The 115,343-nt window shown below is 64.0% G+C and carries 99 protein-coding genes, 3 tRNA genes, 5 pseudogenes and 1 riboswitch (1 of these 108 running past the window's edge); of the genes and pseudogenes, 60 read left to right on the forward strand and 47 right to left on the reverse strand.

Going from position 1 to position 115,343, the window contains the following annotated elements:
• The 5 genes from OKW39_RS18930 to OKW39_RS18950 form a co-directional block, all read right to left on the reverse strand.
• Positions 1–577, reverse strand: the 5' end (the start) of a protein-coding gene (locus OKW39_RS18930; RefSeq protein WP_429363516.1) for a phosphocholine-specific phospholipase C. It extends 1,541 nt beyond the left edge of the window; the window shows 577 of its 2,118 coding nt (coding positions 1–577); it begins with the start codon at positions 575–577; its stop codon lies off the left edge, out of view.
• 129 nt (positions 578–706) lie between these two features.
• Positions 707–1,033 carry a hypothetical protein gene (locus tag OKW39_RS18935; RefSeq protein ID WP_429334945.1) on the reverse strand — a complete coding sequence of 109 codons (327 nt, stop codon included), beginning with the start codon at positions 1,031–1,033 and terminating at the stop codon, positions 707–709.
• Positions 1,034–1,153: 120 nt separating this feature from the next.
• The gene (locus OKW39_RS18940; protein WP_429363520.1) at positions 1,154–2,014 is read right to left on the reverse strand and encodes an alpha/beta fold hydrolase; all 861 of its coding nucleotides are present in this window, start codon (positions 2,012–2,014) and stop codon (positions 1,154–1,156) included.
• 11 nt (positions 2,015–2,025) lie between these two features.
• Positions 2,026–3,615: a benzoate-CoA ligase family protein gene (locus OKW39_RS18945; protein WP_090800958.1), complete on the reverse strand. Its 1,590-nt coding sequence runs from the start codon at positions 3,613–3,615 to the stop codon at positions 2,026–2,028.
• A 59-nt stretch (positions 3,616–3,674) separates the two neighbouring features.
• The gene (locus OKW39_RS18950; protein ID WP_429334943.1) at positions 3,675–3,989 is read right to left on the reverse strand and encodes a DUF4863 family protein; all 315 of its coding nucleotides are present in this window, start codon (positions 3,987–3,989) and stop codon (positions 3,675–3,677) included.
• A 245-nt stretch (positions 3,990–4,234) separates the two neighbouring features.
• On the opposite strand from OKW39_RS18950, the gene OKW39_RS18955 reads away from it, so the two are divergent.
• The 5 genes from OKW39_RS18955 (at position 4,235) to OKW39_RS18975 (ending at position 10,869) form a co-directional block, all read left to right on the forward strand.
• Entirely contained in the window at positions 4,235–5,236 is a 1,002-nt protein-coding gene (locus tag OKW39_RS18955; RefSeq protein ID WP_429563236.1) for a helix-turn-helix transcriptional regulator, read from the forward strand.
• 114 nt (positions 5,237–5,350) lie between these two features.
• Complete coding sequence (boxC, locus tag OKW39_RS18960) at positions 5,351–7,030, forward strand: 2,3-epoxybenzoyl-CoA dihydrolase (protein WP_429563237.1); 1,680 nt, start codon at positions 5,351–5,353, stop codon at positions 7,028–7,030.
• Positions 7,031–7,128: 98 nt separating this feature from the next.
• Positions 7,129–8,556 (forward strand): benzoyl-CoA 2,3-epoxidase subunit BoxB, encoded by a 1,428-nt coding sequence (boxB, locus tag OKW39_RS18965; protein WP_429563238.1) that lies wholly within the window; start codon positions 7,129–7,131, stop codon positions 8,554–8,556.
• A 16-nt stretch (positions 8,557–8,572) separates the two neighbouring features.
• Positions 8,573–9,811, forward strand: a complete 1,239-nt coding sequence (boxA, locus tag OKW39_RS18970) for a benzoyl-CoA 2,3-epoxidase subunit BoxA (protein ID WP_429563239.1) — start codon at positions 8,573–8,575, stop codon at positions 9,809–9,811.
• A 278-nt stretch (positions 9,812–10,089) separates the two neighbouring features.
• Positions 10,090–10,869 carry an amino acid ABC transporter substrate-binding protein gene (locus tag OKW39_RS18975; protein ID WP_429334938.1) on the forward strand — a complete coding sequence of 260 codons (780 nt, stop codon included), beginning with the start codon at positions 10,090–10,092 and terminating at the stop codon, positions 10,867–10,869.
• A gap of 130 nt (positions 10,870–10,999) precedes the next feature.
• Here OKW39_RS18975 and leuA read toward each other — a convergent pair whose 3' ends face one another.
• Positions 11,000–12,706 (reverse strand): 2-isopropylmalate synthase, encoded by a 1,707-nt coding sequence (gene leuA / locus OKW39_RS18980; protein ID WP_429363532.1) that lies wholly within the window; start codon positions 12,704–12,706, stop codon positions 11,000–11,002.
• A 397-nt stretch (positions 12,707–13,103) separates the two neighbouring features.
• Between leuA and OKW39_RS18985 the strand changes: the two genes are divergently transcribed.
• On the forward strand, positions 13,104–13,436 hold the full coding sequence (locus OKW39_RS18985; RefSeq protein WP_090800949.1) for a hypothetical protein: 333 nt from the start codon (positions 13,104–13,106) through the stop codon (positions 13,434–13,436).
• A gap of 99 nt (positions 13,437–13,535) precedes the next feature.
• Here OKW39_RS18985 and OKW39_RS18990 read toward each other — a convergent pair whose 3' ends face one another.
• Positions 13,536–14,294 (reverse strand): cadmium resistance transporter, encoded by a 759-nt coding sequence (locus tag OKW39_RS18990; protein WP_429563240.1) that lies wholly within the window; start codon positions 14,292–14,294, stop codon positions 13,536–13,538.
• A gap of 74 nt (positions 14,295–14,368) precedes the next feature.
• Between OKW39_RS18990 and OKW39_RS18995 the strand changes: the two genes are divergently transcribed.
• Entirely contained in the window at positions 14,369–14,812 is a 444-nt protein-coding gene (locus OKW39_RS18995; RefSeq protein ID WP_429563241.1) for a hypothetical protein, read from the forward strand.
• Positions 14,813–14,861: 49 nt separating this feature from the next.
• Here OKW39_RS18995 and OKW39_RS19000 read toward each other — a convergent pair whose 3' ends face one another.
• A complete protein-coding gene (locus OKW39_RS19000) occupies positions 14,862–16,130 on the reverse strand; it encodes a DUF3443 domain-containing protein (protein ID WP_429563242.1) in 1,269 nt (422 codons plus the stop codon).
• A 69-nt stretch (positions 16,131–16,199) separates the two neighbouring features.
• Positions 16,200–16,664: a DUF2844 domain-containing protein gene (locus OKW39_RS19005; protein ID WP_429355820.1), complete on the reverse strand. Its 465-nt coding sequence runs from the start codon at positions 16,662–16,664 to the stop codon at positions 16,200–16,202.
• Between the two features lie 398 nt (positions 16,665–17,062).
• On the opposite strand from OKW39_RS19005, the gene bamC reads away from it, so the two are divergent.
• Positions 17,063–18,298 carry an outer membrane protein assembly factor BamC gene (gene bamC, locus OKW39_RS19010; RefSeq protein ID WP_429563243.1) on the forward strand — a complete coding sequence of 412 codons (1,236 nt, stop codon included), beginning with the start codon at positions 17,063–17,065 and terminating at the stop codon, positions 18,296–18,298.
• Between the two features lie 170 nt (positions 18,299–18,468).
• Here the strand turns inward: bamC and OKW39_RS19015 are convergent, their stop codons facing one another.
• The 6 genes from OKW39_RS19015 to OKW39_RS19040 form a co-directional block, all read right to left on the reverse strand.
• Positions 18,469–19,395 carry a DMT family transporter gene (locus OKW39_RS19015; protein ID WP_429563244.1) on the reverse strand — a complete coding sequence of 309 codons (927 nt, stop codon included), beginning with the start codon at positions 19,393–19,395 and terminating at the stop codon, positions 18,469–18,471.
• Between the two features lie 290 nt (positions 19,396–19,685).
• On the reverse strand, positions 19,686–21,284 hold the full coding sequence (locus tag OKW39_RS19020) for an L-lactate permease (protein WP_429563245.1): 1,599 nt from the start codon (positions 21,282–21,284) through the stop codon (positions 19,686–19,688).
• Between the two features lie 295 nt (positions 21,285–21,579).
• The gene (locus tag OKW39_RS19025; RefSeq protein ID WP_429563246.1) at positions 21,580–22,053 is read right to left on the reverse strand and encodes a hypothetical protein; all 474 of its coding nucleotides are present in this window, start codon (positions 22,051–22,053) and stop codon (positions 21,580–21,582) included.
• Between the two features lie 243 nt (positions 22,054–22,296).
• Complete coding sequence (locus OKW39_RS19030) at positions 22,297–22,521, reverse strand: glycine zipper 2TM domain-containing protein (protein WP_090800937.1); 225 nt, start codon at positions 22,519–22,521, stop codon at positions 22,297–22,299.
• 145 nt (positions 22,522–22,666) lie between these two features.
• Positions 22,667–24,598: a phosphomethylpyrimidine synthase ThiC gene (gene thiC / locus OKW39_RS19035; protein ID WP_090800936.1), complete on the reverse strand. Its 1,932-nt coding sequence runs from the start codon at positions 24,596–24,598 to the stop codon at positions 22,667–22,669.
• 88 nt (positions 24,599–24,686) lie between these two features.
• Positions 24,687–24,804: riboswitch (TPP riboswitch) on the reverse strand.
• A 142-nt stretch (positions 24,805–24,946) separates the two neighbouring features.
• Complete coding sequence (locus OKW39_RS19040; RefSeq protein WP_090800934.1) at positions 24,947–25,351, reverse strand: GreA/GreB family elongation factor; 405 nt, start codon at positions 25,349–25,351, stop codon at positions 24,947–24,949.
• A gap of 591 nt (positions 25,352–25,942) precedes the next feature.
• Here OKW39_RS19040 and OKW39_RS19045 point away from each other — a divergent pair.
• The 6 genes from OKW39_RS19045 (at position 25,943) to OKW39_RS19070 (ending at position 30,640) form a co-directional block, all read left to right on the forward strand.
• Positions 25,943–26,401, forward strand: a complete 459-nt coding sequence (locus tag OKW39_RS19045; RefSeq protein ID WP_090805382.1) for a hypothetical protein — start codon at positions 25,943–25,945, stop codon at positions 26,399–26,401.
• Between the two features lie 111 nt (positions 26,402–26,512).
• Positions 26,513–27,376, forward strand: a complete 864-nt coding sequence (locus tag OKW39_RS19050; RefSeq protein WP_184063773.1) for a DUF1223 domain-containing protein — start codon at positions 26,513–26,515, stop codon at positions 27,374–27,376.
• Positions 27,377–27,424: 48 nt separating this feature from the next.
• On the forward strand, positions 27,425–28,069 hold the full coding sequence (locus tag OKW39_RS19055; RefSeq protein ID WP_429334925.1) for a cytochrome b/b6 domain-containing protein: 645 nt from the start codon (positions 27,425–27,427) through the stop codon (positions 28,067–28,069).
• A 70-nt stretch (positions 28,070–28,139) separates the two neighbouring features.
• Entirely contained in the window at positions 28,140–28,943 is an 804-nt protein-coding gene (locus OKW39_RS19060; protein ID WP_429563247.1) for a molybdopterin-dependent oxidoreductase, read from the forward strand.
• 92 nt (positions 28,944–29,035) lie between these two features.
• Complete coding sequence (locus OKW39_RS19065) at positions 29,036–29,278, forward strand: pentapeptide MXKDX repeat protein (RefSeq protein ID WP_090800926.1); 243 nt, start codon at positions 29,036–29,038, stop codon at positions 29,276–29,278.
• A gap of 432 nt (positions 29,279–29,710) precedes the next feature.
• The gene (locus OKW39_RS19070) at positions 29,711–30,640 is read left to right on the forward strand and encodes an EamA family transporter (protein ID WP_187610929.1); all 930 of its coding nucleotides are present in this window, start codon (positions 29,711–29,713) and stop codon (positions 30,638–30,640) included.
• Between the two features lie 203 nt (positions 30,641–30,843).
• On the opposite strand, the gene OKW39_RS19075 is transcribed toward OKW39_RS19070, so the two are convergent.
• The gene (locus OKW39_RS19075) at positions 30,844–30,981 is read right to left on the reverse strand and encodes an entericidin A/B family lipoprotein (RefSeq protein WP_018421109.1); all 138 of its coding nucleotides are present in this window, start codon (positions 30,979–30,981) and stop codon (positions 30,844–30,846) included.
• Positions 30,982–31,199: 218 nt separating this feature from the next.
• A complete protein-coding gene (locus OKW39_RS19080) occupies positions 31,200–32,843 on the reverse strand; it encodes a sensor histidine kinase (protein WP_429563248.1) in 1,644 nt (547 codons plus the stop codon).
• Positions 32,844–32,867: 24 nt separating this feature from the next.
• Between OKW39_RS19080 and OKW39_RS19085 the strand changes: the two genes are divergently transcribed.
• From OKW39_RS19085 to OKW39_RS19105, 5 genes are all read left to right on the forward strand, one after another.
• Positions 32,868–33,044 (forward strand): DUF1328 family protein, encoded by a 177-nt coding sequence (locus tag OKW39_RS19085; RefSeq protein ID WP_090805380.1) that lies wholly within the window; start codon positions 32,868–32,870, stop codon positions 33,042–33,044.
• A 93-nt stretch (positions 33,045–33,137) separates the two neighbouring features.
• A complete protein-coding gene (locus OKW39_RS19090; RefSeq protein WP_006052455.1) occupies positions 33,138–33,299 on the forward strand; it encodes a DUF1328 domain-containing protein in 162 nt (53 codons plus the stop codon).
• 207 nt (positions 33,300–33,506) lie between these two features.
• Entirely contained in the window at positions 33,507–34,052 is a 546-nt protein-coding gene (locus tag OKW39_RS19095; RefSeq protein ID WP_090800921.1) for a ferritin-like domain-containing protein, read from the forward strand.
• 163 nt (positions 34,053–34,215) lie between these two features.
• Positions 34,216–34,848, forward strand: a complete 633-nt coding sequence (locus tag OKW39_RS19100; protein ID WP_429563249.1) for a response regulator — start codon at positions 34,216–34,218, stop codon at positions 34,846–34,848.
• A gap of 20 nt (positions 34,849–34,868) precedes the next feature.
• Positions 34,869–35,300 (forward strand): response regulator, encoded by a 432-nt coding sequence (locus OKW39_RS19105; protein ID WP_429363558.1) that lies wholly within the window; start codon positions 34,869–34,871, stop codon positions 35,298–35,300.
• Positions 35,301–35,323: 23 nt separating this feature from the next.
• Here the strand turns inward: OKW39_RS19105 and OKW39_RS19110 are convergent, their stop codons facing one another.
• From OKW39_RS19110 to OKW39_RS19145, 8 genes are all read right to left on the reverse strand, one after another.
• Complete coding sequence (locus OKW39_RS19110; protein ID WP_429563250.1) at positions 35,324–35,677, reverse strand: DUF1493 family protein; 354 nt, start codon at positions 35,675–35,677, stop codon at positions 35,324–35,326.
• Between the two features lie 23 nt (positions 35,678–35,700).
• The gene (locus OKW39_RS19115; protein WP_187610933.1) at positions 35,701–36,900 is read right to left on the reverse strand and encodes an MFS transporter; all 1,200 of its coding nucleotides are present in this window, start codon (positions 36,898–36,900) and stop codon (positions 35,701–35,703) included.
• A 141-nt stretch (positions 36,901–37,041) separates the two neighbouring features.
• A complete protein-coding gene (locus OKW39_RS19120) occupies positions 37,042–37,866 on the reverse strand; it encodes a phosphodiesterase (protein ID WP_429563251.1) in 825 nt (274 codons plus the stop codon).
• Positions 37,867–37,923: 57 nt separating this feature from the next.
• Entirely contained in the window at positions 37,924–38,970 is a 1,047-nt protein-coding gene (locus OKW39_RS19125) for an ABC transporter ATP-binding protein (protein ID WP_429563252.1), read from the reverse strand.
• Positions 38,967–39,881, reverse strand: a complete 915-nt coding sequence (locus OKW39_RS19130; RefSeq protein ID WP_090805379.1) for an ABC transporter permease — start codon at positions 39,879–39,881, stop codon at positions 38,967–38,969. The genes OKW39_RS19125 and OKW39_RS19130 overlap by 4 nt, the downstream gene beginning before the upstream one ends.
• 50 nt (positions 39,882–39,931) lie before the next feature.
• A complete protein-coding gene (locus OKW39_RS19135; protein ID WP_429334916.1) occupies positions 39,932–40,756 on the reverse strand; it encodes an ABC transporter permease in 825 nt (274 codons plus the stop codon).
• Entirely contained in the window at positions 40,753–41,835 is a 1,083-nt protein-coding gene (locus OKW39_RS19140) for an ABC transporter substrate-binding protein (protein WP_090800906.1), read from the reverse strand. The genes OKW39_RS19135 and OKW39_RS19140 overlap by 4 nt, the downstream gene beginning before the upstream one ends.
• Positions 41,836–41,919: 84 nt before the next feature.
• Positions 41,920–43,014 carry a LacI family DNA-binding transcriptional regulator gene (locus tag OKW39_RS19145; protein ID WP_429563253.1) on the reverse strand — a complete coding sequence of 365 codons (1,095 nt, stop codon included), beginning with the start codon at positions 43,012–43,014 and terminating at the stop codon, positions 41,920–41,922.
• 144 nt (positions 43,015–43,158) lie between these two features.
• On the opposite strand from OKW39_RS19145, the gene OKW39_RS19150 reads away from it, so the two are divergent.
• Together OKW39_RS19150 and OKW39_RS19155 are read left to right on the forward strand one after the other, a co-directional pair.
• Positions 43,159–43,243: transfer RNA gene (locus tag OKW39_RS19150), tRNA-Leu, on the forward strand.
• A gap of 213 nt (positions 43,244–43,456) precedes the next feature.
• Positions 43,457–44,525: pseudogene (locus OKW39_RS19155) on the forward strand (tyrosine-type recombinase/integrase).
• A gap of 152 nt (positions 44,526–44,677) precedes the next feature.
• On the opposite strand, the gene OKW39_RS19160 reads toward OKW39_RS19155, so the two are convergent.
• Both OKW39_RS19160 and OKW39_RS19165 read right to left on the reverse strand, forming a co-directional pair.
• On the reverse strand, positions 44,678–45,223 hold the full coding sequence (locus OKW39_RS19160) for a flagellar biosynthesis sigma factor (protein ID WP_429563254.1): 546 nt from the start codon (positions 45,221–45,223) through the stop codon (positions 44,678–44,680).
• A gap of 83 nt (positions 45,224–45,306) precedes the next feature.
• Entirely contained in the window at positions 45,307–46,308 is a 1,002-nt protein-coding gene (locus OKW39_RS19165; protein ID WP_429563255.1) for a DUF2515 family protein, read from the reverse strand.
• Between the two features lie 354 nt (positions 46,309–46,662).
• Here OKW39_RS19165 and OKW39_RS19170 point away from each other — a divergent pair, with 354 nt between their 5' ends.
• From OKW39_RS19170 to OKW39_RS19185, 4 genes are all read left to right on the forward strand, one after another.
• Positions 46,663–47,106: a hypothetical protein gene (locus OKW39_RS19170; RefSeq protein WP_429563256.1), complete on the forward strand. Its 444-nt coding sequence runs from the start codon at positions 46,663–46,665 to the stop codon at positions 47,104–47,106.
• Positions 47,106–47,402, forward strand: a complete 297-nt coding sequence (locus tag OKW39_RS19175) for a hypothetical protein (protein WP_184063824.1) — start codon at positions 47,106–47,108, stop codon at positions 47,400–47,402. Before OKW39_RS19170 ends, OKW39_RS19175 begins: the two co-directional genes overlap by 1 nt.
• 40 nt (positions 47,403–47,442) lie before the next feature.
• The gene (locus OKW39_RS19180) at positions 47,443–47,706 is read left to right on the forward strand and encodes a hypothetical protein (protein WP_429334911.1); all 264 of its coding nucleotides are present in this window, start codon (positions 47,443–47,445) and stop codon (positions 47,704–47,706) included.
• Positions 47,707–47,964: 258 nt separating this feature from the next.
• Positions 47,965–48,468 carry a M48 metallopeptidase family protein gene (locus tag OKW39_RS19185; RefSeq protein ID WP_429563257.1) on the forward strand — a complete coding sequence of 168 codons (504 nt, stop codon included), beginning with the start codon at positions 47,965–47,967 and terminating at the stop codon, positions 48,466–48,468.
• 47 nt (positions 48,469–48,515) lie between these two features.
• Here OKW39_RS19185 and OKW39_RS19190 read toward each other — a convergent pair whose 3' ends face one another.
• Positions 48,516–50,852 carry an FdhF/YdeP family oxidoreductase gene (locus tag OKW39_RS19190; RefSeq protein WP_429563258.1) on the reverse strand — a complete coding sequence of 779 codons (2,337 nt, stop codon included), beginning with the start codon at positions 50,850–50,852 and terminating at the stop codon, positions 48,516–48,518.
• Between the two features lie 151 nt (positions 50,853–51,003).
• On the opposite strand from OKW39_RS19190, the gene OKW39_RS19195 reads away from it, so the two are divergent.
• From OKW39_RS19195 to OKW39_RS19235, 9 genes are all read left to right on the forward strand, one after another.
• Entirely contained in the window at positions 51,004–52,437 is a 1,434-nt protein-coding gene (locus OKW39_RS19195; RefSeq protein WP_090800892.1) for a PLP-dependent aminotransferase family protein, read from the forward strand.
• A gap of 48 nt (positions 52,438–52,485) precedes the next feature.
• Positions 52,486–52,776, forward strand: coding sequence for an ArsR family transcriptional regulator (locus OKW39_RS19200; protein WP_429563259.1), 291 nt, complete (start codon positions 52,486–52,488; stop codon positions 52,774–52,776).
• A gap of 330 nt (positions 52,777–53,106) precedes the next feature.
• The gene (locus tag OKW39_RS19205; RefSeq protein WP_429563260.1) at positions 53,107–55,422 is read left to right on the forward strand and encodes a putative bifunctional diguanylate cyclase/phosphodiesterase; all 2,316 of its coding nucleotides are present in this window, start codon (positions 53,107–53,109) and stop codon (positions 55,420–55,422) included.
• Positions 55,423–55,558: 136 nt separating this feature from the next.
• Complete coding sequence (locus OKW39_RS19210; RefSeq protein ID WP_062129896.1) at positions 55,559–55,747, forward strand: hypothetical protein; 189 nt, start codon at positions 55,559–55,561, stop codon at positions 55,745–55,747.
• A gap of 169 nt (positions 55,748–55,916) precedes the next feature.
• Positions 55,917–57,314 (forward strand): FAD-containing oxidoreductase, encoded by a 1,398-nt coding sequence (locus OKW39_RS19215; protein ID WP_429563261.1) that lies wholly within the window; start codon positions 55,917–55,919, stop codon positions 57,312–57,314.
• Positions 57,315–57,342: 28 nt separating this feature from the next.
• A complete protein-coding gene (locus OKW39_RS19220) occupies positions 57,343–57,696 on the forward strand; it encodes a cupin domain-containing protein (protein WP_429563262.1) in 354 nt (117 codons plus the stop codon).
• 144 nt (positions 57,697–57,840) lie between these two features.
• On the forward strand, positions 57,841–58,416 hold the full coding sequence (locus OKW39_RS19225; protein ID WP_184022166.1) for a TMEM175 family protein: 576 nt from the start codon (positions 57,841–57,843) through the stop codon (positions 58,414–58,416).
• A 2-nt stretch (positions 58,417–58,418) separates the two neighbouring features.
• Complete coding sequence (locus tag OKW39_RS19230) at positions 58,419–59,225, forward strand: hypothetical protein (RefSeq protein ID WP_429563263.1); 807 nt, start codon at positions 58,419–58,421, stop codon at positions 59,223–59,225.
• Positions 59,226–59,233: 8 nt separating this feature from the next.
• Positions 59,234–59,722, forward strand: a complete 489-nt coding sequence (locus OKW39_RS19235) for a metallophosphoesterase family protein (RefSeq protein WP_184022172.1) — start codon at positions 59,234–59,236, stop codon at positions 59,720–59,722.
• 66 nt (positions 59,723–59,788) lie between these two features.
• On the opposite strand, the gene proP is transcribed toward OKW39_RS19235, so the two are convergent.
• The 3 genes from proP to argA all read right to left on the reverse strand — a co-directional run bounded on the left by proP (position 59,789) and on the right by argA (position 63,739).
• Entirely contained in the window at positions 59,789–61,258 is a 1,470-nt protein-coding gene (gene proP, locus OKW39_RS19240; RefSeq protein ID WP_090800879.1) for a glycine betaine/L-proline transporter ProP, read from the reverse strand.
• Positions 61,259–62,003: 745 nt separating this feature from the next.
• Complete coding sequence (locus OKW39_RS19245) at positions 62,004–62,276, reverse strand: oxidative damage protection protein (RefSeq protein WP_026225286.1); 273 nt, start codon at positions 62,274–62,276, stop codon at positions 62,004–62,006.
• 74 nt (positions 62,277–62,350) lie between these two features.
• Positions 62,351–63,739 (reverse strand): amino-acid N-acetyltransferase, encoded by a 1,389-nt coding sequence (gene argA / locus OKW39_RS19250; protein ID WP_090800877.1) that lies wholly within the window; start codon positions 63,737–63,739, stop codon positions 62,351–62,353.
• A 23-nt stretch (positions 63,740–63,762) separates the two neighbouring features.
• On the opposite strand from argA, the gene hrpA reads away from it, so the two are divergent.
• Positions 63,763–68,094 carry an ATP-dependent RNA helicase HrpA gene (gene hrpA / locus OKW39_RS19255; RefSeq protein ID WP_429563264.1) on the forward strand — a complete coding sequence of 1,444 codons (4,332 nt, stop codon included), beginning with the start codon at positions 63,763–63,765 and terminating at the stop codon, positions 68,092–68,094.
• Between the two features lie 149 nt (positions 68,095–68,243).
• On the opposite strand, the gene OKW39_RS19260 is transcribed toward hrpA, so the two are convergent.
• Positions 68,244–70,754 carry a YadA family autotransporter adhesin gene (locus OKW39_RS19260; protein ID WP_429363581.1) on the reverse strand — a complete coding sequence of 837 codons (2,511 nt, stop codon included), beginning with the start codon at positions 70,752–70,754 and terminating at the stop codon, positions 68,244–68,246.
• 580 nt (positions 70,755–71,334) lie between these two features.
• On the opposite strand from OKW39_RS19260, the gene OKW39_RS19265 reads away from it, so the two are divergent.
• From OKW39_RS19265 to OKW39_RS19290, 6 genes and pseudogenes are all read left to right on the forward strand, one after another.
• Positions 71,335–72,354 carry a beta-propeller fold lactonase family protein gene (locus OKW39_RS19265; RefSeq protein ID WP_429563265.1) on the forward strand — a complete coding sequence of 340 codons (1,020 nt, stop codon included), beginning with the start codon at positions 71,335–71,337 and terminating at the stop codon, positions 72,352–72,354.
• A 90-nt stretch (positions 72,355–72,444) separates the two neighbouring features.
• Positions 72,445–73,443, forward strand: coding sequence for a sterol desaturase family protein (locus OKW39_RS19270; RefSeq protein ID WP_090800869.1), 999 nt, complete (start codon positions 72,445–72,447; stop codon positions 73,441–73,443).
• A 197-nt stretch (positions 73,444–73,640) separates the two neighbouring features.
• Positions 73,641–74,474 carry an EI24 domain-containing protein gene (locus OKW39_RS19275; RefSeq protein ID WP_429563266.1) on the forward strand — a complete coding sequence of 278 codons (834 nt, stop codon included), beginning with the start codon at positions 73,641–73,643 and terminating at the stop codon, positions 74,472–74,474.
• A 19-nt stretch (positions 74,475–74,493) separates the two neighbouring features.
• On the forward strand, positions 74,494–75,333 hold the full coding sequence (locus tag OKW39_RS19280) for a competence/damage-inducible protein A (protein WP_429363583.1): 840 nt from the start codon (positions 74,494–74,496) through the stop codon (positions 75,331–75,333).
• Between the two features lie 13 nt (positions 75,334–75,346).
• Positions 75,347–76,045, forward strand: a pseudogene (locus OKW39_RS19285) (glycoside hydrolase domain-containing protein); the annotation flags it as partial.
• Positions 76,046–76,091: 46 nt separating this feature from the next.
• Positions 76,092–76,403 carry a hypothetical protein gene (locus OKW39_RS19290; protein WP_429563267.1) on the forward strand — a complete coding sequence of 104 codons (312 nt, stop codon included), beginning with the start codon at positions 76,092–76,094 and terminating at the stop codon, positions 76,401–76,403.
• Between the two features lie 203 nt (positions 76,404–76,606).
• On the opposite strand, the gene OKW39_RS19295 is transcribed toward OKW39_RS19290, so the two are convergent.
• Positions 76,607–77,071 (reverse strand): rhodanese-like domain-containing protein, encoded by a 465-nt coding sequence (locus OKW39_RS19295; protein WP_429563268.1) that lies wholly within the window; start codon positions 77,069–77,071, stop codon positions 76,607–76,609.
• 455 nt (positions 77,072–77,526) lie between these two features.
• Here OKW39_RS19295 and glnA point away from each other — a divergent pair, with 455 nt between their 5' ends.
• From glnA to OKW39_RS19320, 5 genes and pseudogenes are all read left to right on the forward strand, one after another.
• Positions 77,527–78,942, forward strand: coding sequence for a type I glutamate--ammonia ligase (gene glnA, locus OKW39_RS19300; RefSeq protein ID WP_429334899.1), 1,416 nt, complete (start codon positions 77,527–77,529; stop codon positions 78,940–78,942).
• Between the two features lie 199 nt (positions 78,943–79,141).
• On the forward strand, positions 79,142–80,284 hold the full coding sequence (gene glnL / locus OKW39_RS19305) for a nitrogen regulation protein NR(II) (protein WP_184048104.1): 1,143 nt from the start codon (positions 79,142–79,144) through the stop codon (positions 80,282–80,284).
• A 36-nt stretch (positions 80,285–80,320) separates the two neighbouring features.
• A pseudogene (gene ntrC, locus OKW39_RS19310) lies at positions 80,321–81,466 on the forward strand (nitrogen regulation protein NR(I)); the annotation flags it as partial.
• Between the two features lie 75 nt (positions 81,467–81,541).
• A pseudogene (locus OKW39_RS19315) lies at positions 81,542–81,854 on the forward strand (helix-turn-helix domain-containing protein); the annotation flags it as partial.
• 140 nt (positions 81,855–81,994) lie between these two features.
• Positions 81,995–84,112, forward strand: a complete 2,118-nt coding sequence (locus tag OKW39_RS19320; protein WP_429563269.1) for a prolyl oligopeptidase family serine peptidase — start codon at positions 81,995–81,997, stop codon at positions 84,110–84,112.
• A 51-nt stretch (positions 84,113–84,163) separates the two neighbouring features.
• Here OKW39_RS19320 and xth read toward each other — a convergent pair whose 3' ends face one another.
• On the reverse strand, positions 84,164–84,940 hold the full coding sequence (xth, locus tag OKW39_RS19325; RefSeq protein ID WP_429563270.1) for an exodeoxyribonuclease III: 777 nt from the start codon (positions 84,938–84,940) through the stop codon (positions 84,164–84,166).
• Positions 84,941–85,018: 78 nt separating this feature from the next.
• Between xth and OKW39_RS19330 the strand changes: the two genes are divergently transcribed.
• Positions 85,019–85,142 (forward strand) — tRNA-OTHER (locus OKW39_RS19330).
• Between the two features lie 133 nt (positions 85,143–85,275).
• Here the strand turns inward: OKW39_RS19330 and OKW39_RS19335 are convergent.
• The 6 genes from OKW39_RS19335 to OKW39_RS19360 all read right to left on the reverse strand — a co-directional run bounded on the left by OKW39_RS19335 (position 85,276) and on the right by OKW39_RS19360 (position 93,637).
• A complete protein-coding gene (locus OKW39_RS19335) occupies positions 85,276–86,295 on the reverse strand; it encodes an ABC transporter ATP-binding protein (protein WP_090800851.1) in 1,020 nt (339 codons plus the stop codon).
• Positions 86,292–87,293 (reverse strand): ABC transporter ATP-binding protein, encoded by a 1,002-nt coding sequence (locus OKW39_RS19340; protein WP_090800849.1) that lies wholly within the window; start codon positions 87,291–87,293, stop codon positions 86,292–86,294. Before OKW39_RS19340 ends, OKW39_RS19335 begins: the two co-directional genes overlap by 4 nt.
• 1 nt (position 87,294) lies before the next feature.
• Positions 87,295–88,245, reverse strand: a complete 951-nt coding sequence (locus OKW39_RS19345) for an ABC transporter permease (protein WP_429563271.1) — start codon at positions 88,243–88,245, stop codon at positions 87,295–87,297.
• A gap of 1 nt (position 88,246) precedes the next feature.
• Positions 88,247–89,182: an ABC transporter permease subunit gene (locus OKW39_RS19350; RefSeq protein WP_018417493.1), complete on the reverse strand. Its 936-nt coding sequence runs from the start codon at positions 89,180–89,182 to the stop codon at positions 88,247–88,249.
• 17 nt (positions 89,183–89,199) lie between these two features.
• The gene (locus OKW39_RS19355) at positions 89,200–90,816 is read right to left on the reverse strand and encodes a peptide ABC transporter substrate-binding protein (protein WP_429334894.1); all 1,617 of its coding nucleotides are present in this window, start codon (positions 90,814–90,816) and stop codon (positions 89,200–89,202) included.
• Positions 90,817–90,946: 130 nt separating this feature from the next.
• Entirely contained in the window at positions 90,947–93,637 is a 2,691-nt protein-coding gene (locus OKW39_RS19360; protein WP_429563272.1) for a TonB-dependent receptor plug domain-containing protein, read from the reverse strand.
• A 1,074-nt stretch (positions 93,638–94,711) separates the two neighbouring features.
• On the opposite strand from OKW39_RS19360, the gene OKW39_RS19365 reads away from it, so the two are divergent.
• The 12 genes and pseudogenes from OKW39_RS19365 to OKW39_RS19420 all read left to right on the forward strand — a co-directional run bounded on the left by OKW39_RS19365 (position 94,712) and on the right by OKW39_RS19420 (position 109,553).
• On the forward strand, positions 94,712–95,323 hold the full coding sequence (locus tag OKW39_RS19365) for a MotA/TolQ/ExbB proton channel family protein (RefSeq protein WP_090800844.1): 612 nt from the start codon (positions 94,712–94,714) through the stop codon (positions 95,321–95,323).
• A gap of 24 nt (positions 95,324–95,347) precedes the next feature.
• Positions 95,348–95,767: an ExbD/TolR family protein gene (locus OKW39_RS19370; RefSeq protein ID WP_090800842.1), complete on the forward strand. Its 420-nt coding sequence runs from the start codon at positions 95,348–95,350 to the stop codon at positions 95,765–95,767.
• Entirely contained in the window at positions 95,764–96,507 is a 744-nt protein-coding gene (locus tag OKW39_RS19375) for an energy transducer TonB (protein ID WP_187612970.1), read from the forward strand. Before OKW39_RS19370 ends, OKW39_RS19375 begins: the two co-directional genes overlap by 4 nt.
• A gap of 175 nt (positions 96,508–96,682) precedes the next feature.
• Positions 96,683–98,582, forward strand: a pseudogene (locus OKW39_RS19380) (extracellular solute-binding protein).
• Positions 98,583–98,589: 7 nt separating this feature from the next.
• Positions 98,590–99,642, forward strand: a complete 1,053-nt coding sequence (locus tag OKW39_RS19385; RefSeq protein ID WP_090800838.1) for a microcin C ABC transporter permease YejB — start codon at positions 98,590–98,592, stop codon at positions 99,640–99,642.
• On the forward strand, positions 99,596–100,708 hold the full coding sequence (locus tag OKW39_RS19390; RefSeq protein ID WP_429363592.1) for an ABC transporter permease: 1,113 nt from the start codon (positions 99,596–99,598) through the stop codon (positions 100,706–100,708). The genes OKW39_RS19385 and OKW39_RS19390 overlap by 47 nt, the downstream gene beginning before the upstream one ends.
• Entirely contained in the window at positions 100,708–102,354 is a 1,647-nt protein-coding gene (locus OKW39_RS19395; RefSeq protein WP_429563273.1) for an ABC transporter ATP-binding protein, read from the forward strand. The genes OKW39_RS19390 and OKW39_RS19395 overlap by 1 nt, the downstream gene beginning before the upstream one ends.
• Positions 102,351–103,790: a TldD/PmbA family protein gene (locus OKW39_RS19400; protein ID WP_429563274.1), complete on the forward strand. Its 1,440-nt coding sequence runs from the start codon at positions 102,351–102,353 to the stop codon at positions 103,788–103,790. The genes OKW39_RS19395 and OKW39_RS19400 overlap by 4 nt, the downstream gene beginning before the upstream one ends.
• On the forward strand, positions 103,787–105,184 hold the full coding sequence (locus OKW39_RS19405) for a TldD/PmbA family protein (protein ID WP_429334887.1): 1,398 nt from the start codon (positions 103,787–103,789) through the stop codon (positions 105,182–105,184). Before OKW39_RS19400 ends, OKW39_RS19405 begins: the two co-directional genes overlap by 4 nt.
• A gap of 94 nt (positions 105,185–105,278) precedes the next feature.
• Positions 105,279–105,800, forward strand: a complete 522-nt coding sequence (locus OKW39_RS19410) for a GNAT family N-acetyltransferase (protein WP_429334886.1) — start codon at positions 105,279–105,281, stop codon at positions 105,798–105,800.
• Positions 105,797–106,360, forward strand: a complete 564-nt coding sequence (locus tag OKW39_RS19415) for a GNAT family N-acetyltransferase (protein WP_429363596.1) — start codon at positions 105,797–105,799, stop codon at positions 106,358–106,360. The genes OKW39_RS19410 and OKW39_RS19415 overlap by 4 nt, the downstream gene beginning before the upstream one ends.
• 7 nt (positions 106,361–106,367) lie before the next feature.
• Positions 106,368–109,553, forward strand: a complete 3,186-nt coding sequence (locus tag OKW39_RS19420) for a multidrug efflux RND transporter permease subunit (protein ID WP_429563275.1) — start codon at positions 106,368–106,370, stop codon at positions 109,551–109,553.
• A gap of 5 nt (positions 109,554–109,558) precedes the next feature.
• Here OKW39_RS19420 and OKW39_RS19425 read toward each other — a convergent pair whose 3' ends face one another.
• Positions 109,559–109,804, reverse strand: coding sequence for a GNAT family N-acetyltransferase (locus OKW39_RS19425; protein ID WP_429363815.1), 246 nt, complete (start codon positions 109,802–109,804; stop codon positions 109,559–109,561).
• A gap of 633 nt (positions 109,805–110,437) precedes the next feature.
• Here OKW39_RS19425 and OKW39_RS19430 point away from each other — a divergent pair.
• Positions 110,438–110,514: transfer RNA gene (locus OKW39_RS19430), tRNA-Met, on the forward strand.
• Here the strand turns inward: OKW39_RS19430 and OKW39_RS19435 are convergent.
• The 6 genes from OKW39_RS19435 to OKW39_RS19460 all read right to left on the reverse strand — a co-directional run bounded on the left by OKW39_RS19435 (position 110,471) and on the right by OKW39_RS19460 (position 115,261).
• Positions 110,471–112,162 (reverse strand): recombinase family protein, encoded by a 1,692-nt coding sequence (locus tag OKW39_RS19435; RefSeq protein WP_429563504.1) that lies wholly within the window; start codon positions 112,160–112,162, stop codon positions 110,471–110,473. The genes OKW39_RS19430 and OKW39_RS19435 overlap by 44 nt on opposite strands.
• A gap of 86 nt (positions 112,163–112,248) precedes the next feature.
• Positions 112,249–112,755 carry a hypothetical protein gene (locus OKW39_RS19440; RefSeq protein WP_429563276.1) on the reverse strand — a complete coding sequence of 169 codons (507 nt, stop codon included), beginning with the start codon at positions 112,753–112,755 and terminating at the stop codon, positions 112,249–112,251.
• The gene (locus tag OKW39_RS19445; RefSeq protein ID WP_429563277.1) at positions 112,752–113,912 is read right to left on the reverse strand and encodes a RecT family recombinase; all 1,161 of its coding nucleotides are present in this window, start codon (positions 113,910–113,912) and stop codon (positions 112,752–112,754) included. The genes OKW39_RS19440 and OKW39_RS19445 overlap by 4 nt, the downstream gene beginning before the upstream one ends.
• On the reverse strand, positions 113,909–114,817 hold the full coding sequence (locus OKW39_RS19450; protein ID WP_429563278.1) for a YqaJ viral recombinase family protein: 909 nt from the start codon (positions 114,815–114,817) through the stop codon (positions 113,909–113,911). The genes OKW39_RS19445 and OKW39_RS19450 overlap by 4 nt, the downstream gene beginning before the upstream one ends.
• A 4-nt stretch (positions 114,818–114,821) precedes the next feature.
• Positions 114,822–115,043, reverse strand: a complete 222-nt coding sequence (locus OKW39_RS19455) for a DNA-directed RNA polymerase subunit alpha C-terminal domain-containing protein (protein ID WP_429563279.1) — start codon at positions 115,041–115,043, stop codon at positions 114,822–114,824.
• Complete coding sequence (locus tag OKW39_RS19460; RefSeq protein ID WP_429563280.1) at positions 115,040–115,261, reverse strand: hypothetical protein; 222 nt, start codon at positions 115,259–115,261, stop codon at positions 115,040–115,042. The genes OKW39_RS19455 and OKW39_RS19460 overlap by 4 nt, the downstream gene beginning before the upstream one ends.
• Between the last annotated feature and the right edge of the window lie 82 nt (positions 115,262–115,343).

The raw sequence follows: 115,343 nt of genomic DNA on the forward strand, positions 1-115,343 counted from the left end.
CCCAGCCACTCCACATGTAGTAGCGATTCGGATCGGTCGGACCCATCAGCGAGCAGTGGTAGGCGTCGCAGATCGTGAATGCGTCGGCGAGCTGATAGTGGAACGGGATGTCGTCGCGCGTCAGGTAGGCCATCGTGGTCGCGCCTTTCGACGGTACCCACTGATCGTTGCGGCCGCCGTTCCATGCGGCGTGCGTGGAGCTCCAGTCGTGCGCGAGATCCTGCAGGAATTGCAGGCCGAGGTTCGGCGCGCCCGGACGGAACGGCAGCACGTAGCTGGCACCGCTGGCATCGGCGGTTTGCGGCTGATACCACACCGGCTGGCCGTTCGCGAGGTTGATCGCGCGCGTGTCGCCGAAGCCGCGCACGCCTTTGAGCGTGCCGAAGTAGTGGTCGAACGAACGGTTCTCCTGCATCAGCACGACGATGTGCTCGACGTCGCGGATCGTGCCGGTCCGGTTGTTGGCCGGAATCGCGAGCGCATTGCGGATGCCCGGCGGCAGCATGCTCAACGCGGTGAAGGAACCGGCGGCTTGCGCGGCCGAGCGCAGAAAATCACGACGATTGTTTGAGGTCATGGTTGGGGCGGTGGTGGCTTTGATCTTCGGTGGAGGAAAAAGGCACGGGGACGACACATTGCGGTGCTGAAACGGCGATGCTGCGTCGGACGCGCGAAGGCGGGCTAGCCGCCGCGCGCGGCGCGATTCTCAATCGACGGTATGGATGACGGGGCTGGCCAGCGGCGGCGAGGTGGCGGACAGCGCCGTGCCGGCTTCGGATGCGGGTGCCGCCGGTGTCTGGATCGTCAGCGTCGGCGGCGCGGAGTCGGCCGGCGGGGGGGCGATCGATGGGCGGGCGATCGATGGGTCGCCGGGGTTAGCGGCGAAATGGTCGGTTGAACTGATCGTATTCGTGCCGGCGGGCGGGGCGTCGTCGCTGCACGCTCCCGCTAGCGCGCACAGCGCGATCACTGCGATGGCGCCTGTCAAACGTTTGCGACGGGGCGCACGAATCGGCTTCGACACGAAGGGCATGGCACTGTCTCCGGGCGGGGAAGGGATGCCTCGCAATCGATGTGCCGAGGTCAGCGATGCAGCAGCATAATCGCCGATCCGTGTAATTTTTATGAAGTATCGGTAACAGACGGGCGCCGCTTATCGTTGTGCGCGCACGAACGCCGCGATGGCGTCGTTGAGCGCGGCGGGCGCGTCGCGATGCGGCGAGTGTCCGCATGCGTCGAGCTTCACGAGTTGGGCGTGCGGCACGCGCGCGGCGATCGTGTCGATCTGCGCCATCGTGCCGTAGTTGTCGTCGTGGCCCTGGATCGCGAGCAGCGGTCGACGGATCGGCGCGAGCGCCTCGGCGATCGACCACCGCCTGAACGCAGGGTCGAGCCAGATATCGTTCCAGCCGTAGAACGCGGAATCGACGTCCGCGTGATAGCGGGCGAGCTTCGCGCGAAGATCGGTGGTTTCGTAAAGCTGCTTCGTTTGGGCGATGCTTTGCACCGAGATGTCTTCGACGAATACGTGCGGCGCAATCACGACCGCGCCCGCGAGCGCATCGGGGTACAGCGCCGCATAGAGCAGCGCGATTGAGCCGCCGTCGCTATGACCGATCACCCACATGCGTTGGCGTTGCCGCAGGTCGATATCGAGCGCGTCGAGCAGGGTGGGGAGGATGTCGCGCGCCTGTGCGGTCATGAAATCGACCGGCCATTTGTCGTCAGGCGCACGCGCTGTCGAGAGTCCGTAGCCTGGCCGCGAATAGACGAGCCCGCGCATGCCGAGTCGCGCGCACAACGTCTGCGGCCAGTCGCGCCACATTGCGATCGAGCCGAGACCTTCGTGCAGGAATACCGCCATCGGCGAATCGTCCTGCTGAGCATTCGCCTGCTCGTTGACCCAGCGGTACTCAATGCGCAGCGGTCCATGCGACGCGCTCGCCGGCAGTTCGGCAAGGCGGCTGGCGGCACTCGCGGAGGAAGTGGCAGGGGCGGTACCTCGGTTCTGCATCAATGAATCACCTATGACTGTTCGCGTAGCTTGAAGCGTTGAATCTTGCCGGTGGCGGTCTTGGGCAGATCGTCGGTGAACACGATATCGCGCGGGTACTTGTGCGGCGCGAGCCGTTCCTTGACGAAGGTCTTCAGTTCCTCGGCGAGCAGATCGGACGGCATGAAGTCGCGCTTGAGCACGACGAACGCGCGCGTTTTCACGAGCCCGCCATGATCGACGCCGACCACCGCCGCTTCGAGCACCGCCGGATGCGCGACGAGCACCATCTCGACCTCGACCGGCGATACATATTGGCCGCTCACTTTCAGCATGTCGTCGCTGCGGCCCGCGTAGACATAGCAGCCGTTCGCGAGACGCCGATATTTGTCGCCGCTTCTGATCCATTCGCCGAGAAACGTCGCGCGCGTTTTCTCGCGATTGCTCCAGTACATCAGCGCCGCGCTGGGCCCCTTGATGAACAGATCGCCGACTTCGCCATCGGGCACCGGCCGCCCGGCTTCGTCGCGTAACTCGACTTCGTAGCCCGGCACGGGGCGCCCGGTCGTGCCGTATTCGACTTCGCCCGCGCGATTCGACAGGAAGATGTGCAGCATTTCCGTCGAGCCGATGCCATCGAGAATCTCGGCGCCGAAGTGCGCGGTGAAGCGTTCGCCGACGTCGCGTGGCAACGCCTCGCCGGCCGACGCGCACACGCGGATCGCGACGTCGGCGCGCGCGGGCAGGTTGGGCGACACCAGCATGTTCGCGTACAAGGTCGGCACGCCGTAGAACACGGTCGGGCGATGCCGGACGAGGCGCGCGAAAATCGCCTCGGCGGTCGGGCGCTCGGCCATCAGGATCGCGGTCGCGCCGACCGACAGCGGAAACGTCAGCGCGTTGCCGAGCCCATATGCAAAGAACAGTTTCGCCGCCGAAAACACCACGTCGCTCTCGACGATGCCGAGCACCGGCTTCGCATACAGCTCGGCGGTCCAGTACAGATTCGCGTGCGTATGGACGGTGCCTTTCGGCTTGCCGGTCGAGCCCGACGAATAGAGCCAGAACGCGATGTCGTCCGCGTTGCTTGCACAGCCTTTGCCGGCGGGCAGCGCGGTGTCGACCAGCGTTTCGAAGCGGGGCGCCGCGAGCGGCGCTTCGATGGAGGCGTGAGGCTGCGAGACGATCGGTTGGCAGCCGTCGTCGTCGATGCTGCTCAGCGCCTCCGTCACGTTAGGTAGCAACGGTTCCGATACGATCACCGCTCGCGCGTGGCTGTGCGTCAGCATGTGCGTATAGTCGGCGGCGCTCAGCAAGGTGTTCGCGACGACCGGCACGATGCCGGCGTAAAGCGCGCCGAGAAATGCGACCGGCAGCGATACGGTGTCGAGCATCACGAGCAGCACGCGTTCCTCGGGATGCACGCCGAGCGCACGCAGTGCGCTGGCGCAGCGCCGCGCGCGCTGTTCGAGTTCGCCGTAGGTCATCGCGCCGTAGTCGTCGATATAGGCGACTTTGCTCGCGCGCGCTTCGTTCAACTGGAACAGATGCCTCGCGAAGTTGAACAGCGGGGGCGGCGGCGCAACCGGCTCGCGCGCGCTCGTTTCCAGCAGGGCTTCCATATGTCTCCTCCATCCGTGGACACGGTCCGGCTCTTGTGTGATCGTGATCTGCTCGCGGCTCACGCGCGCGTGAATTCGATCGCCCCTTGCGGCAGCAGATACAGCACCAGCGCCCGGCCGTTCGCGACGGTCGGACGATGCGCCGAGCCGGGGCCGTACACGCACCTGCCGGCCGGATGGCCGTCGAACGTCGCGCCGTCGGTGAGGGGCATGATCAGATCGATCTCGCCGTGCGGATGGACGTGGTGCGGACCGGCAATGTCCTGCATGTCGACGACGTCGACGGAAAAGCCGTGCGTGTCGTCGTCGAGCGGCCGCCCGGCGAGTTGCCCAGTGACGCCTGCGATCAGGCGCTGGAATTCCTGTGGGGACATGCGAGCCTCCAGAAGCGCGCTCACGCAGGCCGGCCGCCGGGTCGCCGGCCGCCGGATCGCCGGCCGCCGGCCGCCGGAACTTGGGTGCATGCGTATTGCGGCGCCGTCTCCGTGACGCGGCCGGAATGCCAAGGCGGCGCGCGACTGTGTTTGTGATTGGATCAGCTTTTGGCGAAAATTAAACCGTTCACCTGGTGCATGTCAAGCACTATAGTACATGTATCGTAGTCACGAGGTCGCAAAACATGAATCAAAAGTACCCTCCCGCACCGTTGGACGAAACCGACGACGACGCGGCCCGCGCCGAACGCACCGAGCGCGCGGGTGAACGCACGGCCGAACGTGGCGGCGAGCGCGAAGAACGCGATCCGTTCCTGACCGCGATGGGCGAGCGTGTGCGTATGCTGCGCGCGCGCCGCGGCATGACGCGCAAGACGCTGGCGGCCGAAACCGGTTTGTCGGAGCGGCATCTGGCGAACCTCGAATCGGGCGTCGGCAATGCGTCGGTGCTGGTGCTGCGGCAGCTTGCGGCCACGCTGAACTGCTCGCTCGCCGAGGTGATCGGCGACGAAACCACCGCGTCCGCCGAATGGCTGCTGATCCGCGAGCTGCTGCAGGGGCGCGACCAGGCGGCACTGCAGCGCGCGCGCATCGCGCTCGCCGAGATGTTCGCGCAGGCGCCGCGCGACCCGCACCGCAAGGACCGCATCGCGCTGATCGGCCTGCGCGGCGCGGGTAAGTCGACGCTCGGGCGCATGCTCGCGCAGGAGCGCAAGGTGCCGTTCATCGAGCTCACGCGCGTGATCGAACAGCTCGCGGGCTGTCCGCCGTCGGAGATTCATTCGCTGTACGGCGCGAGCGCGTATCGACGCTACGAGCAACGCGCGCTCGAGGCGGTGATCCACGAGCATCCGCACGCGGTGATCGCGTCGCCGGGCGGGCTCGTGTCGGAATCGGGCACGTTCAACGTGCTGCTGTCGCACTGCTTCACCGTGTGGTTGCAGGCGACGCCCGAGGAACATATGCGCCGCGTCGTCGCGCAAGGCGATCTGCGGCCGATGTCCGGCAACCGCGAGGCGATGGACGACCTGAAGCGCATCCTCGCCGGGCGCGCCGAGCTGTACGGACGCGCGGACATGTCGTTCGACACCAGCGAAAAGACGCTCGCCGATGCGTACCTGCAGTTGCGCGACCGTCTCGCCGCGCGGCTCGCGGCGGAAGCCCCCGACGAGGCGCGCGTGAACTGACCGATCGTGGGCGCCAGGGTTTCCCCGTAAAAATGCACTAAAGTGCTTTACGCTGGTATGGCGATGCACTATTGTTCAAAAAACAGATTGCATCGTCCAGTCAGGAGACGCCCCATGTCCACAGCACCCACCGCCGTTGCTCAGGCCGCGCCGGTCGACTATCGCACCGAGCCGTCGCAGTACAAGCATTGGAAGCTCAGCTTCAACGGCGCGGTCGCGACGCTCGGCATCGACATCGCCGAGGATGGCGGCATTCGCGACGGCTACAAGCTGAAGCTCAATTCGTATGATCTCGGCGTCGACATCGAGCTGCACGACGCGATTCAGCGCATTCGCTTCGAGCATCCGGAAGTCCGCACGGTGGTGGTGACGAGCCTGAAGGACCGGGTGTTCTGCTCGGGCGCGAATATCTTCATGCTGGGGCTGTCATCGCACGCGTGGAAGGTCAACTTCTGCAAATTCACGAACGAAACCCGCAACGGGCTCGAAGATTCGTCGCGCCATTCGGGGCTGAAGTTTCTCGCCGCGGTGAACGGCGCGTGCGCGGGCGGCGGTTATGAACTCGCGCTCGCCTGCGATGAAATCTATCTGATCGACGATCGTTCCTCTTCGGTGTCGCTGCCGGAAGTACCGCTGCTTGGCGTGCTGCCCGGCACCGGCGGACTCACGCGCGTGACCGATAAGCGCAAGGTGCGCCACGATCGCGCGGATATCTTCTGCACGGTGGTCGAGGGCGTGCGCGGCGAACGCGCGAAGGCCTGGCGTCTCGTCGACGAAGTTGTGAAGCCGAACCAGTTCGAGCAGGCCATTCAGGCGCGCGCGCTCGAACTCGGCGCGCACAGCGATCGTCCGGCCGGAGCGCCGGGCGTCGCGCTCACGCGCATCGAACGCACGGATCGCGAAGCTGGCCTCGGCTATCAGACGGTCGACGTCACGATCGATCGCGCGAAACGTATGGCGACCTTCACCGCGCGCGCGCCACAGACCGGGCAACCGACCGACCTCGCCGCGATCGCCGCGGCCGGCGCCAACTGGTGGCCGCTGCAATTCGCCCGCGAACTCGACGACGCGATCCTCTCGATGCGCACCAACGCGCTCGACATCGGCACCTGGGTGTTCAAGACCGAAGGCGACGCGCGCCACCTGCTCGCAGTCGATGCGACGCTGCTGCAGCACAAGGATCACTGGTTCGTGCGCGAAACGATCGGCATGCTGCGCCGCACGCTCGCGCGCCTCGACGTGTCGTCGCGCTCCATCTTCACGCTGATCGAGCCGGGTTCATGCTTCGCCGGCACGTTCGCGGAACTCGCGTTCGCCGCCGATCGCACCTACATGGCCGCGCTGCCCGACAACGAGGACGAGGAGCCGGCGATCACGCTGTCGGAAGTCAACTTCGGCCTGTATCCGATGGTGACGCATCAGTCGCGGCTCGCGCGGCGCTTCTACGAGGAAGCCGAGCCGCTCGACGCGGCGCGCGCGCTGATCGGCCAGCCGGTCAAGGCGCTCGACGCGGAGCGCCTCGGTCTCGTCACCGCGTCGCCTGACGATATCGATTGGGCCGACGAAATCCGCATCGCGCTCGAAGAACGCGCGGCGATGTCGCCCGATGCCTTGACCGGCCTCGAAGCGAATCTGCGCTTCAATGGGCCGGAGACGATGGAGACGCGCATTTTCGGGCGTCTCACCGCCTGGCAGAACTGGATCTTCAACCGGCCGAACGCAGTGGGCGAGAAGGGTGCGCTCAAGGTGTACGGCAAGGGCAGCAAGGCGCAATTCGATGTGTCGCGCGTGTGAGATGCGCCGCGCTCACTCCGACTGAACGACGCCGCCTGCCGATACGCGCCTCTCGCCACTGCAGCTTCCGAACAGGGAACTGACCCAGGGAACCGACCATGTCCTCGATCAACTACAGCGAAAAGATTCCGAACAACGTCAACCTCGCCGACGACCGCGCGCTGCAACGCGCGCTCGAACAATGGCAGCCGAACTTTCTGTCATGGTGGGGCGACATGGGCCCGGAAGGCTCGCACGGGTACGACGTGTATCTGCGCACCGCGGTCAGCGTCGATGCGGGCGGCTGGGCGCACTTCGACTACGTGAAGATGCCCGAGTACCGCTGGGGCATTTTCCTCACGCCGGGCGAGCAGGATCGCAAGATCCACTTCGGCGAGCACAAGGGCGAAGCCGCGTGGCAGGACGTGCCCGGCGAGCATCGCGCGAACCTGCGCCGCATCATCGTCACGCAGGGCGATACGGAACCGGCCTCGGTCGAGCAGCAGCGTCACCTCGGTTTGACCGCGCCGTCGCTGTACGATCTGCGCAACCTGTTCCAGGTCAACGTCGAGGAAGGCCGCCACTTGTGGGCGATGGTGTACCTGCTGCATCGCTACTTCGGCCGCGACGGTCGAGAGGAAGCCGAAGCCTTGCTCGGCCGCCGCTCGGGCGACGAGGACAACCCGCGCATTCTCGGCGCGTTCAACGAGAAAACGCCGGACTGGCTCGCGTTCTACATGTTCACGTACTTCACCGACCGCGACGGCAAGTTCCAGTTGTCGGCGCTCGCGGAGTCGGGTTTCGATCCGCTCGCGCGCACGACGAAGTTCATGCTGACCGAGGAAGCGCATCATATGTTCGTCGGCGAATCGGGCGTGTCGCGCGTGATCCAGCGCACCGCTCAGGTGATGAACGAACTCGGCACCGGCGACGTCGCGAAGATCCGCGCGGCCGGCGCGATCGATCTGCCGACCATCCAGCGCTATCTGAACTTCCATTACTCGGTCACGATCGACCTGTTCGGCGCCGATCATTCGTCGAACGCGGCGACGTTCTATAGCTCGGGTCTGAAGGGCCGCTACGAGGAAGGCAAGCGCGACGACGATCATCGCCTGAACGAGCTTGCTTACAAGCTGCTCGACGTGCAGGACGGCAAGCTCGTCGAGCGCGAAGTGCCGATGCTCAACGCGATGAACGAAGTGCTGCGCGACGATTACATCAAGGACTCGGTTGCGGGCGTTGGGCGCTGGAACAAGGTGCTCGAGAAGGCCGGCATCGACTTTCGCATGACGGTGCCGCACAAGGCGTTCAACCGGCAGATCGGCACGTTCGCCGGCACGCGGGTGTCGCCGGACGGCCGTGTGCTCAGCGAAGCCGAATGGGCCGCCAACGAAGCGAACTGGCTCGCCACGCCGGCAGACCGCGCGTTCGTCGCTTCGCTGATGGGCCGCGTCGCCGAGCCGGGCAAGTTCGCGAACTGGATCGCGCCGCCCGCGATGGGCGTGAACCGTCAGCCGGTCGATTTCGAATACGTGCGCTTCAATTGAAGCAGGCGAGGAAGCCATGAACGGGCCAGTATCGGTCGAAGTTCTGCGGCAGCATCTGATCGATCCGGAGATCTGCATTCGCTGCAATACCTGCGAAGAGACCTGTCCGGTCGATGCGATCACGCACGACGACAACAACTACGTCGTGAAGGCCGACGTCTGCAACGGCTGCATGGCCTGCGTGCCGCCGTGCCCGACCGGCGCGATCGACAACTGGCGCACCGTGCTGAAGGCCGACGCGTATTCGATCGACGAGCAGTTTACGTGGGACGTGTTGCCGGAGCAGAACACGATGGCGGTGCCGGCTGAAGAACCGGTGGCCGCGTCCACCGCGGGCGACAGCGCCGCCGAAGCAGACGGCATCGAAGTGGATACCGTGCGCGGCGCGCTCGTGCCGCCGTGGTCGGCCGCGAAGCCGTACGTGAATCTCTACACGCATAAGGCGCCGACCACCGCGACGGTGGCCGGCAACTACCGGCTCACCGACAGCGCGACGTCGAGCGACATCCATCACATCGTGCTCGATTTCGGCTCGATGCCGTTTCCGGTGCTCGAAGGCCAGTCGATCGGCATTCTGCCGCCGGGAGCTGCCGCCGACGGCCGCGTGCATCACGCGCGCCAGTACTCGATCGCGAGTCCGCGCGATGGCGAGCGGCCCGGCTATAACAACGTGTCGCTGACGGTGAAGCGGGTGTCGCAGCAGCACGGCGACGCGATCGACGGCGTGTGCTCGAACTATCTGTGCGATCTGAAGAAGGGCGACGTGGTCAACGTGATCGGTCCATTCGGCAGCACCTTCCTGATGCCGAATCATCCGAACTCGCATTTGCTGATGATCTGCACGGGCACCGGTTCCGCGCCGATGCGCGCGATGACCGAGTATCGCCGCCGCAAGCGGCTCAAAGGCGCGACCGGCAAGCTGATGCTGTTCTTCGGCGCGCGTACCAAGGAGGAGCTGCCGTACTTTGGACCGCTGACGAATCTGCCGAAGGATTTCATCGACACCACGCTCGCGTTCTCGCGCACCCCGGGACAGGCGAAGCGCTACGTGCAGGACGCAATGCGCGAACGTTCGGCCGACGTCGCGAACCTGCTGAAGGACGACAACACCTATATCTACGTGTGCGGCCTCAAGGGCATGGAGGACGGTGTGCTGCAGGCGCTCAAGGATATCGGCGAGCAGCATCAGCTCGATTGGGAAGCGTTGTGGGCGAAGCTGAAGCGGGAAGGGCGGCTGCATCTGGAGACGTACTGAGCGGCGCGCCGACACGCCGACCCACACCGAAAGCTGCGCGAAAAGGCTCCGCAAAGGCTCGTGAAAGCATGAGCGCTTGCGGGGCCTTTTTGCCTGCGCCATATGCTTGACGGAAGAGCGCAGCGGCTGACCTGTGCGGATCGACGCACCGCGCGCGAAGCGCTTTGAAAATCGCGGACGGTTTGCTACAGTCGGCCCACACAGCCGGCCGCACGCCGGCACTCCCCGCCAAACGCGGCAGTCCGCCACCCGCGCAGCCACTCAGACGGAGCCGTCCGATGAAGCCGATTCGTTCACTTGCGATGATTGCGCTGTTGCAGGCAGCACTCGCGCATCCGGCTAGTGCCGACGATCTCGCGCGGATCAAGGCATCGGGCGTGTTCCGGATTGGCACCGAAGGTACGTACGCCCCGTTCACCTACCACGACGACGCGGGCAAGCTGACCGGCTTCGACGTCGAGCTTGGGAGCGCGATCGCGCAGCGTCTCGGCGTCAAGCCGCAATTCATCGAAGGCAAATGGGAAGGACTGGTCGCCGGTCTCGACGTCAATCGCTACGACGCGGTGATCAACGAGGTCGCGATCACCGACGAGCGCAAGCTCAAATACGATTACTCGGACCCGTACATCACGTCGCACGCGGTGCTGATCGTCGCATCGGAGAACACGACGATCAAATCTTTCGACGACCTGAAGGGCCGCAAATCGGCCAATACGCTGACCAGCAACGTCGGCAGGATCGCGGCCGCGCACGGCGCGCAGGTGATCCCGGCGCAGGGCTTCGACGAATCGATCGAACTGCTCGTCGCGGGCCGCGTCGACGCGACCGTCAACGATTCATTGTCGTTTCTCGACTACAGGAAGCGCGAGCCCGAGGCGAGGATCAAGGTCGTCGCGGTCGATACGTCGCCCGATAGCAGCGACAAGTCGGCCGTACTGATCCGCAAGGGCAATCCGAAGCTGCGCCTGGCGATCGACGACGCGCTCGCCGGCATGAGAAAAGACGGTACGTATCAGCGGATTTCGCTGAAGTACTTCGGCCGGGACGTGTTTCATTGACCGTCGGCCGAAACGTTGACGCGGATAAATCCACATTAAAAAAGAAGGGGCGTCGAAACGCCCCCTCTTCGTTGTCGTCAGCCCGTCGAACATGCGGCGTGCCGCACGTTCAACGCGGCAGACGCTGGCCTCACACCGTCGCGTCGCTCAGCGCGGCGTCGAAGAAACGCTCCTGGGCATCCGTGTTCACGCGTGCATACGCGCGGTTCACGCCGCTGATCACCGCGCGGATCGACGCGGTGATCAGGTTCGCATCGACACCGACGCCGAACGCGCTGCCGGCCACATCGGTGCCGGCCATTTCGGCGATCGCGATCGCGCGCGCATCGGCGCCCTGCGTGAGCGCGCGTTCCTCGTAGTGCTGGATGCGCACGGGCACGTCGAAGGCGTGCATCAGCGCGTCGAGCGGGCCGTTGCCGGCGCCGCTCAGCACGCGCGGCGTGCCGTTGATTTCGACGTTGAGCTTGATGTGCTCGCGGCCGTCATGCTCGGACAGGCTGTGGCTGATATAGCGGACCGGCTCGGCCGTGCGCACGTATTCCTGCTGGAACAGTTCCCAGATCTGCGCGGGCGTGACTTCCTGGCCGCTCTGGTCGGTGAAACGCTGCACGGCCGAGCTGAAATCGACCTGCAGACGGCGCGGCAACACGACGCCGTAGCTCTGCTCGAGCAGGTACGCGATGCCGCCCTTGCCCGACTGGCTGTTCACGCGAATCACGGAGTCGTAGGTTCGGCCGAGGTCGCTCGGATCGATCGGCATGTACGGCACTTCCCAGATCGCGTCCGGCTTCTGCGCGGCGAAGCCCTTCTTGATCGCGTCCTGGTGCGAGCCCGAGAACGCGGTGAAGACGAGATCGCCGACATACGGATGACGCGGATGCACCGGCAACTGCGTGCATTCCTCGGCCGTGCGCGCGACTTCGTTGATGTTCGAGAAGTCGAGCTCGGGGTCGACGCCCTGCGTGTACAGGTTCAACGCGAGCGTGACGAGGTCGACGTTGCCGGTGCGCTCGCCGTTGCCGAACAGGCAACCTTCGACGCGATCCGCACCCGCCATCACCGCGAGCTCCGCGGCCGCGACGGCCGTGCCGCGGTCGTTATGCGGGTGGACGGAGACGATCAGCGAGTCGCGACGCGCGAGATTGCGGTGCATCCATTCGATCTGGTCGGCGTAGACGTTCGGCGTGGCCATTTCGACGGTGGCCGGCAGATTGACGATCGCCTTGTGCTCGGGCGTCGGTTGCCAGATGTCGAATACCGCGTCGCAGACTTCCTTCGCGAATTCGAGTTCGGTGCCGCTGAACACTTCCGGGCTGTATTGCAGCGTGAAGTGCGTGTCCGGTTGCGCGTCGGCGAGGCGTTTCATCGTGCGCGCGGCCTTCTGCGCGAGTTCGATCACGCCGCTCTTTTCGAGGCCGAACACGATCTTGCGGAATTCCGGCGCGGTCGCGTTGTACAGATGGACGATCGCGCGCGGGGCGCCGCGCAACGATTCGAAAGTACGCTCGATCAGATCGTCGCGCGCCTGCGTGAGCACTTCGATCGTCACGTCGTCGGGAATATGGCCGCCCTCGATCAGCTCGCGCACGAAGTTGAAATCGGTCTGCGACGCCGACGGAAACGCGACTTCGATTTCCTTGAAGCCGATCTGCACCAGCGTCTTGAACATGCGCATCTTGCGCTCGGCGTTCATCGGCTCGAACAGCGCCTGGTTGCCGTCGCGCAGGTCGGTGCTCATCCAGATCGGCGCGCGCGTGATGGTGCGCGACGGCCACTGGCGATCCGTCAAATTGATCGGCTTGAACGAACGGTACTTGGTAGCAGGGTTTTTCAACATTTTCATCATCCGGGGGAGAGACCGTGGAATGGGTGTCGACCGGACGACGAAAACGCGATACAGGGCCGCCGGTCGGAAACCGGGGCTGGGTCAGTTACTGGGGATTCAAGCGATGCTTCGGTGTATCAGAGAGAAGCGGACGCGCGCAGCAGCAGACCTAGCCCGGTAGAGCGGGCTAGTAGTAGCGATAGGGTGGTCTGGGCGCGGTACATAGTGCGCAATGGGAACATATTATTGAGAAAGCGTCAAGGGCCGAGGTGGAGTGGGCCGCGGCCTGCTCGGCTGCAGAAGGGGGCGAGCGGCCGCTCGCATGGAAGGTGCCGTGGGACGCTCGCGCGGCACTCGATTCAGGGGTGAGCTCACGAGGCGTCGTCAATTCACAGAGCAGGAGGTGAACATGAAAAGGGTAGCGAAGATATCCGGCCTCGCGAGGATCTGCGCGTGCGCGGCGTTGGCATGTGGGTTCGTCGGGCAGGCCGGCGCGCAGGGGCTCAGCGCGCAGAACGACATGAATGCGCCGCAGAACAGTACAGGTCTGATGCCGCAGGCGGCGCGCGGCAGCGAGTATCCGACGCATGGCAACCAGCAGGCGGGCGAGCTGAATCTGAATCCGACCGATCCGCGTGCGCAACTGGTCAACGGCTTGCCGAACAACGCGAGCGCGGGCGGCTATGGCGCGCCGCTGGCGGGCGTGCGTACTTACGTGCAACCGCCCCAGCCGGCGAATTGAGACTGGCGAAGCAGGATCGGCAGACGAAGACTACGACGCTGAAGGCGGCAAGCCGAAGCCGTTGCGTGCCGCGCAGTCTTCGTCGACGCCCCGCGTTGATCACGCGCCGGACCAAAGTCGCAACGTATCGCTGTTCACCATCACCGATACGCCTATCGTGACGAGGATCAGCGGCAGCAGCGCCGAGCCGTAGCGCCGGATCGGCGCGCCGAGCAACGGGTGGTCGACCAGCCATGCCGCGCCCGCGCACCAGAGCCCGATCATCACGACGAACACGAGCGAAACCAGCGCGTTCTCGGCGGGCGTACGACTCGCGTACAGCGGCACGTAGACGGCGAGGTTGTCCGAGCCGTTGGCGATGGCGACGCTCGCGACGGTCCAGCTCGATGAGCCGCGAACGGATGGCGGGGCGCTTGCGCGGCTGTCCTCGCCATCTTCGCTGGCGTTGCGCCGCGCGTGGCCGGGACCGAAGCGCTGCCAGGCCTTGTGCAGGCCCACGACGATCGGCAGCAAGCCGAGCAGGCCCACATAACCGGCCGGCAGGCGCGTGAGCAAGGTCGCGAGCACGAGCGCCGCGGCGACGAGGATCAAAGAGCCCGCGTACTGTCCCGCGACCACACGGCGCCGCTCCACGCCCGTTTCGGTCAGAAAGCCGAGCAGCACGAACAGGTTGTCGATATTGGTCGCGGCGTAGGCGACGATCGCGAGCAGGACGAGGCTGAGCATGAAGAAGCCGAGATCGTTACCGGGGGTAGAGTCGTTTTGAATTCGCCGCGCAATGTGGGCAACCGGGCTGCCGGCTGCGCCATCGAGGGCGCGACCGGTCAACACAATGCCGATGCGCTGGGTCAAGGTCAAGCGGCAGGCGGCCGCGAAGCCCGGCGACGGGGTCGTAAGCTACAATGACCGAGGCTTTGAACAACGGAACATCGATGAAGATTCGCCTTCTCTCTATCGCCTGTGTCGCGAGCGCCGTGGCGCTGCTGGCGGCCTGCACGATCGGTACCCGCAACTCGGGCGCATGCGAACAATTGATGCGCAGCAAGCTGGCCGAGGCGTCGTCGGGGATGTCGTCGGATACGCTGCGGGTCACGCATCGCGGGGCCGCGATTCGCGGCTCGCGCGTCGTGGTGGAGGGGACGATCGAGCATCGGGTAAGCGCGTCCGAGGTGGCGGTCTCCGCGCCGCTCGCGGCATCGGCATCGCAAGCGGCGACGGACGTCAACGTGGCCGCGAAGCCGGCCGAGCCGAAGAGGGTCAGCACGCCGGCCGCTGCCGAGTGCACGTTCCACGGCGAAGAGCTGGACGTATTCCGCTGGCTCGCGCCGGCAAAGCTGGCCGCGCCGGCCGCGCAACCCGCCAGCGCGGCGGGCTGAGTTCCCGCCCGCGTCTCGCGCCATCGCTGCGCATCCAACCCAATCAACCTCAGAACGCGTAATACGGCCCCTGGCCGGCCGACGTATTGCGCGCCGCAATCGCCGTGTAAATGCGTTTGCCGTAAAAGAACGGCAAGCCCCAGCCGAAGCCCTGACTCGAATTGCCGGCGAGATTGTCGAACGCGTTGTTCGACGACGAGAACAGCGTGCTCGAATTGGCTATGTCGAATGACACCGTGCTCGACACGCCATCGATGCCGGTGATCGACGCGCTCGCCGACTGCGTCGAAGTCGGGCAGTACCAGAAGCCGCACAACGGGAACTGCGTCGAATGGAAGAACAGGCCGTTCGAGCCGCTGTCGAGATAGCTCACCGCATAGGTCTGACCGCCCGAGTTCGTCGTCACGTAGCCGGTCGCGGCGTTCGCCTTCAGGACGTTCGGGCTCGTCAGCGTGTTGTTCGACTGGGTGCCGATGCCGAAGATCAACGAGCCCGACACGCTGGCCGCGCCCGCATCGGCGACGGCCGGCAGGTCGATCACGACGCCGTTGTTGTCGAGCGGGAAGCTGCTGACCGGGTTGGTCACCTGCTGTGCGAGCGGCTGCGCGGTTGCGGTGCAGCCGCTCGTCGTGCAGCTGTAGTACCAGCGCGGCAATGCGGAGTTCGAGCAGCCGTTGCCGCAGTCGACCGGGAACAGGCCCACGCCGAGGATCCCGTTCGAGTGCAGGCTCGACACCGTCAGCAGCGACGCGCCGGAGTTCGCGCAGTCGGTGGGTGCGGCGGGCAGCGCACTGTCGGCGATTACCTGGATCGGAATCGATGACGCCTGTTGGCCAGCCATGCGTACGTCCGCGTTGCGGATCGAGCCCCACGCATAACCGCTGCCGAACACCGCGCATTCGGCGCTCACGCCGCCGCCCGCGGCGATGCTCGGCAGCGACAGGGTCGTCGGCAGCGCCGATGCGAGGATGCGCAGGCCGTTCGAGCCGGTGTCGACCTGGATGTCGTCGATCGTCGCGCAGTTGCTGGTGCCGGCCTGGCAGACGGTGACGCTCGTCGTCAGCATGTTGCGCGTACTGCCGGGCGATACGCCGACCGTGACCAGCTGCACGTTGGGCGTGGTCGATTGCGGCACGTTCGCGCTCCGCGTCGTGTTCGACGCGCTCGTGGAACTGGTCGACGAGGTCGGCGCGGTCGCGGACGGCGTCGAGCCCGAGCCGGACGAGCTGGACGAGGAACTGCCGCCTCCGCCGCCGCAGCCGACGAGGGCCGCGCAGACGATCAGAAGCAGGGCATGGAAACGCAAGGCGGATTTCATGGCGTGGCGATCCGTCGGGTGGAACTCAGGCGTGAAGGGGGCGCGAGCGACGCGTGCGGGGCGCACGCGTTACTGGATGTCGTCGGAGGTGACGCCGGCGGGCAAAGCCGCCGGCAGCCACGCGCGGCCGACGTAGCCGCGCATCGGTCCGCCGGACTCGACGATCACGTCGGCGCGCGTGACCCGCGACGAATGCAGATTGCCGCTGCCGGCCGCCGCCGCGGCGCCTGTCTTGTACGAGTCGCCGTATTTGCCGAGTAGCGCGTGCAGATCCGGCATCGTCGGGCCTTGCCACGCGTAGGCGACGATCAGGCCGGTGCTGGTCGCGTATTCGTTGATGGTCGTATTGCCAGCGTCGGTCCACGTGCGCTCGCGCAGTGCGCCATTGAGCAGCGTGCGCGGCGCGCTCGCGCCCGACACCGCCTGGCTCGGCATCGTGCCGCCCAATTCGGCATGCGCGCCGAAGCTCGCGCAGCACGCGACGAGGGCGATCGCCGAGGCGATCGCGGATGGATTGAGACAGGACTGGGACATGAGGCCTTCCTCTTTTGGCGCCGGATTTTTTATTGAGATAACTCGATTAGTCTAGCGCTGGTTTTTTCTGGTCTTTGCACATCGCGGCGGACAGGACCGCACGCCATGTTTAAAAACAAGCCGCATGCAGACCGGAAGCCCTTATTCGGCGGGCCTCCGGCAAAGACTTGGGAATACTCCCAAGGTCAACTCGAAAGTGTTATTTAGTGTTAAATTTACCTCATAAGAAGGCAAATAGCATGATGGGCGCGGACTTTTTTCCCGTGGTCGCTTCGTAGCCGTGGCATGTGGCGATTCGCGGGCAAACCCCAGTTTTTGCACAGGCCTCACCGGGACCGGTAAAATGTTGGGTTGATCCACGGAAACTTGCCGTGGCGTAGCGGAAGGATTCCCCGAACATGACTGATTTTCGTCTCACCAAGCGGTTTGCAGTAATGCTCATGGCAGGCGGGCTGGTCGCCGGCTGCGGCACCTCGTCGCCGACCAAAATCGACTATAGGAGCGACTCCCGTTCTAAGCAGGTATCGCTTGCCGTACCGCCGAACATGATCGACGAGACGGCCGATCAGCGTTCGCTGCCGCCGCAGGGCGGCGAAACCTCGCTGTCCACGCTGAAACAGGTGCAGGCACAGGCGCCGGCCGGCGACGCGGTCGCGGTCGTGCCGCCCGTCCAGGGCATCCACATCCAGCGCGACGGCACCGAGAGCTGGCTCGTGATCGACAACAAAACGCCCGATCAGGCCTGGCCGCAAATCCGCCGCTTCTGGCAGGAGCAGGGCTTCCTGCTCGTCGTCGACCAGCGCGACAAGGGCGTGATGGAAACCGACTGGAACGAAACCCACGCGCAGATCAACGACGGCTTTATCCGCAACACGCTGTCGAAGGCGATGGGCAACAGCTACGTGAGTTCGGAGCGCAACAAGTTCCGCACGCGTCTCGAAGCGGCGCCGAATGGCGGCACCTATGTGTTCGTCAGCCAGAAAGGCATGCGTGAGGCGATCACCGGTACGAACAACGAGTCGACCCAGTGGCAACCCAAACCGAACGACCCGGCGCTCGAGCAGGAATACCTGAAGCGCCTGATGGTCTCGCTGGCGCGGGCCGATTCGGGTAGCAACGCGGGTGGCACACAGAACGCCGAGCTGTCGCCCGCGGGCACGCAGATCGCGCCGAACGCGGCGACGGCGGGTGCGAAGTCGGCGACGGCCGCCGTTGTCGCGCAGAACGTCGCGCTCGCGGCGCAACCGCCTATGCCGGACGAGGATTCGTCCAACAACACGTCGGCGCAGCTCTCATCGACCGAACTCACGCTCGGCGAGCCGTATGACCGCGCGTGGCTGCGCGTGGGCCTCGCACTCGATCGCAGCAATTTCACGGTCGACGATCGCGACATGAGCCGCGGCCTCTATTTCGTGCGCTACGTCGATCCGAAGGATATGTCGTCGGCCGAGCAGGGCTTCTGGAGCCAGGTCTTCCACGGCAAGAAGGAGAAGGTCGCCAAGCAGTATCGCGTGAACGTGCGCGCCGTGACGCCGAACCAGACCCGCGTGGCCGTGGTCGACGACAAGGGGCAACTCGACGAAAGCTCGCAGGCCAAGCAGATCATGAGCCTGATGGCCGACCAGCTGCACTGATACGAGAGCCTCGCGGCCGACGCCGCCGGTTCGACGAAACCGCCCGGAGAAATCCGGGCGGTTTTTTTTGACTATGCATTTGACGCGCGAAGGGCGCGCGCGTGAGCCAATCTAACGTGACCGGATCGGCAAGCCGCGACCCGGCGCGGTTGCCGATTGACTGCGTGCGCTCAGGTATCCGCGCGCCGCGTCCCCATCCACGGCAAGCGCTTGACTACGCCGGTCGCCAACGCGGTGCCGACCAGAATCACCGCGCACCCTTCGAGCATGCCGGGCGACACCGTCTCGCCGAGAAACAACGCGCCCCACAGAATGCCGAAGATCGGAATCACGAAGGTCACGGTGATCGCGCGCGTCGGCCCGGCGACCGCGATCAGATGGAAGAAAAGCATGTACGCGATGCTGGTACAGGCGACGCCGAGCGCGATCACCGCGCCCCACGCGCGCAGCGAGATCGGCGCGGCGGGCCAGTAGATGACCGCGAGCGGCAGCAGCACGATCGTCGCGCCGATCATCGTGCCGGTCGCGACGGTCAGCGCGTCGACGCCAGTCAGGTGACGCTTCGTGTAGTTGGCGGCGATGCCGTAGAGCAGCGTGGCGCCGAGCGCGGCGCCGGCCGCGAGCGCGACGCTCAGCGGCGAGGCGGCCGAGCCGGCCGGCGCCGCGATCTGATCCCACACGAGCATCAGCACGCCGAGAAAGCCGACCACGAGACCAAGCGTGCGCAGTGCGCTGAGCCGGTCGCGCAGCCACAGGAAGCCGACCAGCGCGCCCCACAGCGGCGCGCACGCATTGATCACCGACGTGACGCCCGCCGACAGTGTCAGCTCGGCATACGCGAACAGGCAGAATGGTGCCGCCGAATTGACGATACCGACCACGAGCAGCGGCACTGCGTGCGTGCGCAACACGGTGGCGGACTGTTGCAGCGGCCGTCGCGCGATCAGCACGATCGCGAGAAAGAGCGCGCCGATGCCGACGCGCAGCGCCATCAGCGGCGCGACGCCGAAGTCGGTCACGCCGACGCGGATGAACAGGAACGATGCGCCCCACAGGGCAGCGAGGATCAGCAGTTGCAGCAGGTTTCTGGTTTTCATTGGAATGGCGCCCCGCGCAGTTGAGTCAGGACGCCAGCTCATCGTAACAGTGCGATCGCGCGAATCGTTTCAGTACAGGATGAAACGGCAAGATCCGGGAGACAGCCGCGTCCGATGAGGTCGATGGTAAGCGCTGCGAGGGCGCGCGCCAAACGAGCAATTCTCGCCGATATGTGAGAAAAATTGCATCGGCGGAACGGCAGTGGGGATGGGATCGGAAATGGCGCCCGCGATGCGTGGGCGGCCGTCCGAAAAGAGGTGAATTGCATTGCGCCGTTACTGGCGCGACCTCAATGCGGAATCATCCATGGCAGGACGTTCTGCTGCGCCCAGACGAGCACACCAAGCAGCACCGTCAGCAGAATCGAATGTTTGAAGGTCTTGGCGAACACGACGCCTTCCTTGCCCTTCAACTCGGTGGTCGCGACGCCGGTCGCGATGTTCTGCGGCGAGATCATCTTGCCCATCACGCCGCCCGACGAGTTGGTCGCCGCCATCAGCACCGGATTCAGATTGAGCTGTTTGGCCGCGACCACCTGCAGATTGCCGAACAGCGCATTGCCCGACGTATCGCTGCCCGACAGGAACACCGCCACCCAGCCGAGGAACGCCGACACGAGCGGAAACAGCGGCCCGACCGACGCAACGCCGAGACCGAGCGTGTAGGTGAGTCCCGAGTAGTTCATCAGGTAAGCGAGGCCGACGATCGTTGCCACGGTCAGGATCGCGATGCGCGTTTGCACCCACGTATCGGAGATCGCCTTGCCGAACTCGGCGGGCGAGAGCCGTACGACGAACGCCGTGATGAGCGCGGCGACGAGGATCGCGGTACCGGTCGCGAGCGGCTGGAAGTCCCAGACCGCGCCGTACGGCGTGTTGTAGAGCGTGATGAACACGGCCTTGTCGAGACCGGGCCACGACACCTTGAGGTCGCCGATCGTGAAGATCCTCGCGATCGTCCAGATGATCACGACGACCGACACGATGATCCACGGATACCAGCCCTGTGCGCCGCCGATCTTGCCGCGCACCTCGCTGATGCGATCGACGTTGACCGCGAATTTCGGATCGCCGGCGGGCTTCCAGACGCGTAGGAACGCAACGGTGAGGATCAGCGAAACCAGCGACGACAGCACGTCGGTCAGGCTGTAGTTGATGAAGTTCGAGACGACGAACTGGGTCAGCGCGAAGCTCAGGCCCGAGACCAGCAGCACCGGCCAGATCCGCAGCATGTTGCGAAAGCCCGCGTACACGGCGATCACATAGAAGGGCAGCAGGACCGCGAAGAAAGGCAATTGCCGCCCGACCATCTTGCCGAGCACATCGGACGGCAGATGCGTGACCGCGCCGAGCACCGTGATCGGCACGCCGAGCGCGCCGAACGCGACCGGCGCGGTGTTGAAGATCAGCGTGAAGGTCAGCGCTTCGAGCGTCGGAAAGCCGAGCATGATCAGCAGCGAGCTCGTGATCGCGACCGGCGTGCCGAAACCCGAAATGCCCTCGAGCAGCGCGCCGAACGAAAAGCCGACCACGACGAGCACGGTGCGCCGGTCGTTCGGCAGATTGTCGATCATCCACAGGCGGAAGGCCTCGAAGCGTCCCGAGCGCTGCGCGATGTTGTACAGCAGGATCGCAGTGAACACGATCCACATCACTGGCCAGATCGCGAACACGACGCCAGCCGCGACCGAGTTGAACGCGAGCCCGACCGGAAACTGCCAGACGAAAATCGCCACGATCAAACCGATGATCAGTCCCGCGAGCGACGCTTGCCACGCGGGCCTGCGCGCCCAGCCGAGCAGCGCGAGCACGGCGATGATCGGCAGCGCGGCGACGATGAACGACGGAAAAAGCGAATTGCCAACCGGAGTGAGTAGTTGATGAAACATCACGTCTCCTTCGTTGTTGTGTATTTCGACGCGGGGGATTGCGCATGACGGCGCGTCGCTCTGATTCGGCGGACGCTCGCAAGTGGCCTCGACAAAGCGGCGTCGCCCGATTTAAGCGGGTGCTGCATGAAACCTTCCAAGGATAGAGCGCCTTACCGGCGCGTCAAGCCGGGAAAGTACGAGCGGGGTATGCGCGGTGGAGGGCGATACGCGCGGAAAAACGACTCATGAAGAAGCGCGCGCGCCGGCAGTTGAAGTGCCGGCGCGTGCACGCTCCGCGACGAAAGAGGACAGGTCAATGCGAGTGGCCGCCCCCATGACCGCCCCAATGGCCGCCCCAATAACCGCCAATGCCGATCGCAATCGACGGTCCGTAGTAGGCGGGGTAGCCGTAATAAGCGGGATAAGGCGGCGGCGGATAGTAGGCGGGATAAACCGGCGGCGCCGCATACACGGGCGCGGGGACCGCATAACCGGGCGGCATGTCTTGCGGTGCGACCTGCATTTGCGCCTGGGCTTGAGGCGGCTGCTGTTGATCGGTCGCCGGCGCGGTTTGGTCGGCTGTGGTCGCGGGCGCGGTCGAATAGTACGACGGGTAATAGCCGGCGGGATAGTAGCCGGCGGGGTAATAGCAGCCTGCCAAAAAGAGACTCGAGGCGAGCACGCAAATCGCGGTGGCGGGCCGCGCGAACCTCGCGGAAAAACTGGACGAATCGCGTGGCGTCGAGAGGCGCACCACGCAAAGATGGGTGACGACGCGGGACTTCATGGCGCGCTCCTCGATGAACCGATGCCGCCTTGCGCGACGTCGTTACGAGGAGCTTACGCTCTTGCCGCGGCAGCGCTGTGGCAAAACTGCAACCGCATATTTCAGCCTATTTCCACGCGCGTTGTCGGGACGAGGGCGCACCGCATCCGGCGCCCTTGGCAGTCCGGATCGTGGTCCGAAAAAATCGTTTGCTGTCCTGTATGAACCGTTAGACGCTCATCTGACGCAACGCTCACTTGCCGCTCACTTGCCGACCTGGTTACCGATGACGCCGCCTACCGCCGCGCCGCCCAACGTCGACAAGCCATTGCCGCCGATCGCCGCGCCAGCGGCGCCGCCGACACCCGCGCCGATCGCGGTATCGCGTGTGCGTGGGGACATGTCGCCGCATGCCGCGAGACCCGCGACAAGTGAAAGGGCGGCTGCGACCGTACCAAGACGAGTACCGAGATGACGGATCGATTTCATGATGCTGACTCCGCTCGTTATTGGAAACAGATGTTTCCTTCTCTCAGCACGCAACGTGCCTGCTCGATGCGGTGGAATAAAAAAGCCCGCCATGCCGGCGGGCTTCGATACTGCAGTGCTGGTTCGCGCAAATCGCGCAACCCGCTCATTGCCGCTGATAAATCTCCGCGCCTTGCTTCATGAACTCGATCGACTTTACTTCCATGCCTTTCTTCAGCGCTTCGTCGTCGGTGACGCCTTGTTGCGCGGCGAACTCGCGTACGTCCTGGGTGATCTTCATCGAGCAGAAGTGCGGGCCGCACATCGAGCAGAAATGCGCGACCTTGGCCGAATCCTTCGGCAGCGTTTCGTCGTGGAATTCGCGCGCCTTGTCCGGGTCGAGACCGAGATTGAACTGGTCTTCCCAGCGGAATTCGAAGCGCGCCTTCGACAGCGCGTTGTCGCGCACCTGCGCACCCGGATGACCCTTCGCGAGATCGGCGGCATGCGCGGCGAGCTTGTACGTGATGATGCCGGTCTTCACGTCGTCCTTGTTCGGCAGACCGAGGTGTTCCTTCGGCGTCACGTAGCACAGCATCGCGGTGCCGAACCAGCCGATCATCGCGGCGCCAATGCCCGACGTGATGTGGTCGTAGCCCGGCGCGATGTCGGTGGTCAGCGGCCCGAGCGTGTAGAACGGCGCCTCGTCGCACCAGTCGAGCTGCAGGTCCATGTTTTCCTTGATCAGCTGCATCGGCACATGGCCCGGACCTTCGATCATCACCTGCACGTCGTGCTTCCACGCGATCTGCGTGAGTTCGCCGAGCGTCTTCAGCTCGCCCAGTTGCGCTTCGTCGTTCGCGTCGTAGATCGAGCCGGGACGCAGGCCGTCGCCGAGCGAGAAGGCCACGTCGTAGGCCTTCATGATTTCGCAGATCTCTTCGAAATGCTCGTACAGGAAGCTTTCCTTGTGATGCGCGAGACACCACTTCGCCATGATCGAGCCGCCGCGCGACACGATGCCGGTCATCCGGTTCGCCGTGAGCGGCACATATTGCAGACGCACGCCCGCGTGGATCGTGAAGTAGTCGACGCCTTGCTCGGCCTGCTCGATCAGCGTGTCGCGGAAGATTTCCCAGGTGAGGTCTTCAGCCTTGCCGTTGACCTTTTCGAGCGCCTGATAGATCGGCACCGTGCCGATCGGCACCGGGCTGTTGCGGATGATCCATTCGCGCGTTTCATGAATGTGCTTGCCGGTCGACAGATCCATCACCGTGTCGCCGCCCCAGCGGATCGCCCACGTCATCTTGTCGACTTCCTCGCCGATCGACGATGTCACCGCCGAGTTGCCGATGTTCGCATTGACCTTCACGAGGAAGTTGCGGCCAATGATCATCGGCTCGCTTTCCGGGTGGTTGATGTTGTTCGGGATGATCGCCCGGCCGCGCGCGATTTCCTCGCGCACGAATTCCGCGGTGATTTCGGTGAGGCCGTTCGGACCGAACGCGCTCGCGCCGAATGCCTGGCCGGGGTGCTGACGGCCCATCATCGCGGCGAGCTTAGCGCCGTTCGGGCCGCTCGTCTTCAGGGTCTCGAGGTACTCGGCACGGCGCTGGTTTTCGCGAATCGCGATGTATTCCATTTCCGGCGTAATGATGCCTTGCTTCGCGTAGTGCATCTGCGTCACGTTCCTGCCGGCGATCGCGCGGCGCGGCGTGCGATGCAGTCCCGGAAAGCGCAGCTGCGCGGTGGCCGGATCGGCGGCGCGCTCGCGGCTGAAGCTGCTCGACAGACCGGTCAGCGGCTCGGTGTCGCCGCGCTCCTCGATCCACGCCTCGCGCAGTGCGGGCAGACCCGCGCGGATGTCGATCTCCGCGTCCGGGTCGGAGTAGGGGCCCGACGTGTCGTACACGTAGATCGGCGGATTCTTTTCGCCGCCGAAGCTGTCGGGCGTGTCGGCCTGCGAGATTTCGCGCATCGGCACGCGGATGTCGGGGCGCGAGCCGGTCACGTAGACCTTGCGCGAATTCGGCAACGGCGCGACGGCGGCCTCGTCCACGTGGGCTTCGGCGGAAATAAACTTCGGGTTGGCGTTCATGTAAGTCTCCGTACAAAGTGGGGCGGCTAAGCAGGAGACCGAGATGGAAGTAGTCGGAAATCGCGGAGAGGTGAGGCACTTGGGGCTGGAGCGAAATCCGTACGCTTCCCTGCGCTGGCATTATCCAGATCAGGTTCAAAGGGTATTTCTCACCCACGCAACACGGACCTCCAGCTCCGCGCTACGCAGGACCCCCGCGTTAGCAGCGCACACGATACACCGCCCGCCCGCGGTTTGGCAACCTGTCTGAATGACTCAAAAAAACTGGTCCGGATGAAACCAGACATCTCCTATGCTTGATTCGAGACCGCATCAGACAGGGCAACTTACAGCGAGGGAACGGCCGCCTTACAGTGAAAAATCGTCGGCGGCTTCAGGCTGATACAGGATTTTGTCGAGCTTGAGCACTTTCTGATCGCCGCTGGGTGGCGTGAAGCGGACGCTCTCGCCGCGGCGCGCGCCGAGCAGCGCGAGGCCAGCCGGCGAGAACACATTCAGGCGCCCTTGCGCGAAATCGGCGTTGGGCGGATAGACGACGGTCCACGTCATCTGTTCGCCGCTCGCTGCGTCGATCAGCGTCGCTTGCGAGTTCATCGTGACGACGTCGGCGGGGATGTCGTGCGAGTCGACGATCACCGCGCGTTCGAGCACATCGTCGAGCATGTGCTGCAACTTGGCGTCGGTGGCCGCGTATTTTTCTAGGCGGGTCACGTCGAGTTCGGTCAGGTAGCAGGTTTTGATCTTCTTCATCATCAGGACTCCGGATAAGGCGGTCATGGATGGCCGCGTGCAACGACCCATGGGGTGGTCGGCGGATGAGTGGACGAATGGGAGAGCCCGGTGCCCGGCGACGCGGCCCTGGGTATTGGCGGGCTGCGTCAGCGAGGGCGCCGGGCGGCGTGAAGCGGGACCGTTCGGGACGTCTCGCCGGGGCCGTGCGACGCGACGTCCGCGCGCGCGCACTCGCCTGCGCGGCATGGCCGCAAGCGGGCGAGAGCACGGAAAGTCGGACGACGCAGAGAAGTCACGGGCAAAACGACCAGGTATTGGGGAAAAGCGATCGAGAGGTGCCGGGCGACAAAGCGTGAGGCCGCGCGGCAGCAGCGAGACGAAAGTTTGATGTTAGCACGCTGTCTCACGCAGCTCCGTTTGCGACGTCGCGCCCGTCGATTGACCGTTTTTGTGCGGTGCGAGAAGAAAGCGGTGTGGTCCGCATTGCGTTCAAGCCAGTCAGAGGATTGCCGTTAAACAAAGTGCAGCGAAGGCCGCACTCCGGCGAAGCGATTCGCGGGATGGCGCGTGAATGGCGCGAGGCGACTCGCGCCGATTGACAAAGAGGTGCACATGAAAGCGGAAAGCAGGCGGTGGCGAACGTTCGGTCGCACAGTCGCGGTGGTGGCATTGCTTGCCGCGCCGCTGGCGGCGCCGGCGGCATCGACGGTGACGGGCGGCGTGATCCGGTTCGTGGGGATGATCGTTGCACCGCCGATGCAGATCAGCGGGGATACGGCGCCCATTGGCGTCGCCGTCGGTAGCGCGAGCGTGGCGGGTCAGCGCTTTTCGCGCACGGTGACATTCAGCGCGCCGCCGGGCGTCGTCAGCGGGGCCGATGTCGCGCTCGAAGTGAACGGCGGCACGCAGTCGCGCGATCTGGTGGCGGCGCGGTTCGTCGATGGCACCGGGCGTGTCGCGACGGCCCGCGACGGCCACTACGCGGTCGATCGCGCGGGCGGCGTGCTGTCGCTGAACGCGAAGCGCACCGATACGGACACGCGCGTGACGGTGGTGGTCAGTTACGACTGAGTCGCGGGCGAGCTTTGGCTGGCTCATCCCATGCCGGAAAAAAATTAAAAGAGGCTTGTCATAACCGGCCGCGCGGCTCGACAAACGTGCAGATTACGATCGGAGCACGTCATGTCGACCGCGCACAATCGCTCGATACTTCAGCGCTTTACGACTTTTTCGACGCCCGCCGTCGGCCTTGCGCTGTTTCTGCTGAGCGGTTCTGGCATCAGTGCGGCCGACGCGGCCGGGCCCCTATGCGCCACGCACAGCCCCGCGCACCGCGTCGCGCTCGTCGAGCTGTACAGCAGCGAGGGCTGCGATAGCTGCCCGCCCGCCGACCGCTGGCTCAGTCAATGGAAAAGCGACGGCGCCGCGCACGGCATCGTGCCGCTCGCGCTGCACGTCGACTACTGGAACAGCCTCGGCTGGACCGACCGCTTTTCCCAGCATCGCTTCACCGAACGTCAGCAGACGCTGACGCGTCTCGCGGGCGCGCACACGCTCTATACGCCGGAAGTGTTCGTCGCGGGCCGCGAGCTGCGCGACTGGTCGCAACGCGACAGTTTCGAGCGCCGCATCGACGAGCTCGTCGCCGAACCCGCCCAGGCGAGCGTCGCACTTGCGCTGAGCCCGCGTGCGCCCGGCGCGTTCGATGTCGATGCGCAGTTCAGCACGACGGCAGCCGCCGCCACGGGTGCGTTGAGCGCCTATCTCGCGATCTACGAGAACGCGCTGACGACGCAGGTCGGCGCGGGCGAAAACCGCGGCGCGACGCTGCATCACGAGCGCGTCGTGCGCGCCTGGTTCGGGCCCGTGCCGCTCGTCTCCGGTCACGCGCGGATTCATCAGGACATCGATGTACACGCTGCGAGCGTCGATGCGCAAGCCGATCCGAGCGCCAACGCCGCCGGCCGCTTCGGCGTGGTCGCGTTCGTCGAAAGCGACGCGAGCGGCGACGTGCTGCAAGCGACCGACCTTCCCGCGTGCCGTTGATCGACCTCGCGCGCGCCGCATTCACTACCGCTGCTCGAGGAGAGCCCCATGTCCACACCCCACGCCTTGCGCCCCAGCGCACCCACCGCGCCCACCGCGCCGAAGCGCGGCGCCATTCATCCGCTGTGGCTGCGCATCACGCATTGGCTGAACGCGCTCGCCGCGATCGTGATGATGCTGTCGGGCTGGCGCATCTACGACGCGTCGCCGATCTTCCCGGCGTTCAGCTTCCCGACCGCAATCACGCTGGGCGGCTGGCTCGGCGGCGCGCTGCAATGGCACTTCGCGGCGATGTGGCTGCTGGTGTTCAACGGCCTCATGTATATCGCGCTGAATCTCGCGAGCGGGCGTTTCGTGCGCAAGTTCCTGCCGCTGACGCCGCGCGCGGTACTGCGCGATTTCGTCGCCGCGTTGCGCGGGAAGCTGTCGCATGGCGATCTGCGCGTCTACAACGCGGTGCAGAAATTCGCCTACCTGTTCGCGATCGCCGATCTGATCGTGCTCGTGCTATCGGGGCTCGCGATCTGGAAGTCGGTGCAGTTTCCGCTGCTGCGCGAACTGATGGGCGGCTATGACAACGCGCGCATCGTGCACTTCAGCGCGATGTCGCTGCTGGCCGCGTTTCTCGCCGTGCATCTGGCGATGGTCGCGCTCGTGCCGCGCTCGTTGCTCGCGATGTTGCGCGGACGTTGAGCCCGCGGCTGCCCACGCGCATGCTCACGCTCATGAAATCGCAACGCGAATTCCAAACGGATACCGAATCATGAACAAGCCGATAGAGAAACCAGCGGACCCATCCACGCAGCGTATTAGCCACAAGCTCGACCGCGCATCGATCCTGCTCGATGCGAAGCGCGAACTGGCGATGCCGTCGCGACGCCTGTTCGGCAAGCAGCTCTTGACGCTCGGCGGCCTGTCGATGCTGACCGGCTGCTCGCTGACCGACGACGCTTCCGTGAACCGTTTTCTCACCGCCGTGTCGCGGCTGAACGATCGCGCGCAGGCCGCGCTGTTCGATCCGAAGCAGCTCGCGCCGACCTACACCGAAGCGCAGATCACGCGGCCGTTTCCCTTCAACGCGTACTACGGCATCGACGACGTGCCGCACGTCGACGGCTCAGATTATCAATTGAAGCTGAGCGGTCTCGTAACCGGCCAGCGCGTGTGGACGCTGCCCGAGCTGTACGCGCTGCCACATGCCGAGCAGATCACGCGACATATCTGCGTCGAAGGCTGGAGCGCGATCGGCCGCTGGGGCGGCACGCCATTCGGCGATTTTCTGCGGCGCGTCGGCGCGGACACGACGGCGAAGTACGTCGGCTTCAAATGCGCGGACGACTACTACGAAAGCATCGACATGCCGACCGCTTTGCATCCGCAAACGCTGCTGACGTTTTCCTACGACGGCGAATGGCTGCCCGCGAAATACGGCTACCCGATGAAGCTGCGCATGCCGACCAAGCTCGGCTACAAGAATCCGAAGCACATCGTCGAAATATTCGTCACCAACACGTATCCCGGCGGCTATTGGGTCGACCAGGGCTACAACTGGTTCGGAGGCTCCTGACGCATGCGGGCGCACGCGCGCTTGCGGCAGCGGCTTCGGAAGCACGCCGGCTCTCGCCGGCTTCGATTCATCCACCACCAAGGAGTCATCCCATGAAGAAGATTGCAGTTACCACGATCGCATTGTTGATGCTGGCAAGCGGCGGCGCGGCCTTCGCGCAGGCGAGCGGCGCGATGTCGAACGGTGAGATGTCGAAGAATGCGATGTCGAAAGATTCGATGTCCAAAGACAGCATGTCGAAGGACGGCATGAAAAAGGACACGATGAAGCACGACTCGATGAAAAAGGGCGGCGACGCGATGAAGCACGAGGCGTCGGGCGCGATGGGCAACTGAGTCGGCGCCGAGCGTGCTTAGCGATCCTGCCGATGCACGGCCGCGCATCGAACGGATCCGACACCGCAAGCCGGGGATGCGTCCCCGGCTTTTCTGTTGCAGGAAACCCAAAAGTTACGATTCTCTCGCGTGGCGTTCTTGGCGCTTACTGCATAATGCGGTGCGCGCCGGGGCTTTGCCACGCTTGCGGCCGCGCAGCCCGGCCGCGTTGCATCGTGTCGTTTTGACCGACGCCGCCGCCACCGCCGTTTCTGGCGCTTCCGGCGCCGCCCATCGTCTTACCGTTCCACCGACATGTCCGCCAGCCTCGCCCGTCCGACCGCATCGCCGATGCGGTGCCCGCCATCCCGCCCGAAAGGCATCGACGCAGGCTCGGCGCCTCGCGGGCATCGAGCGCATCGCGCGGGTCGAGTGGCGACGGCGGACTGAAGCATGTCGCTGCAACGTTCAGCTTTTTCTCCGCGCGGCTGGCCGCTGCGTCTGCCGCAGTCGCGCAACGGGCGGATCGCGCTCGCGCTTGCCGTCGTTTATCTGGTGTGGGGCTCGACGTACCTCGGCGTGCATGTCGCGCTCGGCTCGTTCCCGCCGCTGCTGATGTCGGGCTTGCGCAACCTGTTCGCCGGCATCGGTCTGTTCGTGTTCGCCGCGCGCCGCAAGCCGATCTGGCCGAGCTTCGCCGAAATCCGCAACGCCGGCCTCGTCGGCACCATGCTGGTAGGTCTGTCGAGCGGCATGCTCGCCTACGGCATGCGCACGGTCGGCACCGGCACCGCGGCCGTGATGGTCGCGACCGTGCCGCTGTTCGCGACCGTGATCGCGGCCGTCGCCGGACGCAAGATCGGCCGCGGCGAATGGTTCGCGGTCGGGCTGGGGCTCGCCGGCATCGTGATTCTGAGTCACGGCGACAGCACGCCGGGCTCGACGGGCGGCAGTCTCGCGATTCTGTGCGGCGCGCTGTTCTGGGCCGGCGGCGCGCATCTGGCCGGGCAACTGAAGCTGCCGTCGGACCTGTTTCTGTCGACCTCGCTGCAGATCGGCCTCGGCGGCGCGATGTCGACGCTGGTCGCGTGGGCGTCGGGCGAGCGGATGCTCGAGCTGCATTTTCTGCCTCTCGTCGCGTTCCTGTATCTGATGTTGATTGGGACGATGGCGGCGTACGTCGCCTACGGTTATCTGATTCGCCACACGAGCCCGATCATCGCGAGCAGCTGCATGTACGTGAATCCGGTCGTCGCGGTCGCGCTGGGCGCGCTGCTGCTCGGCGAGCCGGTCACCCGCTCGACGGTAATCGCGACGATCGTGATTCTGATCAGCGTCGGCCTGTCTTTCTGGTTCGATTACCGGAACAAGCGCAGCGCCTGATAGCGGCGCGGTTCTCGTCGAACCGCGCGCCCGCTGTCAAAGCCTTGCCGCCAGCTGCGCGCCCTCGCGGATCGCCGTGCCGTTTCATCGCGTTCTGAAAACGCGTCGCGTCGAGTGCCAGCCAGCACCCAATCATTCACGAAAAAAAAGCCCGCAGCGGCATCCCGCGACGGGCTTTGCAAATCCTGCTGCCATGTGCCGGCTTATTTCGCCTTATCCGCCTCGTTCGTGATGGCGTGGCCGCCCTTCGAAATATCTTCGCCAGCGCCCGCCATCGTGTTGCAGCCGGTGACAAGCATGGCAGTTCCTGCGAGCACAAGCAAAGCGATCAGTCGAGTCATGAAACTTCTCCTTGTCGAGAATGCATCGGTTGATGTCGTCCGACCGGGGCCATGCCAGTCGATCAGATCTCGATCCGGTTTCGAACCGGTCTGATTGCATGGTAAAAAAAGGGCGGGGGCGGCGCTGTCGGCCGTGCCGCGATTTTGTCGTAGGCGTGCTCCGGTGTTTGCGTCGGCGCACTCCTACAACGGCTTGGGGGCGCTGCGGCGAGCATCTGTCAGACGGGGCTTTGCGACGAAGTGGGCGGCGTGGCCGGCGAGGTCAGCGGCTGATCGACCGAAGGCGTCGCGGTGCTCGCGCTCGGCATCACGACGTCGATGTCGGTGCCGTTTTGCGCGCCACGGCGGATGTCGAAGCGCCCGCCGTGCGCGGCCACGCGCTGACGCATGCCGAGCAGGCCGTGCGTATGTGTGCGCTTCAGGTCGGCTGGCATGATGCCGACGCCGTTGTCCGCGATATGCAGCGCGACCTCGCCCTCGCCGACCCGCAATGCGATTCCGACCTTCGAGGCCCGCGCGTACTTGGCGGCGTTCGTCAGCGATTCCTGCGCGACCCGAAACAGCGCGATTTCGGTCTGCTCGTCGAGCTGGATATCGTCGGCGGGCAGGTGCAGCTCGAGCGTCCAGTTGTTGCGCTGCGCGGCTTCGTCGGCGAGCGTGCGCAGCGCGGTAACGAGCCCGAAATTGGCCAGCACGGTCGGCCGCATGTCCTCGATGATGCGCCGCTTCAAGGCGATGCCCTGGTCGAGATTGGCGAGCGCGCGCTGCAGCTTGTCGGCGATGTCCGGCTCGCTGTCCTTCAGCTTGCGGCGCGCCCATGCGACGTCCATCCGGCATGCGGTCAGAATCGCGCCGAGCTCGTCGTGCAACTCGCGCGCGAGCTGGGTCTTTTCGTTTTCGCTGACCGCCTGCAGATGCCAGCCGAGCGCTTCGAGCTGCCGCGTGCGCTCGTTGACGAGCTGGTCGAGTTCCTCCTGCTGCGTGATCAACTGACGCTGCGCGCGCGCCTGCCGGTCGATCTGGATGCCGAGATTGCGAAACAGCAGAATGAACAGCACGATGTTCAGCGCCGACAGACCCGCCGCGCACAGGGTCGACAGCCGCTGGTCGGCGCGGCTCGCGGCCAGCGCGTGCTGAGCGCGGCGCTCCTCGTTGTCGCGCAGCAGCGCGAGCGTACTGTCGATCAACGACGCGTCCGCCGGGTTGACGTCGCTCGCGCTCCCGCATGCGCCGAGATCGAGCGGATGCGGCGCGGCGTGCTGCATCGCGGCGGCGCCCGCGCCGATGCGCGCGTCGATCAGCGCGAGAATCTGCGTGAAGCTCGCGAGTTCCGCGCTGTCCGCGCGGCCGCCGCGATAGAAGTGGTCCAACTGCTGGGTGGTGTCGCGGATGCGCGCGGCGCTCGCGCAGAACGCGTGGGCGGATGCGTCGTCCTTCGTCAGAAGAAACTGGTTTTGTTGCGCGGTGAGGCGCGACAGCTCGCTCGCGAGTGTGCTTAGTCGCACGGTGACGTCGCGCGCTTCAAGCGCGGTCTCATACTCGGCGGTGATGCGCTGACGCGCGGTCTCCAGAATCACGAGGCCTCCCACCGTGATCACGATCGCCACCGTCATCGCGATCGCCCAGCTGCGATTGCGCATCCACTCGGCGAGCCGCGCCGTGGCGCGCGCGCCAGCTTGTTCCGGCGGGTTCTGCAGATTCGACACTTTCGGCTCCAGAAAGAGGGCATCGACTCCGGCATCGCGCGAAGCCGCGCGCGTAATGTCGTCGTAACCCAATGTAAGCGGATTCTCACACGAAAAACGGCGAGCGTCGGAATGCGCGCGGCGCCGCGCATCGATAGCATGGACCCGATCGTTCATGCAATGTTTCGGGAGGAAGCCATCATGTTGAAGTGGGCACTGTTCTTCGCGATCGTCGCGGTGATCGCCGGTCTTCTCGGCTTCACCGGCATCGCGGCCGGCGCAGCGGCGATCGCGAAGTTCCTGTTCTTCGTCTTTGTCGTACTGTGCGTGGTGTTCCTCGTGCTGGGCTTCGTCGTGACGAAGAAAATGATCGATTAGCGCGGCCATCGCGGTGGCGGCAAGCCGCGCCCTCACAGCAGGCGAGCGATTTGCTGGTAGTCGATTGGAAGGCCAACAAAAGGGAGAAATGCCATGCTTCACTATGCCATCGTCTTCTTCGTGATTGCGATCATCGCAGCCGTGTTCGGCTTCACCGGCATCGCGGCCGGCGCGGCCGAAATCGCGAAGATCCTGTTCTACATCTTCCTCGTCGTGTTCGTGGTCACGTTGCTGCTCGGCGTGTTTCGAACCTAGCCGCGCGAGCCGGATGAACGCAACATGAGGTAGGCAGCGAAGTACGCAATGTAGGAACAGGTAGTCAACAAGGCGCGTGAACGCGCGGCGTTTGAATCCCCGATGAGGCGCCCGCGTTCGAAGCGCGCTGTCATTCCACCCTGGGCGCATCAGGCGCGATTCGTGCTGATGCGCGATTCACCCAATACCGGATAAAGGAGAAGTTCGATGACGAAGCAATCTGGCGACACGTTCGTGATGGACATCACGAAGATCCGCGAGGACGCGCGCAAGCATATGTCGGATGGTCCGGTCACGCAGAGCTATGGCGCGAATCGCGAGACGGTGCTCAAGCTGCTCAACGACGCGCTCGCCACCGAGATCGTCTGCACGCTGCGCTACAAGCGCCATTACTTCATGGCGAAGGGCATCAATTCCGAAGCGGTCGCGAGGGAATTTGCCGAGCACGCAACCGAGGAGCAGGAGCACGCCGATCGCATCGCCGAGCGCATCGTTCAGCTTGGCGGCGAACCGGATTTCGCACCGGACGGCATCAAGGCACGCGCGCATTCGGAATACAAGGAAGGCACCGATCTGACCGACATGATTCGCGAGAACCTGATCGCGGAGCGCATCGCGATCGACACGTACCGCGAGATCGCACGGTATCTCGGCGAGAAGGACGTGACCACGCGCCGGCTGTTCGAGGAGATTCTCGCGGTCGAAGAAGAGCATGCCGACGATATGGCGGATCTGCTCGCGGGGCGCGAGTAGCGCAGCAGGCGACAGGGGAGGCGTCGAAGGACCGGGTCGCGGGCGAACTCGGGAATGCCGGCAGCCGCGGTGCGAAGCCGCCCTCGCATTGCGCGTCCGGCCGTGGCCCCGGATCATTACCATGTCCGCATCGGAGCGACTCCCTTTGCACGGAACCCAACCGATGATTCGAGTGCTGATAGCTGACGATCATGCGATCGTTCGAGGTGGATTCAGACAGTTCGTCGCCGACGAGCCGGACATGTGCGTCGCCGCCGAGGCCGCCACCGGCGAGGAAGCGATCGGCCTCGTGCGCGAGCAGGCATTCGACGTCGTGCTGCTCGACATCGCGATGCCTGACAAGAACGGCATCGATACGTTGCGTGTGATCAAGCAGGTGCGTCCCGAGCAGGGCGTGCTGATTCTATCGGGCTATCCCGAGAGCCAGTACGCGATCAATCTGCTGCGCGCGGGCGCGAGCGGCTATCTGAACAAGGACTGCGAGCCGGAAGAAATCGTGCGCGCGATTCGCTCGGTCGCGCGCGGGCATCGCTATCTGTCGGAGGCGGTCGCCGATACGCTTGCCGACAATCTCGACAAGCCTGCCGCCGGGCGTCCGCATGAAGCGCTGTCGGAGCGCGAATTCCAGATCTTCTGCAAGCTCGCGTCCGGCCGGTTGCCGACCGAGATTGCTGAAGAGCTGCATCTGTCGGTCAAAACGGTGAGCACGTATCGCGCGCGGGTGCTCGAGAAGATGCGTCTCGCGAACAACGCGGACCTCACGTATTACGCGATCAAGAATGGCCTGATCGACTGACGGACGATCGAGATATCCCGATGAACAGCGAACCGAACCCCGCTACCGAGTCAGCCAGCCGCGCGCCGTTGCGCGTGCTGCTGATCGAGGATTCGCCGCTGATCCGCCGCAGCCTGGTGGAGGCGATCGATGCGTCGGGCCTGCTGCGCGTGGCCGCTTATGCCGATTCCGCCGATCAGGCGATCGCGCTGCTCGGCGACGAAGCGTTCGACGCGGTGATCGTCGATTTGCAGCTGAAGCTGGGCTCGGGCGTGCCGGTGCTCGCGTATCTGCAGCGCGAGGGGCTGATCGATTCGATGTTCGCGGCGGTGCTGACCAATCACGCGTTGCCCGCGTACCGCGAGCGCTGCGAGCAGTATGGCGTGCGGCACTTTTACGACAAATCGTTCGAGTTCGATCGCGTGCTCGATGCGCTGCATGAGTATGCGTTGGGGAGGAGTGGCGGGGTGTAACGACTCGACCGTAGTTGGCGTTTCTAGTCCTGTTTCCACACTCCGCGCTTCATCGCTTCTTCGAGCATCCCAAGGGTAAGCGAACGTCCGTCGAGCAATTCTCGCGCGCTGGAACTGAACGGGGACTTCAACGCGGCCACGACGATGTCGCGCTTGCGCATGTTGGCGGATGGAACGTGGTAAGCGACGTCGAAATCGCGCAGGTCCACGTGGAAGCGGTCAGCCCATGCCTGCATCACCTCGACGATTTTCGCCGGCTCCCAATCCAGATCGTGATACAGATCCATGTCACGGGTCAGCTTGTCGTCGAGAGGCAGCCCGGCGGGAGTGCGCATTTCGCGGATGAACCGAGCGAGATCGAGCCACGTGTCGTTCATTACAGACGATCCTCCGGCTGATATCAATGCCCAGCCCGCGCCGGCAACCGCAAATGATTCCACGCGCCGAGCCCGGCAAACGCGATCCCCGCGATAGTCACGCCGACCCACCCGAACACCGGCCACACGATCGCGCCGACACCCGAGCCCAGCGCCCCGCCGATGAAATACGCGACCATGTAGACGGTATTCACGCGGCTGCGCGCATCGGGCTTCAAGGCGTAGATGCGCGACTGATTCGAAATCTGCGCGGCCTGCACGCCGATGTCGAGAATGATCACGCCGACCACGAGGCCCGCGATGCTCTTCGCCGACGCGCCGAAAATCACGAACGCGATCACGACCAGCACGAGCGACACGGTGATGATCGCGCGCGGTCCACGCCGGTCGGCGAACTTGCCGGCGAGCGGCGCGGCCAGCGCGCCGGCCGCGCCGACGATACCGAACAGCCCTGCCGCCTGCGGCCCGAGATGAAACGGCGCGCCCGCGAGCAGCAGCGCGAGCACCGACCAGAAAATGCTGAACGCGCCGAACAACGCCGCACCGGTCAGCGACGCCTCGCGCAGCGCGCGATGCTCGGTTACCAGGTGCCACATCGACACGAGCAGCTTGCCGTACGGCAACGTCGAGGTGGGCTGACTCTTCGGCAAACGCAAAACGATGACGACAGCGAGTGCGAGCAGCGCGACGACGGATGCGCCAAACACCGCGCGCCAGCCGAAGTATTCGGCGACGATGCCCGCCGCGGTCCGGGCGAGCAAAATGCCGAGCAGCAGGCCGCTCATCACGGTGCCGACCGCGTGGCCGCGCTCGGACGGCGGCGCGAGTTCGGCCGCAAACGGCACCGCCTGTTGCGCGATCGTCGCGAGCACGCCGATCGCGAGACTCGTGACGATCAGCACCGCGAGCGTCGGTGCCGACGCCGCAATGACGAGCGCGACGCACATGCCGGCGATCTGCAGCAGGATCAGCAGACGCCGGTCGAAGCGATCGCCGAGCGGCGCGAGCAACAGCATGCCGGCGGCGTAGCCGAGCTGCGTGACGGCCGGCACCGCGCCGACCCATGACGCGCTGCCCGGAAACGACTGGCGGAAGTTATCGAGCAGCGGCTGGTTGAAATAGATGTTTGCGACCGAGACACCGGCGATCGTCGCGAGCAGCAGCAACACGCCGCGCAACGACCGGGCGGAGGAAGCGGAAGTGGAAGCGTCGGAAGTGGACATGACAGGGGCGGATCGACGGACCGGCCCATGCGCGGTCCTCAAGCGTGCCGATCATACCGGAGCGGCGGGGTTCGTGCTGACGGCCGCGCGAGGCTCGCCCGCGCAGCCGGTATCAGGCGGTTGCGAAGTGTGTCCGGCGGTTCAGTCGATCAACGCGCCAGCGTCGTGGAACGGATACGGGCCGTCGGCCGCGTCGACATACGCATGATGCGTGACGATGCCCGTCGCCGGATCGTAGTAATGGAGCGCATACGCGGGCGGCTCCATCACGAACGCCGACGGTCCGTCCTCGCGAAAATCGAGCGCCACCTGGTGCGCGGGCGCTGGAATCGCGCTCGCGATCGTGCCGCCGAAGCGCACGAACATCGACCGATGCACGTGCCCGCAAAGCACGCGCTCGACGTTGGGATGCTGAGCGATCAACGCCGCGAGCTTGTGCGACGCCGCCCGGTCGAGCCGGATCTCGTCCATATGCCCGATGCCGCACGCGAACGGCGGGTGATGCAGCGCGACCACGACCGGCTTGCCGCGCGCCGCATCGAGCTGCCGCTCGAGCCACGCGAGCCGCGTGTCGCACAGCGTGCCGGCGCTCGAACCGGGCACCAGCGAATCGAGCGCGATCACGCGCAGCGGGCCGACGTCGAGCGCGTACTGCACGAACTCGCCGCCGCTCAGCAATTCCTCGCGCTCGGCAAACGCCGCGCGCAGCGCGTTGCGTTCGTCGTGATTGCCGACCATCAGGAAGTAGGGAATCGCGAGCGGCGCGAGCAGTGTTTTCAGGTGTGCGTACTGCTGCGGGTCGCCCTGATCGACGAGGTCGCCGGTGATCAGCACCGCGTCGGGACGCGGGGTGAGCGCGTTGAGCGCGTCGACGCAGCGCGCGAGGTAGTGGGCGGTATCGACGCGGCGATATGCGAGTGCGCCGGGTTGCTTGATATGCAGGTCGCTAATTTGAGCCAGCAGCATGACAGAGGTCCTTCGGGTTGCTTCGTGTCGGGCGCCAGGATGCGGCGCTGTTTTTACCTACGATAGCGCAATCAGTGCGTCCGGCTCGATCGAGATGCCGACCGGCGTGCCGCGCGCAAGCTCGATGCGGCCCGCGACGTCGACGAAGAGCGGCTCGGGCGCGGCACCGCCAATCGTCAGACGCGTGCGTTCGCCGAGGAACGCGGTGCTTTCGATCTGGCCGCGCAGCTGCGCGAGCGCGGGGTCGGTGAGCCGGGCATCCTCGGGGCGAAAGAAGATTTCGTGCGCGCCGCGTGCGTTCGACGCATGCGCGGGCAACGGCACGGCGCCGCCGCTCGTCGCCAGCATGCCGTCGCGCGGCTCGCCCGCGACACGGTTGATCGTGCCGACGAACTGCGCGACCGTGCGATTGGCCGGACGATAGTAGATGTCGCGCGGCGAACCGATCTGCTCGATGCGTCCCGCGCTCATCACGACGATGCGATCGCCGAGCTCCATCGCTTCGGCCTGATCGTGCGTCACGTAGACGGTCGTGATGCCGAGTTCGCGCAACAGCGCGTTCATCTCGCTGCGCAATGCGTCGCGCAGACGCGCGTCGAGCGCGGTCAGCGGTTCGTCGAGCAGCAGCACGCGCGGCTGCACCGCGAGTGCGCGCGCGAGCGCCACACGTTGACGCTGGCCGCCCGACAGTTGATCGATCGGTTTGTCGGCGTGCGCGTTGAGCCGCATCATGCCGAGCAGTTCGTCGACGCGTCGTCGCGCGACTGCGGCCGGCACGCGCTTGATCTTCAGGCCGTAGCCGATGTTGCCGCGCACGGTCAGGTTCGGAAACAGCGCGTAGCTCTGGAACACCATGCCGACCGCGCGTTTTTCGATCGGCAGCGTGGTCACGTCGTCGTCGCCGAATGCGATCCGGCCGCCCGCGTCAGGTGTTTCGAGGCCCGCGATCAGGCGCAGCGTCGTCGTCTTGCCGCAGCCCGACGGTCCGAGCAGCACGAGGGTTTCGCCCGCGCCGATCGTCAGGTCGAGCGGTTCGAGCACGCGCGTGCCGCGAAACGTTTTGGCGCACTGCGTGAGCGTGATGGGAATCGAGGTCAGTTTCATGGCGTGTCGATGGGCTTCGAGGAAGAGGCGGCGCCGCGCTTTTTCGACGCGCTGCGCTGGCCGGTCGCATCGACGCCGAGCCATTGCATCGCGACGAGCAGCGGCATCGTCATGATGAAGAACAGGATCGTGTACGCGCTGCCGATCTCGATGCGCATCGACGCGTAGGTGTCGGCGAGGCCGACCGGCAGCGTCTTCGTGTCGGGCGTGTGCAGCATCCACGTGAGGTTGAATTCGCCGATCGACAGCGTGAGCACCGCGAGCGCGCCCGCGACGATGCCTGGCCGCGCGTTCGGCAGCACGATCGTGACGAAGCGCGTGAAGAAGCTCGCGCCGAGGCTCGCCGCGCCTTCTTCGAGCGTGCGCAGATCGCTGCTCGCGCAGACCGCCGCGACCGCGCGCACCATGAACGGCAGCGTGAACACCACATGCCCGACGACGATGAACGCCGCGCTCATCCGAAACGCCGTGAAGCCGCCGTAGATCACCAGCAGCGCGAGTGCCGATGCGAGGCCGGGCAGCGCGATCGGCAGCACCAGAAACTCTTCGACGATGCGTGCGAAGCGCGTCTTGCTGCGCGCGAGCACATAGCCCGCGGGCACGCCGGTCAGCAGCGTGACGACGAGCGTCGCCGCGGCCACTTCGAGCGACAGCCACACCGAGTCGTGATACTGGGTCCACACTTCGACGAGCCAGCGCAGCGTGAGTCCGCTCGACACGCCCTTGAAGTAGTTGACCGTCAGCCCGGCGACGATCGACATGACGACCGGCACGATCAGGAACGCGCACAGCAGCAGTGTGACGAACCATTGACCCGCGGCGAGCCATGTTCGCGTGGAAGGCCACGCGCGTCGCGCGCGCGGTCCCGCTGCCGGTTGCGAAGACGGCGAAGGGGCGGTGATTGAGTTCATAGGTAGGTAGTCGTTGCGTTCGCGAACGCGCGGCTCCGGCGACGCGCCGTTCACGCGCTCGCCGCCACGCCCGAACCGCTCGCGCTGCGCGCGATCGCCAGCACCGCCCACGTGACGATGCCCAGCACGATCGACAGGCCCGCGGCCGTCACCATGTTCGCGTTCAGCGTGAACTCGGTATAGATGGTCATCGGCAGCACGTCGATGTCGGTGGCGAGCGTGAACGCCGTGCCGAACGCGCCCATCGCGGTCGCGAAGCACACGGCGCCCGCCGCGATCAGTCCGGGCGACAGCGCCGGCAACACAATGTCGCGCATGATGCGCCACGGCGATGCGCCGAGCGAGCGCGCGGCCTCTTCGAGCGATGCATCGAGCTTGGTCGCCGAAGCCATCACGGTGACGATCACGCGCGGAATCGAGAAGTACAGATAGCCCAGAAACAAGCCGCTCATCGAATACGCGAACACCCAGCGATCACCCGCGAGTTTCAGCGACAGCGCGCCGATCAACCCTTGACGTCCCGCCAGCATGATGACCATGAAGCCCACGACGACACCCGGAAACGCGAGCGGAAACGTCAGTAGCGCGAGCAGTGGGCGCTTGCCGGCGAACTCTCGACGCGCGAGCAGCAGCCCAGCGATCACCGACAGCACCAGCGTGGCCGCCGTGACCCCCGCCGACAGCACGACGGTCGCGCCAAGGCTCGACATGTAACGCGCATTCGTCAGCATTGCGCGATAGGTCGCGAACGCATGGCCGCCGCCGGAGAGCTGCGCGAGCGCGACCATCGGCAGCAGCCAGAACGCGATGAAGACCGCGAGCGCGGGCGCGAGCAACGCGATGCGCCAGCGCAGCGGGAACGTGACTTCGTTCAATGCATCACCTGTAGATAGCGCTCGCCGAAGCTCGACTGCTTGTCGGCCATCTTCGCGAAGTCGACCGGCTTCGCGCGCGCGTATTCGCTCGCGGGCAGGAACTGCGCAGCCGTCTCGGCGCTCATCGCGCTCGCGCGCACCGGCCGCAGATACGCCTGCGCCCACAGCTTCTGGCCTTCGTCGGACAGTACGAAATCGAGCACCTTCTTGCCGTTCGCTTCGTGCGGCGCGCCTTTCACGAGGCTCATCACGTACGGCACCGAGATCGTGCCTTCCTTCGGAATCACGAACTCGACGTTCGCGTGATCCTTGTACTTCGCGCGGTACGCGTCGAAGTCGTAGTCGAGCAGGATCGGAATTTCGCCGGACAGCACGCGCGCGTACGCGGTTTGCTTCGGCACGATCGGCGCGTTCGCCTTGAGCTTTCTGAACCAGTCGAGACCCGGCTCGAAGTTGTCGAGCGTGCCGCCGAGCGCCTGGTTCACCGCGACCGCGCCCGCATAGCCGACGAACGCGCTCGACGGATCGAGATAACCGATCATGCCTTTGTATTCGGGCTTCAGCAGATCGGCCCACGAGCGCGGCACCGGCTTGCCTTCGAGCGCGTCCTTGTTGACGAAGAAGCCGAGCGTGCCCGAGTGGATCGTGAACCAGTAGCCTTGCGGGTCTTTCAGGCCGGCGGGAATGTCGTCCCAGTGCGCGGGCTTGTACGGCTGGATCACGCCCTTGTCCTTGGCCTGGAACGCCGACGATACGCCGAGATACACGACGTCGGCGACCGGGCTTTTCTGCTCGGCCATCAGCTGCGCGATCGATTGTCCCGAGTTCTTGTTGTCGAACGGCACGCGAATGCCGGTCTTTTGCTGGATCGCCTTGATCTGGCTCGCCCAGTCGGCCCATTCGGGCGGGCAGTTGTAGCAGATCGCGGTTTCGTCGGCGCGCGCGGCTTGCGGCGCGAGCGCGACGAGCGCCGCGCCGGCGACGAGCAGGCTCGCCGGCAGTGCGGTCGCGGCGGCGCGCGCGAGTTTCTGCCACAGCGGTATGAGCGAGGATGCGAAGCGTGAGGTTGAGCGGGGCACTGCGGGTCTCCCTGTGTCGGATGGGTTGCGCGGGTTGGGGATAACAGCCAGGGCGCGCGTATGCGCGTGCCTTCATTGGGCTTCTTATGCGAGCGGCTTTTCGGTGGCGGCCGCAGCGCTCGGGACGTGGGGCGGCGACGCTCCGTCGAGATTCGCGTGCGAGCCGAGCGCCGCGATCGTCGCGCCTTCGCGCAAGCTGTGCAGCAGCGTCAACGCGCGCGAAGTTGCGCAGAACGCGCGCTCGTCGCGCGCGCCGCCGATGCGTGCGAGCAAGCGCTGCCACGCCGCACAGCCGATTTCGCGATTCGGCGCGCAGATGCTCGCGAGCGCCGGCGACAGCAGTTCGCCCATTGCGAGGCCGTCGAAGCCGAGAATCGACATGTCCTGCGGAATCCTCAGGCGCGCGCGGCGCAGGCCGCGCATCACGACCATCGCGAGCAGATCGTTGCTGCAGAAGAGGGCGGTCGGACGGTTTGCGCCGTGCGTCAGGTGCGCGAGCACGGACGGCGCGAGTTCGTCGGCGTTGAAATCGACTTCGAGCGCGGGCGCGGCCGTGAGGCCGGCCTGCTGCATCGCCTGCGTGTAGCCGAGATGACGCTGACGCGCGCGATCCGAGGCCGCGAACGAGCCGGCCAGCATCAGAATGCGGCGATGGCCGTGCGCGATGAGCCGGCGCACGCCGTCGTAGGCGGCGAGGCGATTGTCGACCGACACCGACGGGCGGCGCACCGTGTCGTTGTGCATCAGCACGTATAGCAGGCCGTCGCGGTCGAGTTCGTCGAGCAGCGGATGGGTGTCGGCATCGGCGACGGTCAGGATCAGTCCTTCGACGCGATGCTCGCGCAGCGTTTCGATTGCGTGACGTTCACGGTCCACGTCGTACTGCGTGGTCATCAGCATCAGCCGATAGCCTTGCGCTGACGCGAGATCGTCGATGCCTTGCAGGCATTCGGCGAACACCGGGTTCGCGAGCGTCGGCAGAACGACACCGACGAGGCGCGTGCGCTCGCCGCGCAATTGCCGGCCGAGCGGGCTCGGGCGGAAGTTCAGCGCGTCGATCGACTGACGTACCTTGTCGAGCGTGACGGGGTTCACGGTGTGCGGCGCGTTGATCGCGCGCGATACCGTGGCGATGGAAAAGCCCGCGTGGGCGGCGACATCCTTGATCGTCGGCGTCATCGGTTTTCGGCCCGCTGTAAACGTTTTCGTGAGCGGATTATCGGCAACGTTTGTGACTTGGGGATGAATGCGGGTGTCGGGCGCTTTTTTGGGGCTGCCGCGAGGCGATGGTAGAATTCGCGACCACGCGCGATTGCCACCTCTGCCGGGGTGATGAAATTGGTAAACATAGCGGACTTAAAATCCGCCGCCTTCGGGCTTGCCGGTTCAAGTCCGGTCCCCGGCACCAAATACGCGCCAACGGATTTCAACGGTTCACCACGAAGCCCCGACAGCTAGCGCTGAGCGGGGCTTTTGTTTGCTGTAGTCTCCAAGGGTTCACCAGCGATTACAACCCAGGGGGTCGTTTCGGGGGTTGCCACGATTCAAGCGCCCGTCGGATTTCAAGCGCCCGTCGGATGGAAAACGACCCCGCAGCGGCGCGACAACCGGAGACGCAGACATGGCGCTGACCGATGCCACGATCCGTAACACGAAGCCGGGTGAAAAAGAGCAGAAGCTGTACGACGGTGGCGGCCTGCTGCTGCTTGTCACGCCAACGGGCAGCAAGCGATGGATTTTCAAGTACCGTTTCGCCGGAAAGGAAAAGAGCCTCGCACTTGGCGTCTATCCAGACGTGCCGCTTGCCGATGCCCGCAAGCGTCAGGACGACGCCCGCGAAAAACTGGCAGCAAAACATTGATCCCGGGGAAGCCAAAAAGGCCGGGAAACGCGCCGCCCGCCTTGCTGCTGCCAATTCATTCGAAGCCGTTGCGCTCGCCTGGATGGAAGAGCGCGGTCAGTCCGTTGAAAGCGGGCAGTATGAAAAAACGCTTGCGCGTTTCAGGAATGACGCGTTTTCCTAGCTTGGCAAGCGACCCATCGCGGAAATTGACGCACCCGAGATTCTGGCAGTCCTTAAACGCGTGGATAGCCGGGGCGCCCGCTTTACGGCTCACCGTCTGCGCAGCGAAACAAGCCCCGTGTTCCGTTTCGCGATCAAGGAGGGCTATTGCAAAACCGATCCGGCACGCGATCTGGTTGGCGCAATACCGCCTGCACAGACAACGCATTTCGCCTCGATCACCGAGCCCGCCAAGGTCTCGGAGATGTTGCGGGCCTTCGATGCCTTTTCCGGCACGTTCCCGGTTTTGTGCGCGCTCAGGCTCGCGCCCATGCTGTTTGTGCGTCCCGGCGAACGGAGACAGGCTGAATGGGCGCAGATCGATCTGGAGGGGGAATGGGGGGAATGGCGCTACCGCGTCACGAAAACCAACACGGATCATCTTGTGCCACTGGTGGCACAGGCCGTCGCGATCCTGCGCGAACTGCGGGCGCTGACGGGTAGCGGCCGCTACGTGTTCCCAGGCGCGCGCGACGCGCACGCCGTACCGGATAACCTTGGTTCGGCGTACAACCGCACAAAATTCATTCGCGAGCGCCGCGAGATGATGCAGGAGTGGGCCGATTACCGTGACCGGATCAAGGCCGGGGCCGAAGTCATTCCGATCAAAGGCGGGACGGTCGCCTGACTACCTCAGCGGGACAATCTTTTGGAACAGCGCCGCCCGACGATGGAAGCGTGGGCGGCGCATGTCTTTGCTCACTGAGACCTACGTGACATTAAACAGAAAGTCCCGCCGGAGCGGGACCACTTGTACTCATCGGCTTCGCGAACTACCGGTTAATAGTCGTCGCTGTTATCCTCAAACACCGGAAAATTAAGGTCGAGGGTAATCAGGTAGCGCTCGTCGTTTGGTCGGTCGTCTGTCCGAAAGCACCGGATATTGAGTGAAACCTGATATTTGTTGCCGGCCTGCCATCGTGTCGTGGGTGCGTCGCACGCCCGAATTGTATTGCGTGTCGCCTGAGTGTCTTCGATGGGGCGATTGGTCGAAGAGTGAAAAGGTTTCCACCCGCCCCGCCTGAATTGGTTCTGTAGGTCCGTGAGGATCGCCATTGATTCGTCAAGCGGTAATGTTTCGACTTGCGGCGAGAGTACAAGTGATTCGACCTTGCCTTGCTGGTCGTACTGAACCATGAAAAACTTCGCGGCCGGCGTTACGAAATCATGGTGTGGATCAACAAATCGGAGTTTTGCAGGGCGTATCAGCACCCCAGCCCAGCTTGTATTGGGTTCAATCGGCGGTAACGTCGAGTGCGATTGCTTACGCACCTGTTCATAGGGTTCCCCTAGCGTCAGCACGACCTCATCAACAGGATTTGCCATTGCGAGCAGTCCCCATAAGGCAGCGCAGCCAACTACGGTGCAAACGAGATATCCAGGCCACCTGATTTTTCGACTCAGCATGTTTACCTTGCATGCGCGATGAGATAAAGGGAATTTTCTACGTCATATTTCTTAAGCGGATCGTGTAGCAGTTGGTCGAAACGCTGTGCGGCTCGCAAAACAAATGCCACGCGCTGCTGTGGATCGGCAAGATTTGCGAGAGGCTCCTTGCTGAATCTTTCGTTCTTGGCGTTGGCCCCGGTCACCGTACACTGATTCGCAAAGGCAAGCTGGATTTCCCGCGCCGATCCAGTCGGAATATGCAATGCCCATGCGAACTGGTTGGCGCGCATCAGCAACGCGAATGTTGGATCGTTGTACATGGCCGGTTGCAAGATGTTGATTTGCTCGTGTATTGCCAAGTCTTTGACACCATCTGCAATGCGGCCACTATCAATTGCGGAGAAGGCGCTCAAAATCTGAGGCCTTTCCTCCGCGAACGGAACACTGTTCTCAATCGGCCACAGGACGGAACCGCGCAAGAGTTTGCGTTCGGGTAAGCATCGCTTTAATCGCGCAAGCCCAAACTTCTTGTAGAACATATGCAGCGGCCAAACGTCGAGAAACAGCGACGTGTTGCCCTTTGCCAGCATCTGATAGACCTTGGTACCGCTTTCGGCGGTCGCAGCGCTCACCGCCGACTGTGCCCCGTAGGCCGTCATCCATGCAGCCGGGCCAACACTCGCTACCTTGCGCAAATTGGCAACGCTGTCCGAAGCCGATTTGCCGATCATCTCGGCGGCATTGAGCAGCCCGCATCCTACCTGCTTCGACGCGAACGCCGCGAGTCCGGCCCACTGGAAACGTCGGTCATCCCACCAGAGTTGCGCATACGCCGCATTGATGCTGCGGTTACGCGCAACCGGATCGTCAACGGATACGATGGCCTCGGCCTTCTTCTGATAGAAGCGCCAGCAGTCGATACAGTCCTGCTTGTCATCTTCCGTTCGCTTTTTTGCGGCGGCCTCTTCCTCTTTCCAGTTCGGGTAACAGACCGGACACCTTGGGTTATCGCACTTTTGCATCTTCGTTATTCGCGTTGGTGTTGTCCTGATGCCGCGTCAGGCCGATGCCATATTTCGGCACGCAGTTCTGGGTGAGGGCATGCCGATTCTCTCGGCTCTCCGGTTCGTGAGCGAATCATAAAATGGCCCCACCTTCGACGGGTGAGCGCTGCGGATCACCCTGCGCCAAGCTAGCGCAAACAGGAGGGGGCATTCAATAGGACAGTTTCGATATTTTGTTTAACGATTGTCAAAACAATGGTGATGGTGACCATCGGGTTTAGTGAGTCGTGAGCGGCGGCGCGATAACAAAGAGCCAGCGGTCGCTGTCGCCGTTGTCGGGGGGGGAGTGACAACCGCTTTCATATATACAGGATGACCAACCATCAGGTCGCCAAAGCCCTGTACGACGAAGTAAAGAACGGCAACCTGCTGTTTGTGCCCGAGCGGGACGACATGCGCAAGTGTGTGGAGGCGATACGCAAGCAGCGGGAAAAAGGTTCGGGTCCAGCGCCTGCCCGCACACAACAACCAGCCGAGGCGGACATGGCAAGCTCGCTCCATGGCAACAGTCCGCGCGTGCCGCAGACTCGCGGCAATGCAAAGCCGTTGGAGTACGCACCGGACGCGCTGAGCGGCGATGTGCAGCAGATCGCGGCGCGCGGAGTCCGCGCGGCCGAGGAAACTGAGTGCGACGCGATATATCATGCGGAAATGACAGCGTGTTCTGCTGCTGGCGCAATATTCCAAGACCCGCGCACTTATGCGCTGTGCGCGCAACGGGCATTCGCGAATTACCAGACCTGTAGAGGTTATTGATGAGTCAACGACAAACCGCGTTTATCAGTTTTTTCGACGAACACACGGGACAGGTGAAATTCTGCGTTGTGCCGCGACAGTTCGTTCAAACCGCGATTGATCGCGTCATGGCAATCAGCGTGCCGCCGGATGCCGCTGAACACTCCGACGCTCCATTTACAGACGAGGACGCGCGGAAGCTGGGGGGCTTGGCGGTCCTGAGCCTTGCCGCTTCGAATCCTGACTTGAGGTCTCGCTTGCAGATCACGACTGAAGCCCCGATGGTCTGGACACCAGCGAAGCCGTCTGGCGAATAGTGCAATTCACACCCCGTAACCACTGCCGATGATACTAAGCATGGTCGCCCCACAATCGTTCGTCATCTCATACAACGACGAACTTCGGCAATTCGAAATGTGCTCGCTCAAAGACTCGGATCTTGCGGAACTGCGCGAGAATGCCGTGGTAGCGCCTTGGCGGCTTGACGCCATTCCAGGTGATGAACTGACAGAGAATGTCGCCAACTGCCTCGGGGCCTGTGCGCTTGGCATCCTCTCGATATATCACCCCGAAGTGAAGCAGCGTTTGCGCGTGAGGCCGGATCAGTTCGCTCTGCCGTAAGCCGTACCGCCTCAGCGGAGTCGGATTTCTTGTAGTCGCTCGACGTCAAGCATGCAGGGTGATTGATGCGATGAAGCGAGCGAATCAATTGCGCGGTGACGACAACGCCATCTTGCACGACGAGGGAGGCGTTGAATCAGGCGGTGAAATCATCGACAACATGCACGCCTACGCGCCTTAAGTCGTCCGGAAAGAATCAAACTTGTCGCCAGGCCGGACCATGCGTAACATCACCCCCGCCAACCTCACTCCGCCTTCATGTCCCCCCTCAAATACCTCACCGGCTACCCCGCACCGCTGCAAGACAAGGTGAGAAAGCTGATCGCCGCCGATCAGCTCGGCTCCTACGTCGCGCAGAAGTACCCGAGCACGCACGAGGTGCAAACCGACCGCGCGCTCTACGAGTACTGCGCGGAACTCAAACGCGAACACCTGCGCAGCGCGGATCAGATCGACAAGGTCACTTACGACAGCAAACTCGACGTGATGCGTCACGCGCTCGGCCTGCACACGAGCATTTCGCGCGTGCACGGCAGCAAGCTGAAAGCGAAGAAGGAAATCCGCATCGCGTCGTTATTCAAGGCCGCGGCGCCGGAGTTTCTGAAGATGATCGTCGTGCACGAACTCGCTCATCTGAAAGAAAGCGACCACAACAAAGCGTTCTATCGTCTGTGCGAATTCATGCAGCCGGGTTACCACCAGATCGAATTCGATCTACGTCTGTATCTGACGCATCGCGATCTGGCGAAGAAGACCGTGTGAGGTACGCCGCGCGACAGGCGCGGCAGGCGCGACAAGCGGAGCTGACTTCAAGCCGCCAGTTCCGCGGCATCCTCCACCATCGACGCCGTCAACAACACCGGAATCGACTTCGACGTCGGCGTACCCGCGCCATCCGCGACCGAGGAGAGCGGCACCAGCGGATTCGTCTCCGGATAATAAGCGCCGAGACAGCCGCGCGGAATGTCGTACTCGACGAGCAGAAAACCGTCCACACGTCGCTCGATGCCATCGGCCCACACGCTCGTGATATCGACGCGCTGACCAGCCGCGAACCCGAGCATCGCGAGATCGTCCTTGTTGGCGAACAGCACGCGCCGCTGTCCGTACACGCCGCGATAGCGATCGTCGAGACCGTAAATCGTCGTGTTGTACTGATCATGTGAGCGGGTGGTCATCAACGTCATCAGGCGTTCGCCATGTTGCTTCTTCGCCTGATGAATCGGCGTGTCGAGCGCGATCGCATGGACGATGAACTGTGCCTTGCCGCTCGGCGTTTTCCAGATGCGATCGCGCGATGCGACGCCGAGATGGAAGCCGCCCGGCTTCTTCAGACGCTCGTTGTAGTCGTCGAAACCGTCGATCACCTTCGCGATGCCCTCGCGAATCAGCGCGTAGTCGGCCGCATGGGCGAGCCAGTCCACCTTGCCGCTGCCCAAAGTCGCATGCGCCATGCGCGCGACGATCGCCACTTCGGAAAGCAGATTGTCCGACGCCGGCTTGTTCATCCCATACGAGATGTGCACCATGCTCATCGAATCCTCGACGCTGACGCCTTGCGCCACGCCGTTCTGAACATCGATCTCGGTGCGTCCGAGCGTCGGCAGGATCAGCGCGTCGCGGCCATGCACGAGGTGGCTGCGATTGAGCTTCGTCGTCACGTGCACGGTCAGATCGCATGCGCGCATCGCGTCCCACGTGCGCGGCGTGTCCGGCGTCGCGATCGAGAAATTGCCGCCCAGCCCGATGAACACCTTCACCTTGCCGTCGAGCATCGCCTGAATCGTGTTGACGACGTCGAGTCCGTGCTCGCGCGGCGGCGCGAAGTCGTAGGCTGCGCCGAGCTTGTCGAGAAACGCTTCAGTAGGCTTTTCTTCGATACCGACCGTGCGGTCGCCCTGCACGTTCGAGTGGCCGCGCACCGGGCACAGCCCCGCGCCGCGCCGGCCGATATTGCCGCGCATCATCATCAGATTCGACAGCAGCTGTACCGTCGCGACCGAGTTATTGTGCTGCGTGAGACCCATGCCCCAGGTCGAAATCACCGCGCGGCCCTTCACGTAGATATCGGCGAGCTTCAGCACCTCGTCGAGCGGCACGCCTGCCTCGGCGACGATCGTGTCCCAGCGCTCGGCGCGTAGATCGTCGGCGAAGGCAGCGAAGCCGACTGTGTGCTGGGCGATGAAGCCGAAGTCGAGCACGCGCTCGAGGCCCGACACGAGCGCTTCGTCATCCAGTTCGAGCACGCGTTTGGCGACGCCCTTGATCAGCGCGAAATCGCCGCCGAGCTTCGGACGGGTGAATACCGAGCTGATTTTCGTGCTGCCCATCGTCAGCATTTCGACCGGATGCTGCGGGCTCGCGAAGCGTTCGAGGCCGCGCTCCTTCAGCGGATTGATCGACACGATCGTGGCGCCGCGCTTCGCGCATTCGCGCAGTTCGCCGAGCATGCGCGGATGGTTGGTGGCCGGATTCTGGCCGAAGATCAGCAGCGTATCCGCGTGTTCGAAGTCATCGAGCGTGACCGTGCCCTTGCCGATGCCGACCGTGTGCGGCAGGCCACGGCTCGTCGCCTCGTGGCACATGTTCGAGCAATCGGGAAAATTGTTGGTGCCGTACATGCGCACGAACAGCTGGTACAGGAACGCGGCTTCGTTGCTCGCGCGGCCCGAGGTATAGAACGCGGCGCGGTCAGGATCGTCGAGACGCTTCAGATGGCTCGCGATCAGCGCGAATGCGTCGTCCCAGCCGATCGGCACATAGCGGTCGCGCGCGGCGTCGTAGACGAGCGGATCGGTCAGGCGGCCGTGCTGCTCGAGTTCGAAGTCGGATTGCGTCATCAGCTCCGTGACGCTGTGCCGCTCGAAGAACGCGGGCGTCACGCGCTTGCCGGTGGCCTCGGCGGCCACGGCCTTCACGCCGTTTTCGCAGAACTCGAATGTCGACACATGCTCGCGATCCGGCCACGCGCAGCCGGGGCAGTCGAAGCCGTCAGGCTGGTTCTGCTTGAGCAGCGTGCGGTAGTTGCCGCCCGCGACCTTCTCCTTGAGCAAGTTGATGGCGACATACTTCAGCGCGCCCCAGCCAGCGGCGGGGTGCTTGTACGGCTCGATGCGGGCTTCGGCTTGTGTTTCGTTCTTCTTCATGACGTGGCGGTGGACGGATTCGACAGGGTTTGCAGACCAATGCCGGAGATCGTACTGTGTTCCATAAACTACGTCGGGTACAGAAAATCGGAAAGAATAGGAGTACAGTTGCGCGACGATGCCTGAAGCCGCCCGAATCCACCCGAATCGCATGAAGCTCTACGAAAAACTCGCCGACGAAATCACCGAAGCCGTGCGCCGCGGTGTGTTCGCGGCCGGCGAGCGGGTTGCGTCGGTGCGTCAGGCGAGCCAGCAGCACGGCGTCAGCATCAAGACGGTGCTGCACGCGTATGCGCTGCTGGAAAGCCGCGGCATCGTCGAGAGCCGGCCGCAGTCGGGCTATTTCGTGCGCGACGCGGCCGCGCGGGCGCTCGCGCCGGCGCCCGCCGCGGCCCGCGCGGGCCGCAAGTCCGCGCCGCCGCCAGTGCCCGCGACGGTCGACGTGAGCCGGCTCGTGCTGTCGACGCTACGCAGCATCCGCGCGCACGACGCCGTGCCGTTCGGCTCGCCGTATCCCGATCCGTCGCTGTTCCCGTGGCGGCGCATCAACCAGTACGCCAACGCGATCGCGCGGCGGCACGCGAGCTGGAATCTGATCGACGATCTGCCGCCGGGCAACCCCGAGCTGATCCGGCAGATCGCGCGGCGCTATGCGGAAAACGGTCTGCCGGTCGATCCGGGCGAAATCGTGATCACGCTCGGCGCGACCGAGGCGATCAACCTGAGCCTGCAGGCGGTCGCCAAGCCCGGCGACACCGTCGCGGTCGAGTCGCCGACCTACTACGCGATGCTGCACGCCATCGAGCGCCTCGGCATGCGCGCGATCGAGGTGGCGACGCATCCGGTCGACGGCATCGATATCGACGCGCTCGCGAAGGCGATCGCGCGGCAGAAGATCGCCGCGTGCATGGTGATGCCGAATTTCCAGAATCCGCTCGGTTTCTGCATGTCCGACGAGCGCAAGCGGCAACTGGTCGAACTGCTGGCCGCGCACGAGATTCCGGCGATCGAGAACGATGTCTACCAGGAGCTGTATTTCGGCGACACGCGGCCGTCGACGCTGAAGACCTTCGACACCCAGGGGCTCGTGCTGCACTGTGCGTCGTTTTCGAAAAGCCTGACGGCGTCGTACCGGATCGGCTGGGCGCTGCCGGGGCGCTATCGCGCGCAGGTCGAGAAGCTCAAGTTCCTGAATACGCTGACGACGCCGTCGGTGCCCCAGATCGCGGTCGCCGATTATTTGCGTCAGGACGGCTACGACCGCCATCTGCGGCACCTGCGCCGCGTGTACCGGCAGCAGGCGAGCATCATGAGCGCGCTGGTGCTGCGCTTTTTTCCGGTCGGCACGCGCGTGTCGACGCCGCGGGGCGGCTACGTACTGTGGGTCGAGTTGCCCGTTGCGATCGATTCGATGCGGCTTTATCAGGCGGCGCTCGAACGCGGGATCACGGTCGGGCCGGGGATGATGTTTTCGACGCGCAACGATTTTCGGCACTTCATCCGGCTCAACTACAGCTATCCGTGGACCGCGCAGGCCGAAGCGGCGTTGAAGACGCTCGGTGAGCTGGCTACGGCGATGGCGTGACAGGCGCCACGGCGATGCAAAACGACACATCACGACAGGTAGACCGACATGGATGACGACGACATCGACCCGCAACTCGCCGCGATACTCGCGCAGCTATGGCGCGCGCATCGCGAGACACCCTGGCGCGCGTGGTCGCTCGCGAAGCTGTCGAAGCAGGCCGGCGTGCCGATGAGCAGCGTGCGGCGGCAATTGACGGCGCTCTCGGGAAGCGGTCTCGTCGATACGATGTTCCACGACGATGGCACTGGAGCCGCGTCGCTGAGCGAAATCGGCGCGCAGCTTTGCGCGGAGCTGTTCGGCACGAGCGAGGGCGGCGAGCCGTCGTCCGCCGGCTGAGCGTCCCGGCGCAACTGCCGCCGGCGCGCAATTGCGCGTCATGCGCCGCCCCCGCCGCCGCGACCGGGCGCCGGGCATCCGCCGCCGAACCAAATGGGCCGTCGCAGTCTGCCGCGGCCGGCCCAGCGTCGAGCCGCTGCGGCGCCTGCGGGCCACGAACAGACGGCGCCCGCACTGCAGTCGCCCGTCGTACCGGCATCAACCGATGCTGGCACGCCACCCCGGAGCCGTCCGCACGCGATGCGTGGCAGATTTTCGCGCTGGACTTAGCGTAAACCCCGGTGTGCCGCGTACACTAACTTGCCGATGTTGGGTTTGGGGGGCGCAACTATGCTTTGCGAAGCAACATCACGTGGCACGACGACAGCTGCGCCGGAGGGCGCCCGCTACCGGCCGGAACGGGCCGAGGAGGTACTCGCGTCCGAGCGCAGCGTATTGCGGCTGATCACCCGCAACACGCCGCTGCCCGAGCTGCTCGACGAAGTCTGCCGTCGCGCCGAGGCGCTGCTCGGCGACGGCGCGTGCTGCTCGATCCTGCTGCTCGACCCGGACGGCGTGCATGTGCGCGTCGGCGGCGCGCCGTCGCTGCCGCCCGCGTACAGCGCCGCGATCGAGGGCGCGGCGATCGGTCCGCGCGTCGGCTCGTGCGGCACGGCGATGTTCGAGCGGCGTCTGGTGATCGTCGACGACATCGAATCCGATCCGCTGTGGGAAAACTTCCGCGATTTCGCGTTGCCGCACGGCTTGCGCGCATGCTGGTCCGTGCCCTTCGAAAACGACGCGGGCATTGTGCTCGGCGCGTTCGCCGTCTACTACCGCGCCACCCGCTGTCCGACCCCCGAGGAAGAGGCGATGCTGCGCGACATCGGCAGCAGCGTCGGCCTTGCGGTCCATCAGGACGCGATGGCGCAGCGCCTCGCGCATAGCGAGGAGCGTCACCGGCTGGTCGTCGATCATCTCAGCGAGGGCATCGTCGTGCAGTCGCGCACCGGCATCGTGCTCGCCTGTAATCCGAGTGCGCAGCGCATGCTGCACGTGACACCGGAGGTCGTCGGCAGCAGCATGCGGACCGTGATGACACGCGCGTTCGGCGAGGACGGCTCGGTCATCGGCGAAGTCAACCGTCCGGTCTCGCAGGTCTTTGCGACCGGCAAGCCGATGCTCGGCGTGACGGTCGGCCTCGAACTGATCGGCGGCGAGGTCGTGTGGATCACGCAGAACGTCGTGCCGATCCTGCGGCCCGGCGACAGCGAGCCGGACTCCGTGCTGATTTCGTTTTCCGACATCGGGCCGGTGCGCGAGGCGCAGCGCCAGTTGAAGTACCTCGCCACGCGCGATTCGCTGACCGGCCTCTACAACCGCGCCTACCTGACCGAGCGGATGCGCGACCTGTTCGCGCCGCGCGCCGCCGGCCACCATGACGGCGAGCTCACCAGCGTCGCCGTGCTGTTCGTCGATCTCGACAGCTTCAAGAAGGTCAACGACACCGCCGGTCACGAAGCCGGCGACGCCTTGCTGTGCAGCGTCGCCGAACGGCTGTCGGCCTGCGTCGGGTGCGGCGACACGCTGGCGCGCGTCGGCGGCGACGAGTTCGTGATCGTCGCCAGTGCGTACGGCAATACCGGCGAGCTGATCGGCCTCGCGCACCGCATTCTGGACATGATCGCCGTGCCGTTCGCGGTGGCGGGCAACGAGTACTACCTGGGCGCGTCGATCGGCATCAGCCTGTTTCCCGAAGACGGCCAGGACGTCGCGACGCTGATGCGCAACGCCGATTCGGCGATGTATCACGCGAAGCAGCGCGGCCGCAACAACTTCCAGTTCTTCACCGCCGAGCTGAACCAGCATCTGCAGCGGCGTTTCACGATCGAACAGTCGCTGCGGCGCGCGCTCGCGGCCAACGAGCTGAGCCTCGTGTACCAGCCGATCGTCGATAGCCAGAGCGGCCGCACGATCGGTGCGGAAGCGCTGCTGCGCTGGTACAACAGCGAGCTCGGCAACGTGTCGCCGGGCGAATTCATTCCGGTCGCCGAGGATGCCGGGCTGATCGTCGAGATCGGCGACTGGGTGCTCGAGCACGCCTGCCAGCAGGTCGCGCAGTGGCGGCGCTCGCTCGCGCCGCATCTGATCGTCGCGGTCAATCTGTCGCCGCGGCAGTTCAACGACGGGCTGCTCGAGCGCATCGAACGTTGTCTTGCGCAGTCCGGGCTCGAACCGGCCGCGCTCGAACTCGAGATCACCGAGCGATTGCTGATGAGCGACAGCGATACCGTGCTGCCGATGCTGAGCGCGCTGAACGCAATGGGCGTGCGCGTCTCGGTCGACGATTTCGGCACCGGTTATTCGTCGCTGTCATACCTGAAGCGCTTTCCGCTGCATAACCTGAAGATCGACCGCTCGTTCGTCGCGGGGCTGCCCGATCATCGCGATTCGGTCGCGATCACCCAGGCGGTCGTCGCGATGGCGCACTCGCTCGGCATGAACGTGACCGCCGAGGGCGTCGAGACCGCCGAGCAGGCGGCGTTCCTGCGCGCGATCGATTGCGACAAGCAGCAGGGCTACCTGTACAGCCGGCCGGTCGGCGCGAGCGCGTATGCGCGCACGCTGTACGACGCGCAGCTGATCGGCATGGCGAAGGCGTCCTGACGCGATTGTTCAGATTGCCGAACAAGTGACTTCGCGTTGCCGCTATTTATCGGCGGCGACGCACTCCCTAAAATTCCCCCATCGAAACATTATTGGTGCGCGGTGCCGAAGCGGCGCCCCGCGTTTGGGGGTCGTCATGTCAGAGTTGATCAGAAACCAGCTTTACCGGCCAGCGGTCGTACTGCCGATGGTCGCGCTGATGCAGGTGATGGTGTCGCAGGACTTCAATCTCGGCCAGGTCGGCTGGGTGTTCGCGGCGCGCGGCGCGCAGGCCGCACTGCAACGTTCGCGCGAGTTGATTTGCGCGGTTCATTGCCACGCCTGAGATTTCCCGCGCAGCTTACGCAGTAATCCCAACTGATTTGCGCCGCCTCGCGCGCGGCGCGTGGGAAGACGGGCCGTCGCCAAAGCGCCCGCGCAATCAGACATGACATGGCAGCGCGTGGCACTAAGCGTAAGATGCTACGACCTGCACCCAGCCGGGGAGAGTTGCCATGCCACAGCACTTCGACGCAGTCGTGATCGGTACCGGACAAGGCGGTTCGCCGCTCGCCGTGCGCCTCGCTCAAAGCGGGCGGCGCACCGCGGTGATCGAACGCGCGGAGTTCGGCGGCACTTGCGTGAACGTCGGCTGCACGCCGACCAAATCCTATGTGGCGAGCGCCCGCGCGGCGCACGTTGCGCACCATGCGGCGGAGCTCGGCGTGCAGGTGGGTTCGGTCGGCGTCGATCTGGCGGCCGTGAAGGCGCGCAAGGACAGGATCATCGGAGAGTCGCGCAGCGGCGTCGAAAAATGGCTGCGCGGCACGGAAAACATCACGGTGTTCAACGGCCACGCGCGCTTCACCGGCGCGCGCACGCTCGCTATCTGCGGGCGCGACGGGGAATTGCTGAACGAGTTCAGCGCGTTCGAAATCTTCATCAACACCGGCACGCGCGCCGTCGTGCCGCCGCTCGAAGGCATCCAGCGGATTCCGTACTACACGAACTCGACGCTGCTCGAACTGACCGCGTTGCCGGATCATCTGGTGATCGTCGGCGGCAGTTATATCGCGCTCGAATTCGCGCAGGTGTTTCGCCGCTTCGGGAGCCGCGTCAGCGTGCTGGTGCGCGGCGAGCGCGTGTTGAACCGCGAGGATGCCGATTTCGCGGAGTCGGTGCAGAAGGTGCTCGCGCGCGAGGGCGTCGAGTTTCATTTCGGCGTGCAGCCGACGCGCGTCGAGCCGCATGCGCATCACGCGAACGACGTGTGCATCGGCTTCGAGCAGAACATCCCGGCCATGGAGGCGTCGCACCTGCTGTTGGCCACCGGCCGCAGGCCGAATACCGACGACCTCGGCCTCGACGTCGCCGGCATCGAGACCGACCGGCACGGCACGATCATCGTCGACGGCCAGTTGCGCACCAGCGTGCCGGGCGTGTGGGCGATCGGCGACGTGAACGGTCGCGGCGCGTTCACGCACACGTCCTACGACGACTACCAGATCGTCGCGGCGAACCTGCTCGACGGCGGCGCGCGCAGCGTCGACACGCGGATCATGACGTATGCGGTGTTCGTCGACCCGCCGCTCGCGCGCGTCGGCATGTCGGAGCAGGAGGTGCGCAACAGCGGCCGCGAAGCGCTGATCGCGACGATGCCGATGTCGCGCGTGGGCCGTGCGCGCGAGCGTGGCGAGACCGACGGCTTCATGAAGGCGCTCGTCGATGCGAACAGCAAACAGATACTCGGCGCGGCAATTCACGGCATCGAGGGCGACGAGGCGATCCATACGTTCGTCGACATCATGACCGCAGGCGCGCCGTATCCGACTTTGCAATACGCGATGCACGTGCATCCGACCATCAGCGAACTGGTGCCGACGCTGCTCGATGGGCTCAAGCCGATGCAATGAACTGCCTTGACGCTGGCGCGACACGCTGATGACAAGCTCGCTCAAACCCGCACGTAACAGCGGCAATCTTTTCGACCTCGTCGCGCAGTTGGGGACGACGCCCGAGGAGCAGGTCAACGCGCTCGTCGAGCGGGGCGGCGTGACGATCGAGCGGATCGTCTCGACCGGGCAGGCGAGTCCGCCCGGTTTCTGGTACGACAGCCCGCGCGCCGAATGGGTCGTGCTGCTCACCGGCGCGGCGATGCTCGAATTCGACGATGACCCCCAGCCGCATCGGATGAAGCCCGGCGATCACGTGCTGATCGAGGCGCATTGCCGCCACCGCGTCGCATGGACGAGCGACACCGAGCCGAGCGTGTGGCTCGCCGTCCATTACCCGTGAGCCGCGGCGGATCGAGCCATCCGCGCGGCCGGCTCTCGCGCATCGACAAATCCTCACACCATCACCGATAATCGGCAGCGGCGCGGCCCGCGCGCAAGGCGAAGGCGGGCTGTGCGCCCCACCGCATTGATCTTCGGGACTCGCATGGGCAAGGGACGCGTCGAAGCCTTCAGCGATGGCGTAATCGCCATCATCATCACGATCATGGTGCTTGAGCTGAAGGTGCCCGAAGGCCACGATCTCGCGGCGCTGCGCCCGGTCGTACCGGTGTTCTGCGCATACGTGCTGAGCTTCGTCTACGTCGGCATTTACTGGAACAATCACCATCACATGTTCCATGCGGTGCAGAAGGTCAACGGCAAGGTGTTGTGGGCGAACCTGCATCTGCTGTTCTGGCTATCCCTCTTGCCGGCCGTGACGCACTGGGTCGGCGAAAACCATCTGGCCGCGTGGCCGACCGCGATGTACGGCATCGTGCTGTTCATGGCGGCGATCGCGTATTTCATCCTGACGCGCACGCTGATTTCGCAGCACGGACACGACTCGACGCTGGCCAAAGCGCTCGGCAACGACTTCAAGGGCAAGGTCTCCGTCGTCATTTACCTGACCGGCATCGGGCTCGCGTTCGTCGTGCCGTGGGCGTCGGCCGTGCTGTACGCGCTCGCCGCCGCGTGGTGGTTCGTACCGGACCGTCGCATCGAACACGTGCTGGAGGCCTGAGCATGCTGCTCGCGCTGAAGCTCGTGCTGGTGCCGGCCTTTCTCGCCGCGCTGACGGCGGCCGCGCGCGTCTGGGGGCCGTCGGTCGCGGGATGGCTCGCGGGACTGCCGGTCGTCGCCGGACCGATCATGCTGCTGCTCGCAGTCGAGCGCGGGCCGGCGTTCGCGGCGCAGGCGTCGGCGGCGTCGGTTGCGGCGATCGCCGCATCCGAGGCATTCAATCTTGCTTATGGATGGAGCTGCCGACGCTTCGACTGGCCGCTCGCACTGGTCGCGGGCATGGCCGGCTGGCTCGGCGCGGGACTGCTGATCGTGCGGATGCCCGGCTCGCTTGGGTGGGCGCTGGCGGCGGCGTGCGTGGCCGTCGCGGTGTCGCAGAGCTGCTTGCCGCGCGCGACGGGCCATGTGCCGGCGGCGCGCGTTGGGCGCGCGGATCTGGCCGTGCGGATGCTCGCGGGCGCATTGCTGACGCTCGCGGTGACGGCTGCCTCGGCATCGATGGGCGCGGCGTGGAGTGGCGTGGTGTCGGTGTTCCCGCTGCTCGGCATCGTGCTCGCGGTGTCGGCGCAGCGTGCGCATGGCGCGGACTTCGTGGCGCTCTTGATGCGCGGCATGGTGGTCGGGCGCGGCTCGTTCGCGGCGTTCTTCGCGGTGACGGCGATGCTGCTGCCGCAGTACGGTGTGGCGACGGGGTTTGCGTGCGCGACGGTGGTGTCGGTCGTCGTGCAGGGGTTGACGCGGCGCATGCTGGCTGGGCAGCGCCGTGCCCAGGCGGTGGCGCGAGAGTTGGCGCAGCCGCAGACCGAGTGAGACTGCGCATGGCTTCACATCGCTCACCTTCGACCGCTACCCGCATCGGGCTCATCTCGGATACGCACAACCTCGTGCGTCCCGAAGCGTTGCGCTATCTCGACGGCTGCGACGCGATCATTCACGCGGGCGATATCTGCAACCCGGACGTGCTCGACGCGCTCGCGCGGATCGCGCCGCTGACCGCGGTGCGCGGCAACAACGATACCGGTGACTGGGCCGCGTCTCTACCGACGCATGCGCGGCTGACGATCCAGCAGGTGACGATTCTGGTCGTGCACGATATCGCCGAGCTGGGCTGCGTGCCTCAGCACGATGGCATTCGCGTCGTGGTGAGCGGCCACTCGCACAAGCCGTCGATCGCCGAGCGCGACGGCGTGCTGTACGTCAATCCTGGCAGCGCGGGGCCGCGGCGCTTCAGGCTGCCGGTGTGCGCGGGCACGCTGACCGTCGAAGGCGCGCAGGTTGGCGCGACGTTCGATTCGCTGCTGACGTAAAAAAGCGGGCCGGCGAATGTCGCCGGCCCGCTTCAGAAACTACGCCTGGCGTGATGACTGCGCAGGTCAGGCGCGCGCGGTCGCAGCCGCCGCGAATCGTTCATCCATTTCCTCGGCCTCGCGCTCACCGCGCAGCACCGCGTGCGCTTCAGCGCGCGTCGCGACGCACGGACCCGAGCCGAGCAGCGGCTTGCGCGCGGTTTCGCGCAGCGCGAGTACCGACACGATGCCGATCAGCGATGCGCCCATCAGGTAGTACGCGGGCATCATCAGATTGCCGGTCCGGTCGACGAGCCATGCGGTCACGAGCGGCGTCGTGCCGCCGAACAGCGACACCGAGATATTGAAGCCGATCGCGAGCGCGCCGTAGCGGATCCGGGTCGGGAACAGCGCCGGCAGCGCCGACGGCATCACCCCGGTGAAGCACGACAGCAGCACGCCGAGAATCATCAGACCGCCGAACACGGGCAGCACCGTGCCCATCCGAATCAGCAGCAGCGCGGGAATCGACAGCGCGAACAGACCGACGCAGCCGAGCAGCATCACGGGCTTGCGGCCGATCGCATCGGACAGACGGCCGGCGGCGAGCGTCATCGGCATCATCAGGATCATCACGAGCAGCACGAGGAACAGACCGTGCGTTTCGTTGAAGTGCAGCGTGGCGGACAGATAGCTCGGCAGATACGACAGCGCCATATAGTCGGTCACGTTGAAAATCAGCACGAGGCCGACACATAGCAGCAGCGGCTTCCACTGCTGCACGAGCAGTTGGCGCAACGACTGGCTGGGCAGCGCGCGGTCCTCGGCTTCGCGCTCTTCGGCCTGTTTCTTGAACGCGGGCGTTTCCTCGAGCTTCATGCGGATGTAGAGACCCACCAGGCCGAGCGGTCCGGCGATCAGGAACGGCACGCGCCAGCCCCAGGACAGCAGCGCGTCGTTCGACAGCGTCGCCGTCAGCAGCGCGACCGTGCCCGCGCCGAGCACGTAGCCGATCAGCGTGCCGAACTCGAGAAAGCTGCCCATGAAGCCGCGGCGCTTGTCGGTCGAGAATTCGGCGATGAAGGTCGCGGCGCCGCCGTATTCGCCGCCGGTCGAAAAGCCCTGCACGAGGCGCGCAAGCAGCAACAGCGCCGGCGCGAGAATGCCGATCGTCGCGTAGTTGGGGATCAGGCCGATCGCGAAGGTGCCCGCGGCCATCATGATCATCGTCATTGCCAGCACGCGCTGACGGCCGATGCGGTCACCGAGCGGCCCGAACACCATGCCGCCGATCGGCCGCACGAGAAACGCCGCGGCAAACGTGCCGAAGGTCGCAATGAGTTGCGCCGAAGGGCTCGACGAGGGGAAGAACACCTTGCCGAGCGTGACCGCGATGTAGCTGTACACGCCGAAATCGAACCATTCCATCGCGTTGCCGAGCGCCATGGCGCCGACGGCCCGCTTCAGGAGGGAGTGATCGACGACGGTGATGTCGTCGAGGGAAAGACGCTGCTCCGGTTTGTGATGTCGCCAGAAGCCGTTGCTGGAAGCGGTCAAGGTTGAAACTCCAATGACTGCGACGAAACTCGTGATGCGTTCCGCCACGGTTTTGCTGGGAAGTGTAATTTCGTGAGCAAGGCGAGGCTATTCGCGGCACCGGTTATCGGGCGGCGCAACGGATGGCGAAAAGAAGCAAACGCCCGTGCCTCGCGGTAAGTTCGCGAAAAAACACTCGACTAGATTGTGCTGACTGTTGCACCTGCGTGGCCGTGGAAGGGGGGCAGATGCATGAGGGACGCGGGGCTGGCGGGAAACTGACCCATGCGCCACTGAAGGCTTGAAACGAAAAAGGCCGGTCTTGAATTTTCCGCTTTAGGCGGGGAAACGACCGACGAGCCTTCTTGTTTAAAAACAGTTCAATTCAGGATGGCGCGTGCGCGGAAAAACACACGATGAACCAACTTGAAAGAACACGAATGAAGGTGAATTGCGGCTGAAACGAGGGCACATGTTAGCACGATGCCAGAGGATCATGCAAATCGGCGGTGCGAGGCAGAGCCCCCAATGGGACTCGATCCGTTGCGGGACGGGAGATCTGGCGGGGTCGGAATGGCCCTGAAAAACGGACCGCTTAGAACATTGGCGAGCGCTTTTTGAGGCGAAGACGACGCGAGCGGCGGGCGCGATGCGCGGCCGATGTTGGCGCGAAAAAAATCCGCGCTTGCGGCGCGGACTTTCAGGCGTGTGTTGGCTCGGTGGTTTGGGCGACGCGTTGTCTCGTGTCGTCCTCGACGAGGCAAGCTCAGGCCGACGGCGGCACGTAGCCCGACGCGGTATCCGCGCCTTCGCCGAAGAAGAACTTTTCGGTCTGCTTCATCAGGTACTGCCGCGCGCGCGGATCGGCCATGTTCAGGCGGTTTTCGTTGATCAACATGGTCTGCTGCTTCAACCAGCTCTGCCAGGCTTCCTTCGAGATACTTTCGTAGATCCGCTTGCCGAGTTCGCCCGGCAGCGGCGGGAAATCGAGGCCTTCGGCTTCCTTGCCGAGCTTCGCGCATTGAACCATACGAGTCATGCTGTGCTTCTCCTGTAATCGATGTGGGGCGGGCAGACGCCGGTTCGGATCAGATGGGGGCGATCACGAAGTACTCAAAGCTGTTTCATCAGCACGAGCGATTTGCGCTGCCAGTTATAGAGTCGGCGGCGGTCTTCGGGCAAGTCGTCGACCGTAACCTTGACGAAGCCGCGCTTCAGGAACCAGTGTTCGGTGCGCGTGGTGAGCACGAAAATGCGCGTGAGGCCGCGTGCCCGCGCGCGCTGTTCGATGCGCTTGAGCAGGCGCTCGCCGTCGCCGGTGCCTTGAGCTTCGGGCGCGACGGTCAGGCACGCCATTTCGCCGATGCGCTCCTGCGGATACGGATACAGCGCCGCGCAGCCGAACAGCACGCCGTCGTGCTCGATTACCGAGAAATGGTCGATATCGCGTTCGATCTGGTGACGGCCGCGCCGTACCAGCGTGCCGTCTGTTTCGAGCGGCTCGATCAGCGCGAGAATGCCGCCGACGTCGTCCGGCGTTGCTTCGCGCAGGCTTTCGAGGTTCTCGTACGAAATCATCGTGCCGACGCCATCGTGCAGGAACAGTTCGAGCAACAGGCTGCCGTCGAGCGCGTACGGGATGATGTGCGCACGCGGCACGCCACCGCGGCAGCCGCGGATCGAATGCTTCAGGTAGAACGCGGCGTCGCCGGTCACTTCGCCGCTTTCGTGCAGCTTGTAGGCGTCGTCGAGCGACAGTTCGCGGATCAGCTCGGTGCCGCTTTCGCCGGTTTCCATCAGGCCCGGCGTTTCGGTCAGGAACACGATCTTGTCGGCGCGCAGCGCGATCGCCGCGGCCGAGGCCACGTCTTCCATCGACAGATTGAATGCCTCACCGGTGGGCGAGAAGCCGAGCGGCGACAGCAGCACGAGCTTGCGGCTCGCAAGCGAGTGTCGGATCGAATCCGCGTCGATCTTGCGCACGAGGCCCGTGTGCTGGAAGTCGACGCCGTCCAGAATGCCGACGGGGCGCGCCGTCACGAAGTTGCCCGATACGACGCTGATGTGCGCGTGCGCCATTGGCGTGTTCGGCAGACCCTGGCTGATCGCGGCTTCGATGTCGAGACGCACTTCGCCGGCCGCCTCCTTCGCGGACTCGAGCGCGCGCGCGTCGGTGATGCGCATGCCGTGTGAAAACTCCGATTCGACGCCGTGCAGGCTCATCTGCTCCTCGACCTGCGGGCGCGAGCCATGCACGAGCACGATCTGGATGCCCATTGCCTGCAGCAGCGCGATGTCGGACACGAGCGCATTCAGCAGCCCTTGATGCACCACTTCGCCGCCGAAACCCACGACGAATGTCTTGTTTCGGAACGCGTGGATATACGGGGCGACGGAACGCATCCAGTCGACGAATTGCGCGTGCTGGGCGAGGGTTTCCGGCGAGTCGGCGGGGGCCGGGACGCTCGCGGGCGCGGGGACGAGGTCGGTTTGGGAATTCATGCCGGGGATTATAATGCGCCCCCATGTCGAATGTACCCAAAAGTCCCGCTGGGGCGAACGAGAAACCGGCGTCGGCCGGCGAGCCGGCCAACCCCGGCGATACGATGCGCCGCCCAGCGCAGGATGCGAAACCCGATCAGGCGCGTGACGCGCGTCGGGGGGCGGGCGCGTCTGTGCGAAAGGTGCCGCCCGAAGGGGGCGGTGCAGGTCGAAAAGGTCGCGAAGAGCACGCTGGCGCGCGTGACGAACGGCGCGATGAATCCCGCGATGAATCGGATGACGCGTCTGGTGCGAAGCGGGGCGGTGGGGCTCGTGGCGATCAACGTCACGGACTGCGCGACAAACAATCGGGCGAGCCGCGCAAGGAACAACCTCGCGCGCCGCGCGAAGCGCGGCCGTCGCGGGTCGTCGAGCCGAATCCGATTCCACCGGTCACGTTCCCCGAAGCGCTTCCTGTCTCCGGTCGTCGCGACGAGATCGCGCGGGCGATCGCGGAGAATCAGGTCGTGATCGTGTCGGGCGAAACCGGCTCGGGCAAGACCACGCAGTTGCCGAAAATCTGCCTCGCGCTTGGCCGTGGTCTCGGTGCCGGCGGCAATGGTCTGATCGGCCATACGCAGCCGCGCCGGATCGCCGCGTCGGCGACCGGGCGCCGTATCGCCGAGGAACTCGGCACGCCGTTCGGCGAAGTGGTGGGATACAAGGTGCGCTTCAACGACAACCTCGCGCCGGGCGCATCGGTCAAGCTGATGACCGACGGCATTCTGCTTGCGGAAACGCAGACCGATCCGCTGCTGAATGCCTACGACACGCTGATCATCGATGAAGCACACGAGCGCAGCCTCAACATCGATTTTCTGCTCGGCTACCTGAAGGAGATTCTTCCCAAGCGTCCCGACCTGAAGCTGATCGTCACCTCGGCGACGATCGACGCCGACCGTTTTGCGCGTCATTTCGGCAGCGACGACAAACCCGCGCCGGTGATCGAAGTGAGCGGCCGGATGTATCCGGTCGAGGTACGTTACCGTCCGGTCGTCGAGGACAGCCCGGCGGTCAAGGCGGCGCAAGGGACCTCGGGTGCAACCTCGTCTGGCCGCGAGCGCCCGAAGACGCAGCGCGAGACTGATCGTGATCTGATGGAGGCGATCGTCGACGCTGTCGACGAACTGTGCCGCGAAGGCCCCGGCGACGTACTGGTATTCCTGCCCGGCGAGCGCGAGATTCGCGACGCCGCCGAGGCGCTGCGCAAACATCATCCGCCCCACACGGAGATCCTGCCGCTGTTCGCGCGGCTCTCGGCCGCCGAGCAGGAGCGCGTGTTCCGCGCGTCGAACGCGCGCCGCATCGTGCTCGCGACCAACGTCGCCGAAACTTCGCTGACGGTACCCGGCATCCGCTACGTGGTCGACACCGGCCTTGCGCGCGTGAAGCGCTACTCGTATCGCAACAAGGTCGAGCAGTTGCAGGTCGAGTCGATTTCGCAGGCCGCCGCGAACCAGCGCGCGGGGCGTTGCGGCCGGGTCGCCGATGGCATCTGCATTCGTCTGTATGAGGACAGCGACTTCCAGGGCCGCGCGCGCTTCACCGATCCGGAAATTCTGCGCTCGTCGCTTGCTTCGGTGATTCTGCGCATGAAGTCGCTGCATCTGACGGCGATCGAAACCTTCCCGTTTATCGAACCGCCGCCGGGCCGTGCGATTTCCGATGGCTACCAGTTGCTCAACGAGCTCGGCGCCGTCGACGACGACACCCACCTGACGCCGCTCGGCCGCGAACTCGCGCGACTGCCGCTCGATCCGCGCGTCGGCCGCATGATCCTCGCCGCGCGCGACCAGCAGGCGCTGAAGGAAGTGCTGATCATCGCGAGTGCGCTGTCCGTGCAGGACCCGCGCGATCGCCCGATCGAAGCGCAGGAGCAGGCGGACCAGGCGCATCGCCGGTTCGCCGACGAGCGCTCCGAATTCCTGCAGTGGCTGAAGATCTGGAACTGGTTCGACGAAGCGATCGCGCACAAGAAATCGAACCGGCAACTGCAGGACGAGTGCCGCAAGAACTTCCTGTCGCAACTGCGGCTGCGCGAATGGCGCGACGTCCACTCGCAGCTGCTGACGGTGGTGCGCGAGCACGGCTGGCGGCTGAACGAAGCGGAGGCAACATTCGAGCAGATCCATCTGGCGCTGCTGACCGGTCTGCTCGGCAACATCGGCCTGAAAGCCGACGACGAGCCGTACTACCTCGGCGCGCGCGGCATCAAGTTCTATTTGTGGCCCGGCTCGGCGCTCGTGAAAAAAGCAGGCAAGTGGGTGATGGCCGCCGAGCTCGTCGAAACGAGCCGTCTGTACGCGCGCTGTATCGCGAAAATCGAGCCGGAGTGGGTCGAGAAGGTCGGCGCGCATCTGCTCAAGAAGTCGTTGTCCGAGCCGCATTGGGAAAAGCGCGCGGCGCAGGTGTCCGCGTTCGAGCGCGCGATGCTGTACGGCCTGCCGATCTATCACCGGCGGCGCGTCGCATTCGGCAAGCAGGACCCGGCGCGGGCGCGCGAGCTGTTCATTCGCGGTGCGCTCGTCGAAGGCGAGTTCGACACGAAGCTTGCGTTCTTCGCGCACAACCGCAAGCTGCTCGCCGACATCGAGCAGCTCGAGCACAAGTCGCGCCGCCAGGACGTGCTGGTCGACGACGAATTGATCTACGCGTTCTATGATCAGGCGCTGCCGGACGGCATCCATACCGGCGCCGCGTTCGAGCGCTGGTATCGCGACGAGGTCGAAAAGAGCGGCCAGGCGGAGGACAAGCTGCGGCTGTTGTATTTGTCCCGAGACGATCTGATGCGGCACGAGGCGGCGGGTGTCACGACGGATCTGTTCCCTAAGCGGCTGACGATGGCGGGCATCGAGATGGCGCTGACCTACCACTTCGAGCCGGGCACGCCGCGCGACGGCGTGACGCTCGCAGTGCCGCTGTACGCGCTGAACCAGGTCGACGCGCGCCGCTGTGAGTGGCTCGTGCCCGGGATGCTGAAAGAAAAGGCGCAGTTGCTGCTGAAGTCGCTGCCGCAAAAGCTGCGTCGGCATTGCGTGCCGCTCCCCGAGTACGCGGCGGGCTTCACCGAACGGCACGGCGCACAGCGCTTCGGAGGAGGAGGCTTGCTCGAGGCGCTGATCGCCGACCTGCGCGAGCAGACCCAGGTCACGATGAAGCAGTCCGACTTCAAGCTCGAGACGCTGCCCGCGCATCTGTTCATGAACTTCAAGGTCATCGACGAACATGGCCGGCAGCTCGCGATGGGGCGCAATTTGTCGCAACTGCGCGCCGAGCTCGGCGCTCAGGCGCAGCAGCATTTCCAGAAGCTCGTTTCGGGCGCGGCGGGCGCCGCCTTGGCCGACGCTGGCGGCGGTGTTGCGGCACCTGCACGCTCTCCAGATTTGGCTCAGAGCGGCGCGTCGCGCGGCAAGGGCGCGGCCGCGCCGCAACCCGCGACACCCGAAGGCGCACCGGCCACCGCGCTGTATGAAAACCTGACCACGTGGAATTTCGGCAAGTTGCCCGAGTTGCTCGAAATTCGTCGTGGTGGTCAGACGCTGTTTGGCTACCCGGCGCTCGTCGACCGTGGCACCCATTGCGACGTCGAGGTGTTCGATTCGCCGGAAGAAGCCGCGCGGATTCATCGGGCGGGCTTGCGTCGGCTCTTCGCGCTGCAGTTGAAGGAGCCGATCAAGTATCTGGAGAAGAATCTGCCGGGCCTGCGCGAAATGGCCATGCAGTTCATGCCGCGCGGCACGCAGGAGGAACTGCGCGATCAGCTGATCGACACCGCACTCGACCGCGCGTGTCTGCAGGATCCGCTGCCCGACGACGATGCGAGCTTCCATGTCCGCCGCGACGAAGGGCGTAGCCGCCTCACGTTGCTCGCGCAGGAAATTTCGCGGCTGGTCGGTCAGATTCTTGGCGAATACGCGAGCCTGACGAAGAAGCTCCTGCAGGCGAAGCCATTCGCGGCCGCGTACACCGATCTGCAGAATCAGCTCGATGCGCTGATCGGCAAGCGTTTTGTCGTCGATACGCCGTATGCCCAACTCGCACATTTCCCGCGTTATCTGAAGGGGATGGCGCTGCGTATCGACAAGCTGCGCGCGGACGCCATACGCGACGCGCGCCAGTTCGCCGAATTCCAGCCGCTGCTGCAGCACTATCAGCGCGCGGTGTCGCAGCGCGGCGGCGTCGTGGATCCGCGGCTCGCGGAATTCCGCTGGCTGCTCGAAGAATTGCGCATCTCGCTGTTTGCGCAGGAGTTGCGCACCCCGATGCCGGTTTCGGTGAAGCGCCTGCACAAGGTGTGGGAGTCGATGCAGCGCTAAAGCCAGGGCGCTCGCTCGCGGACGCTGGACACTGGGTGTGCACCGCGGCCGATGAGCGGGCCCGCGCACCGGTGCGCGCGGGGTACACCGAGCGTCCTCAGAGCGCCGTCGCGGCCGGACTCGGTCCGATACGTTCGCTCGAGCTGATTTCACCAATGCATCCCCGCGCCGATCGATGCGCCGAACTGTCGGCGAGAGTCGGTGCTGCCTTGGACCTTGTAGATCCATTTGCCGGTGTCCGACAACTGCGACACGCTGATTGCGAGCGCAGATTGACCGCCGTACGTGCCACCCGCCATGGCGACCATGCCGTGTCCCGGCAGCACCGCTTGCGGCAAAGCTGCCATTGCGAGCGCCGATGCCGTGCCCCCGTAGCTGTCCCGGCGGGCGGAGCGGATCTGGTCGTCGGTATAGCGATTCGACGCGCTGATCGCGCCGCTCACGCTTTGCTGCAACTGATTGACGTTGACCGCGTCGGTGCCTCGTACGCCGGCCGCGACGTTGGCGATCTGGCGTTCCTGGCCCGCCGCGCCAACCGATACCGTGTTCGCTCGGTCGGCGACGGAGCCCTGGCCTAACGCCACCGAGTTGTCGGCGCTCGCGCTGGCTGCGGCACCGACCGCCGTCGCGTTGTTGCCGCTGGCGATGGCGTTCGCTCCGATGCTTGCCGCGTTGGTGCCGCTTGCTTGTGCATTCGCTCCGACGGCAATCGCGTTCGTGCCGGCCGCCTCTGCGTTCGCACCCTCGGCGACCGTGTTGACGCCGCTCGCCCGCGCGTTCGCCCCGGCCGCAATCGCGTGCGCGCCGGACGCCTGCGCGCTCTCAGTCGCGCTATCGCCTGCCGCGCTGAACAACGCGTCGGCCGAGCCGATCGTCGCGTTATTGATCGCGCCTTCGAGCGCCGCGTTCAACTGACCGAGGTTGACCGCGTCGGACGCCTGTACGCCGTCCGCGACGTTGTGGATGACGGTGCCCTCCGTGGTATCGCCGCCGAGCGTAACGCTGTTCCGGTTGATGCTGCCGTCGGCGTTCGTGTCGTACATGACCGCGCCGTCGAGCTTCGCTGCGGTCGCGCTGCTCTGGTCGCTCACCGCTTTCAGCTGGGCGACGTTGACCGCATCGGTGTCGGCGGTGCCAGCCGCGACGTTGGTGATCTGGCGCTCGTTGCCCGTTGAACCGACCGACACGGTACCCGCGCGATCGGCGATCGAGCCCTGGCCGAGCGCGACGGAGTTTGCAACTAGCGCGCTCGAGTTAGATCCGAGCGAAAGTGCGTTGTCGGCGGCTGCGCTGGCACCGGAGCCGAGCGCGAGGGCGCCGGCGCCGCTCGCCGTGGCGTTGGAGCCGAGCGCCGTCGCACCGGAGCCGTAGGCCGACGCTGACGCGCCCAGCGAGGTCGCGTCGGCCGTGCCGGCGACGGCGCCCGCGCCGATCGCGGTCGAGTCGGTTGCGCTGGCGCTGGCGCTGGTGCCGAATGCGGTTGCGTTGCTGCCCATAGCGCTGGCGTTGCTGCCCGCGGCAAGCGCGTGCGTGCCGTCTGCGAGCGCCTCGTTGGAGCCGTCGACCGGGTCAGCAGCGCTGAAGTAATGCAGCGCGCTGCTTTGAGCGAGTGCATCGACCTTGTTGTCGACCGCGCTCAACTGGCTCACGTTGACCGCGTCGGTGGGCGCGGCGCCCGCGGCGACGTTGGTCAGGCGACGCTCGTTGTTCGCCGAGCCGAGCGAGACTTCGCCCGTCGCGCTGGAGGCCGCGATCGGGGTGGCGCCCGTTCCCACGGGCACAAACGCGCTTTGCGACAGGTCCGTCGTGGTGCTGGCGTTGGCGCCTAGCGCGACGCTATTGTCGGCGCTCGCGTTTGCGTTGCTGCCGAGCGCGATCGCGCCGGCTCCCGCGGCCGTTGCGCCGAAGCCGATTGCGCTGGCGTAGGCGCCGCGTGCCTGCGCGGCAACGCCGAGGGCGATGGCGCCGACGCCGCTGACGACGGCATTACTGCCAAGCGCGACGCTCGAGTCCGCGAGCGCCGAGGCCCATGCTCCGGCGGCGAGCGAGTTGGCGCCTCCGGCCTGCGCGACATAGCCGAGCGCGGTCGATCCGATGCTGGTTGCCGTGGATAGGGAGCCAAACGCGGAGGCGGCCGAGTCCGCCGCCATTGAACCGGAGCCCGCTGCGACCGAGTCGACGCCAAGCGCCGACGCGTTCAGACCGACCGCGGTCGCGCGTTCCGCTTGCGCATTCGCATAAGGCCCGAAGGCGCTCGCGCCTTCGCCTTGTGCCGAAGAGGAGAGGCCCATGGCGACGGCGCTATCGCCCTGTGCCGTGGCGTTCGCCCCTACCGCGATCGCGCCGTCGTTTTGCGCGTTCGCCTGCGAGCCGACCGCCAGCGATGAGTTGCCGCTTGCGGTGGCTTGTGCACCTATCGCGACCGCGAAGTCGCCGGGCGCGCTGGCCGTGCCTACCTCGACGGAATCGACGCCGGCGCCTGTCGCTTCCGTGACGTAAAGGGCCGCCGCCGCTATTGCAACACCCGCGGTACTTCGAACCGCCCGGGCGATGCTTTTCTGGCGCGCGGAAGCACGGTGTGTTTGCAGGCAGGCAGTTCGCCGTGCTGCGACTTTTATTTGAGACGTGGTATGGCGAATTATCGAAATATTCTTGTTCATCAATTAAAAATCCTCCGCATTATTGTAGTTGGTGGCACGCAGCGCGTATTCCGACTTTGACGTCAAGTTATTGCCTGGTGGGTTTGAAAATATTGAAAATACAAAAACGCCGGTCATTGGTAAGGCTTGCGTTATTTGGCCGAGCGCGCGTCAGCCCGGCGATGTACGCTCGGGATTCATGGGGGAGGCGTTACCGGGGCGGCGCGTATGGAGAATTCTCCGATGTCCGCGTGCAATCCAGATATCAGCAAACTCCGAAATTCAATCGGGCTAAAAAATATATTAATACGGCTAGGTTTTTATTGATAAGGAAAGAGGATTATTCTTATTGTTCCCGATAATCATTTGCGCGATTTTAACGTGTGGCTGATGCATGATTGACCCTGACAGGGAGAGCACATTGATTCCTCACTCGAAAACCCGCGGCGCGAGCATCAAACCGAACGTGGCAGACGAAACCTCCCGCTCGCGGCCGCGCTTCATCGCACCCGTCATTTTTCGGTCGTCGCCAGTGACTTACGTCAACCGCCCGGACCGGCAAACGTTCTACAATGACCGTTGTTCTCCGAAGCGAGTTTTCATGCGTAAATTTTTTCTTCCCGGCTTGAGTGCCACGTTCGCCGCGACCGCGGTGCTGGTCGCCGCCGCAGGCTTTTTTTCTCCGGCGGCGCACGCCAATAACGTGATCGTGCTCAATTCCGGCGAGGCCACGCTGAGCCTGATCGACGAGAACAGCCACCAGGTCATCGGCACCGTGCCCACGGGCAAGGAACCGCATCACCTGATGGCCACGCCGGACAATTCCTCGCTGATCGTCGCCAATTCGGTGTCGAACAGCCTGATGTTCGTCGATCCGAAGACGGGGCAGTTACAGCGCTGGGTCGAGAACATCGAAGATCCCTATCAGATCGGGTTTTCGCCTGATCGCAAGTGGCTCGTCACTACGGGACTGCGGCTCGATCGACTCGACATCTATCACTACGACAACCCGAAAAACCAGATGACGCTGGCTTCACGGCTGCCGCTCGCGGTGATGCCGAGCCACATGGCGTTCTCGAATGACAGCAAGACGGTGTTCGTCTCGCTGCAGATCTCGGGCGAGCTCGCTGCCATCGACCTGCCCACGCAAACCGTCAAATGGAAGATGAAGGTCGGCAAGGTGCCCGCGGGTCTGTGGATGACGCCGGGGGAAAAGTACCTGCTCGTCGGCATGACCGGCGAGGACTGCGTCGCCGTGGTGGACTGGCGCAACCAGAAGATCGTCAAGACGATTCACACGGGCAAGGGCGCTCACAATTTCCGCTCGCTCGCCGACGGCAAGCATGTCGCGGTGTCGAACCGCGTCGCTAGCACGATCAGCATCATCGACGAAGACACGCTCACCAACGTCGGCGACATCACCGGCCTGATGCCGGGACCCGACGATATGGAACTTTCCGCCGACAAACGCTATCTGTGGGTGACCTTCCGCTTCGCGAAGCACGTTGGCATCATCGATCTCAACACGCGCAAGCTGATCCAGACCATTTCGGTGGGCCGCTCGCCGCACGGCATTTATTTCTTCGACCGCGCGCCGGTGACGGCGCCGAACGGCGCTTGAGGGGCCTGAGGGCGCCCGACAGTGCCTGAGGGCAACAGGGCAGAGCCAGGACGCCACGAGCCACCAAGGATGAAGTAACAGGCCAGCATCATGTTCCATCTGATTTTCTCCTCACTCGACAGCTTCGTTTCAGCCGCGCAGACGTGGCTGTACGTCGACGTGGTGCAGCCACTGCTGTTCCGGTTCAATCTGATGGACTACGACGAGGACACCTACGACAGCCTGTACTGGGTCATCGTCGGTGTGCTCGAGGTGCTCGCGATGTACGCGATCCTGCGTCCGCTCGAGGCGCTGCGCCCGGTCGAGCAATGGGAGAACCGCAAGGCCGTGCGCGTCGACGTGCTGTACACGTGGATCGCCAAGCTCGGCATTCTGAACCTGTTCTTTTTCTTCGCGCTGCAACCGTTCTTCGACAACGTGCAAGGCTGGCTTCGGCTGCACGGCATCGCGAACCTGAACTTCGACAACCTGTGGCCCGGCGTGACCACGCAGCCGCTCGTCACGTTCGTCATGTATCTGCTCGTACTCGATTTCGCCGGCTACTGGTATCACCGCTGGCAGCACCGCTTCGGCGTGTGGTGGGAGCTGCATGCGGTACACCATAGCCAGCGGCAGATGTCGCTGTGGTCCGACGATCGCAACCATCTGCTCGACGATCTGCTGCAGGCGTCGTTCTTCGCGATGATCGCGCTCGCAATCGGTGTGCCGCCGTCGCAGTTCGTCGTGCTGGTCGCGATCACGAATCTCGCGCAAAGCGTGCAGCACGCGAACATCCGCCTGTATTACGGCTGGCTCGGCGAGCGGCTGCTCGTCAGCCCGGCGTTCCACCGCCGTCACCACGCGATCGGGTACGGTCATGAAGGGCTCAATTACGGTTGCAATTTCGGCGTGCTGTTCCCGTGGTGGGACATGTTGTTCCGCAGCGTGTCGTGGAGCCGCGATATGGAGCCGACCGGTATCAGCGATCAGCTCGAAGGCCGCCGCTATGGCGATGGATTCTGGGCGCAGCACTGGTTCGCCTTCGTGCGCATCGCGCATCGCCTCGTATCGAAGCGCCGCGCACCCGGCAACGACACCGCTGCCGTTTGAGTCGGTTCAGAGTCCGTTCTGAGTCCATTGCGGATCCATTCGAGCGCGCACTTTGCCGCGCTGCTCACTTCCGCCGGCGGCGCGTCCCTTGGTTTATGCTGTGCACGTTCGAGCGCACCCTCCAGTGCCCCTGCATGCCTGGCCCGGGCGCGGCGCGATTTTCCCGTCCATCGTTTCGTTCGCAGGCACTGGCTCGCATGAATGATCTGTTGCGCTCGTTTGGGCGCGCACTCGCAAGCGCGTTGCATCCGCGCATGCTCTGGCTGACCTTCAAACCGTTTATCGTCGCGACGGTCGGCTGGGGCGTACTCCTGTGGTTCTTCTGGCAGACGCTGACCGGCGCGACCCGCACCTGGCTCGACGACTGGTCTTTCACCGCCACGCTTTATCATCTGTTCGACGTGCTCGGTTTTTCGACGCTGCACTCGGTCATCGCGCCGTTCATCGTGATTGCGATGGCGATCCCGCTGATCGTCGTCACGGTGCTGCTGCTGATCGCCATGCTGTCGATGCCGGCCGTGATCCGCTTTCTCGCGGCCCGCCAGTTCGCCGGGCTGGAGTTGCGCCGCGGCGGAACGTGGTACGGTAGCCTCGGTCAAGCGCTCTGGACCACGCTGCTGTGTCTGGCGCTGCTGATCGTCACGTTGCCGCTGTGGCTCGTGCCGCCGTTCTTCGCGTTGATTCCGCCGCTGCTGTGGGGATGGCTCACGTATCGCGTGATGACCTACGATGCGCTCTCGTTGCATGCGACGCGCGACGAGCGGCGCGAACTGGTGCGGCGCCACCGGCTGCCGTTGCTGCTGATCGGTATCGTGAGCGGCCTGCTAGGTTCGCTGCCGACGCTGTTGTGGGCTTCGTCGGTATGGCTGATTGTGCTGTTCCCGGTGATCACGACGGTGACGATCTGGATTTACGCGTTCATCCTCGTGTTCTCGGCGCTATGGTTCGGCAACTACTGCCTGCGCGCGCTGCAGCGCATGCGGGCGGAAGCGCCTGGTGGCGCGCGCGAGGTCGCGCCGGTTCCCTATTGATCAAACTAAAGAGGCGGCAATGGCATTTGGCGTCATCATCATCGGCGATGAAATCCTCTCGGGCAGACGCGTCGACAAGCATCTGCCGAAGGTCATCGAGTTGCTCAGCGGGCGCGGGCTATCGCTCGGCTGGGCGGAGTACATCGGCGACGATCCGGAGCGCATCACGGCGACGCTGCGGCGCACGTTCGCGTCGGGCGACATCGTGTTCTCGACGGGCGGTATCGGCGCGACACCGGACGACCACACGCGCCAGTGCGCGGCGGCCGCGCTCGGCGTGCCGCTCGAGCTGCATCCGGAGGCCGCGAAGCTGATTCAGGAGCGTATCCGCGACATGTATCCCGCGAACTCGCCGGCGCCGCTCGATCTGAACTCGGCCGAGAACCGGCATCGCCTGAATATGGGCACGTACCCGCAGGGCGCCGACATCATTCCGAACGGCTACAACAAGATTCCGGGCTTTTCGATCCGCCAACACCATTTCGTGCCGGGTTTCCCGGTGATGGCCTGGCCGATGATCGAGTGGGTGCTCGACACGCGGTACGCGCATCTGCATCACACGACGCCGCACGCTGAAAAATCGCTGCTGGTGTTCGAGTTGCCGGAGTCGCGCGTGACACCGCTGATGGAGAAAATCGAGCGCGATTTTCCGGGCGTGCGGGTGTTCAGCCTGCCGAGCGTAGGGGATGCGGAGCGCGGCGGCGTGTATGCGCGGCATCACATCGATCTGGGTGTGAAGGGTGAACCGGAAGCCGTCGCCGCGGCGTTCGTGAAGCTGCGAGAGGGGGTGCATCTGCTCGGTGGCGATATCGTCGAGCCTGAAGCGGCGGCGGCAGCAGCGGCCACGGGTAAGCCGTGAAGCTGAGCGGGCCCTCAATACGATTCAGGTAAGTAGTCAGGACACGGCTGCGCTGACGAAGTTTTATACGGCGTTCTATCACGCGCTGTGGGCGCCGAGCGGATTCAGCGATTCCAACGGCCAATATATCGGCTTCGACCAGCAGGTCCATACGGTTAGCGCGGGCCACGCGGCGCAGTACACCAGCTTTTCGGGCTGGGACATCCATCGCTCGCTGATTGCGCTCAAGGCCACGCTGTTTCCTCAGGAAACCAGCGATATGGCGCAGTCGCTAGTCAACGATGCGGATCAGTGCGGCGCGATTCCGCATTGGGTCAACGACAACGTCGAGGATGGCGTGATGCCCGGCGACGCCGGCTCGCTGATCGTGGCGGGCGCCTATGCATTCGGCGCGCGAGCGTTCGATACCTCGGGCGCGCTGAAGCACATGATCAAGATGGCCAACGTTCCCGGAACGGCGTGCAATGGCGTGACCACGAACGGCGGCCGCGCCAGTTATCTGCAGTTCGGCTACATTACGAATGGCGAATGGGGGCAGGCATCGTCGACGCTCGAATACGCGAGCAGCGATTTCGCCATTTCGCAGTTTGCCGGCCAACTGGGCAATTCAACGATCCAGAAGATGCTGCTGAGCCGCTCGGCCTGTTGGCAGAACCTGCTCAACACGTCGCTGCCGCCGTCTCTGATCGCCGCGCGCAACTCGGACGGAAGCTGAATTGCGCAGACGCAGAGCAGCACCGACAACTACGTCGAAGGCAATGCCGGGCAGTACAAACAACCACGGCATCGGCAGCGACGGCAGCACCGATACCGATGGTCAGGGTGCGGACTTCGACGGCTCGCTGTTCAGCTACTCGTCGCAGGCCTTGACGGCGGCGGGCGCGGCGCCGGGCAAACCGTTCTCCTTCGGCGGCGCGAGCTGCGTCTTGTCTGGCGGCCCGCTCGATAACGCGGGGGCGGTGGGGCAGACCATCGCGATGCCGCCGGGCAAGCTCGTGACGAGCGTCGCGCTGCCGAATCAGGTCAGCGCGGGCGAGTTGCACGGGTTCGGGATTTCGGCCGCGCGCTGAACACAATGGAGCGCCGCGCGCGCGGCGCTCGACGAAACAAGCGGTCCGCGCCTGAGGGTTAGGTTGGCGCGAACCGCGACATCGCAGTGTCACAACCCGCGCCGACGATGCAATCAATGCGTGGTCGGCGCGAACCGTTTCAATCGGCGTGCTTCAGCGCCGCGCCACGGGCTTCCGCAGATGCGGACAGTGCGCCAGCGCCATCAGGCTCCGATCCACGGCAAGCCGCGAAAACACCATCCCGACACCGTCTTCCGATGCCCCTGGCCGTCCTTGTCGCCTTCGAAGCCTTCCAGCAGGTCATACGCCTTCGTGAAGCCGGCCTGGGTCGCGGCGATCGCGGCGAGCTTCGAGCGCGCGGCGCTGCGGCACAGGAACAGCACCGGCGTGTCGGGCGAGGCGACCTTCGCGAGTTGCTGCACGAACTCCTGATTGGGCACCGCGCCCGGATAGCGCGTCCATTCGACATGCGCGTATTGGCCATCACCGATCACCGGCCGGCCGACCCAGTCGAGCTCGGCGCGGGTACGCACGTCGACGAGACGCGTGCGCGGATCGAGTTCCAGCAGTTCGAACGCCTCGGCCGGCGATACCGCGCCCGCGTAGGGCAGTTGGTTCTCGGTGCGGCGGGCGTCCGCCTTCGCGTAAAGCTGTTGGAGCGTGCTCATGAGTGTCAATCTCCTTCGGACCAAATGATCATTCTAGCGCGCTGCAGGCAGCGCACAGACCTGTGTAGACTGGACGGCGCCAGGCAGTCGCGGGCGGCCGTCCCAACCTCGATGCGCAAATATGGTGCATTTCCTGCTGAATGCACCAAAATGGTATGGATCGTCATTTCCAAAGCGGTGAATGCGCGAAATTGGTGCGTTGCGATGCCCGCACGTTTGTTTGCGAGGCTGCTCGCGTCTCGTGCGTGGCCGGCAAACGTAAGCAGCGTAATGGTGTGCGCCGGATTGGCCCATACGAGGCCCAGAGGTGGCACACTATCTGCTTTATAGGTGCCGATCGATTTATCCCGGCAGAATTTTCCGCCCGCGACGCCATATAAGTGGACGTTCCGGGATGGGTCAGCTAGATTGGGCGGCGGCTGAATCCGCCGAAATTGTTAATCAGGAGATAGGTTATGAGTAAATCCGTGGCCGACGTCATTCAACTCGTCAAGGACGAAGACGTCAAGTTTGTCGACTTCCGTTTCACCGACACGCGCGGCAAGGAACAACACGTTTCGGTGCCGGTGTCGGCATTCGATGAAGACAAGTTCGAAAGCGGCCATGCGTTTGACGGATCGTCGATTGCCGGCTGGAAGGGCATCGAAGCATCGGACATGTTGCTGGTCCCGGACGCGAACACGGCCTTCATCGACCCGTTCTACGAAGAATCGACCCTCGTGCTGACCTGTGACGTCGTCGAACCGGCTGACGGCAAGGGCTACGAGCGCGACCCGCGCTCGCTCGCGAAGCGCGCCGAAGCGTACCTGAAGAGTTCGGGACTCGGCGACACCGCGTACTTCGGTCCGGAACCGGAATTCTTCATTTTCGACTCGGTCCAGTGGAACACGGACCAGTCGGGCTGCTTCGTGAAGATCGGTTCGGAAGAAGCACCGTGGTCGTCGGCGAAGGAATTCGAAGGCGGCAACACCGGCCACCGTCCGGGCACCAAGGGCGGCTACTTCCCGGTCGCGCCGGTCGATTCGTTCCAGGACATCCGTTCGGAAATGTGTCTGCTGCTCGAACAGATCGGCGTTCCGGTCGAAGTGCATCACCACGAAGTGGGGGGCATGGGCCAGAATGAAATCGGCACGAAGTTCTCGACGCTGGTGCAGCGCGCTGACTGGACGCAGCAACTGAAGTACATCATCCAAAACGTCGCGCACACGTACGGCAAGACGGCAACGTTCATGCCGAAGCCGGTCGTCGGCGATAACGGTTCGGGCATGCACGTTCACCAGTCGATCTGGAAGGACGGCCAGAACCTGTTCGCGGGCAACGGCTACGCAGGTCTGTCGGAATTCGCGCTGTTCTACATCGGCGGCATCATCAAGCACGCTCGCGCGCTGAACGCGATCACGAACCCGGGTACGAACTCGTACAAGCGTCTCGTGCCGCACTTCGAAGCGCCGGTCAAGCTCGCTTACTCGGCTCGCAACCGTTCGGCATCGATCCGAATTCCGCACGTGTCGAACCCGAAGGGCCGCCGTATCGAAACGCGCTTCCCGGATCCGCTGGCGAATCCGTACCTGTGCTTCTCCGCGCTGATGATGGCGGGTCTGGACGGCGTGCAGAACAAGATTCACCCGGGCGAAGCCGCCGACAAGAACCTGTACGACCTGCCGCCGGAAGAGGATGCAAAGATCCCGACCGTGTGCGCGGGCCTCGACCAGGCTCTCGACTCGCTCGACGCGGACCGCGAGTTCCTGACGCGCGGCGGGGTATTCACGGATGCGATGCTCGACGCGTACATCGAACTGAAGACGACGGAACTGCAGCGTTATCGTCAGGCGGTGCACCCGATCGAATTCGAAATGTATTACTCGCTGTAAGGGGCCATGGCGCTTCGCCCTTCACCCGGCGAAGCGCTTTGCCCGACGCTCGCGATCGGTCACGAAGGGACGGCGGCGCCGTCCCTTTTTCGTTAGGCCGTACGCACGGCCGGCCGCGCGCGGGCAACACGGCATTCGGTGCAGCACAATAAAGCAGCACTCCTGATTTATCACCATCTCCTACCGGCCAGACTGCAAGATGGTTCTCAAGAATCTGATCAAGGCAAGGAAAGGACACGAACAGACGCTGTCGGACGACATGCAGCTCGTGAGTTCTGGCCTGTTGCCAGGCTTCGAGGCGCTGCCGACCGTCTTGCTGGTGCTCGAGAAGCGCACGCTGCGCGTCGCGTTCGCGAATCCGTCGGCGGAGTCGATGCTGGAGATGTCTCGCAAGCAACTCACGCAGATGGCGTGGCCAGACATCTTCTCGAACGCGGACGAACTGGTCGCGACGATCACCGCGATCGCCGCACACCGTTTTCACGCGACGCATCTGGACGCCGTGCTCGAGCGTCCTGGCCACGAGCCGCTGCACGTGCATGCGATCGTCGGTTTTCTGGAAAGCGCGCAGGACTACGTGTTGCTCGAACTGTTCGAGAACGAGCGGCATCTGCGCACCGACCGCGAAGAGCGCATCAACGACCTGACCGCCGTCAACAAGCATCTGATCCGCAATCTCGCGCACGAAATCAAGAATCCGCTGGGCGGCATTCGCGGCGCCGCGCAACTGCTCGAGTTCGAACTCGGCGAACGTGAGCGCGACGAGTTGCGCGAGTACACCCAGGTCATCATCAAGGAGTCGGACCGTCTGCAGACGCTGGTCGACCGCTTGCTCGAACCGCACCGGCATCCGCATATCGTCGGCGATGTGAATGTTCACGAGGTGTGCGAGCGCGTGCGTCAGGTGATTCTCGCGGAGTTTCCGCGCGGCCTGACGATCGAGCGCGACTACGACGTCAGCGTGCCGGATCTGCGCGGCGACAAGGAGCAGCTGATCCAGGCGCTGCTGAACATCGTGCGCAATGCGGCCGAGGCGTTGCGCGAGCGGATCTCGCAGGGCGATGCGCGCATCGAATTGCGTACGCGCATCGCGCGCAAGGTCACGATTTCAAAACGCCTGTGCAAGCTGGCATTGGACTTGCATATCATCGACAACGGCCCAGGCATTCCCGAAGAGATTCGCGACCGCATTTTCTATCCGCTCGTGTCGGGGCGCGAGGACGGCAGCGGTCTCGGTCTCACGCTAGCGCAGACCTTCGTGCAGCAGCACGAAGGTCTGATCGAGGTGGACAGCCGGCCGGGCCATACCGAGTTTCAGATTCTGCTGCCGCTCGACCTCTAGATAACACAAGCACCTCAAGACTTCTGACCGACCTATATGAAGCCGATCTGGATAGTAGACGACGATCAATCAATTCGCTGGGTGCTCGAGAAAGCGCTGGCGCGCGAGAACTTCGCGACGCGCAGCTTCGCGAACGTGCGCGAAGCGTCGGCCGCGCTCGATCACGACAGCCCGCAGGTGCTGGTCTCCGATATCCGCATGCCCGGCGGCTCCGGGCTGGAGCTGCTGCAAACCGTACGCGACAAGGTGCCGGGCTTGCCGGTCATCATCATGACCGCGTTCTCGGATCTCGATAGCGCGGTCGCCGCATTCCAGGGCGGCGCGTTCGAGTATCTGGCGAAGCCGTTCGACGTCGACAAGGCCGTCGAGCTGATTCGCCGCGCGGTCGACGAAAGCATGCGCGGCGAGCAGACGTGGGACGACCGCGTCGCCGAAGCGCCCGAGATGCTCGGCCAGGCGCCAGCGATGCAGGACATGTTTCGCGCGATCGGCCGCCTGTCGCATTCGGCGGCCACCGTGCTCATTACCGGCGAATCAGGCACCGGGAAGGAACTGGTCGCGCGCGCGCTGCACCGACATAGCCCACGCGCGAACGGCCCCTTCATCGCGTTGAACACGGCCGCGATTCCGAAGGATTTGCTGGAGTCCGAACTGTTCGGTCATGAGCGCGGGGCGTTCACCGGCGCGCAGGCGATGCGCCAGGGACGCTTCGAGCAGGCCGAGAACGGCACGCTGTTTCTCGACGAAATCGGCGACATGCCGTTCGATCTGCAGACGCGTTTGTTGCGCGTGCTGTCGGACGGGCAGTTCTATCGCGTAGGCGGCCACAATCCGTTGCGCGCGAATGTGCGGGTGATCGCGGCGACGCACCAGAATCTCGAATCGCGCGTGCGGCAAGGACTGTTTCGCGAGGACCTGTATCACCGTCTGAACGTGATCCGTCTGCGCTTGCCCGCGTTGCGCGAGCGCAACGAGGATATCCCGCTGCTGACGCGGCATTTCCTGCAAAAGAGTGCGCGCGATCTCGGCGTCGAACCGAAGCGCGTGTCCGAGGAGGCGCTCGCGTATCTTGCGTCGCTGCCGTTTCCGGGCAACGTGCGGCAACTCGAGAATCTCGCGAACTGGCTCACGGTGATGGCGCCCGCGCAGACGATCGAAACCAAGGATCTGCCGCCCGATCTCGGTCCCGCGCACGGCAGCGGGAGCGAGCCTGGTGCGGGCGCCGCTGCCGGCGCGGATGGCACCGTGGCGACCAATGCGGGAATCGCGGGCGGCGTGCCGCTCGCTGGCACGAACGGCGGCGCGCTCGTGCATCCGGGTGGGGCGGCCGGCGCGTCGGTCGCCAACCGCGCTGAGCGCATGGGAAGGCGGCTTGCGCACCGAAGTCGCGCGCATGCTGCGCGAAAACGCGGCCGACGTGATGGACGAACTCGCGCGCCGCTTCGAAGCGGCCGTGATCCGCGAGGCGCTCGACTTCACGCGCGGCCGCAAGGTCGAGGCGGCCGAGCGGCTCGGCATCGGGCGCAATACGATTACGCGCAAGATTCAGGAGCTCAATCTGGAGCCTTGACACGCTCGTTCTGAGCGACGCTGCATGGCAGGCGGGGGCGGCTCAGGCCGCCTTCGTCGTTGTTGCATCGCGCCCCGCGGCAAACCGTCAACCACCGCGCACGAGGCATAATCAACGCTGTTCCGATCCAACAGCCGACGATGCCAGCTTCTTCAGCTTCTCCCGCCCCGTTCGAGTGGCCGCTTTCCCCCGATCCTTTCCTGTCGCTCGAAGAGCTGTACGACGCTGACGCTCTCGCATGGGTCGACGCGCAGAATGCGCGCACCCGCGTGGCGTGGTGCAGCGGCGAGTCGTTCGACGCGCTCAGACGGCGGCTCGCCGATGCCTATCTGCCGCGCGAGCGTCCGGTGATTCCGGATCGCTGGAAGGACTGGGCCTACGATTTGTGGCAGGACGAGCGCAATCCGCGCGGTCTCTGGCGACGCACTGCGTGGGCCGCATGGCGCAACGGCGCACCGGTGTGGCAGAACCTGCTCGACTTCGACGCGCTCGGCGCGGCCGACGGCACGCCGTGGGTGTGCGTCGATCTCGATATCCTTTATCCGGACGGCGACCGCGCGCTGATCACGATGTCGCCGGGCGGTTCGGATGCGCTCGTCGTGCGCGAGTTCGATCTCGACGCGCGGCGTTTCGTCGACGATGGCTTCGCGATTGCGAAGGCGGGCAAGCACACGGTGTCGTGGATCGATCGCGATACGCTGTACGTCGGCTGGGACAATGGGCGCAAGACGCTGACGCGCTCCGGTTATCCGCGCGACGTGCGGCGCTGGACCCGCGGCACGGCGCTCGCCGATGCGCCCGTCGTGTTTCGCGGCGAGTTTGGCGACATCGGCGTGGAGGCGCATTACGATCCGGTCGATCGCCGGCATACGGTGACGAGCAGCGTCGACTTTTTCGATTCGCACACGTATTACCTCGACGACGCTAGCGACGCCTGGCATCGTTACGAAGTGCCGTCGCACGTCGCGGTGGGGGCGTGGCAGGGCTGGCTGTTGCTCGAGCCGCGGCTCGATTGGGAGTGCGAGTGGGACGGCAATCTCGCGCGCTATCCGGGCGGCGCGCTGCTCGCGATTCGCGAGGACGCGTTTCTGCGCGGCGAGCGCGACGTGACGCCGCTCTTCACGCCGACGCCGCTGACCTCGGCCTGCGAGTGGTCGCATACGCGCCATCATATGATCGTGTCGTATCTCGACGACGTGCGCGGCAAGACGCTGATCTGGACGCCGTCGCGGCGCGAGGACGGCACCTGGCAGTGGCGTGAGCGCGTGTTCGCGTCGCGCGGCGATGCGCAGGTCGACGTGTCGCCGGTCGAGTCGACATTGAACGACGAGGTGTTTGTCGACACCGACGATTATCTGCAACCGCCCGCCTACTGGCTCTCCGATCTCGCGCTCGAGGAGCCCGGCGAATGGGAGTTGCTCGACCGCTGGCCGACGCAGTTCGACGCGACGCGCGTCGCGGTGACGCGCGGACATGCGGTATCGGCCGATGGCACGCGCGTACCCTACACGGTGATTGGGCCGAAGCAAGCGCCGTCATCGCCGGGCGATGAAAGCCCGACGCGCCCCTGTCTGCTGAGCGGCTACGGCGGCTTCGCGATTCCGCTGCTGCCGAGCTATCTGACGGGGCAGGGCATCGGCTGGCTCGAACGCGGCGGCGTGTACGTGGTCGCGCATATTCGCGGCGGCGGCGAGTTCGGCACGCACTGGCACACGGCGGCGCAAGGCGAGCATCGCCAGCGCGCGTTCGATGATTTCATCGCGGTCGCCGAGGCGCTGATCGCGACCGGCGTGACGAGCGCCGCACAGCTCGGCATTCAGGGCGGCAGCAACGGCGGTTTGCTCGTGGCCGCCTGCATGGTGCAGCGGCCGCAGCTATTCGGCGCGGTCGTCTGCGAGGTGCCGTTGCTCGATATGAGCCGCTATCACCTGCTGCATGCGGGCGCCTCGTGGATCGACGAGTACGGCGACCCCGACGAACCCGATGAAGCGCGTGCGCTCGCCGCGTATTCGCCGTATCACAACCTCGCGGCGGGTGTCGCGTATCCGCCGGTGCTATTCACGACGTCGACCGCCGACGATCGCGTGCATCCCGGCCATGCGCGCAAAATGGCCGCGCGCATGCAGGCGCTGGGCGCGCAGCACGTGTGGTATCGGGAGAATACGGAAGGCGGCCACGGCGGCTCCGATGAGTTGGAGCAGGCCGAGCATGATGCGATGGTGTTCGGGTTCTTGTGGGGTGTGCTGGGCGGCGCTTGAAGCAATAGGGACGCGAGGCAGCGCTGCCTCGTTTCGTCGCTGTATGCCGGATCAGCCCAGCTGCGCGAACACTGGCGCGTGATCCGACGGCTGCTCCCACTTGCGCGGCACCTTGTCGATGTCGCACGCCGAGCAGATGTCGGCCAATGCCTTCGACAGCAGGATGTGATCGATGCGCAGTCCCGCGTTGCGACGGAACGCCATCATCCGGTAGTCCCACCACGAATAGATTTTTTCCTGCTGCTCGAACTGGCGGAACGCGTCGAGCAGACCGAGGCCGATCAGCCGCACGAACGCCGCGCGTTCCTCGGGCGACACCAGATTCTGACCTTCCCATGCCTTCGGATCGTGCACGTCGCGGTCGTCTGGCGCGATGTTGTAGTCGCCGAGCAAGGCGAGCTTCGGATGCAGCGTCATCTCGGTGGCGAGCCAGTCGTGCAGCGCGTCGAGCCAGCGCAGCTTGTACGCGAACTTGTCGGTGCCGGGCGCCTGGCCGTTGGGGAAATACGCGGAGATGATGCGCATGCCGTCGATGGTTGCCGCGATCACGCGCTGCTGCGGGTCCTCGAAACCGGGGATGTTGCGCACGATGCTGCTTTCGTCGACGTTCAAACCTTCGCGCACCAGAATGCCGACACCGTTATAGGTTTTCTGACCCGCGTACCAGCTTCGATAGCCGACCGCCTCGAGTTCGGCGCGCGGAAATTTTTCGTCGGGAAGCTTCAGTTCCTGCAGGCACAGCACGTCGGTGCCGCTGCTCGCGAGCCAGTCGATGACGTGTTGCTGGCGGACTTTGAGGGAGTTGACGTTCCAGGTGGCGATTTTCATCAGTTGCACAACTTGTTGATTTTCAATAAATATTTGACTTGATGTGGTCGTGATATACGTATCGATATACCATTTCGCGAGTGGTGTTCCGCGAGTGGTGTTCCGTTATTCAGGAGTCACACGCCATGCCAGTCCGGCGTCGCAGCCTATATGATACGGCCTGTCACGCCGGGGGGCGCGGGTTCGAGTCCCGTCCACTCCGCCGGACAAAGCCCGTTCATGGGAACTTGAACGGGCTTTGCTTTTGGCCCATCACCAGGCCGTCAGCTCGGGCCGGTCGAGCGTGGGCTTTCGCCGCTGTCCCGGTTGTTGAACTCCCGCCCATGAAACAGGCGCTATTCGGTAGGAACGGGAACCCGGATGCACGCAACCCGCCGTGCATCACCTTGCTGGGAAACCGCTTGCGGTTGCGCATCGCCGCATGCGTCGATCGCGGCGGGGCAGCGCGTGCGGAACGCGCATCCCGACGGCGGTTGCAAGGGCGACGGAATCTCGCCTTGAAGCAGCAGATGCCGTCGCGCGCGCTCGACGGTCGGGTCGGGAACCGGTACGGCCGACAGCAATGCACGGGTATAGGGATGCGCAGGTGCCGCGTACAGCGCGCGTTTTTCGCCGAACTCTATCACGCGCCCCATATACATCACCATCACGCGATGGCTGATTGCTTTCACCACGGCCAGATCGTGTGCGACGAACAGCAGCGACAACGACAGTTCGCGTTGCAAGTCGCGCAATAGATTAACGATTTGCGCTTGAATCGACACGTCGAGCGCGGACACCGGTTCATCGCAGATCACGAGTTGCGGCTCGCTGATCAATGCCCGTGCAATTCCGACGCGCTGACATTGCCCGCCCGAAAACTCATGCGGATAGCGCCGCAGATGCTGCGCATTCAGGCCGACGCGTTCGAGGATGCTCAGCACGCGAGCGCGCACATCGGCGCGCGCGACATCGGGCCGATGCGTGATCAACGGCTCCGCGACGATCTGCTCGATCGTCATGCGCGGATCGAGCGACGCGAGCGGGTCCTGAAAGATCATCTGCACGTCGCGCCGCAAGATGCCGAGATCGCGCTTCGCGCCTTGCACGGTTTCGACGCCATGAAGCTTGACGCTGCCGCCCGACGCAGGCGCAAGACCGACGATCGCGCGCGCGAGCGTGGACTTGCCGCAGCCGGATTCACCCACCAGCCCGACGGTTTCGCCGCGCCGTACATCGAACGACACGCCGTCGACAGCGCGCAGCGTGGCCTTGCCGGACCACGGTAATTTGCCGCGCGGCACGCTGAAATGCACCTTCAGTTCGTTCACCGACAGCAGCGGTTCGGTACTGTTGCAAGCGGAATGCTGGTTCATCGAACGGCCTCCAGAATGGCTGAAACCGGACGGTGGCACGCGCGCAATGCACCCGCCAGATCGCTACGCGCATCGAGCGACGGCACTGTGGTGCGGCAAGTATCGTCTGCAAACGAACAACGCGGTGCGAACGCGCAACCCGCGCCGATTTGCCCCGGCAAAGGCGGATTGCCCGGAATGGTTTGCAACGGGCGGTCGTCGTCGTCGGTGATGCGCGGCAGCGCGTTCAGCAGGCCGATCGTGTACGGATGGGTCGGCGCCGCGAACAGCGCGCGCGCGTCTGCCTGCTCGACCGTACGCCCTGCATACATCACCATCACGGTATCGCACAAACCGGCGACCACGCCCATGTCGTGCGTGATGAGGACGATTGCCGTGCCGCGCTCGCGATTCAGTTCGCGCAGCAATTCGATGATTTGCGCCTGAACGGTGACGTCGAGCGCGGTAGTCGGTTCGTCGGCAATCAAAATGTCCGGTTCGGACAGCAACGCCATCGCAATCATCACGCGCTGCCGCATACCACCGGAAAACTCATGCGGATACATGCCGATGCGGCGTGCGGCATCGGGAATCCGCACCGTGTCGAGCACCTCGATGGCACGCCGACGCGCTTCGCGACGCGACAGCTTCTTGTGCAATTGCAGCGATTCCGTCATCTGCCGTTCAATGGTCAAAAACGGATTGAGCGCCGTCATCGGGTCCTGAAACACCATGCCGATCCGGTTGCCGCGAATCCTGTTCAGCGCTGCGTTGTTCATCCTCAGCAGATCGCCGCCGTCTTCGCCACGATACAGTGCGGTGCCCGACACGCTGCCGTTCGACGACAGCAAACCGAGCAGCGCCATCACGGTCTGACTCTTGCCCGACCCCGATTCGCCGACGATGCCCAGCGTGCTGCCCGCGTCGAGCGAAAACGACACGCGTTGGACCGCATCGACCGGCGGTCCTTCGCGGCGCGTGAAGCGCACACTCAGGTCCTTCACTTCGAGTAGCGCCATGTCAATGATCCTTGGGGTCGAGAGCGTCGCGCAAACCGTCGCCGACGAAGTTCACGCAATACAGCGTCACGCACAGCATGACGGCAGGGCAGAGCAGCAGCCACGGCATCGATTCGAGTTTTTGGGCGCCGTCTTCGATCAGCACGCCCCAACTCGTCATCGGCTCCTGGACGCCGAGTCCGAGAAACGACAGCACCGATTCCGTCAGCACGATCGACGGCACTGTGACCGTGGCATACACCACCACCACGCCGATCAGGTTCGGTACGATATGTCGCGCGATGATGGCGCGGGTGCTGACGCCAGTCGCATGCGCCGCGTCGACGAATTCGCGCGAACGCAGCGACAGCGTCTGACCGCGCACCACGCGCGCCATATCGAGCCACGAAAACGCGCTGATGGTCAGCACGACCAGATAGAACGCGCGGCCGAACAGCGTCATCATCATGATCGCGATCAGCATGTACGGAATCGCGTACATCACGTCGACGATGCGCATCATAACGGCATCGACGCGTCCGCCCATGAAGCCGGCTGTCGCGCCCCACGCGACGCCGATCAGTCCGGACACCAGCGTGCCGAGCAACCCGACTTCGAGCGATACGCGCCCGCCCACCAGCGTGCGCGCGAGCAGGTCGCGACCGAGTTCGTCGGTACCGAACAGATGCAGGCCGAGCCACGACGGCGGCAGACTGATCGATCCCCAGTCGCTGTCGACCGGATTGTTGGGCAGAAACAGCGGCCCCGCAAAGCATGCGACGACGATCAGCAGCAGGATCACGAGACTTGCAAATGCCGCGCGATTACGCAAAAAGCGCATGGCGGCAATCGCGAACGGTCCGCGCGAAGCCTTCGTGACGATGCCGCCGGGCAGACAGCCGCCTGCGGACGCCGCATCGGCCGGCGGCGCGACGAACGCACGCGCGGCCAGGTTGAATCGACGAATCTTCATGTCAGTACCGGATGCGCGGATCGAGCCATGCGTAAGCAAGATCGACCAGCAGATTGAACAGGACCGCGAATGCCGTAATCAATGCGACCAGACCGAGCACCAGCGTGTAGTCGCGATTGATCGCGCCGTTCACGACCAGTTGCCCGAGACCGGGCAGCGCGAATACGGATTCGGTGACGACCGCGGCGGTGATCGACGAAATGCACAGCGAGCCGAGTAGCGATACGACCGGCATCAGCGCCGGTTTCAGCGCATGACGCAAGACGATGGTGCGGCCGGCCAGACCTTTCGCGCGCGCGGTCCGGATGAAATTGCCGGACAGCACTTCGATCATGCTGCCGCGCATCACGCGCGCAATCGTCGATACGTTGATGATCACGAGCAGTACGATCGGCAATACGCGGTAGTGCCAGTCGCCGTCACCCCAACCGCCAGCGGGCAGCAGACCATGCTCGCCGCGTTTGATCAGGATCGCGAAGACCCACACCAGCACGGGGCCGAGGATGAATGGCGGCACCACACTGCCGAGATTGCCGAGCAACATCACGCCGTAGTCGATCACGCCATTGCGGCGCACCGCCGCAACCGTGCCGAGCGCCACACCGATCACCAGCGCGATCGGCACCGAAATGCCGCCGACGCCGAGGCTGACCGGTAGGGCTTTCCACACCAGTTCGCTGACCGACCAGTCCGTGTAACGGAACGACGCGCCGAGGTCGCCGTGCAGCAGCGAGTCGATGTACAGCAAATACTGCTTCCACAGCGGCTGATCGATGTGGTATTTCGCGTCGAGATTGGCAAGCACGGCCGCCGACAGATGCTTCTCCGAATCGAACGGGCCGCCGGGCGTCAGGTGCAGCAGCAGGTAGCACGCGGTGATCACGGCGAGAATCGTCGGGATCGCCCATAACGCGCGGCGCAATGTATAAGCCAGCATGGCAAGGCTCCTTGCGCTCAGTGCTTGATGATGTACATGTCCTGCGACTGCCGCTGATCGACGTAGTTGGTCGGCGAATAGCCGCCCACATACGATTTCACGAGCCGCACCGCCGAGTACTGGAACATCGGAATCAGCGGATAGTCGTTCATCGCGATGTCGTGCGCCTGCGTTAGCATCGCGGTACGCTTCGCTTCGTCCATCTGCTGGTTCGCCTGATCGATCAACGCATCGACCTTCGGATTGCAGTAGTGCTGGTCGTTCTGCACGCTGTTGCAGCGGATCAGGTCGAAGAACGACATCGCATCGTTGTAGTCGACGAACCAGCCGTCGCGCGACGCCTGCACCTTGCCGTCGTGGCGCATTTTCAGCAGCACGCGGTTCTCGACGTTTTCGAGCTTCACGTTGACGCCGAGCTTGGTGCGCCATTCCGACGTCGTGAATAGCGCGACCTTCTTGTGCAGGTCGTTGGTGTTGTATGTCAGCGTGAACGTCAACGGCTTTGCAGCGGAATAGCCCGCCTGTTTCAGCAGGTCTCGCGCGGTTTCGATGCGTTTCGCCATCGGCCACGCGGCCCAGTCGGGCTGGAATTGCGCCGCGCCTTGCGTGCCTTTTGCAATCAGGCCGTACAGCGGCAACTCGCCGCTTGCGGTCAGTTTAGACGTCAGCAGGTTGCGGTCGATCACCATGGACAGCGCCTCGCGCACGCGCTTGTCCCTGAAGGCCGGGTCGGCGTTGTTCAGCGAGTAGTAGTAGGTGGCGATAAACATCCCGGTCTTCAGTTCGGAGCCGAACTGCTTGCTGACGTGGTTATAGATGCCGGACGGAATCGAATACGTGTAATCGAACTGGCCGGCCTGATACATCCGCATTGCCGTTTCGTCGCTTTCGATCGGCAGATAGGTGACTTTCGTGATCGCGACCTGGCTCGCATCCCAGTACTTGTCGTTCTTCACCATCACGAGACGGTTGCCCGGTTGCCAGTCGCTCAACGCATACGCACCGTCGCTGACCATGTGGCCGGGACGGGTCCATTCGTCGCCGTACTTCGCGACCGTCGCGCGGTTCACCGGCGCCATCGTCGACATTGCGGTCAGTTGCGGAAAGAACGCGGTCGGGTCTTCGGTCTTGACCTCTACCGTGTACGGATCGACCGCGCGCACGCCGAGACTGGAGAGCGGCGCCTTGCCCGCCAGAATCGCCTTCGCGTTCTTCACGAACTCGACCAGGATCGTGTATTTCGAGCCGGTCTTCGGATCGACCACGCGTTGCCATGAATAGACGAAATCGGCGGCCGTGACCGGCTCGCCGTTACTCCAGCGCGCGTTGTGGCGCAGCTTGAAGATCCATGTATCGGGCGCGCTGCGGCTCCACGATTGCGCGACGCCCGGCACGACCGCACCGTCGGCGGCGATTCGCGTCAAGCCTTCGAACAGGTCGAGGCCGATGGTATTAGCGGCCCAGGATTCGATATGCGCGGGGTCGATCGATTCTGCCTCGACGGGTGTTTGCCGCGTCAGTTCCTGGGTGGCTGCGAGCGTGACGCCGGGCGGGATCGTCACGGCGTGGGCGGGAGAGAGAAGGGCGAGCGCCAACGCGGCCAACGCCGCCCGAGTGGCGTGAATCGGTTTCATTGCGTATTTCAAGTGGCATCCGAATAGCAAAAAAGCTGGCGGTGCACGAGGCACCGCCGCCAATCCTCTTCAACAACGAAGAAGAGGCAAGAGGAGACCTACGGTCCTGCGATAAAGCCCGCTGCGACGATCAGAAGCGGTAGGTCGCACCGATCTGGAAGAAGCGGCCCAGATTCGTGTACAGCGACTGGTCGTAGCCGGTGATGTCCGGCGTTGATTGCCACTCGACGTCGAACGGCGGCTGCCTGTCGAAGATGTTCTGGATGCCGCCATAGATCGTCCAGTTCTTGAAGCCGCGATACGTCATCATCAGGTTGAACTGGCTATACGACGCCACCGAACCCGTGCCACCGTCGCCGAACTCGGCTGCCACTGCGTTGGTGTACGGACCCGTGTACTGCCAGCTCAGCGTCGTGGTCATCTTGCGGTAATCCCACGTCAGGCTCGTGTTGCCCTTCCAGCGGGGATTCGACGCACCGAACGGTTGCAGCAGCGCGAGGTTGTTACCCGCAAAGTCCTGCGTTGCAGCGCCCGGGCTGTTCAGCTTGAAGTGCCACACGTACGCCCAGTCGCCCGACAGCGTGAACGTGCCGTACTTCGTGCCGACCGACTTGCGGAAGTTCATGTCGAAGCCGTCGGTATCCAGCGAGCCGAGGTTGATGAACTGTTGCGAGATGTAGCGGATCGTGCCGTCAGGATTGCGCACGACCCTCGACGGGTCGTTGGCATCCAGCACGGCATTCGGATCGTCGGTACCGATCACGCCGTCGATATGAATCTTGTAGAACGCTGCACCGATATCGGTCGACGTATCCGGCGACAGTTCGAAGCCGATGTTGTAGTTCTTGGTGTGCTCCGGTTGGAGGTTCGGATTGCCGTTGATCTGTTCCGTCGTGAAGTGCTTGGTCGGCACGCCGCTCGGGTCGTTCGGATCGACGAGGTTCTGGTGAGCCAGGTAGGTTGCCTGCGAGTTTTCGATCAGCGTCGGCGCGCGGAAACCACGGCTGTACGACGCGTACGTCGTCAGCATCTGGACCGGTTGGAAGCGCAGTGCGAAGTTCGGCGAGAACGCGCCGCCGAAGTCGCTATAGTGGTCATAGCGGCCCGCTTGCGTGAACGTCAGGTTGTGGATGATCGGAATATCGATCTGGTAATACACGGCCGCGATGTTGCGTTCGCCGTCGACGGACTGAACGTTCGCCGGCACGACGATCCCTTGCGACGAGTACGTGCGCGGGTTGATCAGCGAGCTTTCGTGACGGAATTCCGTACCGAAACCGATGCCGACCGGGCCAGCCGGCAGGTTGAACAGATTGCCGGTCGAGGTCTTCGCCGTCACGCTGTCGAGCTTCGAGATCGCCTGCTGGTAGTCGTTCTGGAACAGGCCGTTCAGACCGTTCGGCGTCGATGCCGGGTTCGCGAAGTTGTAGCCGCCGTTCGGGCCGAGGAGGTTTTCAAGCGCGGCCGTGTTGATCATGTTCGAGTACGTCGTGTCGACCGTGCTCTGCGAATGACCATAGTCCACCGACCAGTCCCAGTCGCCGGCCTTCGGCGTGGTGAACGAACCTTTCACGCCCGTCGAGGCCTTCCAGAACGTCGATACCGTGTCTGCGCGCTGCGCAATGCCCGGGAAGGTCAGGTTGATCGGCGTATCGACACCGTACGGGTTGTACGGATTCAGCGCCGACACCGTGCGGTCGAGTTGCGACACCGAGCCGGTCACTGGATTGAACACGTTCGACACGCTGCTGATGGCCGGGCTGCCGAAGTACTGGACCGTCTCGTTGCGGCTCGCCCACAGGTCGGCGTAAGCCTGTATGTCGTCGTTGATCTTGAAGGTGCCACGCACCTTCGCGTTCAGACGCGTCGTCTGTGGAATCAGCGAGTACGTGTTCGCGTTCTTGTACACGCACGATGCGCCCGCCGCGTTAGTGCTGCCCGGAGGGCATGGGCTCAACGCGGCGGTCGAGCCGTCGGGCAGTTGCCAGAATGACTGCTGATTCGGACCCAGAGGACCCGCCGACCCGCCTGGGTACTGGCTGAAGTCTTCGTTTTTGGTCATGTCGCGCTGGTCGAGCGTCGAACCGGAATCGCGATAATAGCTGGCGGCTGCCGTCACGTTGAAACGATCCGAGTTCAGGTCGCCGAAGCCGCCGAGCACGCTGAAGTTGCCCTGAGCGTTACCCGGATGCTGTGCCTTGCCGAGCTGCCCGTCGATCTGAAGACCCTGGAAGTTCTTCTTCGTGATGATGTTGACCACGCCGGCAATCGCGTCGGAACCGTATGCGGACACGGCGCCCGTCTTCACGATTTCGATGTGATCGACGATGTTCAGCGGGATCGTGTTGACGTCGAAGAACGTGTCGGTGAAGTTCACCGCCTGTGCGTAGTTCGCGACGCGTTGGCCGTCGACCAGCACCAGCGTGTACTTCTCGGACAGACCGCGCAATGCGATCCCCGAGCCGCCCGGCGCCGTGCCGTTCATCGTGGTGGAACCCCAACTGGACGCGGAGTTGGCAGACATGCCGCGCAGGAAGTCGGCCACGGTCGTGTAGCCGCTTTGCTGGATTTCCCTTGCCGTAACGGTCTGGACTTCGACGTTGCCGGTCTTGTCCGATGTGCGGATCAGCGAACCGGTGACTTCTACTTTTTCGAGCTTGCTGACGGCGGGGGGAGCCGCCGCTGGCGTGCTTGCGGCCGTCGGAACGGCCGCTGTATCAGGTTGGCTTTGTGCGTGTGCCAGCGGGACGAACGCCGCTGTCAACACCAGCTCGGCTCCGATGATTCTTTTGATGGCTGAGGCCAATCGCTTTTGTTTCACTTGCGCTCCTTCTTGTTGTTAAGGCCACTTCCGTTGAACGATCACGCAAACGCGGGCGCGAGTTGCGCATGCGCTGCAGTGCGTTGACGTCAGCGAGTTCTTCGCTGTCCGGCGCATCCCCGCGCCGTCCCGCACATCCCGTCCAGGGTGCGTCGCCGATCGTGTCGGACGCGCGCCTTGGTCTTGAAGCGAGCGCAGCAAGAGCACGAGATATGCCATGTGTGAGGTCGCGGACCGTCGGAAAGGCCTTGAGCGGCCTCCGCAAATGCATCGAAGCGATTGATTTGCTTAGGAATTCAGAGTTACGAAAAATTGTGTCGCGCGGGTAGTGCCTGGAAATAAAGCATTCCTCGCGCGTAACAGAACGCAGGAAAGTTTCCATTGGAAAAAAATAAAGTTAGGCGGCTTATTTTAATTACGATTTGGTGCAGCTTACGCACCGTAAGAATGCTTAATTACAGAATTGGTGCATTAGATAAAAAATGGTCCATTGCAATTAAATTCCCTAATTCGGGGCGATTAATATGCCGTTGAAATGAACAGTAATAAATGTAAGAAATGGATCCTGTAAGGTTGATTCGCGCTGCGTGTAGGCATTTCTGGCTGGTAGCTGGTCTTCAATTGGTGCCTATTGTCATACTAGATAGAAAGTAATATGAAAGGTTAATGTAATGAAATTGTCTATAGATATTCTGAGATTGCACCAAAACGATTCAAGTGCGACTTTTCGCACCATTTCTGCAATAGGGAATTAAAGGCTTTGGCAGAATAAGTCTTGGAAAGCGGACTTACTCCAATTACAAAAACCAATTTATTTTGCTATATGCGTGCGCGGGCGCCACGCAAGCCGCGGGCATGCGAGATCTTTGTCGCGCTCGGCAAGTCCATGAAATAAAAGGCAAAGCTTCCCGTGTAAAGGACTGGCGACGCTCGTTACGGAGAAACCAGTCGCCTGACCTGGTACGGGCTTTGCATAGGTGGCGGGCCTTTAGCCGGCGACTCACAAGGCAGCCGGCATCTCGAAACCTACCGTTATTCAACGGCCGCTTGAGCCTGTACTAACCGGAGTCCGCAGTGCTGAATACCCTCATTAACTACTCGATCCAGTCGATGGGTCTGATCCCTCTCCTCGCGTTCATCTTCCTGCTCGGCATCGCGATCATCATCGAACGATTCATGTTCTTCTCGCGTGCCGTGCGTGCCGGCAAGACCCTCGAACATGACCTGAAACTCGTCGATGCAGCCAATCCCGAAGATGCCGCCAAAGTGGCCGAGCACTACAAGCAGACCGTGCAAGGCGAACTCGTGAAGTCGGCGATGAAAGTGAAGGGCAAGAGTGAAGCCGTGGTCGAACGCGAGATCGAGGAAACGATCATGTTCCAGTTGCCGCGTCTCGACCGTAACCTGTGGATTCTCGACACGGCCGTGACGCTCGGCCCGTTGCTGGGTCTGCTTGGCACGATCATCGGCATGGTCGAATCGTTCAACGTGCTCGGCACCAGCGGCACCGCGAACCCGAACGGCGTGACGGGCGGCATCGGTCACGCGCTGACGGCCACCGCGTGCGGCCTGACCATCGCGATCATCTGCGTGATCTTCCTGAACTACTTCAACAAGCGTATCCGGATGACGGTCAACCAGTTCGACCTCATCAAGTCGCTGCTCGTATCGCGCTTCGCAGTCTGACGCCCGCACTCAAGGAGACGGACCATGCGAAACCATCGCAGCCATTACCTCGGCGGTGAAGAGAAAGCGCGCATCGAGATCATCCCCATGATCGACATCATGATGTTCCTGCTGGTGTTCTTCATGCTCGCGACGCTGAAGATGATCCAGGGCACAGGCATCAAGCTCGACCTGCCGCAATCGAGCACCGCCGAGCAGTTGCAGCAGACCGTCAAGCTATCGATCGGCGTGACGAAGACGGATGAAATCTATCTGGATTCGAAGCCCGTGACGCCCGACGAACTGACCGCGCGTCTGCAAGGTCTGGTTCACGACTCGAAGAAAGTAGATGTCGCGATTGCCGGCGACGAAGGCACGAGCTACAAGAATATCGTCAAGGTGATGGACCTGGTGCGCGCGGCGGGCATCAGTTCGGTTGCATTGGCCACGAACCCGACGACATGAGTTCACCGGCCATCGACATGAAAGATCCGCAAAACCGCCTGGACGGTGCACTCTGGGCATCGACGACGCCGGCGCATCACGGTCGCATGCCCATGAAGCTGGCGATCGGCGTTGCGGTGCTGGTCGAGGCGCTGGTGATTCTGGGCGTGTCGCACATGAAGTTCCAGCCGCCGCCGCCTCCCCCGCCGAAGGAGATGCGCGTGCAGATTGCGCCGCCGCCTCCGCCACCGCCGCCGCCCGAGGTCAAGAAGCTGGAGCCGCCGCCGGCGCCGCCCAAAGCGCAGCCGAAGCACGAAATACCGAAGCCGACCCCGACGCCGCCGCCGCCGCGACCGACGCCGCAGCCGGTGATCCAGCCCACGGCGAATCCGGCTCCGAACGCTCCGGCGATCGCCTCGCCGACGCCTGCGCCGGCACCCGCTCCGGCACCGGCCGCGCCGCCGGCGCCGCCCGCGCTGCATGGCGTGGTGGACGGCCGCGGTCATTGCCAGTCGGTGCAGCCGGTGATTCCGCGCAAGGCATTGACGGACGGTATTTCGGCGGACGTGATCGCGCATCTGACGATCGGTACGGACGGCAAGGTCAGCGACGTGAAGATCATGCGCGTCACGCCGCCGACGTCGGTGTTCAACGAAGCCGTGATTGCCGCAGGCAAGGCGTACAAGTGCGAGAAGAATGCCGAGCCGTATGTTGGCGAAGTTCAGTTCTCGTTCAAGACCACACCGTCCGACGACGAGTAACCACGACGAGTAACGACGACGAATAAGCTCAGCTTCGACGCGAACTTCCGGCCTTCGCAATTTACCCATCCGGCCTTCAACCCGGAACCGCGCGAGCGGTGGCTACCCGCCGCCGCCCGCGCGGTTTCGAAGCATCGCGCATCGGCTACGAGCCGATTGCGTCCAGACACGCATGATGACAACCGACAGGTTTCGAAGCCCGCGCGCGCACGTCGTTAAGATGCTCGCGGCGCGGGTTGCGGTGACGCTCGTCGCGGGGCTGCTGGTCGTGCCGTTGACGACCGCGCCCGTGTTCGCGAGGGCGTCGATCGCGCAGTACGACGCGCCGAAGTATCCATCCGGGTTCACGCATTTCGATTACGCGGACCCGAATGCGCCGACCGATGGCACGCTGGTTTTCCAGAACTACGACGAAGCGCAAAGCTACGATTCGCTGAATCCGTTCCTGACGCGTGGTGCGCCGGCGCCGGACATCCTGCATCTGATGTTCGATACGCTGATGCAGCGCAGCTGGGACGAACTCGCGTCGGAATACGCATTGATCGCCGACGACGTCGAGGTGGCGCCGGATGGCAAATCAGCGGTGTTTCATATCGACCCGCGAGCGCGCTTTTCGAACGGCGATCCGATTACCGCCGACGACGTCAAGTATTCGTTCGATACGCTGACCAGCCCGCAGGCATCGCCGCTGTTCAACTCGCAGTTCGCGGTGATCAGCCGCGCCACGGTGCTCGACCCGTCGCGGGTGCGCTTCGACTTCAGGCACGTGGAACGCGACGCGCCGTTGATCGCAGGCGACCTGCCGGTTTTCTCGCGCAAGTGGGCAATGCAAGCCAACGGCACGCGCATCGCATTCGATCAGTTGACCAACGTGCCGCCGGTGTCGAGCGGCCCGTATCTGATCGAGCAGCGCAAGAACGACACGCAGATCGTCTACAGTCGCAATCCGGCATACTGGGCCGCAAATTTGCCGTCGCGGCGCGGCATGTACCATTTCGCGCGCGTCGCGTTCAAGCTCTATCACGATCATTACACGCAGCTCGAATCGCTGAAAGCGCTCGATACCGACGTGATGGTCGAATACAGTTCGATGCAATGGGCGCGCCGTTATATCGGCAAGAATCTTCGATAACGGCGCGTTGCAGCGCAAACTCTTTCCGGATCACGGCGCGCAGATGCAGGGGCTGATGTTCAACACGCGCAGGCCGATGTTTTCGGATGTGCGGGTGCGGCATGCCCTTGCACTCGCGTTCGACTACGACTGGCTGAACCGGATGACCTTTTACGGCCAGTACCGGCGCACCAACAGCTACTTCGACGATAGCCCGTTCGCCGCGCAAGGCGTGCCCACCGATGCCGAACTCGAGCTGCTCGACCCGTATCGCGCGAGTTTGCCGGCGGCCGTGTTCGGTCCAATGGTCAGGCAGGCCGACACGATTGCGCCGCACACGTTGCGCGAGAACCTGCGCGAAGCGCGCGGCCTGCTCGCCGAAGCGGGTTGGACGGTGCGCGACGGCCAGTTGCGCGACGCGCACGGCAACCCCATGTCGATCGAAATCATCGACGATCAGCCTGGCATGGATCGCGTACTGCTGGCGTATATGCGCAACCTTCAACTGCTCGGCATCGATGCGCATATGCGCGAGATAGATAGTGCGTTGTATCAGAAGCGGATCGACAACTTCGAGTTCGATATGACGACGTTCATCTATCTGCGCGTGACGATTCCTGGGTCAGAACTGGAGCGTCGTTTCAGCAGCGCATCGGCGTCCCAGGTCGGCTCGGAAAACTATCCGGGCGTGAGGTCGCCGGCGGTCGATGCGCTGGTGCGCGCGGTGATGCGCGCGAGCACGCTGAACGAACTCGAAACCGCGACCCATGCGCTCGACCGCGTGCTGATCAACGGCTATTACCTGGTGCCCGAATATTTTGCGCCGGATACGCGCATAGCGTACAAAAGCGCCCTCGGCTACCCGACGGTGACGCCGGTCAGTTTCCAGGGCGAGGACTGGATCGTCAGCTACTGGTATCGCAAGACGCCGTCCGCTGCGGCCAATACCGCCGAGGCGAAGTGAGGGGCTTATGTTTATCTACATCATCAAACGTCTGCTGCTGATGATCCCGACGCTGATCGGCGTCGTTACGCTGACGTTCTTCGTGACGCAGTTCGTGCCGGGCGGCCCGGTCGAACAGATGATGACGCAGTTGCGTCACGGCCAGCAGCGCGGCGGCGAAGGCGGAGGCGGCGGCAGCGCGTATCACGGCAGCCAGGGCGTCGATCCGCAGCAGATCGAGCAGATCAAGAAGCAGTTCGGCTTCGACAAACCGCCGCTGACGCGCTATCTGAAGATGCTGAGGGACTACGCGCGTTTCGATCTCGGCCAGTCCTACTATCACCATCAGAGCGTATGGGCGGTGATCCGCTCGAAACTGCCCGTGTCGATCACGCTCGGGTTATGGACGGTCGTGCTGACCTACATCGTGTCGGTGCCGCTCGGGATTGCGAAAGCGGTGCGCAACGGCTCGCGCTTCGATACCGCCACCAGCGTGATGGTGCTGACCGGCTACGCGATTCCGGGCTTCGTGTTCGGCGTGCTGCTGCTGATGCTGTTTGGCGGCGGCACGTTCTGGCAGGTCTTCCCGATGCGCGGCCTCACGTCCGATAACTTCGACGAACTCAGCGCGTTCGGCAAGGTGCTCGATTATCTATGGCACATCGTGTTGCCGGTGACGGCGTCGGTGGTGGGCAACTTCGCGATCGTCACGATCCTGACCAAGAATACGTTTCTCGAAGAGATTGGTCGTCAATATGTGCTGACCGCGCGGGCGAAAGGCGCGCCCAAGCGTGACGTGCTGTGGAAGCACGTATTGCGCAACGCCGCGATTCCGCTGCTGACCGGACTGCCCGCCGCGTTTATCGGCGCCTTCCTGAACGGCAACCTGCTGATCGAAACGCTGTTTTCGCTCGACGGCATGGGCCAACTGTCTTATGACTCGGTGATCCGCCGCGACTATCCGGTCGTGCTGGGTTCGCTGTTCCTGTTCACGCTGATTGGTCTCGTGACCAAACTCATTGCTGACGTCTGCTATGTCCTCGTCGACCCCCGCATCCAGTTCAACAGCCTGGACCGATAAGCTGCCGCCTGGCGCGTTGCCGGTGTCCGTGTCGCCTGGGCGACGCGTATGGCAGCGTTTTCGCCGGCAGAAGCTCGGTTACTGGAGCCTGATCGTGTTCGCGACGCTGTTCGTGCTGAGCCTGCTCGGCGAAGTGCTCGCGAATGACCGGCCGCTGATGGTCCGTTACGACGGCCATGACTATTTTCCGATCGTGAAGGACTATCCGGAAACGATGTTCGGCGGCGATTTTCCGACCCGCGCGAACTATCTCGATCCGTTTATCCGCAAGCAGTTGACGGAGAAAGGCAACTTCGCGATCTACCCGCCGAATCACTACCACTACGACACGATCGATTACTTCGCGACGCGGCCGTTTCCGGCGTCGCCGTCCGCGACCAACTGGCTCGGCACCGATCAATACGGCCGCGACGTGCTGTCGCGATTGCTGTACGGCTTCAGGCTGTCGGTGTTGATGGCGCTTGCGCTGACGGTGTCGGGTATCGTGCTGGGCGTGCTGGCGGGTGCGTTGCAAGGCTTTTACGGCGGCCGCACCGACCTGATCGGGCAGCGCCTGATCGAAGTATGGAGTTCGATGCCGGACCTGTATCTGCTGATCATCTTCGCGTCGATCTTCGAGCCGAGTTTGTGGCTGCTGTTTATCCTGCTGTCGATGTTCGGCTGGCTGGTGCTGTCCGACTACGTGCGCGCCGAATTCCTGCGCAACCGTTCGCTCGATTACGTTCGCGCCGCGCGCACGATGGGTTTGAGCAACTGGCAGATCATCTGGCGTCATCTGCTGCCGAACAGCATGACGCCGGTGATCACCTTCCTGCCGTTCCGGATGAGCGCCGCGATTCTGTCGCTGACGAGTCTGGACTTTCTGGGGCTGGGTGTCGCACCGCCCACGCCGAGCCTGGGCGAACTGCTTCAGGAGGGCAAGAACAACCTCGACGCATGGTGGATTTCGGTATCTGCGTTTGCCGCGCTGGTGATCACGTTGTTGCTGCTGACGTTCATGGGCGACGCGTTGCGCAATGCGCTCGACACGCGTTCGCGCGGGTCGGCGTTCGGCGGGGGAAAGTGATGAGCGATGCAACGTTGCACAAGCCTTTGCTGGAAATCGACACGTTCTCGATCCGTTTCGGCGACAAGGTCGCGGTTCGCGAACTGAATCTGACGATCGGGCGCGGCGAGCGGGTTGCGCTGGTCGGCGAATCCGGTTCGGGCAAGAGCGTCACGGCGCTGTCGATCCTGCGTCTCGTCGAACATGCGCAGACCAGCGGCCAGATCCGTCTCGACGGCGTCGATCTATTACGGAAAACCGAGCAGCAGATGCGCGGGATTCGGGGCGCCGACGTCGCGATGGTGTTTCAGGAGCCGATGACCGCGCTCAATCCTCTGTTCACGATCGGTCAGCAGATCGCCGAAAGCCTGCGTTTGCACGAGGGTTTGCGGTCGAACGCGGCGCGCGCCCGCGGCATCGAACTGCTGCGCCGTACCGGCATTCCCGAGCCGGAACGGCGGATCGACAGCTACCCGCATCAACTATCCGGCGGACAACGCCAGCGCGCGATGATCGCGATGGCTCTCGCGTGCCGTCCGCGCCTGCTGCTCGCCGACGAACCCACTACCGCGCTCGACGTCACCGTGCGTCAGCAGATCGTCGATCTGCTGATCGAGTTGCAGGAACAGGAAGCCGCCGATCGCGGCATGGCGGTGCTGCTGATCACGCACGACCTGAATCTCGTGCGCCGCTTCGCCCAACGCGTGGCGGTAATGGAAAAGGGTGTGCTGGTCGAAACCAATACGACCCAGGCGCTGTTCGCAGCGCCGCAGCATCCTTACACGCAGCGATTGCTCGACAGCGAACCGCATCGCGAGATCGGGCCGATCGAACCGCACGCGCGTCGGGTGCTCGAGGTGCAAGGCCTCGCGGTCGATTACCGGACGGCCGCGAAAGGCTGGCGCTCGCTGTTCAGCGGTTCGACGTTTCGCGCAGTGCACGACGTCGATCTGACGCTGCGTCGCGGTGAGACGCTCGGCGTGGTCGGCGAATCGGGCTCCGGAAAATCGACGCTGGCGGCGACGCTGCTCGGTCTGCAACGGCCCGCCGCCGGTCATATCCATGTCGACGGCGCGCCGTTGTCGGCTTTGCGTGGCGCGAACTCGCGCCGCGCGTTGTACTCGCGGATGCAGGTGGTGTTTCAGGACCCGTTCGGGTCGCTATCGCCGCGTATGACGGTCGAGCAGATCGTCGGGGAATGGATCGAGGTGCACCGGCCGGAAATCGACGCGCGCACGCGCCGCGCGCGGGTGGGGACGATGCTCGAAGAAGTGGGCATGCCGCACGAATCGATGCTGCGCTATCCGCACGAATTTTCCGGCGGGCAGCGGCAGCGCATAGCGATCGCGCGTGCGTTGGCGGTCGAACCGGAAGTGCTGATTCTCGACGAACCGACCAGCGCGCTCGATGTGTCGATCCAGCAACAGGTGCTTAAGTTGTTGGCGGGCTTGCAGAAGAAGTACCGGTTAAGCTATCTGTTGATCACCCATGATCTGGCGGTGATGCGTGCGATGGCGCATCGCGTGATCGTGATGAAGAACGGCCGCGTGGTCGAGGCGGGAGACACGCTCGATGTGCTGCATGCGCCGTCACATCCTTATACGCAGTCGTTGCTCGCCGCGTCGATGATCGCGCCGGAGCACGACGAACCCGAGGTGCTGCAATGAGTGAATCGCGCTGGACGCAGGCCGCCCGTGCGTTGAAGAGCACCGCGGCGTTCTGGTCCTTACGGATTGTCGATGAACAGATCGACGACCACGAAGTGCGCAACGACGTCGCGCAGCCGCTGCGCACGCAGCGCGAACGCGGCGCCATGCTGACCGCGTGGGCCGGCGCGGGCGCAGGCTATGCGGCAAGCACGGATCTGTCCATCGCGGGCTTGCAGGCTGCGCTCGATATCGCGACGCAACGTGCGCTGGCGAGCGCCGGCGCATCGCTGATCGACCATCGCGCGGTGTCGCGCGAAGCGCTCAGCGGCGCGTATGTCTCGCCCAATGCCGACCGACCGCTGCCGACGCGCGGCGAATGGCTCGCGCGTCTCGCGCACGAATGCGCCGCCGCGAAAATCGACGAGCGGATCGTCGAGCGCACGGCATCCGTGCAGATCACGCGCACCGAACAGGTTTATCTGACCAGCGACGGCGCGCGAATCGACCAGCGCTTTTGCCTCGTGATGCCGGAAATGAGCGTCGCGGCGCACGCGAACGGCGACACGCAGGTGCGCACGCTCGGCGGCAATTACGGCACGCTCGCGCAAGGCGGCGTCGAAGTGCTGGACCGCTACGCGTTCGACGGCGCAGGCGTGCGGCTTGCCACCGACGCGCTGACCTTGCTGGCCGCGCCGAACTGTCCGGCTGGTCCGCGCGACCTGCTGCTGATGCCCGATCAGATGATGTTGCAGATTCACGAATCGATCGGGCATCCGCTCGAACTCGACCGGATTCTCGGCGACGAACGCAACTTCGCCGGATGGAGTTTCGTGAAGCCGGAGATGTTCGGCACTTACCGTTACGGCTCGGAACTGCTCAACGTGACATTCGATCCGTCGTTGCGCGAAGAAGCCGCGTCGTACGCATTCGACGACGACGGCACTGAAGCGCGCAAACAGTATCTGATTCGCGATGGCGTGCTCGAACGTCCGCTCGGTGGCGCGCTGTCGCAACAGCGCGCAAAGATGGCGGGCGTCGCGAATTCGCGTGCGTCGAGCTGGAATCGCGCGCCGATCGACCGGATGGCGAACCTGAATATCGAACCGGGAACCAGCACGCTGGGCGAAATGATTTCCGGCATCGAACACGGCATCCTGATGCGCACCAATACGTCGTGGTCGATCGACGATCACCGCAACAAGTTTCAATTCGGCTGCGAGTTCGGCCAGTTGATCGAAAACGGCAAGCTCACGCAAATCGTCAGGCAACCGAATTATCGCGGCATATCCGCGAATTTCTGGCGCAGTCTGAGCGCGGTCGGCAATGCCGGCACGCGCGAAGTGTTCGGCACGTCGATGTGCGGCAAAGGCGAACCGACGCAGGTGGTGCGCGTCGGCCATGCGTCGCCGCCGTGCGTGTTCACGCATGTCGATGTATTCGGAGGCGCGCGATGACTACAACCAATGCAGTCAATGCAGTCAATGCATCGAGCGGCTTCGATTTCGCCTCGAACGCGCAGTCGCCGGATTGGCACGCGCATTTCGCGCTGCTTGCCGATGCGATCGACACGTTGCTCAGCGGCGACGAAGTGGCGTTGACGCGGCTGTCGGCGGAGCGATCCGACTTTATCCGCTTCAACGGTGGCAAGGTTCGGCAGATCGGCCAGGTGTCGCAAGGCAAACTGACCGTCCGCCTGATCGACGGCGCCAGGCAGGCGTATTCGAGCTTCACGGTATGCGGCGATCCGGCGACGGACCTGCGCGATATCGCCGATGCGCTGAATACGTTGCGCGACGGCTTGCGCGATGCGCCCGACGACCCGCATCTGTTGTACGACGCCACCCAATGGACCCAATCGACGCGCCGCAGCGGCAAGCTGCCCGCGCCCGACGCACTGTTGCGGATCGCCACCGAAAGCGCGCGCGGACTCGATTTCGTCGGCTTCTATGCCGGTGGCTCGATGGTGCGCGGCTTCGCGTCGTCGCGCGGCAGTCGCGGCTGGTACGAAGTCAGCAACTTCAGCTTTAGCTGGTCGTTGTACGACCCGAGCGGCCGTGCGATCAAAAGCACGTACACCGGCGACCACTGGGACGACAGCGTGTTCGCCGCGAAGGTCGAACAGGCCGCCGCACGTTTGCCGGTGCTCGGACACACGCCGCGCGCGTTGTCGCCGGGGCGGTATCGCACGTATTTGGCGCCGGCGGCGATGCTGGAACTGGTCGGCACGGCGTCGTGGGGCGGGTTTTCCGCGCGCGCGAACGCCACCGCGCGCAGCCCGTTTTACCGGCTGCACAGCGGCGCAGTCGCGCTCGATCCGCGCGTGTCGATGACCGAAGACCTGAGCCTGAATATCACGCCGCGCTTCAACGAAGACGGTTATCAGCGCGACAGCGTGCCGTTGATTCACGACGGCCGCAACGCCGGGCAACTGACCAACGCCCGTAGCGCGCGCGAATACGGATTGACGCCGAACGGCGCGCTCGCCGGCGAAACGCCCGAGTCGCTGGCGATGGCTGGCGGCGATCTCGACGCCGCCGATATCCTTGCCGCACTCGATACCGGGCTGTATGTCGGCAATCTCTGGTACGTGAATTTTTCTGACCGGATGAATTGCCGGTTGACCGGCATGACGCGTTTCGCGACGTTCTGGGTCGAACGCGGCCAGATCGTCGCGCCGGTCGACGCGATGCGTTTCGACGACAGCCTGTACCGTTTGCTGTCGAGCGAACTCGAACGTCTCGACGCCGAGCCGGAACTGCTGCTGAACGATGGAACGGAGGGCGAGCGGCAGACCGGCGGCTGGAAACTACCCGGCTTGCTGGCACGCTCGTTCGAACTGACGCTGTGAGTGAGTTTCCGATGACAGATTGAAGGCCATAACAATGACGGAACCAAAGACAATATTTGAGAGCACGACACGGTTCGGGGCCGAACCGGTCGAGATGAGCATCAGGCCGCTGGATCCGGACGACGCCGCGCAATTCCACGCGCTGCGTTCATGCCCCGGTGTGATGCGCCAGAACCCGATGCGTCCGTATCCGACCTTGCAGCAGACTCAAGGCTGGCTCGCGAAGCTCGCGGCGCCGTCGATGGCGATTGCAGCGCTGGTGGGCGATACGCTGGTCGGCTCGGCCGATCTGCATCCGGGCACGCTGCGCCGCGCGCATAGCGGCTGGCTGGGTATCAGCGTGCACGACGACTGGCAGGGCAAGGGCGTCGGCACGCGGCTGATGGCCGAACTGATCGATGCCGCCGACAACTGGTACGGGCTGCGCCGTCTCGAGCTGAACGTGTTCGCCGACAACCATCGCGCGATTGCGCTGTATCGCAAGTTCGGTTTTTCGCACGAAGCGACCTTTCGCGGCGCCGTGCTGCGCGACGGCATGCTGATCGACTCGGTGTTCATGGGCCGCTTACGCGCGCCGATGGGTCATCTGCAAGCGGAAATCGAGGCGGCCGTATGAACGTCTCGTTGAAACCCGACACGGCGCATGTGATTATCCGCGCCCGCGAAGTGTCCGACCTCGACGCGATCACTTCGTTGATGAACTGCCCCGGCGCGCGGCATGGCACGTTGCAGACGCCGTATCGCTCGAACGCGACGGTCGGGAGCTGGCTCGAAAAAATGCCCGCGAACACGCTCGGGCTGTGCGCGCAGGCGGCCGGTCGCGTGGTCGGGATGATCGACGTGTTGCCGCGCATGCACCGGATGGCGCATTGCGCGGGAATCGGTCTCTGCGTGCATGACGATTACGTCGGGCGCGGCGTCGGCACGGCGCTGCTCGCGGCGGCCGTCGAGTGCGCGGATACGCTGCTCGGCCTGCGTCGGCTGGAGTTGACCGTGTTCGTCGACAACCACCGCGCGATCGCTCTGTACCAGCGCTTCGGCTTCGTCGAGGAAGGACGCTCGCCAGCGTTCGCGATGCGCGACGGCAAGCTGGTCGATGCATTCCATATGGCCCGTTTCGCCGATGCGCCGGTGTTCGCTTCGCCGGTCGCGCTCGCACCGAACCCACACGCGTGAGCATGCCTTGGCCGCCTTTTTTATCGACCGACCGGTCTTTGCGTGGATTCTGGCGCTTGCGGTAATCATCGCGGGCGCGCTCGCGTTGACGCAACTGCCGGTCGCGCAATATCCACGACTCGCGCCGCCGCGTATCGTGATCGACGCCGTCTATCCGGGTGCATCGACGGAAGCCGTGGATGCGAACGTTGGCAGCATCATCGAAGAAAGTCTCGACGGTGCCGACGGGATGCTGTACTACGAAACCGCCAGCGACGGCCTCGGCAACCTTGAAATCGCGGCGACCTTCGCGCCCGGCACCAACCCCGATATCGCGATGATGGACGTGCAGAACCGGCTCAAGCAGGTCGAGCCGCGTTTGCCGCAACAGGTGGTGCAGCAGGGTATCAGCGTTTTCAAGGCCGCCAACACGTTCCTGATGCTGGTCGCGCTGACGTCCACCGATGGCACGCGCGATTCCGCGCAACTGAGCGACATCCTCAGCCGCGACATCATGCGCGAACTGAAGCGCGCGCCGGGCGTCGGTTCCGCGCAACTGTGGGACGCCGACGAAGCGTTGCGCGTCTGGCTCGATCCGATGAAGCTGCGCGAATTCGGCCTCGCCGCGTCCGACGTCAACGCCGCGATTGCCGCGCAAAACGCGAGCGTCGCGGCAGGCACACTCGGCGACGCGCCGCTGGTGGACGGCCAGCAGTTGACCGCGTCGGTGAACGTCAAAGGGCAGTTGCTGTCGCCGGAGGAATTCGGCCAGATCGTGCTGAAAGCGCACCCCGACGGCTCGGCAGTGCGGCTTGCCGACGTCGCGCGGGTCGAGATCGGCCGCGACAACTATACGTTCTGGTCGCGCCTGAACGGCAAGCCGTCGGCGACGGTCGGGATTCAACTCGGGCCGCGCGGCAACGCGCTCGAAACATCGGACGCGATTCGGGCGCGGCTCGCGGAACTGGCGAACCGTTTGCCGCCGGGCGTCGCGGTTCAGGTGCCGTTCGATAGCGCGCGCTTCGTCAACGTTGCGATTCGCGAAGTGCTGATCACGCTGGCCGAGGCGATCTTGCTGGTGTTTCTCGTGATGTGGCTGTTCCTGCGCGATCTGCGCTACGCGCTGGTGCCGACAGTGGTGATTCCGGTCACGCTGATGGGTGCGTTTGTCACCATGTACGCATTCGGCTTGTCGATCAACGTGTTCACGATGTTCGGCCTCGTGCTGGCGATCGGCATTCTGGTCGACGACGCGATCGTGGTGGTCGAGAGCGTGCATCGCGTGATGGACGAAGAGGGCCTGGCGCCGCGCGACGCGACATTGAAAGCGATGAAACAGATCGGCGGTGCGATCGTCGGCGTGACGGCGGTGCTGACCGCCGTGTTCGTGCCGATGGCGTTCTTTCCTGGCGGCGTCGGTGGGATTTACCGGCAATTCGCGGTCGCGATGATTGCGTCGATGCTGGTCTCGTCTTTCATGGCGCTTTCGTTGACGCCCGCGTTGTGCGCGAACCTGCTGAGCGCGCCTGCGCAATCGGTCCGTCAGCGTGACGCGCGACGCGGTTTGCGTGGCGTTGCCGCGCGCCTCTCGACGCGTTTCGAACAGGGCTTCGATCGCGCGTCGCGCGCCTACCGGGCCATGACGGCCGCCGCGATGCGCAGGGTCGGGCCGCTGCTCGCGGTGTATGCCGTATTGCTGCTGCTGTGCGGCGCGTTGTACTGGCGGATGCCGGGCGGCTTCCTGCCCGTCGAAGACCAGGGCCAGCTGCAGGTGATGATCCAGTTGCCGGCCGGCGCGACGCAGGCGCGCACGCTCGCCGTCGTCGAAACGACCGAGTCGATTTTGCGCATGCAAACGGCGGTGGCGAACGTGACAAGCGTGATCGGCTGGAGTTTCGAGGGCAGCGGACAGAACGTGGCGATGTCATTCGTCACGCTGAAAGACTGGGGCCGGCGCGGCGTTGATGCGATGACGCTGCGCGACACGTTGAACCGGTCGTTCAGCCGGATTCTCGACGGCAACGTGCAGGCGCAATTGCCGCCGTCGGTGCCGGGCGTCGGGCATTCGGACGGCTTCACGTTCCGGCTCGAAGATCGCGGCGGCTTGGGCCGCGACGCGTTGAAGGCCGCCCGCGACCAGCTTGCCGAGCGCGCGAAGGCCGATCCGTCGCTGGCGTCGATTCATTTCGAGGATCTGCCCGACGCGCCGCGTATCGAACTCGACGTGGACCGCGCGAAGGCGTACGCGCTCGGCTTATCGTTCGACCGGATTGCGGACGTGTTCGGCAGCACCTTTGGCTCGCACTATGTCGACGATTTTCCGGCGGGTGGCCGGATGCGCCGCGTCCTGGTGGCGGGCGATGCGTCGACGCGGATGACGGAAACCGATCTGCTGGCCTTGTCGGTGCCGAACCAGTCGGGCGCGATGGTGCCGCTGTCGTCGGTTGCGACGCGCCGCTGGACCATCGGGCCAGTCGCATTGACGCGCTACAACGGCTATCCGTCGCTCGATCTGAACGGCCGTGCGGCGAGCGGTGTCAGTTCGGGGGCGGCGATGGAGGCAATGGAGCGGCTCGCGGCGAGCTTGCCTGCGGGCATCGCGTTCGACTGGGTCGATGCGGCGCGCGAAGAACGCGCGGCGGCGCGGCTGACGCCGTTGCTGCTCGGACTGTCGCTGCTGGCGGTGTTCATGGCGCTGGCCGCGCTATACGAAAGCTGGACGATTCCGCTCGCGGTGTTGATGGTCGTACCGCTTGGCGTAGTCGGCGCCATTGCGGCGATGCTGATGCGCGGCATGCCGAACGACGTCTACTTCAAGGTTGGGATGATCACAGTGATCGGCTTGTCCGCGAAAAACGCGATTTTGATCGTGCAATTCGCGCGCGACCTGAGCCTACGCGGCGTGCCGCTGACGCGCGCGGTGATACGCGCGGCGGGCGCGCGATTTCGCCCGATCGTGATGACGTCGTCGGCGTTCCTGTTGGGCGTCGTGCCGCTGGTGCTGGCGAGCGGCGGCGGTGCGGAAAGCCGCCGGTCGATCGGTACGGGCGTGTTCGGCGGCGTCGTGACGGCGACCTTGCTCGGGCTGGTGTTTGCGCCGGTCGCGTTTCAGGCGGTGGCGGTGGTCGCGCAGCAAGGGCCGCGCGGCGCGCTGCGGCGCTTGCATGGCTATCGGCGTCAGTCGCGCGAGTTGATTCGCGATGTCAGCACATGATCGGCTCACGCGCCGTCGATCTTCGGATACGCACGCGCGAGGCCTTCGTTTTCGAAGCCGAGCCGCTCGAGGAGTCGCGCGCTGCGCAGATTGTCGGGCCGGTAATTCGCCATTACGCGATGCAGTTGCAGCGTGCTAAAGACGTGGTCGATTGCGTTGCTCAACCCTTCGCGCGCGAAGCCGCGACCTTCGAAGCGCCGCGATACCGGGAACCTGAGATGACGCGCCTGGAAGGATGCGAGATCAAAGATAGAAGTGTCATGGCGGTCTCACTGATGTGGCAACTATCGGCACCCGCCGCAGGAAGATGCGTTCGTCCGAGCAGGAAAGCCGCACACCGCGCGCAGCAAGATGGACCGTCTTGGTTGAAAGAAATGGTGTATCGCGTGAACGGGTATCCCTGCTTACGCAAATAGATGATCGATTGGAAGCACGAAGGGACGACTCATGGCGCAATACGCATGAGCATGGGCGACCGTGCTCCCGGCAGAAAAATTTAAATGCCGTGTTGATTCCTCGTGCATGGGTGCCGATGCCTGCGCAACTTGAGCAAAGAGGTTTTCACGGGCAGCGCAGCAAGAATTGCATCGGGTGGATACGTCATATCAAGTTCCGCTCAACGATGAAGATAGCTTCTTGCGTTGTTGCGTTCGCGCGGGCGAGGCTCGATGAATGAAGTCCCGGCCAGTTGCTCCGATTCGCGGTAGTCCCGCATCTTATCGCGTGCGCGAGCGGGGAGTGTGCAACTTGCCGTTGCGATGTTTCGTAGCGCGTGCGACGCATCGCGCCGCGCGAATGTGCCGCTTGCTCGACCGCACTCGATATGTATTTCGCGCCAACATTTGACGTTGTGTCAGCGATCCGATATACTCTTTTTTCTCTGACGCGGGGTGGAGCAGTCTGGCAGCTCGTCGGGCTCATAACCCGAAGGTCGTAGGTTCAAATCCTACCCCCGCAACCACAATTCGAGACTGATTTCCGGCAGCACAGACGAGCAACTGTTCGGAAACGTCTTCATAGGACGCGAAGTAACCACCGTCCCTCTTCTGTATCTCTATCGGTCCCATCAGCGTCGCAATTATTTGCCGCGCTTCATCGACGGATTCCCCCGATAACGCTTCCCTGAGTTCTGTTGTTCGTGCCTTTGCGCGTTGAGCAATTTCCGCGAACTGTTCGCTGTTGACCTTCGTCCGAGTCAAAGCCTGGGTAAGCGCCTCACGCTCGCCTTCCGCTTTTTTCAGCCGTTCCATCAAGGCCGCTGAAACGCCTATTTCTGCCAGCGCCTGCGTCAGATTTTCGATCTGCCGGTCGAGCGTGCTTACCTTCGCTCGAATCTCCCTGGCCGATCCGGCCGCATCGTCCTGTTCGTTCGCGAAATATCGGCGCACGGCCGAATCAATACCCGCCTGGGCGTCGTCGGACAGCAGTTCATCGCGCAGGATATTGAGCAATCGTTCGTCTGTCTCAGCGCGGTAAATGTTCGCGCCGTGACATGCTTGCAGGCCGCGCTCCTTTCGGGTCACGCAGCCGTAGTAACGCTGATTGATTGACACCATTGCCCCGCCGCACTCAGGGCAGCGCAACAATCCACCGAAGAGGCTGCGCGGCGCGCGTCCAGCCCCCGACGTTCCGGCGTTCAGGCGATCCGCGCCCATGCGCGTGCGCACTGAGTGCCAGAGGTCATCGCTGACGATGCGGTAGTGGTCGCGGCGTTCGGTTTTCCATTCGCTTTCCGGCCGGTCCTGACGTACGCGCGCGCCCGTGTCAGGGTCCTTTATCCACTGCGAGCGGTTCCAGATATAGATACCGATGTAGGCCGAGTTATTGAGAATGCCGGAACCCTTGCGCGGTGAGCCGTACAGCGCCGAACGCATCCAGGTTGTGTTGCGCGGCGACGGCACGCCGAGGCGGTTGAGTTCGTCGCATATCCTGAAGGTGGACCAGCCCGCCGCGAACTTCTCGAAGATGAACCGCACCCACTTCGCCTGTTCGTCGTTGACGCGGTAATCGCTGCCATGCTCGCCTTTAACGAGGTCGTAGCCGTAGCTTTTGCCACCGGCGACGAACCCGCGATCAACCTGGCCGGTCTGCCCGCGCAGCGTCTTGCAGCGAAGATCATCAATATAGAGTTCGTTGACAAGGCCGCGAACCGTCCGCTGCACCTTGCGGCTGCCTGAGGTCGAATCGTAGCCATCGGACACGCCGAGCACGCGGATACCGCGAAACTCAAGCCGACGCAGAGTGATTTCCTGCTCGACCTGATCGCGCGACAGGCGGTCCAGCGCTTCGATTACCAATACATCGAATCGGCCCGCCATCGCGTCGGCCATCAACTGCTTGCCGCCAGGACGTGATTCGACACGCGTCCCACCTGAGATACCTTCGTCCGAATGACGGGCAACAATTTCGCATTCGGCCAGCGTCGCGACGCGACGCGCACATACGTTTATTTGGTCCGTGACCGATGTTTCTTTCTGTTTGTCCGTTGAGAAGCGGGCATAGATTGCCACTCGCATTTCGATTCGTTCTCCGTGTTGTTCGCCGCTCGGGAACCCCGTACCATGTCGCGCGCTACGCTGCGCGCGAGAAGATTTATCAGGGCTTGCCATGCTTCAGGATGCTTGTCCCGCAACAATTTTAGCCTCCACATTCGTTGTAGGCTTTCAGCGCATTCCGAATCTGAGCGCTGTCCGGTTCATTCCTGTTCATCTTCGATGCCGTTCGGATCAGGCACGTTCATCGTTCCAAGCGTGTGCGGCCGGCGCAGGAAATAGACCGTGTGCGCTGTCGTCGCTTCGTCGTCCGGGTACACATGGATGTGCCATATGAACGAACAGGTGCCCCCGTCCTTCGGCTGGAAGTGAACGCGATCCAGGCGCGCGTCCACGAAGCGCAAGTCGCCCAGGCCGTCGCGATCTTCGTCACGCAGCGCGAGCTTTACGCCAGCGAATTTGCCCGCCCAATGCAGCGTGCCAAGCTGTGGGTTTCGCAGTACCGGCGTACTGTCCGGGTCAACGATATCGACTTGCCGATCCGCCTCATATAGCGAACCGCGCAGCGTCGGCGACATATCATCGAGCGCAGTATTCGGCAGGTCCGCCTTGATGGTCAGGTCGAGCGCAAGCCGTTCCTCTTCGCCGTGAAATTCCACGCGCGTGTTGATGTGTTCAAGCCTGACAGGATGATTTTCGAAGCGCATCATTGCTCACTCTCCATCCTGTGGCGTTTCGCTAGATAGAACTCTTCCAGCTCTTCGCGCTGGCCTTCGTCCGGCACGGTGCGTATCAGGTCGGCGGCAACATCGAGCGCGTCGAGCGTTTCCGCTTGTTCCAGCGCCTCCATGACCTGGGCGAACGTCATTGCAGCCACTTCGCCGCCGCGATCACGTTTCGAGCCTGCGTCAGCAGGATCGTCCTGCGCGGGTTGCGCGTGCGCCGCTGCGCGTTCGGCGTTGAGCTTGTCGCTGTATGCCGTGCGCGCGATTTCCTTTTCCTGATCGGTGCGCAACTTCGTAGCAAGTTCGCCTGCCGCCGTCATTTCGCCGCTGTTCGTTGCTTCCGCAATGGCCTTCAGAACCTCGTCAAGCGTCGGCGCTCCATTGCGTGTAGTCGCGTTCTTCTTCATGCGCTCCTTGACGCTACTTGTGCGCGACGATCCATGCGCCGCGGATTCCCGTCTGACTTCTTCGGCTGGCCCCATGTCGCGCATGCCGTTGTCGATCACGTCGAGTTCGTCGGGCGTGCGGACGCCAAAGACAATTTCGGACGCGTGCAGCCGGGACCAGCGTTTACCGGACAGGTAGGCAATCTGCTGCTTCGGGTCATCCGCCCATAACGTCGAGTTGCGCACGCGCGCCTGCTTCATCAGGATCGTCAGCACGCGCGGTTCGCGCTCGCCCCTGAGCGTCGCAAAGCAACGCACGCCAACGCCTGCTTCGTCTTCGATATTCCATGCAGGCACGCGGTATCGGACAGGCTCGCCGTGTTCGTTTTTCTTCGTCTTCGACTCGCGTTCAACGAACTGCCCGACGATCTTTTCCCAATCGCCAAACCAGTCCCAGTTGATGCGATCCACCAGCAGGCCGGATGTATTGACGGCGGCGATGATGAGTTGCGCCTCGTAGCCGATCTGGTTGTTGACGAAATGCGTTTTCGCTGCGACGGCGAACGGATTCATGCCCCATTGCAGCGCCTGAATCGTCACGGCTGCGCAATTGCCCGGCTTACCGCGATACGGTTCGGGAACGGTGACGCCAGCCGTCGCCATCAGGTTCGAGAAGCGCTCGATGTAGCCAAGCATGTCGGGGTTCAATTCGAACCGTTTCAGGGTGCGCGGTTCCTCTTCCACTGTTGCGATCATTCGGCAATCTCCTTTCCTTCCTTCGGTTTGCTGTAGGTCAGCGTCGTGTAATTGCACGCCTCAACGCTGTACGCGGGACGGTGGACGATCTTGCGTTTGTACGCGCCACCATTGGGCAGCCGCCCGATTGCGGCCTCACCCATCGCGTGCAGGATGTGGGCGCGTGCGCCGTCGCTGACGGCCTGGTACGCCTTGACCTGCTCATCAGCTTCGACTCGAACGTTGTGCCAGGCCATCAGCGCCGCATCGAGCGCGATGGTTTCGCCGGTCGTGCCGGGATAGAGATGCTTCAGGATTTCAACCGCATGCCGGTGCGAGTAGTCGAAAGGCGGCGGCTCGCCGGTTTCCACGAACGTCCAGAACGTCATTTCCTGGCCGATCAGCAGTTCCGAAAATTCCGGGTCGCGCTCTATCGTGTAGGTGACAAGACGGTTGCCACCGACAACCGCGCCCAGGTGCCAGGCGTCGTAGTTCAGTACCGTCAGATAGTGATGGCACTGGCACAGGTATTCGACCGGAACCTGATCCGAACCCTGATCGCCCCACTCGCCGGAGAAGCGGAAGAAATCCGCATTGACGTTCTTCGCTTCGAAGCCTTCGCGCCGACCTTCAACGAGCCTGTCTACGGACGCAGCCATGAACTGGTACTTCGGGTGTCGGATGATCTGATTGCGACGGCGCAGACGCACACCCGTGCGATGCGCAAACATATCGGCCGCGATGGCTTCCATCGCCCGGCCGAAGCGGGTTGTTTCGTTGTCTTCGCGCTCGCCTGTTGTCTGCCCGGTCTTGTCCAGCCACAACTCATAGGCTGTCTGATAGCGCGACTGTCCGATAGCGGCGGCGGCGTCGCTGCCGCCGATGCCCTTGCGGCGCTCCGCAAGCCAGTCGTCCCTTGCATTCATGGGTCTATTCCCTAAGTGAAAGACCGCGTTGCGTCAGCGCATCCGCAACGGCCCGAACAGAATCCGGGCCAACGTGCGTCATCAGCAACAGGTCGCGCGCACGACGCTCGCACAACTCGCCTATCGACGTGATACCGGCCGCACGAAGCTGGTTGGCGATCCGTACCGACAGGCCAAGCTCCGCAATCGGCTGCCGGGCAAGCAGCGAAAAGTCGAATGCGCTCATTGCTGCGGGTCCGGCAGGACGCGGACGAACACCGTCCACAGACCCGTTTCGATGTCGCGATACTGGCCGGTGATGACCGGCGGCCGGGCCGAGAGGATCGAATCGCGGACAGTCAAGGCATGCGCATAGGCCGCTTCGCTATCTGGCGACCGGATAATGTGGTTTTCCCCACCTTCTTCATGCGGCATTGACCAGTGCTCAATAAATCCGATTGACACAATTCACTCCATGCCGAGAAACATGGATCGAAAGATAGGCGTCGAGCCGGGTTGAGTTCAAGGAAAAATATAAAGCACACTG

Source organism: Paraburkholderia sp. MM6662-R1 (assembly GCF_050436245.1).
Classification (GTDB): Bacteria; Pseudomonadota; Gammaproteobacteria; order Burkholderiales; family Burkholderiaceae; genus Paraburkholderia; species Paraburkholderia tuberum.

Excerpts from the sequence above, each read along its gene's own strand:
- OKW39_RS18935 (WP_429334945.1), bottom strand. The coding sequence starts at position 1,033 with ATGCCCTTCGTGTCGAAGCCGATTCGTGCGCCCCGTCGCAAACGTTTG.
- OKW39_RS18940 (WP_429363520.1), bottom strand. The coding sequence starts at position 2,014 with ATGCAGAACCGAGGTACCGCCCCTGCCACTTCCTCCGCGAGTGCCGCC.
- OKW39_RS18945 (WP_090800958.1), bottom strand. The coding sequence starts at position 3,615 with ATGGAAGCCCTGCTGGAAACGAGCGCGCGCGAGCCGGTTGCGCCGCCG.
- OKW39_RS18950 (WP_429334943.1), bottom strand. The coding sequence starts at position 3,989 with ATGTCCCCACAGGAATTCCAGCGCCTGATCGCAGGCGTCACTGGGCAA.
- OKW39_RS18955 (WP_429563236.1), top strand. The coding sequence starts at position 4,235 with ATGAATCAAAAGTACCCTCCCGCACCGTTGGACGAAACCGACGACGAC.
- boxC (WP_429563237.1), top strand. The coding sequence starts at position 5,351 with ATGTCCACAGCACCCACCGCCGTTGCTCAGGCCGCGCCGGTCGACTAT.
- boxB (WP_429563238.1), top strand. The coding sequence starts at position 7,129 with ATGTCCTCGATCAACTACAGCGAAAAGATTCCGAACAACGTCAACCTC.
- boxA (WP_429563239.1), top strand. The coding sequence starts at position 8,573 with ATGAACGGGCCAGTATCGGTCGAAGTTCTGCGGCAGCATCTGATCGAT.
- OKW39_RS18975 (WP_429334938.1), top strand. The coding sequence starts at position 10,090 with ATGAAGCCGATTCGTTCACTTGCGATGATTGCGCTGTTGCAGGCAGCA.
- leuA (WP_429363532.1), bottom strand. The coding sequence starts at position 12,706 with ATGTTGAAAAACCCTGCTACCAAGTACCGTTCGTTCAAGCCGATCAAT.
- OKW39_RS18985 (WP_090800949.1), top strand. The coding sequence starts at position 13,104 with ATGAAAAGGGTAGCGAAGATATCCGGCCTCGCGAGGATCTGCGCGTGC.
- OKW39_RS18995 (WP_429563241.1), top strand. The coding sequence starts at position 14,369 with ATGAAGATTCGCCTTCTCTCTATCGCCTGTGTCGCGAGCGCCGTGGCG.
- OKW39_RS19000 (WP_429563242.1), bottom strand. The coding sequence starts at position 16,130 with ATGAAATCCGCCTTGCGTTTCCATGCCCTGCTTCTGATCGTCTGCGCG.
- OKW39_RS19005 (WP_429355820.1), bottom strand. The coding sequence starts at position 16,664 with ATGTCCCAGTCCTGTCTCAATCCATCCGCGATCGCCTCGGCGATCGCC.
- bamC (WP_429563243.1), top strand. The coding sequence starts at position 17,063 with ATGACTGATTTTCGTCTCACCAAGCGGTTTGCAGTAATGCTCATGGCA.
- OKW39_RS19015 (WP_429563244.1), bottom strand. The coding sequence starts at position 19,395 with ATGAAAACCAGAAACCTGCTGCAACTGCTGATCCTCGCTGCCCTGTGG.
- OKW39_RS19020 (WP_429563245.1), bottom strand. The coding sequence starts at position 21,284 with ATGTTTCATCAACTACTCACTCCGGTTGGCAATTCGCTTTTTCCGTCG.
- OKW39_RS19025 (WP_429563246.1), bottom strand. The coding sequence starts at position 22,053 with ATGAAGTCCCGCGTCGTCACCCATCTTTGCGTGGTGCGCCTCTCGACG.
- OKW39_RS19030 (WP_090800937.1), bottom strand. The coding sequence starts at position 22,521 with ATGAAATCGATCCGTCATCTCGGTACTCGTCTTGGTACGGTCGCAGCC.
- thiC (WP_090800936.1), bottom strand. The coding sequence starts at position 24,598 with ATGAACGCCAACCCGAAGTTTATTTCCGCCGAAGCCCACGTGGACGAG.
- OKW39_RS19040 (WP_090800934.1), bottom strand. The coding sequence starts at position 25,351 with ATGATGAAGAAGATCAAAACCTGCTACCTGACCGAACTCGACGTGACC.
- OKW39_RS19045 (WP_090805382.1), top strand. The coding sequence starts at position 25,943 with ATGAAAGCGGAAAGCAGGCGGTGGCGAACGTTCGGTCGCACAGTCGCG.
- OKW39_RS19050 (WP_184063773.1), top strand. The coding sequence starts at position 26,513 with ATGTCGACCGCGCACAATCGCTCGATACTTCAGCGCTTTACGACTTTT.
- OKW39_RS19055 (WP_429334925.1), top strand. The coding sequence starts at position 27,425 with ATGTCCACACCCCACGCCTTGCGCCCCAGCGCACCCACCGCGCCCACC.
- OKW39_RS19060 (WP_429563247.1), top strand. The coding sequence starts at position 28,140 with ATGAACAAGCCGATAGAGAAACCAGCGGACCCATCCACGCAGCGTATT.
- OKW39_RS19065 (WP_090800926.1), top strand. The coding sequence starts at position 29,036 with ATGAAGAAGATTGCAGTTACCACGATCGCATTGTTGATGCTGGCAAGC.
- OKW39_RS19070 (WP_187610929.1), top strand. The coding sequence starts at position 29,711 with ATGTCGCTGCAACGTTCAGCTTTTTCTCCGCGCGGCTGGCCGCTGCGT.
- OKW39_RS19075 (WP_018421109.1), bottom strand. The coding sequence starts at position 30,981 with ATGACTCGACTGATCGCTTTGCTTGTGCTCGCAGGAACTGCCATGCTT.
- OKW39_RS19080 (WP_429563248.1), bottom strand. The coding sequence starts at position 32,843 with ATGAACGATCGGGTCCATGCTATCGATGCGCGGCGCCGCGCGCATTCC.
- OKW39_RS19085 (WP_090805380.1), top strand. The coding sequence starts at position 32,868 with ATGTTGAAGTGGGCACTGTTCTTCGCGATCGTCGCGGTGATCGCCGGT.
- OKW39_RS19090 (WP_006052455.1), top strand. The coding sequence starts at position 33,138 with ATGCTTCACTATGCCATCGTCTTCTTCGTGATTGCGATCATCGCAGCC.
- OKW39_RS19095 (WP_090800921.1), top strand. The coding sequence starts at position 33,507 with ATGACGAAGCAATCTGGCGACACGTTCGTGATGGACATCACGAAGATC.
- OKW39_RS19100 (WP_429563249.1), top strand. The coding sequence starts at position 34,216 with ATGATTCGAGTGCTGATAGCTGACGATCATGCGATCGTTCGAGGTGGA.
- OKW39_RS19105 (WP_429363558.1), top strand. The coding sequence starts at position 34,869 with ATGAACAGCGAACCGAACCCCGCTACCGAGTCAGCCAGCCGCGCGCCG.
- OKW39_RS19110 (WP_429563250.1), bottom strand. The coding sequence starts at position 35,677 with ATGAACGACACGTGGCTCGATCTCGCTCGGTTCATCCGCGAAATGCGC.
- OKW39_RS19115 (WP_187610933.1), bottom strand. The coding sequence starts at position 36,900 with ATGTCCACTTCCGACGCTTCCACTTCCGCTTCCTCCGCCCGGTCGTTG.
- OKW39_RS19120 (WP_429563251.1), bottom strand. The coding sequence starts at position 37,866 with ATGCTGCTGGCTCAAATTAGCGACCTGCATATCAAGCAACCCGGCGCA.
- OKW39_RS19125 (WP_429563252.1), bottom strand. The coding sequence starts at position 38,970 with ATGAAACTGACCTCGATTCCCATCACGCTCACGCAGTGCGCCAAAACG.
- OKW39_RS19130 (WP_090805379.1), bottom strand. The coding sequence starts at position 39,881 with ATGAACTCAATCACCGCCCCTTCGCCGTCTTCGCAACCGGCAGCGGGA.
- OKW39_RS19145 (WP_429563253.1), bottom strand. The coding sequence starts at position 43,014 with ATGACGCCGACGATCAAGGATGTCGCCGCCCACGCGGGCTTTTCCATC.
- OKW39_RS19160 (WP_429563254.1), bottom strand. The coding sequence starts at position 45,223 with ATGGCAAATCCTGTTGATGAGGTCGTGCTGACGCTAGGGGAACCCTAT.
- OKW39_RS19165 (WP_429563255.1), bottom strand. The coding sequence starts at position 46,308 with ATGCAAAAGTGCGATAACCCAAGGTGTCCGGTCTGTTACCCGAACTGG.
- OKW39_RS19170 (WP_429563256.1), top strand. The coding sequence starts at position 46,663 with ATGACCAACCATCAGGTCGCCAAAGCCCTGTACGACGAAGTAAAGAAC.
- OKW39_RS19175 (WP_184063824.1), top strand. The coding sequence starts at position 47,106 with ATGAGTCAACGACAAACCGCGTTTATCAGTTTTTTCGACGAACACACG.
- OKW39_RS19180 (WP_429334911.1), top strand. The coding sequence starts at position 47,443 with ATGGTCGCCCCACAATCGTTCGTCATCTCATACAACGACGAACTTCGG.
- OKW39_RS19185 (WP_429563257.1), top strand. The coding sequence starts at position 47,965 with ATGTCCCCCCTCAAATACCTCACCGGCTACCCCGCACCGCTGCAAGAC.
- OKW39_RS19190 (WP_429563258.1), bottom strand. The coding sequence starts at position 50,852 with ATGAAGAAGAACGAAACACAAGCCGAAGCCCGCATCGAGCCGTACAAG.
- OKW39_RS19195 (WP_090800892.1), top strand. The coding sequence starts at position 51,004 with ATGAAGCTCTACGAAAAACTCGCCGACGAAATCACCGAAGCCGTGCGC.
- OKW39_RS19200 (WP_429563259.1), top strand. The coding sequence starts at position 52,486 with ATGGATGACGACGACATCGACCCGCAACTCGCCGCGATACTCGCGCAG.
- OKW39_RS19205 (WP_429563260.1), top strand. The coding sequence starts at position 53,107 with ATGCTTTGCGAAGCAACATCACGTGGCACGACGACAGCTGCGCCGGAG.
- OKW39_RS19210 (WP_062129896.1), top strand. The coding sequence starts at position 55,559 with ATGTCAGAGTTGATCAGAAACCAGCTTTACCGGCCAGCGGTCGTACTG.
- OKW39_RS19215 (WP_429563261.1), top strand. The coding sequence starts at position 55,917 with ATGCCACAGCACTTCGACGCAGTCGTGATCGGTACCGGACAAGGCGGT.
- OKW39_RS19220 (WP_429563262.1), top strand. The coding sequence starts at position 57,343 with ATGACAAGCTCGCTCAAACCCGCACGTAACAGCGGCAATCTTTTCGAC.
- OKW39_RS19225 (WP_184022166.1), top strand. The coding sequence starts at position 57,841 with ATGGGCAAGGGACGCGTCGAAGCCTTCAGCGATGGCGTAATCGCCATC.
- OKW39_RS19230 (WP_429563263.1), top strand. The coding sequence starts at position 58,419 with ATGCTGCTCGCGCTGAAGCTCGTGCTGGTGCCGGCCTTTCTCGCCGCG.
- OKW39_RS19235 (WP_184022172.1), top strand. The coding sequence starts at position 59,234 with ATGGCTTCACATCGCTCACCTTCGACCGCTACCCGCATCGGGCTCATC.
- OKW39_RS19245 (WP_026225286.1), bottom strand. The coding sequence starts at position 62,276 with ATGACTCGTATGGTTCAATGCGCGAAGCTCGGCAAGGAAGCCGAAGGC.
- argA (WP_090800877.1), bottom strand. The coding sequence starts at position 63,739 with ATGAATTCCCAAACCGACCTCGTCCCCGCGCCCGCGAGCGTCCCGGCC.
- hrpA (WP_429563264.1), top strand. The coding sequence starts at position 63,763 with ATGTCGAATGTACCCAAAAGTCCCGCTGGGGCGAACGAGAAACCGGCG.
- OKW39_RS19260 (WP_429363581.1), bottom strand. The coding sequence starts at position 70,754 with ATGAACAAGAATATTTCGATAATTCGCCATACCACGTCTCAAATAAAA.
- OKW39_RS19265 (WP_429563265.1), top strand. The coding sequence starts at position 71,335 with ATGCGTAAATTTTTTCTTCCCGGCTTGAGTGCCACGTTCGCCGCGACC.
- OKW39_RS19270 (WP_090800869.1), top strand. The coding sequence starts at position 72,445 with ATGTTCCATCTGATTTTCTCCTCACTCGACAGCTTCGTTTCAGCCGCG.
- OKW39_RS19275 (WP_429563266.1), top strand. The coding sequence starts at position 73,641 with ATGAATGATCTGTTGCGCTCGTTTGGGCGCGCACTCGCAAGCGCGTTG.
- OKW39_RS19280 (WP_429363583.1), top strand. The coding sequence starts at position 74,494 with ATGGCATTTGGCGTCATCATCATCGGCGATGAAATCCTCTCGGGCAGA.
- OKW39_RS19290 (WP_429563267.1), top strand. The coding sequence starts at position 76,092 with ATGCCGGGCAGTACAAACAACCACGGCATCGGCAGCGACGGCAGCACC.
- OKW39_RS19295 (WP_429563268.1), bottom strand. The coding sequence starts at position 77,071 with ATGAGCACGCTCCAACAGCTTTACGCGAAGGCGGACGCCCGCCGCACC.
- glnA (WP_429334899.1), top strand. The coding sequence starts at position 77,527 with ATGAGTAAATCCGTGGCCGACGTCATTCAACTCGTCAAGGACGAAGAC.
- glnL (WP_184048104.1), top strand. The coding sequence starts at position 79,142 with ATGGTTCTCAAGAATCTGATCAAGGCAAGGAAAGGACACGAACAGACG.
- OKW39_RS19320 (WP_429563269.1), top strand. The coding sequence starts at position 81,995 with ATGCCAGCTTCTTCAGCTTCTCCCGCCCCGTTCGAGTGGCCGCTTTCC.
- xth (WP_429563270.1), bottom strand. The coding sequence starts at position 84,940 with ATGAAAATCGCCACCTGGAACGTCAACTCCCTCAAAGTCCGCCAGCAA.
- OKW39_RS19335 (WP_090800851.1), bottom strand. The coding sequence starts at position 86,295 with ATGAACCAGCATTCCGCTTGCAACAGTACCGAACCGCTGCTGTCGGTG.
- OKW39_RS19340 (WP_090800849.1), bottom strand. The coding sequence starts at position 87,293 with ATGGCGCTACTCGAAGTGAAGGACCTGAGTGTGCGCTTCACGCGCCGC.
- OKW39_RS19345 (WP_429563271.1), bottom strand. The coding sequence starts at position 88,245 with ATGAAGATTCGTCGATTCAACCTGGCCGCGCGTGCGTTCGTCGCGCCG.
- OKW39_RS19350 (WP_018417493.1), bottom strand. The coding sequence starts at position 89,182 with ATGCTGGCTTATACATTGCGCCGCGCGTTATGGGCGATCCCGACGATT.
- OKW39_RS19355 (WP_429334894.1), bottom strand. The coding sequence starts at position 90,816 with ATGAAACCGATTCACGCCACTCGGGCGGCGTTGGCCGCGTTGGCGCTC.
- OKW39_RS19370 (WP_090800842.1), top strand. The coding sequence starts at position 95,348 with ATGCGAAACCATCGCAGCCATTACCTCGGCGGTGAAGAGAAAGCGCGC.
- OKW39_RS19375 (WP_187612970.1), top strand. The coding sequence starts at position 95,764 with ATGAGTTCACCGGCCATCGACATGAAAGATCCGCAAAACCGCCTGGAC.
- OKW39_RS19385 (WP_090800838.1), top strand. The coding sequence starts at position 98,590 with ATGTTTATCTACATCATCAAACGTCTGCTGCTGATGATCCCGACGCTG.
- OKW39_RS19390 (WP_429363592.1), top strand. The coding sequence starts at position 99,596 with ATGTCCTCGTCGACCCCCGCATCCAGTTCAACAGCCTGGACCGATAAG.
- OKW39_RS19395 (WP_429563273.1), top strand. The coding sequence starts at position 100,708 with ATGAGCGATGCAACGTTGCACAAGCCTTTGCTGGAAATCGACACGTTC.
- OKW39_RS19400 (WP_429563274.1), top strand. The coding sequence starts at position 102,351 with ATGAGTGAATCGCGCTGGACGCAGGCCGCCCGTGCGTTGAAGAGCACC.
- OKW39_RS19405 (WP_429334887.1), top strand. The coding sequence starts at position 103,787 with ATGACTACAACCAATGCAGTCAATGCAGTCAATGCATCGAGCGGCTTC.
- OKW39_RS19410 (WP_429334886.1), top strand. The coding sequence starts at position 105,279 with ATGAGCATCAGGCCGCTGGATCCGGACGACGCCGCGCAATTCCACGCG.
- OKW39_RS19415 (WP_429363596.1), top strand. The coding sequence starts at position 105,797 with ATGAACGTCTCGTTGAAACCCGACACGGCGCATGTGATTATCCGCGCC.
- OKW39_RS19435 (WP_429563504.1), bottom strand. The coding sequence starts at position 112,162 with ATGGCAAGCCCTGATAAATCTTCTCGCGCGCAGCGTAGCGCGCGACAT.
- OKW39_RS19440 (WP_429563276.1), bottom strand. The coding sequence starts at position 112,755 with ATGATGCGCTTCGAAAATCATCCTGTCAGGCTTGAACACATCAACACG.
- OKW39_RS19445 (WP_429563277.1), bottom strand. The coding sequence starts at position 113,912 with ATGATCGCAACAGTGGAAGAGGAACCGCGCACCCTGAAACGGTTCGAA.
- OKW39_RS19450 (WP_429563278.1), bottom strand. The coding sequence starts at position 114,817 with ATGAATGCAAGGGACGACTGGCTTGCGGAGCGCCGCAAGGGCATCGGC.
- OKW39_RS19455 (WP_429563279.1), bottom strand. The coding sequence starts at position 115,043 with ATGAGCGCATTCGACTTTTCGCTGCTTGCCCGGCAGCCGATTGCGGAG.